This window comes from Streptomyces sp. WMMC500 (assembly GCF_027497195.1).
Lineage (GTDB): Bacteria > Actinomycetota > Actinomycetes > Streptomycetales > Streptomycetaceae > Streptomyces.
Map to the genome: position 1 here is coordinate 7367522 of NZ_CP114905.1, position 107479 is coordinate 7475000.

At 73.6% G+C, this 107479-nt stretch carries 102 protein-coding genes and 1 pseudogene (2 of these 103 cut by a window edge); 71 read left to right on the forward strand and 32 right to left on the reverse strand.

What is annotated here, in order from left to right; translation table 11 throughout:
• The 13 genes from sufB to O7599_RS31810 form a co-directional block, all read left to right on the forward strand.
• Positions 1 to 563, forward strand: the 3' portion of a protein-coding gene (gene sufB, locus O7599_RS31750; RefSeq protein WP_281619050.1) for a Fe-S cluster assembly protein SufB. It extends 868 nt beyond the left edge of the window; 563 of the gene's 1431 nt are visible here — the last part of the coding sequence; its start codon lies off the left edge, out of view; it ends in the stop codon at positions 561 to 563.
• A 74-nt stretch (positions 564 to 637) separates the two neighbouring features.
• Positions 638 to 1819 (forward strand): Fe-S cluster assembly protein SufD, encoded by a 1182-nt coding sequence (sufD, locus tag O7599_RS31755; RefSeq protein ID WP_281619051.1) that lies wholly within the window; start codon positions 638 to 640, stop codon positions 1817 to 1819.
• Positions 1816 to 2151 (forward strand): non-heme iron oxygenase ferredoxin subunit, encoded by a 336-nt coding sequence (locus O7599_RS31760; protein ID WP_281619052.1) that lies wholly within the window; start codon positions 1816 to 1818, stop codon positions 2149 to 2151. Before sufD ends, O7599_RS31760 begins: the two co-directional genes overlap by 4 nt.
• A 7-nt stretch (positions 2152 to 2158) precedes the next feature.
• Positions 2159 to 2923 carry a Fe-S cluster assembly ATPase SufC gene (gene sufC / locus O7599_RS31765; protein ID WP_281619053.1) on the forward strand — a complete coding sequence of 255 codons (765 nt, stop codon included), beginning with the start codon at positions 2159 to 2161 and terminating at the stop codon, positions 2921 to 2923.
• On the forward strand, positions 2920 to 4176 hold the full coding sequence (locus tag O7599_RS31770; protein ID WP_281619054.1) for a cysteine desulfurase: 1257 nt from the start codon (positions 2920 to 2922) through the stop codon (positions 4174 to 4176). Before sufC ends, O7599_RS31770 begins: the two co-directional genes overlap by 4 nt.
• Positions 4177 to 4192: 16 nt before the next feature.
• A complete protein-coding gene (gene sufU, locus O7599_RS31775) occupies positions 4193 to 4654 on the forward strand; it encodes a Fe-S cluster assembly sulfur transfer protein SufU (RefSeq protein ID WP_281619055.1) in 462 nt (153 codons plus the stop codon).
• Positions 4651 to 4986 carry a metal-sulfur cluster assembly factor gene (locus O7599_RS31780; protein ID WP_027742964.1) on the forward strand — a complete coding sequence of 112 codons (336 nt, stop codon included), beginning with the start codon at positions 4651 to 4653 and terminating at the stop codon, positions 4984 to 4986. The genes sufU and O7599_RS31780 overlap by 4 nt, the downstream gene beginning before the upstream one ends.
• A gap of 165 nt (positions 4987 to 5151) precedes the next feature.
• Positions 5152 to 5763 carry a sigma-70 family RNA polymerase sigma factor gene (locus tag O7599_RS31785; RefSeq protein WP_281623600.1) on the forward strand — a complete coding sequence of 204 codons (612 nt, stop codon included), beginning with the start codon at positions 5152 to 5154 and terminating at the stop codon, positions 5761 to 5763.
• A complete protein-coding gene (locus tag O7599_RS31790; RefSeq protein WP_281619056.1) occupies positions 5756 to 6754 on the forward strand; it encodes a CU044_5270 family protein in 999 nt (332 codons plus the stop codon). The genes O7599_RS31785 and O7599_RS31790 overlap by 8 nt, the downstream gene beginning before the upstream one ends.
• 172 nt (positions 6755 to 6926) lie before the next feature.
• The gene (gene dapD, locus O7599_RS31795; RefSeq protein WP_281619057.1) at positions 6927 to 7922 is read left to right on the forward strand and encodes a 2,3,4,5-tetrahydropyridine-2,6-dicarboxylate N-succinyltransferase; all 996 of its coding nucleotides are present in this window, start codon (positions 6927 to 6929) and stop codon (positions 7920 to 7922) included.
• A 172-nt stretch (positions 7923 to 8094) separates the two neighbouring features.
• Positions 8095 to 8661 (forward strand): SigE family RNA polymerase sigma factor, encoded by a 567-nt coding sequence (locus O7599_RS31800; RefSeq protein ID WP_281619058.1) that lies wholly within the window; start codon positions 8095 to 8097, stop codon positions 8659 to 8661.
• Positions 8658 to 9881, forward strand: a complete 1224-nt coding sequence (locus O7599_RS31805) for a hypothetical protein (protein ID WP_281619059.1) — start codon at positions 8658 to 8660, stop codon at positions 9879 to 9881. The genes O7599_RS31800 and O7599_RS31805 overlap by 4 nt, the downstream gene beginning before the upstream one ends.
• A gap of 61 nt (positions 9882 to 9942) precedes the next feature.
• Entirely contained in the window at positions 9943 to 10737 is a 795-nt protein-coding gene (locus O7599_RS31810) for an EI24 domain-containing protein (protein ID WP_281619060.1), read from the forward strand.
• On the opposite strand, the gene O7599_RS31815 is transcribed toward O7599_RS31810, so the two are convergent.
• Complete coding sequence (locus O7599_RS31815; protein ID WP_281619061.1) at positions 10727 to 12571, reverse strand: endonuclease/exonuclease/phosphatase family protein; 1845 nt, start codon at positions 12569 to 12571, stop codon at positions 10727 to 10729. The genes O7599_RS31810 and O7599_RS31815 overlap by 11 nt on opposite strands.
• A 217-nt stretch (positions 12572 to 12788) precedes the next feature.
• Here O7599_RS31815 and O7599_RS31820 point away from each other — a divergent pair, with 217 nt between their 5' ends.
• The 3 genes from O7599_RS31820 (at position 12789) to O7599_RS31830 (ending at position 18302) form a co-directional block, all read left to right on the forward strand.
• The gene (locus O7599_RS31820) at positions 12789 to 14276 is read left to right on the forward strand and encodes a hypothetical protein (protein ID WP_281619062.1); all 1488 of its coding nucleotides are present in this window, start codon (positions 12789 to 12791) and stop codon (positions 14274 to 14276) included.
• Positions 14277 to 14623: 347 nt separating this feature from the next.
• Entirely contained in the window at positions 14624 to 16993 is a 2370-nt protein-coding gene (locus O7599_RS31825; protein WP_281623601.1) for a PQQ-dependent sugar dehydrogenase, read from the forward strand.
• 265 nt (positions 16994 to 17258) lie between these two features.
• The gene (locus O7599_RS31830) at positions 17259 to 18302 is read left to right on the forward strand and encodes a DUF1080 domain-containing protein (RefSeq protein WP_281619063.1); all 1044 of its coding nucleotides are present in this window, start codon (positions 17259 to 17261) and stop codon (positions 18300 to 18302) included.
• An 85-nt stretch (positions 18303 to 18387) separates the two neighbouring features.
• Here the strand turns inward: O7599_RS31830 and O7599_RS31835 are convergent, their stop codons facing one another.
• Both O7599_RS31835 and O7599_RS31840 read right to left on the reverse strand, forming a co-directional pair.
• A complete protein-coding gene (locus O7599_RS31835) occupies positions 18388 to 19785 on the reverse strand; it encodes a TerD family protein (protein ID WP_281619064.1) in 1398 nt (465 codons plus the stop codon).
• A gap of 16 nt (positions 19786 to 19801) precedes the next feature.
• A complete protein-coding gene (locus O7599_RS31840) occupies positions 19802 to 20758 on the reverse strand; it encodes a DMT family transporter (protein ID WP_281619065.1) in 957 nt (318 codons plus the stop codon).
• Positions 20759 to 20847: 89 nt separating this feature from the next.
• On the opposite strand from O7599_RS31840, the gene O7599_RS31845 reads away from it, so the two are divergent.
• The 14 genes from O7599_RS31845 (at position 20848) to O7599_RS31910 (ending at position 37313) form a co-directional block, all read left to right on the forward strand.
• The gene (locus O7599_RS31845) at positions 20848 to 21450 is read left to right on the forward strand and encodes a TetR/AcrR family transcriptional regulator (protein WP_281619066.1); all 603 of its coding nucleotides are present in this window, start codon (positions 20848 to 20850) and stop codon (positions 21448 to 21450) included.
• Between the two features lie 221 nt (positions 21451 to 21671).
• Positions 21672 to 22304: a GntR family transcriptional regulator gene (locus O7599_RS31850; protein WP_281619067.1), complete on the forward strand. Its 633-nt coding sequence runs from the start codon at positions 21672 to 21674 to the stop codon at positions 22302 to 22304.
• 74 nt (positions 22305 to 22378) lie between these two features.
• On the forward strand, positions 22379 to 23275 hold the full coding sequence (locus O7599_RS31855) for a dihydrodipicolinate synthase family protein (protein ID WP_281623602.1): 897 nt from the start codon (positions 22379 to 22381) through the stop codon (positions 23273 to 23275).
• Complete coding sequence (araD, locus tag O7599_RS31860) at positions 23272 to 25011, forward strand: L-arabinonate dehydratase (protein WP_281619068.1); 1740 nt, start codon at positions 23272 to 23274, stop codon at positions 25009 to 25011. The genes O7599_RS31855 and araD overlap by 4 nt, the downstream gene beginning before the upstream one ends.
• Positions 25012 to 25116: 105 nt before the next feature.
• Positions 25117 to 26067: a sugar ABC transporter permease gene (locus O7599_RS31865; RefSeq protein ID WP_281619069.1), complete on the forward strand. Its 951-nt coding sequence runs from the start codon at positions 25117 to 25119 to the stop codon at positions 26065 to 26067.
• Complete coding sequence (locus O7599_RS31870) at positions 26064 to 26972, forward strand: carbohydrate ABC transporter permease (RefSeq protein WP_281619070.1); 909 nt, start codon at positions 26064 to 26066, stop codon at positions 26970 to 26972. The genes O7599_RS31865 and O7599_RS31870 overlap by 4 nt, the downstream gene beginning before the upstream one ends.
• A complete protein-coding gene (locus tag O7599_RS31875; RefSeq protein WP_281619071.1) occupies positions 26969 to 28204 on the forward strand; it encodes a Gfo/Idh/MocA family oxidoreductase in 1236 nt (411 codons plus the stop codon). Before O7599_RS31870 ends, O7599_RS31875 begins: the two co-directional genes overlap by 4 nt.
• Positions 28201 to 29067, forward strand: a complete 867-nt coding sequence (locus O7599_RS31880; protein ID WP_281619072.1) for a PmoA family protein — start codon at positions 28201 to 28203, stop codon at positions 29065 to 29067. Before O7599_RS31875 ends, O7599_RS31880 begins: the two co-directional genes overlap by 4 nt.
• Complete coding sequence (locus O7599_RS31885; protein ID WP_281619073.1) at positions 29067 to 30689, forward strand: glycoside hydrolase 43 family protein; 1623 nt, start codon at positions 29067 to 29069, stop codon at positions 30687 to 30689. Before O7599_RS31880 ends, O7599_RS31885 begins: the two co-directional genes overlap by 1 nt.
• Positions 30686 to 32011 (forward strand): sugar ABC transporter substrate-binding protein, encoded by a 1326-nt coding sequence (locus tag O7599_RS31890; RefSeq protein ID WP_281619074.1) that lies wholly within the window; start codon positions 30686 to 30688, stop codon positions 32009 to 32011. Before O7599_RS31885 ends, O7599_RS31890 begins: the two co-directional genes overlap by 4 nt.
• Positions 32012 to 32156: 145 nt before the next feature.
• Positions 32157 to 33461, forward strand: a complete 1305-nt coding sequence (locus O7599_RS31895; protein WP_281619075.1) for a pectate lyase — start codon at positions 32157 to 32159, stop codon at positions 33459 to 33461.
• Positions 33462 to 33526: 65 nt separating this feature from the next.
• A complete protein-coding gene (locus O7599_RS31900; protein WP_281619076.1) occupies positions 33527 to 34654 on the forward strand; it encodes an alpha/beta hydrolase family protein in 1128 nt (375 codons plus the stop codon).
• A 92-nt stretch (positions 34655 to 34746) separates the two neighbouring features.
• A complete protein-coding gene (locus tag O7599_RS31905) occupies positions 34747 to 36195 on the forward strand; it encodes an NCS2 family permease (protein ID WP_281619077.1) in 1449 nt (482 codons plus the stop codon).
• A gap of 35 nt (positions 36196 to 36230) precedes the next feature.
• Positions 36231 to 37313 (forward strand): prevent-host-death family protein, encoded by a 1083-nt coding sequence (locus tag O7599_RS31910; protein WP_281619078.1) that lies wholly within the window; start codon positions 36231 to 36233, stop codon positions 37311 to 37313.
• On the opposite strand, the gene O7599_RS31915 is transcribed toward O7599_RS31910, so the two are convergent.
• On the reverse strand, positions 37288 to 38061 hold the full coding sequence (locus O7599_RS31915; RefSeq protein ID WP_281619079.1) for an IclR family transcriptional regulator: 774 nt from the start codon (positions 38059 to 38061) through the stop codon (positions 37288 to 37290). The genes O7599_RS31910 and O7599_RS31915 overlap by 26 nt on opposite strands.
• Positions 38062 to 38198: 137 nt before the next feature.
• Here O7599_RS31915 and O7599_RS31920 point away from each other — a divergent pair, with 137 nt between their 5' ends.
• From O7599_RS31920 to O7599_RS31935, 4 genes are all read left to right on the forward strand, one after another.
• Positions 38199 to 39755: an aldehyde dehydrogenase (NADP(+)) gene (locus O7599_RS31920; protein ID WP_281619080.1), complete on the forward strand. Its 1557-nt coding sequence runs from the start codon at positions 38199 to 38201 to the stop codon at positions 39753 to 39755.
• A gap of 145 nt (positions 39756 to 39900) precedes the next feature.
• On the forward strand, positions 39901 to 41982 hold the full coding sequence (locus O7599_RS31925; protein WP_281619081.1) for a hypothetical protein: 2082 nt from the start codon (positions 39901 to 39903) through the stop codon (positions 41980 to 41982).
• A gap of 479 nt (positions 41983 to 42461) precedes the next feature.
• Positions 42462 to 43169, forward strand: a complete 708-nt coding sequence (locus tag O7599_RS31930) for a histidine phosphatase family protein (RefSeq protein ID WP_281619082.1) — start codon at positions 42462 to 42464, stop codon at positions 43167 to 43169.
• 48 nt (positions 43170 to 43217) lie between these two features.
• A complete protein-coding gene (locus O7599_RS31935; RefSeq protein WP_281619083.1) occupies positions 43218 to 43922 on the forward strand; it encodes a DsbA family oxidoreductase in 705 nt (234 codons plus the stop codon).
• A 124-nt stretch (positions 43923 to 44046) separates the two neighbouring features.
• Here the strand turns inward: O7599_RS31935 and thpD are convergent, their stop codons facing one another.
• From thpD to ectA, 4 genes are all read right to left on the reverse strand, one after another.
• Positions 44047 to 44940, reverse strand: a complete 894-nt coding sequence (gene thpD, locus O7599_RS31940; RefSeq protein ID WP_281619084.1) for an ectoine hydroxylase — start codon at positions 44938 to 44940, stop codon at positions 44047 to 44049.
• 5 nt (positions 44941 to 44945) lie between these two features.
• Positions 44946 to 45344, reverse strand: coding sequence for an ectoine synthase (locus O7599_RS31945; protein WP_281619085.1), 399 nt, complete (start codon positions 45342 to 45344; stop codon positions 44946 to 44948).
• A 117-nt stretch (positions 45345 to 45461) separates the two neighbouring features.
• The gene (gene ectB, locus O7599_RS31950) at positions 45462 to 46730 is read right to left on the reverse strand and encodes a diaminobutyrate--2-oxoglutarate transaminase (RefSeq protein ID WP_281619086.1); all 1269 of its coding nucleotides are present in this window, start codon (positions 46728 to 46730) and stop codon (positions 45462 to 45464) included.
• 55 nt (positions 46731 to 46785) lie between these two features.
• Complete coding sequence (ectA, locus tag O7599_RS31955; protein ID WP_281619087.1) at positions 46786 to 47340, reverse strand: diaminobutyrate acetyltransferase; 555 nt, start codon at positions 47338 to 47340, stop codon at positions 46786 to 46788.
• Between the two features lie 410 nt (positions 47341 to 47750).
• Between ectA and O7599_RS31960 the strand changes: the two genes are divergently transcribed.
• Complete coding sequence (locus tag O7599_RS31960) at positions 47751 to 48842, forward strand: amidohydrolase family protein (protein WP_281619088.1); 1092 nt, start codon at positions 47751 to 47753, stop codon at positions 48840 to 48842.
• Between the two features lie 238 nt (positions 48843 to 49080).
• Complete coding sequence (locus O7599_RS31965) at positions 49081 to 50040, forward strand: SCO1860 family LAETG-anchored protein (RefSeq protein ID WP_281619089.1); 960 nt, start codon at positions 49081 to 49083, stop codon at positions 50038 to 50040.
• Positions 50041 to 50124: 84 nt separating this feature from the next.
• On the opposite strand, the gene O7599_RS31970 is transcribed toward O7599_RS31965, so the two are convergent.
• From O7599_RS31970 to O7599_RS31980, 3 genes are read right to left on the reverse strand one after another with little or no spacing between them, the layout of a single operon-like run.
• Positions 50125 to 51654, reverse strand: coding sequence for a cobyric acid synthase (locus O7599_RS31970; protein WP_281619090.1), 1530 nt, complete (start codon positions 51652 to 51654; stop codon positions 50125 to 50127).
• Positions 51651 to 51893 (reverse strand): hypothetical protein, encoded by a 243-nt coding sequence (locus O7599_RS31975; protein ID WP_281619091.1) that lies wholly within the window; start codon positions 51891 to 51893, stop codon positions 51651 to 51653. Before O7599_RS31975 ends, O7599_RS31970 begins: the two co-directional genes overlap by 4 nt.
• A 35-nt stretch (positions 51894 to 51928) precedes the next feature.
• On the reverse strand, positions 51929 to 53140 hold the full coding sequence (locus O7599_RS31980) for an inorganic phosphate transporter (RefSeq protein WP_281619092.1): 1212 nt from the start codon (positions 53138 to 53140) through the stop codon (positions 51929 to 51931).
• Between the two features lie 128 nt (positions 53141 to 53268).
• Between O7599_RS31980 and O7599_RS31985 the strand changes: the two genes are divergently transcribed.
• The 3 genes from O7599_RS31985 (at position 53269) to O7599_RS31995 (ending at position 56630) form a co-directional block, all read left to right on the forward strand.
• Positions 53269 to 53934, forward strand: coding sequence for a class II aldolase/adducin family protein (locus O7599_RS31985; protein ID WP_281619093.1), 666 nt, complete (start codon positions 53269 to 53271; stop codon positions 53932 to 53934).
• An 88-nt stretch (positions 53935 to 54022) separates the two neighbouring features.
• Positions 54023 to 55162 carry an alpha/beta hydrolase fold domain-containing protein gene (locus O7599_RS31990; protein WP_281619094.1) on the forward strand — a complete coding sequence of 380 codons (1140 nt, stop codon included), beginning with the start codon at positions 54023 to 54025 and terminating at the stop codon, positions 55160 to 55162.
• Positions 55163 to 55325: 163 nt separating this feature from the next.
• Positions 55326 to 56630: a hypothetical protein gene (locus tag O7599_RS31995; RefSeq protein WP_281623603.1), complete on the forward strand. Its 1305-nt coding sequence runs from the start codon at positions 55326 to 55328 to the stop codon at positions 56628 to 56630.
• Positions 56631 to 56660: 30 nt separating this feature from the next.
• On the opposite strand, the gene O7599_RS32000 is transcribed toward O7599_RS31995, so the two are convergent.
• Positions 56661 to 57068 (reverse strand): VOC family protein, encoded by a 408-nt coding sequence (locus O7599_RS32000; protein ID WP_281623604.1) that lies wholly within the window; start codon positions 57066 to 57068, stop codon positions 56661 to 56663.
• Between the two features lie 244 nt (positions 57069 to 57312).
• Here O7599_RS32000 and O7599_RS32005 point away from each other — a divergent pair, with 244 nt between their 5' ends.
• The 3 genes from O7599_RS32005 to O7599_RS32015 all read left to right on the forward strand — a co-directional run bounded on the left by O7599_RS32005 (position 57313) and on the right by O7599_RS32015 (position 60348).
• Positions 57313 to 58911: an ABC-F family ATP-binding cassette domain-containing protein gene (locus O7599_RS32005; protein WP_281619095.1), complete on the forward strand. Its 1599-nt coding sequence runs from the start codon at positions 57313 to 57315 to the stop codon at positions 58909 to 58911.
• Positions 58912 to 59246: 335 nt separating this feature from the next.
• Complete coding sequence (locus O7599_RS32010) at positions 59247 to 59465, forward strand: helix-turn-helix domain-containing protein (protein WP_281619096.1); 219 nt, start codon at positions 59247 to 59249, stop codon at positions 59463 to 59465.
• Positions 59466 to 59556: 91 nt separating this feature from the next.
• Positions 59557 to 60348, forward strand: a complete 792-nt coding sequence (locus tag O7599_RS32015; protein ID WP_281619097.1) for an enoyl-CoA hydratase/isomerase family protein — start codon at positions 59557 to 59559, stop codon at positions 60346 to 60348.
• A gap of 104 nt (positions 60349 to 60452) precedes the next feature.
• Here O7599_RS32015 and O7599_RS32020 read toward each other — a convergent pair whose 3' ends face one another.
• Positions 60453 to 61343: a hypothetical protein gene (locus O7599_RS32020; protein WP_281619098.1), complete on the reverse strand. Its 891-nt coding sequence runs from the start codon at positions 61341 to 61343 to the stop codon at positions 60453 to 60455.
• Between the two features lie 428 nt (positions 61344 to 61771).
• On the opposite strand from O7599_RS32020, the gene O7599_RS32025 reads away from it, so the two are divergent.
• Genes O7599_RS32025 through O7599_RS32045 form a run of 5 tightly spaced genes read left to right on the forward strand, consistent with a single transcriptional unit; the run spans position 61772 to position 64253 of the window.
• Positions 61772 to 62188, forward strand: a complete 417-nt coding sequence (locus tag O7599_RS32025; RefSeq protein WP_281623605.1) for an Asp23/Gls24 family envelope stress response protein — start codon at positions 61772 to 61774, stop codon at positions 62186 to 62188.
• Positions 62189 to 62236: 48 nt separating this feature from the next.
• Positions 62237 to 62431, forward strand: coding sequence for a hypothetical protein (locus O7599_RS32030; protein ID WP_027753494.1), 195 nt, complete (start codon positions 62237 to 62239; stop codon positions 62429 to 62431).
• Between the two features lie 3 nt (positions 62432 to 62434).
• The gene (locus tag O7599_RS32035) at positions 62435 to 62872 is read left to right on the forward strand and encodes a hypothetical protein (RefSeq protein WP_281619099.1); all 438 of its coding nucleotides are present in this window, start codon (positions 62435 to 62437) and stop codon (positions 62870 to 62872) included.
• Positions 62869 to 63549, forward strand: a complete 681-nt coding sequence (locus O7599_RS32040; RefSeq protein WP_281619100.1) for a DUF6286 domain-containing protein — start codon at positions 62869 to 62871, stop codon at positions 63547 to 63549. The genes O7599_RS32035 and O7599_RS32040 overlap by 4 nt, the downstream gene beginning before the upstream one ends.
• 5 nt (positions 63550 to 63554) lie before the next feature.
• Positions 63555 to 64253 carry a hypothetical protein gene (locus O7599_RS32045; protein WP_281619101.1) on the forward strand — a complete coding sequence of 233 codons (699 nt, stop codon included), beginning with the start codon at positions 63555 to 63557 and terminating at the stop codon, positions 64251 to 64253.
• 222 nt (positions 64254 to 64475) lie between these two features.
• Here O7599_RS32045 and O7599_RS32050 read toward each other — a convergent pair whose 3' ends face one another.
• From O7599_RS32050 to O7599_RS32070, 5 genes are all read right to left on the reverse strand, one after another.
• Positions 64476 to 65231 carry an SDR family oxidoreductase gene (locus O7599_RS32050; RefSeq protein ID WP_281619102.1) on the reverse strand — a complete coding sequence of 252 codons (756 nt, stop codon included), beginning with the start codon at positions 65229 to 65231 and terminating at the stop codon, positions 64476 to 64478.
• A gap of 20 nt (positions 65232 to 65251) precedes the next feature.
• Positions 65252 to 66196: an SURF1 family protein gene (locus O7599_RS32055; RefSeq protein ID WP_281619103.1), complete on the reverse strand. Its 945-nt coding sequence runs from the start codon at positions 66194 to 66196 to the stop codon at positions 65252 to 65254.
• Between the two features lie 55 nt (positions 66197 to 66251).
• Entirely contained in the window at positions 66252 to 67382 is a 1131-nt protein-coding gene (locus O7599_RS32060) for a DEDDh family exonuclease (protein WP_281619104.1), read from the reverse strand.
• A gap of 90 nt (positions 67383 to 67472) precedes the next feature.
• On the reverse strand, positions 67473 to 68162 hold the full coding sequence (locus tag O7599_RS32065) for a response regulator transcription factor (protein ID WP_281619105.1): 690 nt from the start codon (positions 68160 to 68162) through the stop codon (positions 67473 to 67475).
• Positions 68159 to 69397 carry a histidine kinase gene (locus tag O7599_RS32070; RefSeq protein WP_281619106.1) on the reverse strand — a complete coding sequence of 413 codons (1239 nt, stop codon included), beginning with the start codon at positions 69395 to 69397 and terminating at the stop codon, positions 68159 to 68161. The genes O7599_RS32065 and O7599_RS32070 overlap by 4 nt, the downstream gene beginning before the upstream one ends.
• 219 nt (positions 69398 to 69616) lie before the next feature.
• Here O7599_RS32070 and O7599_RS32075 point away from each other — a divergent pair, with 219 nt between their 5' ends.
• Together O7599_RS32075 and O7599_RS32080 are read left to right on the forward strand one after the other, a co-directional pair.
• A complete protein-coding gene (locus O7599_RS32075) occupies positions 69617 to 69979 on the forward strand; it encodes a hypothetical protein (RefSeq protein WP_281619107.1) in 363 nt (120 codons plus the stop codon).
• A gap of 160 nt (positions 69980 to 70139) precedes the next feature.
• A complete protein-coding gene (locus O7599_RS32080; protein WP_281619108.1) occupies positions 70140 to 71075 on the forward strand; it encodes a LysR family transcriptional regulator in 936 nt (311 codons plus the stop codon).
• Positions 71076 to 71202: 127 nt separating this feature from the next.
• Here O7599_RS32080 and O7599_RS32085 read toward each other — a convergent pair whose 3' ends face one another.
• Positions 71203 to 71652 (reverse strand): carboxymuconolactone decarboxylase family protein, encoded by a 450-nt coding sequence (locus O7599_RS32085; protein ID WP_281619109.1) that lies wholly within the window; start codon positions 71650 to 71652, stop codon positions 71203 to 71205.
• Positions 71653 to 71735: 83 nt separating this feature from the next.
• On the opposite strand from O7599_RS32085, the gene O7599_RS32090 reads away from it, so the two are divergent.
• Both O7599_RS32090 and O7599_RS32095 read left to right on the forward strand, forming a co-directional pair.
• On the forward strand, positions 71736 to 72608 hold the full coding sequence (locus O7599_RS32090) for a sigma-70 family RNA polymerase sigma factor (RefSeq protein ID WP_281619110.1): 873 nt from the start codon (positions 71736 to 71738) through the stop codon (positions 72606 to 72608).
• 73 nt (positions 72609 to 72681) lie between these two features.
• Positions 72682 to 73494, forward strand: coding sequence for a lysoplasmalogenase (locus O7599_RS32095; RefSeq protein ID WP_281619111.1), 813 nt, complete (start codon positions 72682 to 72684; stop codon positions 73492 to 73494).
• An 88-nt stretch (positions 73495 to 73582) separates the two neighbouring features.
• Here O7599_RS32095 and O7599_RS32100 read toward each other — a convergent pair whose 3' ends face one another.
• Positions 73583 to 75106 (reverse strand): S8 family serine peptidase, encoded by a 1524-nt coding sequence (locus O7599_RS32100; RefSeq protein WP_281619112.1) that lies wholly within the window; start codon positions 75104 to 75106, stop codon positions 73583 to 73585.
• A 266-nt stretch (positions 75107 to 75372) separates the two neighbouring features.
• Between O7599_RS32100 and moaA the strand changes: the two genes are divergently transcribed.
• Positions 75373 to 76362: a GTP 3',8-cyclase MoaA gene (gene moaA, locus O7599_RS32105; RefSeq protein WP_281619113.1), complete on the forward strand. Its 990-nt coding sequence runs from the start codon at positions 75373 to 75375 to the stop codon at positions 76360 to 76362.
• 105 nt (positions 76363 to 76467) lie between these two features.
• On the opposite strand, the gene O7599_RS32110 is transcribed toward moaA, so the two are convergent.
• Positions 76468 to 76767 carry a hypothetical protein gene (locus tag O7599_RS32110; protein WP_281619114.1) on the reverse strand — a complete coding sequence of 100 codons (300 nt, stop codon included), beginning with the start codon at positions 76765 to 76767 and terminating at the stop codon, positions 76468 to 76470.
• A gap of 186 nt (positions 76768 to 76953) precedes the next feature.
• Positions 76954 to 77349 (reverse strand): DUF3099 domain-containing protein, encoded by a 396-nt coding sequence (locus tag O7599_RS32115; protein ID WP_281619115.1) that lies wholly within the window; start codon positions 77347 to 77349, stop codon positions 76954 to 76956.
• Positions 77350 to 77523: 174 nt separating this feature from the next.
• Between O7599_RS32115 and O7599_RS32120 the strand changes: the two genes are divergently transcribed.
• Positions 77524 to 77805 (forward strand): GlsB/YeaQ/YmgE family stress response membrane protein, encoded by a 282-nt coding sequence (locus O7599_RS32120; RefSeq protein WP_281619116.1) that lies wholly within the window; start codon positions 77524 to 77526, stop codon positions 77803 to 77805.
• Between the two features lie 142 nt (positions 77806 to 77947).
• Here O7599_RS32120 and tyrS read toward each other — a convergent pair whose 3' ends face one another.
• The 3 genes from tyrS to O7599_RS32135 all read right to left on the reverse strand — a co-directional run bounded on the left by tyrS (position 77948) and on the right by O7599_RS32135 (position 82272).
• Entirely contained in the window at positions 77948 to 79225 is a 1278-nt protein-coding gene (gene tyrS, locus O7599_RS32125; protein ID WP_281619117.1) for a tyrosine--tRNA ligase, read from the reverse strand.
• Positions 79226 to 79336: 111 nt separating this feature from the next.
• Positions 79337 to 80755 carry a TldD/PmbA family protein gene (locus tag O7599_RS32130; RefSeq protein WP_281619118.1) on the reverse strand — a complete coding sequence of 473 codons (1419 nt, stop codon included), beginning with the start codon at positions 80753 to 80755 and terminating at the stop codon, positions 79337 to 79339.
• The gene (locus O7599_RS32135; protein ID WP_281619119.1) at positions 80752 to 82272 is read right to left on the reverse strand and encodes a TldD/PmbA family protein; all 1521 of its coding nucleotides are present in this window, start codon (positions 82270 to 82272) and stop codon (positions 80752 to 80754) included. Before O7599_RS32135 ends, O7599_RS32130 begins: the two co-directional genes overlap by 4 nt.
• A gap of 212 nt (positions 82273 to 82484) precedes the next feature.
• Here O7599_RS32135 and O7599_RS32140 point away from each other — a divergent pair, with 212 nt between their 5' ends.
• From O7599_RS32140 to O7599_RS32175, 8 genes and pseudogenes are all read left to right on the forward strand, one after another.
• Positions 82485 to 82655: a hypothetical protein gene (locus tag O7599_RS32140; RefSeq protein WP_281619120.1), complete on the forward strand. Its 171-nt coding sequence runs from the start codon at positions 82485 to 82487 to the stop codon at positions 82653 to 82655.
• Between the two features lie 116 nt (positions 82656 to 82771).
• Positions 82772 to 83248 (forward strand): annotated as a pseudogene (locus tag O7599_RS32145) (DEAD/DEAH box helicase); the annotation flags it as partial.
• A 463-nt stretch (positions 83249 to 83711) separates the two neighbouring features.
• A complete protein-coding gene (locus tag O7599_RS32150; RefSeq protein WP_281619121.1) occupies positions 83712 to 88241 on the forward strand; it encodes an RHS repeat-associated core domain-containing protein in 4530 nt (1509 codons plus the stop codon).
• Positions 88238 to 88654: a hypothetical protein gene (locus tag O7599_RS32155; protein WP_281619122.1), complete on the forward strand. Its 417-nt coding sequence runs from the start codon at positions 88238 to 88240 to the stop codon at positions 88652 to 88654. Before O7599_RS32150 ends, O7599_RS32155 begins: the two co-directional genes overlap by 4 nt.
• A gap of 443 nt (positions 88655 to 89097) precedes the next feature.
• Positions 89098 to 89223, forward strand: a complete 126-nt coding sequence (locus tag O7599_RS32160; protein ID WP_281619123.1) for a hypothetical protein — start codon at positions 89098 to 89100, stop codon at positions 89221 to 89223.
• A 167-nt stretch (positions 89224 to 89390) separates the two neighbouring features.
• Positions 89391 to 90110, forward strand: a complete 720-nt coding sequence (gene fabG / locus O7599_RS32165) for a 3-oxoacyl-[acyl-carrier-protein] reductase (RefSeq protein ID WP_281619124.1) — start codon at positions 89391 to 89393, stop codon at positions 90108 to 90110.
• A 5-nt stretch (positions 90111 to 90115) separates the two neighbouring features.
• Positions 90116 to 90883, forward strand: coding sequence for an enoyl-ACP reductase FabI (gene fabI / locus O7599_RS32170; RefSeq protein ID WP_281619125.1), 768 nt, complete (start codon positions 90116 to 90118; stop codon positions 90881 to 90883).
• Between the two features lie 189 nt (positions 90884 to 91072).
• Entirely contained in the window at positions 91073 to 91486 is a 414-nt protein-coding gene (locus tag O7599_RS32175) for a hypothetical protein (RefSeq protein ID WP_281619126.1), read from the forward strand.
• Between the two features lie 10 nt (positions 91487 to 91496).
• Here O7599_RS32175 and O7599_RS32180 read toward each other — a convergent pair whose 3' ends face one another.
• Positions 91497 to 92180 carry an FCD domain-containing protein gene (locus O7599_RS32180; RefSeq protein WP_281619127.1) on the reverse strand — a complete coding sequence of 228 codons (684 nt, stop codon included), beginning with the start codon at positions 92178 to 92180 and terminating at the stop codon, positions 91497 to 91499.
• Positions 92181 to 92232: 52 nt separating this feature from the next.
• On the opposite strand from O7599_RS32180, the gene O7599_RS32185 reads away from it, so the two are divergent.
• Positions 92233 to 93582 carry an MFS transporter gene (locus O7599_RS32185; protein ID WP_281619128.1) on the forward strand — a complete coding sequence of 450 codons (1350 nt, stop codon included), beginning with the start codon at positions 92233 to 92235 and terminating at the stop codon, positions 93580 to 93582.
• A 70-nt stretch (positions 93583 to 93652) separates the two neighbouring features.
• On the opposite strand, the gene O7599_RS32190 is transcribed toward O7599_RS32185, so the two are convergent.
• Entirely contained in the window at positions 93653 to 93769 is a 117-nt protein-coding gene (locus O7599_RS32190) for an SGM_5486 family transporter-associated protein (protein WP_281619129.1), read from the reverse strand.
• A gap of 418 nt (positions 93770 to 94187) precedes the next feature.
• On the opposite strand from O7599_RS32190, the gene O7599_RS32195 reads away from it, so the two are divergent.
• Both O7599_RS32195 and O7599_RS32200 read left to right on the forward strand, forming a co-directional pair.
• A complete protein-coding gene (locus tag O7599_RS32195) occupies positions 94188 to 94706 on the forward strand; it encodes a histidine phosphatase family protein (protein ID WP_281619130.1) in 519 nt (172 codons plus the stop codon).
• 62 nt (positions 94707 to 94768) lie between these two features.
• Positions 94769 to 95806 carry a WYL domain-containing protein gene (locus O7599_RS32200; RefSeq protein WP_281619131.1) on the forward strand — a complete coding sequence of 346 codons (1038 nt, stop codon included), beginning with the start codon at positions 94769 to 94771 and terminating at the stop codon, positions 95804 to 95806.
• Here the strand turns inward: O7599_RS32200 and serB are convergent.
• Positions 95766 to 96956 (reverse strand): phosphoserine phosphatase SerB, encoded by a 1191-nt coding sequence (gene serB, locus O7599_RS32205; RefSeq protein WP_281619132.1) that lies wholly within the window; start codon positions 96954 to 96956, stop codon positions 95766 to 95768. The two genes, O7599_RS32200 and serB, sit on opposite strands and share 41 nt — an antisense overlap.
• Before the next feature lie 405 nt (positions 96957 to 97361).
• On the opposite strand from serB, the gene O7599_RS32210 reads away from it, so the two are divergent.
• From O7599_RS32210 to O7599_RS32225, 4 genes are all read left to right on the forward strand, one after another.
• The gene (locus O7599_RS32210) at positions 97362 to 99944 is read left to right on the forward strand and encodes an FHA domain-containing protein (protein ID WP_281619133.1); all 2583 of its coding nucleotides are present in this window, start codon (positions 97362 to 97364) and stop codon (positions 99942 to 99944) included.
• A gap of 230 nt (positions 99945 to 100174) precedes the next feature.
• Positions 100175 to 101278, forward strand: a complete 1104-nt coding sequence (locus O7599_RS32215) for a GAF domain-containing sensor histidine kinase (protein WP_281623606.1) — start codon at positions 100175 to 100177, stop codon at positions 101276 to 101278.
• Positions 101271 to 101966 (forward strand): response regulator transcription factor, encoded by a 696-nt coding sequence (locus tag O7599_RS32220; RefSeq protein WP_281619134.1) that lies wholly within the window; start codon positions 101271 to 101273, stop codon positions 101964 to 101966. Before O7599_RS32215 ends, O7599_RS32220 begins: the two co-directional genes overlap by 8 nt.
• Positions 101967 to 102131: 165 nt before the next feature.
• Positions 102132 to 102377, forward strand: a complete 246-nt coding sequence (locus O7599_RS32225) for a chaplin (RefSeq protein WP_281619135.1) — start codon at positions 102132 to 102134, stop codon at positions 102375 to 102377.
• Positions 102378 to 102582: 205 nt separating this feature from the next.
• Here the strand turns inward: O7599_RS32225 and O7599_RS32230 are convergent, their stop codons facing one another.
• The gene (locus O7599_RS32230) at positions 102583 to 103380 is read right to left on the reverse strand and encodes a hypothetical protein (protein WP_281619136.1); all 798 of its coding nucleotides are present in this window, start codon (positions 103378 to 103380) and stop codon (positions 102583 to 102585) included.
• A 114-nt stretch (positions 103381 to 103494) separates the two neighbouring features.
• Here O7599_RS32230 and O7599_RS32235 point away from each other — a divergent pair, with 114 nt between their 5' ends.
• The 3 genes from O7599_RS32235 (at position 103495) to O7599_RS32245 (ending at position 105823) form a co-directional block, all read left to right on the forward strand.
• Complete coding sequence (locus tag O7599_RS32235) at positions 103495 to 104292, forward strand: ABC transporter ATP-binding protein (RefSeq protein ID WP_281619137.1); 798 nt, start codon at positions 103495 to 103497, stop codon at positions 104290 to 104292.
• Positions 104293 to 104337: 45 nt separating this feature from the next.
• Complete coding sequence (locus O7599_RS32240) at positions 104338 to 104766, forward strand: NfeD family protein (RefSeq protein ID WP_281623607.1); 429 nt, start codon at positions 104338 to 104340, stop codon at positions 104764 to 104766.
• A 94-nt stretch (positions 104767 to 104860) separates the two neighbouring features.
• Positions 104861 to 105823, forward strand: coding sequence for an SPFH domain-containing protein (locus tag O7599_RS32245; protein ID WP_281619138.1), 963 nt, complete (start codon positions 104861 to 104863; stop codon positions 105821 to 105823).
• Positions 105824 to 105935: 112 nt separating this feature from the next.
• On the opposite strand, the gene O7599_RS32250 is transcribed toward O7599_RS32245, so the two are convergent.
• From O7599_RS32250 to O7599_RS32260, 3 genes are all read right to left on the reverse strand, one after another.
• Positions 105936 to 106463: an HNH endonuclease gene (locus O7599_RS32250; RefSeq protein ID WP_281619139.1), complete on the reverse strand. Its 528-nt coding sequence runs from the start codon at positions 106461 to 106463 to the stop codon at positions 105936 to 105938.
• An 83-nt stretch (positions 106464 to 106546) separates the two neighbouring features.
• On the reverse strand, positions 106547 to 107086 hold the full coding sequence (locus tag O7599_RS32255) for a YbhB/YbcL family Raf kinase inhibitor-like protein (RefSeq protein WP_281619140.1): 540 nt from the start codon (positions 107084 to 107086) through the stop codon (positions 106547 to 106549).
• A gap of 134 nt (positions 107087 to 107220) precedes the next feature.
• A protein-coding gene (locus O7599_RS32260; RefSeq protein ID WP_281619141.1) for a sporulation protein crosses the window boundary here: on the reverse strand, positions 107221 to 107479 show its 3' portion. Its footprint extends 524 nt past the window's final position; 259 of the gene's 783 nt are visible here — the last part of the coding sequence; its start codon lies beyond the right edge, outside the window — the gene reads right to left on this strand; it ends in the stop codon at positions 107221 to 107223.

Below are 107479 nucleotides of genomic sequence, written 5' to 3' on the forward strand. Positions count from 1 at the left end.
ACGAGGGCGCGACCATGGAGTGGGTCGACGGCAACATCGGCTCCAAGGTCACCATGAAGTACCCGGCGATCTACCTGATGGGCGAGCACGCCAAGGGCGAGACGCTGTCCGTCGCCTTCGCCGGCGAGGGCCAGCACCAGGACGCCGGCGCCAAGATGGTGCACATGGCGCCCAACACCTCGTCCAACATCGTCTCCAAGTCGGTGGCGCGCGGCGGCGGGCGGACCTCGTACCGCGGCCTGATCGAGATCGGCGAGGGCGCGGAGAACTCGAAGTCCAACGTGCTCTGCGACGCCCTGCTGGTCGACACGATCTCCCGCTCGGACACCTACCCGTACGTCGACGTCCGCGAGGACGACGTGACGATGGGCCACGAGGCCACCGTCTCCAAGGTCAGCGACGACCAGCTCTTCTACCTGATGCAGCGCGGCCTGTCCGAGGACGAGGCGATGGCGATGATCGTCCGCGGATTCGTCGAGCCGATCGCCAAGGAGCTGCCGATGGAGTACGCGCTGGAGCTCAACCGGCTGATCGAGCTGCAGATGGAAGGCGCGGTCGGCTAACCGCCCGCACCGCGCCGGAAGAGGCCGGACCAGCCTTCGAGACGATTCCCGAGAAAGCGAGTACGAGAACAGTCATGGCCGACGCCCAGAAGATCCCGGCCGGCTCCACCGCCGCCGGAAGCATCGCGGTGGCCGCCGAGTCCACCGTCGCCACCAGGATGAGCGCCCCGCCGTCCTTCGACGTGGCGGACTTCCCGGTCCCGCACGGCCGGGAGGAGGAGTGGCGCTTCACCCCGCTGGAGCGGACCCGCGGCCTGCACGACGGCAGCGCCGCCGCCACCGGCGAGCCCAAGGTGGCCATCACCGCGCCCGACGGCGTCAGCGTCGAGACCGTCGGGCGGGACGACGCGCGGCTGGGCCGGGCCGGCACTCCGGTGGACCGGATCGCCGCCCAGGCGTACTCCTCGTTCGAGAAGGCCACGGTCGTGACCGTCCCGAAGGACACGCAGCTCGCCGAGCCCATCCGGGTCTCGGTGCACGGCGAGGGCAGTGTGTCCTACGGGCACCAGCTCATCGAGCTGGGCGCCTTCGCCGAGGCCGTCGTCGTCATCGACCACACCGGCGACGCGGTGCTCGCGGAGAACACCGAGTACGTGCTGGGCGACGGCGCCAGGCTCACCGTCGTCTCCGTGCAGGACTGGGACGACGCGGCCGTGCACGTCGCGCAGCAGTCGGCGCTCATCGGCCGGGACGCCAGCTTCAAGTCCGTGGTCGTCACCTTCGGCGGCGACCTGGTCCGGCTGCACCCGCGGGCGCACTACGGGGGCCCGGGCGCCGAGGCCGAGCTGTACGGGCTGTACTTCACCGACGCCGGCCAGCACCAGGAGCACCGCCTGTTCGTCGACCACGACGCCCCGCACTGTCGCAGCAACGTGGCGTACAAGGGCGCGCTCCAGGGTGCCGACGCGCACGCCGTGTGGATCGGCGACGTCCTGATCCGCAAGGCGGCCGAGGGCACCGACACCTACGAGCTGAACCGCAACCTGGTGCTCACCGACGGCGCCCGCGTCGACTCGGTGCCCAACCTGGAGATCGAGACCGGCGAGATCGTCGGCGCGGGCCACGCGTCGGCCACCGGCCGCTTCGAGGACGAGCAGCTCTTCTACCTCATGGCCCGCGGCATCCCGGCCGACGAGGCCCGCAGGCTGGTCGTGCGCGGCTTCTTCGCCGAGCTGGTGCAGCAGATCGGCATCGAGGACGTCGAACGGCGCCTGATCGAGAAGATCGAGGCTGAGCTGGAGGCGTCCGTGGCATGACCGACACGAACAACGCGACGTACGTCCGCGCCTGTGCGCTGAGCGAGCTTGAGGAGGACATCCCCAAGCGGGTGGAGCTCGGCGGCACGCCGGTATCGGTCGTGCTCACGGAGGACGAGGTGTTCGCGATCTACGACATCTGCTCGCACGCGAACGTCTCGCTCTCCGAAGGCGAGGTGGATGACTGCCAGATCGAGTGCTGGCTGCACGGCTCCACCTTCGACCTGCGTACCGGCAAGCCCTCCGGGATGCCCGCCACGCGCCCCGTCCCCGTGTACCCCGTCAAGATCGAAGGGGACGACGTGTTCGTCTCCGTCACCCAGGAGTCCTGAAGGCACCATGGCAACGCTTGAAATCCGCGACCTGCACGTCTCCGTCGAGGCCGACAACGCCACGAAGGAGATCCTCAAGGGCGTCGACCTGACCGTGAAGCAGGGCGAGACCCACGCCATCATGGGCCCCAACGGCTCCGGCAAGTCCACCCTGGCGTACTCCGTCGCCGGCCACCCCAAGTACCAGATCACCTCCGGGACCGTCACCATCGACGGCGAGGACCTGCTGGAGATGAGCGTCGACGAGCGCGCCCGCGCCGGCCTCTTCCTCGCTATGCAGTACCCGGTCGAGGTCCCCGGGGTCACCGTCTCCAACTTCCTGCGCACCTCCGCCACCGCCATCCGCGGCGAGGCCCCCAAGCTCCGCACCTGGGTCAGGGAGGTCAAGGAGGCGATGGAGCGGCTGAACATCGACCCCGCCTTCGCCGAGCGCAACGTCAACGAGGGCTTCTCCGGCGGCGAGAAGAAGCGCCACGAGATCCTCCAGCTCGAACTCCTCCGGCCGAAGATCGCGATCCTCGACGAGACCGACTCGGGTCTGGACGTCGACGCGCTGCGCATCGTCTCCGAGGGCGTCAACCGGATCCGCGAGAGCGGCGAGGTCGGCACCCTGCTGATCACCCACTACACCCGCATCCTGCGCTACATCAAGCCCGACCACGTGCACGTCTTCGCGGGCGGCCGGATCGCCGAGTCCGGCGGCCCGGAGCTCGCGGACAAGCTGGAGGAGGAGGGCTACGCAGCCTACGTGAAGGGCGGCGCATCAGAGTGACCGAACTGCCGGGCCTCCTCGACACCGAGGCGATCCGCAAGGACTTCCCGATCCTGGACCGCACCGTCCACGACGCGAAGAAGGTCGTGTACCTGGACAACGCGGCGACCTCGCAGAAGCCGCGCCAGGTGCTCGACGCGCTCAACGCGTACTACGAGCGGCACAACTCCAACGTGCACCGCGGTGTCCACGTCCTCGCCGAGGAGGCCACGGCCCTCTACGAGGGCGCCCGCGACAAGGTCGCCGCCTTCGTCAACGCGCCCAGCCGGGACGAGGTCGTCTTCACCAAGAACGCCTCCGAGTCGCTGAACCTCGTGGCCAACATGCTCGGCTTCGCCGACGAGCCGTACCGCGTGGACCGCGACACGGAGATCGTCATCACGGAGATGGAGCACCACTCCAACATCGTCCCGTGGCAACTGCTCGCGCAGCGCACCGGCGCGAAGCTGAAGTGGTTCGGCCTCACCGACGACGGGCGCCTGGACCTGAGCGACCTGGACGAGGTCATCACGGAGAGGACGAAGGTCGTCTCCTTCGTGCTGGTCTCCAACATCCTCGGCACGCACAACCCCGTCGAGGCCATCGTCCGCCGCGCCCAGGAGGTCGGCGCGCTCGTCGTCGTCGACGCCTCCCAGGCCGCCCCGCACATGCCGCTGGACGTGCAGGCGCTGCAGGCCGACTTCGTCGCCTTCACCGGGCACAAGATGGCCGGCCCCACCGGCATCGGGGTGCTCTGGGGCCGCAAGGGACTGCTGGACGACCTGCCCCCGTTCCTCGGCGGCGGCGAGATGATCGAGACCGTCTCGATGCACTCCTCGACGTACGCCCCGGCGCCGCACAAGTTCGAGGCCGGCACCCCGCCGATCGCCCAGGCCGTCGGCCTCGGCGCCGCGGTGGACTACCTCAGCGGCGTCGGCATGGAGCAGATCGAGGCGCACGAGCGCGCCATCACCGCGTACGCGCTCGGGCGGCTCCAGGAGGTCCCGGACCTGAGGATCATCGGCCCCACGACGGCCGAGGAGCGCGGCGCCGCGATCTCCTTCACGCTCGGCGACATCCACCCGCACGACGTCGGCCAGGTGCTCGACGAGCAGGGCATCGCGGTCCGGGTCGGCCACCACTGTGCGCGGCCGGTCTGCCTGCGGTACGGAATTCCTGCGACCACGCGGGCGTCGTTCTATCTGTACTCCACCCCGGGCGAGGTCGACGCGCTGGTCGACGGCCTGGAGTACGTCCGGAACTTCTTCGGCTGAAGGGCGTGGGAACAGCGTGAAGCTCGATTCGATGTACCAGGACGTCATCCTGGACCACTACAAGCACCCGCACGGGCGGGGCTTGCGGGCCGGCGACGCCGAGGTGCACCACGTCAACCCGACCTGCGGTGACGAGATCACGCTGCGCGTGAAGCTCGACGGGCACACCATCGAGGACGTCTCGTACGAGGGCCAGGGCTGCTCCATCAGCCAGGCCAGCGCCTCCGTGCTCAACGAGCTGCTGGTCGGCAAGGAGCTGGCCGAGGCGCAGCGGATCCAGGAGAGGTTCCTGGAGCTGATGCAGTCGCGTGGGAGGATCGAGCGGGACGAAGACCTGGCTGCCATGGAGGAGGTGCTGGAGGACGCGGTCGCGTTCGCCGGCGTCTCGAAGTACCCGGCGCGCGTGAAGTGCGCCCTGCTGTCCTGGATGGCGTGGAAAGACGCCACGGCCCAGGCGCTGAAGGAGGCCGCAGCATGACGGACACCGACGTGACGACGAAGCCGGCGGAGGAGGACGAGATCCGCGAGGCGCTGTACGACGTCGTCGACCCCGAGCTGGGCATCGACGTCGTCAACCTCGGCCTGATCTACGGCATCCACGTGGACGAGGGCAACATCGCCACCCTGGACATGACGCTGACCTCGGCGGCCTGTCCGCTGACCGACGTGATCGAGGACCAGGCGAAGGCCGCCACGGAGGGCATCGTCAACGACCTGAAGATCAACTGGGTCTGGATGCCCCCGTGGGGTCCCGACAAGATCACCGACGAGGGCCGCGAGCAACTGCGCGCGCTGGGCTTCAACGTCTGAGAAACCGCTGGAAGCCCGTCCCGGTCGACTCCGGGGCGGGCTTTTCGCGTCCCCGTGAACTCGTCGGCGGCTGTCGGGCAACAACTGGTGACATGCTCCGCCACCACCGCTTCGAACGGGGACCGCCCAGTGACCGACCCGCCGCACGACATCCCGGAGAGATTCGTGGAGGCCCCGCGCGACGTGTCGCCGCTCGTCGACGGAGACGCCGCCGTGATCGAGGAGTCGCTGGACCGGCCCGAGGCGTTCGCGGAACTGTACGACCGGCACGCCCCCGCCATCCACCGCTACGCGGCCCGCCGGCTCGGCAGCGGAGCGGCGGACGACATCACCTCCGACACCTTCCTGGCCGCCTTCCGCGCCCGGGCCCGCTTCGACCCTGCCCGCACCAGCGCCCGGCCCTGGCTCTACGGCATCGCCGCCAACCTCATCGGCCGGCACCGCCGTTCCGAGGTGCGGGGCCTGCGCGCCCTGGCCCGTACCGGCGTCGACCCCGTGGCCCACTCCTGGGTCGACGAGGCCGACGACCGGCTCGCCGCGCAGGCCGCGCACGCGCCCCTCGCGGGCGCGCTCGCCGCGCTGCCGGCCGGCGACCGGCACGTGCTGCTCCTGGTGGCCTGGGCCGACCTCAGCTACGCGGAGGTCGCCGAGGCGCTGGACATCCCCATCGGCACCGTGCGCTCCCGGTTGAGCCGGGCCCGGCGCAAGGTCCGCGCGGCCGTCGGGCCCGATCCCCACTCCACCCACGACGCACCGGAGGCGGCAACCCATGGATGAGATGTCGAAGTTGCGCGAGTGGCGCGACGACGCGCCGACCCCCGACCGCGCCCGGCTCGCCCCCGGCCGCCGCCGGCTGCTCGACGCGGCCGGCCGCAGGCGGCGGCGGCTGCCGCTGCTGGGTGACTGGCGCGTGGTGTCGGGTGCGGTGGCCGCGGGCGTCACGGCGGTGGCGCTGCTGTCGGTGAACCTGGGCGGCGACCCCGGCGGCGACGAGGGTGTGGCGGCGGCGGAGGGCGGCAGCGTGGTGGCGACGGGGACGCCGGTGCAGCAGGACGCGCCGGAGCTGCTGCGGCTGGCCGCCGCGGAGGTCGTCGACGACCCGGTGCCGCGGCCGGAGGTGGGGGACTGGGTGTACACGCGGGAGATCGAGATGGAGATCGGCAACCCGGCCGACGAGTCCCCGTCCCCCAGTGAGCAGTGGTTCAAGTACGCCGACCCCGAGTTCGAGGACTGGAACGAGGGCGACGACCACTCGCCGCGGGAGCGCTTCGAGTACCTCGCCGCGCTGCCCGAAGACCCCGACGGGGTGCTGCAGAAGGCCCGCTGGTTCTACCCGGAGAGCGGCGGCCGGCCCGACAGCGAGGACCCCGGCGCCGGGCGCAGTGACGAGGAGCTGGCCGACTGGAACTTCGGGGCGCTGCGCGTCCTGCTCGGCTCTTCGCCGATGCACCCCGTCGGGCAGTCCCGCGCCTACGAGGCGATGGCCACGGTCCCGGGGCTGCGCGTGGCGGACACCACCGTGGAGGACGCGGCCGGCCGGCAGGCTCTGGCGTTCTTCCTCGACTCCGACGGGAAGGGCGGCGAGGACGAGTTCCGGGACGAGCTGCTGATCGACCCCGAGACCTACGCCTACCTGGGCACCCGGTACGTCGCCACCGAGAACACGGAAGAGGCGGACTCCTGGCCCCGGGCGAAGAAGGGCGAGGTCGTGATCAGCACGGCGGTCGTCAGCGCCGGGCTGGTGGATCGCGAGGGCGTACGGCCCTGAGCAACCGCGGGCGTACGGGACGGGAGGGCCGTACGGGCACGGGGGCGGAGCGGCCCGGGTGCGCCGGGCCGTGCCACCGCGGGCCGTCCCGTCGCCTGCCCGGCAACGGCCGGCGGGTGTCGTCATGCGGACCGGTTCGCCTCCCGCGCCGGGCGGCGGTTAGCGTTCGGGTATGACCGACGCAGCGACCCCCGCCACCCTCCGCACCGGCGCCGCGGCCACCGGCCTGGCCACCCTCACCCCCGACGGCACCGTCCTGGACACCTGGTTCCCCGCCCCCGCGCTCGCCGACGACCCAGGGCCCGCCGGCACCGAGCGGCTGACCGCCGAGCGTGCGGCCGAGCTGCTCGGGGAGCCCGCGCGGGCGGCGCTCGGGCCCGACCCGCGGCGCGGGGTGGAGGTGGTCGCGGTGCGCACGGTGATCTCCTCGCTGCAGGAGAAGCCGGCCGACGCCCACGACGTGTACCTGCGGCTGCACCTCCTCAGCCACCGGCTGGTCCGCCCGCACGGGCAGAACCTCGACGGCGTCTTCGGCCTGCTGGCGAACGTCGCCTGGACCTCCCACGGCCCCGTGCCCGCCGACCGGATCGAGGAGGTGCGGCTCGCGGTCCGCGCCGCGGGGCAGCACCTCCAGGTCACCCACCTCGACAAGTTCCCGCGCATGGTCGACTACGTGCTGCCCTCCGGCGTCCGCGTCGGCGACGCCGACCGCGTCCGCCTCGGCGCGCACCTCGCGTCCGGCACCACCGTCATGCACGAGGGGTTCGTCAACTTCAACGCCGGCACCCTCGGCACGTCCATGGTCGAGGGCCGGATCTCCGCGGGCGTCGTCGTCGGCGACGGCTCGGACGTCGGCGGCGGCGCGTCGATCATGGGCACGCTCTCCGGCGGCGGCAAGGACGTCATCTCCCTCGGCGAGCGCTGCCTGCTGGGCGCCCAGGCCGGTGTCGGCATCTCCCTCGGCAACGACTGCATCGTCGAGGCCGGCCTGTACGTCACCGCAGGCACGAAGGTCGCGCTGCCGGACGGCGCCGTGGTCAAGGCCCGCGAGCTGTCCGGCGCGAGCAACCTGCTGTTCCTGCGCAACTCCACCACCGGCGCGGTCGAGGCCCGCCAGCGCTCCGGCTCGTGGGGCGGGCTGAACGCCGCGCTGCACGCCAACGACTGACGCGGGGCGGCCGGTTCGTACCCCGGAAGCCGCCTCCCCGACCTCGCGTACGCCCGCCGCGCACGGCACGCCGCCGTGCGCGGCGGGCTTTCCGCAACTCGACGCATAGCGGCGGGGCGCCGGAGGCGTCTACAGGGGCAAGGGTGACCCGGACAAGGAGGGGCGGGGAGAGATGGACGCGGCGAGCGAGGCCGGTTTCCACGAGTTCGTGGAGTCCAGGTCCGGTGTGCTGTTCAGGACCGCGCTGCTGCTGAGCGGCGGCGACCGCGGCGCCGCGGAGGATCTGCTGCAGAACGCGCTGATCAAGGCGGCGGGGCGCTGGCAGCGCATCGACGAGCCGGAGGCGTACGTCCGCCAGGTGCTCTACCGCCAGCAGATCAGCCGCTGGCGGTTGCGCCGGCGGTCCCGTGAGCAGGTCGTCGCCGAGCCGCCGGAACCTGGCAGGACGGCGGCCGGCGGCGACCCCGTGCACGACGCGGAGCTGCGGATCGTCATGGCGCGGGCGCTGCGCCGGCTGACCACGCGACAGCGCACGATGCTCGTGCTGCGGTACTACGAGGACCTGCCGGAGGCCGAGGTCGCCGCGCTCCTCGGCTGCTCGGTCGGCACCGTGCGCAGCACCACCCGGCGGTCGCTGGAGAAGCTGCGCGCGATGTCCCCGGAGCTGACTTCCCTCGCCCTCGACCAGCCCGGCACCCCGGAACCCGTTCGCCAGCAGTTGACGGAGGTCAAGCCGTGAAGGTCGAGGAGTTGGTGCGCCGATCGCTGCACCAGATGGCGGAGTCGGACGCGCACCCGGACCCCGGGCTGGCCGGGCGGGTGCTCAGGACCCGGCGCCGGCGCCGGGTGACGGGCATCTCCGGCGCGGTGGCGTCGGTGGCCGCGGTCGTCGCGGTGGCCGTGGCCGTGCCGCTGGCCGTGCCCGGGTCCGGCGGGGAGGGGTCGGCCGCGACCTCGGAGCAGGACGTGATCGGGCGGCCGGGCGAGTCGCCGCCGCGGGGACTGATCGCCGCCGGCGACGTGGCCCTGTCCGCGTACCACACCCGCGAGACGGAGGTACTGCCCGGCGGCGACCTCATCGACGGCAGCAAGTGGCGCCTGTACGACCCGGCCACCGGGCGGTACGAGGAGACCGACTGGGCCTGGATCGACGTCGCCCCCGGCATGCGGACCGCGGCCGTCCTCGAGAAGGACCTGCCCGCCGACCGCATCGGGCTGCTGGACCTGGCCACCGGCGAGGTGGAGCGGTGGATCCCGCTCGACGGCGAGGGCGTGGGCTCGGTGGAGTTCTCGCCGGACGGCGAGCGGCTCCTGGCCACCGCCTACGGGCACAACCCCGACCGCCGCTTCAAGGACGCCTCGTACTGGATGAACGAGGACAAGGTGCCGGGCGCCAAGCGCAGCCGCACCGGCTTCTACGTCGCCGACGTGGCCTCCGGCGACGCCGCCTACACCGCGTTGCCGTACGCCGACGACCCCGACCACGGCGTGCAGGGCATGAGCGGCCGGGAGGATCTGAGCTGGAGCGACGACGGCGAACTGATCTGGGAGCACTGGGCGTTCGAGCCCGGCCGCCTCTACTACGACCTGTCCGGCGAGAAGGCCGAGCGGCCGGCGCGGGAGAAGCACGTCTCGTACGCGGAGGCCGGCCTGTCCCCGAACGGGCGCCTGGTCGGCGGTGAGTTCGCCGGCAAGGGCGACGAGATCGCCTCCGAGGTGCTCGACTCCCGCACGGGCGAGCGCGTCGCGAAGGTGCCCGGGCAGCAGCTCCTCGCCTGGGCCGACGACGAGCGGCTGATCGCCTGGGGCTGCGACCCCGGGGTCTGCCAGAAGAACGAGTTCAGAAACCGGCTCGTCCTCATCGGCCTCGACGGCGAGCAGGTGATCCCGCTGTCCGGCGCCCGCGCCGGCAACGACGGCGACGCGCGCCGCTGGATCCCGGAGTTCACCGAGCGCTGAGCACGGAGTACGACCGGCGCCGAGCCGCCGCGCATGCCCGCGACCCCCTAGGGTTGCGGGCATGCGTGACTTCACCACCGGATTCGGCTACGTCGGCAAGGGGCTGCGCTGGGTCGCCGGGCACGGGCGGTCGTGGGCCCTGGGCCTCGTGCCCGCGCTCATCGCGCTCGTCCTCTACGCCGCCGCGCTCGCCGCCCTCGCGTACTGGGCCGACGACGTCGCCGTGTGGGCCACGCCCTTCGCCGACGACTGGGACTCGCCCTGGCCGGGGCTGCTGCGCGGGCTGTTCATGGCGCTGCTGCTGCTCGGCGGCATCGGGCTGGCGCTGCTCACGTTCACGGCGGTCGCGCTGCTCATCGGTGACCCGTTCTACGAGGCGCTGTCCGGGCGCGTCGAGGAGGACGCGGGCCACTGCCCGCCGGGGCCGGACGAGGCGCTGCTGCCCGGGCTGTGGCGGTCGCTCAAGGAGAGCGTCCATGTGCTGTCGCGGGCGCTGATGTTCACCGTGCCGCTGTTCTTCCTCGGGTTCGTCCCGTTCCTCGGGCAGACGGTCGTGCCGGCGCTCGGCTTCGCCGTGGCCGGCTTCTTCCTCACCGTCGAGCTGACCTCGTTCGCCCTGCAGCGCCGGGGGATCGACGTGCGCGGCCGGCTGGCGCTGCTGCGCCGGCGCAAGATGCTCGCGCTCGGCTTCGGCGTGCCGGTCGTGCTGCTGTTCCTGGTGCCGCTGGCCGCGGTGATCGTGATGCCGGGGGCGGTGGCGGGCGCGACGCTGCTCGCCCGCCACCTCGTCGGCGACGACGTGCCGGCTCGGCCGGCCCCGGGCCCGGTCCCCGGCCCGCCGCCCGTCAGGGCCTGAGGCGGACGACCGAGGGGTCGTGGTCGCTGGCCTGGTCGGCGTACTCGGCGTTGAGGTGCACGATGTCGTACTCCGCGCGGGCCGCCAGCGAGGGGCTGGTCAGGATGTGGTCCAGCACCTGGGAGTTGCCGTTGAAGACGTAGCCGTAGCGCTCGGCGCGCGGCAGCCCGTTCACCAGGTCGACGAGCGCGCGGCCGGCGGTCAGCCGCGCCACGGCGGGGGAGAAGGGGAAGTCGTTGATGTCGCCGGCGACGACGACGCCCGCCTTCCGGTCCACGGCGAGCACGTCCCGTACGAACTCGTTGACCGCCGCGGCCTGCGCGATCCGCTGCTCCTCCGAGCCCCGCGCGGGCGGCTGGAAGCGGCTGTCGAGGCCCTGGTCACCGCCCTTGGAGCTGAAGTGGTTGGCGACGACGAAGACCGTGCGCCCGCGGAAGGTGAACTCGCCGGCGAGCGGCTTGCGGCTGTCGTTCCAGGCCGCGTCGCCGGGAGCGATACGGCCCGGGGAGGCGGACAGCGCCGGGGCGCCGTTGTCGTCGGTGACGGCGACGGGCGTCGTGGCGTCGCCGCCGGGGCGGTCGGTGAAGGACACCCGCGCGGGGTCGTACAGGAACGCGACGCGGATGTTGCCGCCCGGCTGGCCGCCGTCGGCGTCGTCGGCGGGGTCGATCTGGCGCCACTCGTACGCGGGCCCGCCGGCGGCGGCGACCGCGTCCGTCAGCTTGCGCAGGGTGGCGTCCGCGCTCGTCACGGCGTCGTTGGTGGCGCCGTTGTCGTCCTGGACCTCCTGGAGGGCCACGATGTCGGGCGAGGCGAGGTCGTCCACGAGGGCCCGGGCCAGCCGCTCGAACTTCGCGGCGCCGTCGCGGGCGGAGAGGTTCTCCACGTTGTACGTGGCCACCGCCAGCTCCGCGGCGCGCTGCGGGCGGGTCGACTCGGGGTCCGGGCCGGTCTGCCGCTCGGTGCCCAGGGTCGTGGCCTGCAGCTCGTAGCCGCCGAACTGGTCGTAGTCCAGGGGGCCCGCGGTCGTGCCGCCGAGGTGGTCGCCGACGTCCAGGACGGGGAAGGGGCGTTCGGCGAACGGGAGGAGGGAGGCGACCTTGAGCCGGCCGCCGTTGGGGTCGCGGTAGCCGGCGTACAGCACCCCGCCGCGGGCGGTGCGGTTGCGGGCGGGCTCGGCGGTCACCCAGAGCTCGTTGAACTCGGACGTCGGCCCGACGACCCGGGCGTCGCGCACCGCGACCCGCATGCCCTCCAGCGACTCGTAGCGGTCGAGCGCGTACGAGCCGGGGCGCAGCCGCAGATCCTCGATGCTGCCGCCGTCCGCGTCGGGGGCGAACCGGCCCGGGACCGTGGCGTCGCGCAGGACGAAGGCGTCGGGCAGCGGGTTGCCGGAGGAGACGACGGTCCATGTCGCGCCGGTGAGTTCGGTGACGGACTGCAGCCCCGCGTCCTTGCCGCCCGGGTAGTACTCGGTGACGGAGCCGGAGACCTCGACCGCGTCGCCGGGCGCGACGTCCGGGGTCGTGGAGCCGGTGAAGACGAAGAGGCCCTCGCCGGTGGCCGGGTTCGCGTCGGGCCGGGGGTCCTGGAGCCAGAAGCCCCGGGCGGAGCCGAAGGCGCGGACGGCGGTGACGGTGCCGGACACGCCGGTGACCTGGCGGCCCGCGAGCGGGGATATCCGGGTGTCGCCCTGGATGTCCCGGATGCGTATGAGCCCGTCGCCGGCTTCGGCGCCGGCGTCGGTGTCCGCGGCCCCGGCGGCGGGGGCGGCGAGCAGCGCGGCGGCGAGCGCGGCGGCGACGGCGTACGGGACGGGGCGTGCGCGTTGCATGGTGTCCTCCGGGACAGGGGCGGGTCCTGGGATCAGCAGGGCGGAAGGCGGGTACGTCTACGCGCGTCAATGTCGTGCGCGCGTACGGGCGTTGTCAAGGAACGCGAAATGAACTCCCGGCGCGCGACCCTGCCGGGACGGCGTCTTCGGCCCCGCCGCCCCCGCGGGGGCTACGCTTGGGCAGCGTCCGATTGATCCCCAGTCTTCGGAGTTGTCGATGACCGCAGACCGCACCGTCCTGCCGCCCGTCCGGCTGCCCGCCGAGGCGGAGCTGGCCCGGGAGGCGCTGGCCGCACCGCTCTTCGCGCGGGCCGTCCGGCTGGCTCGCTGGGCCGGTCCCGGGCTGCGGGTGGGCGCGGGCGGTGAGCTGCCCGACGCCGAGGTGCGCGCGGCCGCGGCGGAGCTGGGTCTGCGGGAGGGCGCGGACGGCGAGGGCGAGGCGCGGGCGGTCGCCGGCGAGGCGTGGCGTATCGCCGTGGACGTCGGCCTGGTCGACGTCACCGCGCCGGAGGAGGGCGACGACGCCCTGGGCACCGCGGCCCCGAGCGCCGAGCTGCGGCTGGTCACCGGCGGCGCGCCCGCCGACGTGCTGGAGCTGTGGGCCGCGGCCTGCGAGTGCGTGCTGTCCGACGCCGCGCTGCCGGACCTGAGCGAGCTCGTGGAGCAGATCACCTCGGGCCAGGAGCCGGCCCTCGACCGGCTGGACTGGGACCCGGAGGCCGGCGCGGACTTCCTCGACGGTGCGCTCGGCAACCTCTACCTGCTCACCGCGATGGAGGGCCCCGGCGCGGACGGCGCTGTCCCGCTGCCGGCGCTGGCCGCGTCCCTCGTCGTACCGGACGACATGGACGAGCCGACCGACGAGGTGCTCGCGGAGGTCTCCGAGGCGGTGCTGCGGCTCGACGAGCAGTTCCGGATGCTGGAGCCGGTGGGTGTGGTGGCGTACCAGCCGGTGGCCGAGGAGATCCTGTTCGAAGCCGCCGGCAGCGCACCCCCGGTGGACGCGCCCGAGGACGCCGACGACGACGAAGAAGAAGACGTCTCCCGCTACGGCGTCGTGCGCCTCACCCCCCTCGGCCTGTACGCGCTGCGGCGGCGGATGCTCGCCGAGGGCCTGGACGCCCCGCTCGTCGGCGAACTGGCGGGCGAGGACGCCTACGTCCTCCTCGACGCCCTGCCCCGGCTGCCCGACGCGGTCGCCCAGACGGAGGCCGAGGCCTGGCTGGCGGACCGCAAGCCGGCCGAGGCGGCCACCGAGCTGCTCGACGCCGCCCGCGGCACCGACGACCGCGCCCCGGCCCGCCGGCTGGCCTGCCAGCAGGCGCTGGCCGTCGCGGGCGGCGAGGCGGAGCCGGCGGTACGCGACGTCCTGCACGACCGCGAACTGGGCGGTCTGGCGCGGGTGTGGCTCGCCGAACGCGGCGTCTCCGGCGTGCCGCAGCCCACCCAGGACATGGTCCTCTGGCTGGCCGTCGACACCGTCGCCGCCCAGTTGGGCGGGCTGCGGGACGACACCCCGGAGCTGCGCGAGCTGGTGGCGCACCTGGTGGGCATGCACCGCGGCTTCTTCGCCGCCGCCTGGCGCGTGGACCACCCGGCCACGCCGGAGGTGCTGGAGGCGATGGGCCGTCTCCACCCGGACCGCCAGGTGGCCAAGGACGCCCGCAAGGCGGCCTTCAAGGCCCGCTCCCGGGCCGCGGTGTAGCGCGCCGCACCACACCGTCCGAGCGCCCGGCCGTACGCGGCCGGGCGCTCGCGTGCGCTCCCAACTGGGCTTTGTCCTAGACCGGGATGAAGTTGACTCCCGTTGCTGCCAAAGCCCTTTTCGGCAGGGACGAATGCGGTTACGGTCCTGACGGCGGGGCGCGCCCGTCAGCACACCGGCCACACGTCCGCTCACCAGTCACGCATGTCAGGTATGTCGCCACAACGATGCCCCGTACCCGTCGCACCACGGGAGGACGCAACGTGCACCAGACCCGACCGAGACTCCGTACCGCGCTGGCCGCCTTCGCCGGAGCCCTGCTCCTCGGCAGCGGCCTCGCGCCCGGCATGGCCGCCACCGGCGCCGCGCACGAGCCGCCGGCCGCGGCCCAGGACGGCCCCGTCGCCCCCGACCTGCAACAGGTCACCCTCGCCAAGGGCGTGGACCAGGTCGGCGAGCCGATGGCGCTCGCCGTACTCCCCGACGGCGGCGTGCTGCACACCTCGCGCGACGGCACCCTCTGGCACACCGGCGCCGCGGGCGGCACCCGCGTAGCCGCCCAACTGCCCGTCTACCCGCACGACGAGGACGGCCTCCAGGGCGTCGGCGTGGACCCGGACTTCGAGACCAACCGCACCGTCTACCTCTTCTACGCGCCCGTCATGGACACCCCCCACGGCATCGCGCCCAGCGACGGCGAGCCCGCCGAGTTCGAGGCGTACGAGGGCACGAACCGCCTCTCGCGCTTCACCCTGAACGAGGACGGCACCCTCGACCTGGGCAGCGAGCAGACCGTGCTGGAAGTCGGCACCGACCGCGGCCGGTGCTGCCACAACGGCGGCGACATCGCCTTCGACAGCGAGGGCAACCTGCTGCTGTCCACGGGCGACGACACCGACCCCTTCTCCTCCGACGGCTACACGCCCATCGACGAGCGCGAGACCCGCAACCCGTCCTTCGACGGGCAGCGTTCCGCGGCCAGCACCGACGACCTGCGCGGCAAGATCCTGCGGATCAAGGTCGACGCCGCCGACGGCTCGTACACCGTCCCCGACGGCAACCTCTTCACGCCCGGCACCGAGAAGACCAGGCCCGAGATCTACGCCATGGGCTTCCGCAACCCGTTCCGGATGAGCGTCGACAAGGCGACCGACACCGTCTACGTCGGCGACTACGGCCCCGACGCCGGCGCGGCCGACCCGGCGCGCGGGCCCGGCGGTCAGGTCGAGTTCAACCGGATCACCGAGGCCGGCAACTTCGGCTGGCCGTACTGCCACGGCAAGAACGACGCCTACATCGACTACGACTTCGCCACCGAGGAGTCCGGCGAGGCGTTCGACTGCGCCGCGCCCCGCAACGAGTCACCGCGCAACACCGGCCTGACGGAGCTGCCCCCGGCCCAGTCCGCCTGGATCGCCTACGACGGCGACTCGCTGCCCGAGTTCGGCAGCGGCTCGGAGTCCCCGATGGCCGGTCCGGTCTTCCGCCACGACCCGGACCTCGACTCCCGGCTCCAGCTTCCCGAGCGCTACGACGAGCTGTTCTTCGCGGGCGAGCAGGGCCGCGAGTGGATCAAGACCATCGGTGTGGGCGCGGACGGCGGCGTCGGCGCCATCGAGGACTTCTCGTCCGGCAGCAAGATCATGGACATGGAGTTCGGTCCCGACGGGGCGCTGTACTTCCTCGACTACGGCACCGGCTTCTTCAACGGCGACCAGAACTCGGCCCTGTACCGCATCCAGAGTGCCGCCCAGGGCTTCGCGCCCGAACCCGTCGCGTCCTCCGACGCGACGACCGGGCACGCCCCGCTGAAGGCCGCGTTCTCCGCCAAGGGCACCGGCGACCAGGACAGCGAACACCTCCGCTACCGCTGGGACTTCGGCGACGGCACGACCTCCGGGAAGCCGAACCCGAAGCACACGTACAAGAAGGACGGCCAGTACTCCGCCGTCCTCACCGTCACCGACACGGACGGCAACACCGGCACCTCCGCCGTCCGCGTCGTCGTCGGCAACACCCCGCCCGAGGTGGAGCTGAAGCTGCCCGAGGACGGCACGGTCTTCGAGTACGGCGACGCCATCCCGTTCGAGGTGGCGGTCTCCGACGCCGAGGACGCCGAGATCGACTGCTCCCGGGTGCGCGTGGACTACGCGCTCGGCCACGACACCCACGGCCACCCGATGACCTTCGAGGAGGGCTGCAGCGGCACCATCGAGACCTTCGCGGAGGACCGGCACGACGATCACGCCAACCTCTTCGGCCTCATCCGCGCCCGCTACACCGACTCCGGCGGCGCCACGGCCGGCGTGCCGGCGCTGAACACCAGCGCCGAGCACAAGCTCCAGCCCGCGCACCGCCAGGCCGAGCACTTCGACACCGCCGAGGGCGCGGCCGCGGCGAACGCCGAGGGCGCCCAGGGCGGCAAGGCCGTCACCGGCGGGGGCGGCGACTGGATCGCCTTCGAGCCGTACGTGCTGAGCGACATCGCGCACCTGTCCGCCCGCGTCGACGCCGCCGGCAGCGCCGACGGCGCACTGGAACTGCGCGCGGGCGCGCCCGACGGGCCGGTGCTCGCCACCGCCGAGGCGGGCGGCGCGAGCGGCTGGAGCGAGGTGAGCGCCCACGTCATGGACCCGCCCGCGGGGACGACGACGCTGTATCTGGTGTTCACCGGAGGGGAGTTCAAGCTGGACAGCTTCCACCTCGGCAGCGGCTGACGCCGCGCGCCGCCGCACGGCCCGGCGCCCCGAGGGGAGCGCCGGCGGACGGCGGCGGGGAAGACCGCACGCACACGCCCGGCGGGCGCGGGCCGACCCGCGCCCGCCGGGAGGCGACCGGCCGCCGCGCGGCACAGGCAGCGCGCGGCGGGCCCGGAGCCGGGCCCGCGCCGGCCGCTCCCGGGCGCCTTCCGCGCCGTAGCACCGCATCCCCCCACGGCCCCTTGACCCGTACGCCCGACGACACCACCCGAGGAGCCACACCATGCGTCGTACGAGCCTTCCGCTCGCCGGCACCGCCCTGGCCGCCGCCACCCTCGCCGGCGGACTGCTCGCCCCGACCGCGACCGCGGCCGGGGCCCCCGCGACCGGCGCCGCCGGCGACAGGACCTGCGCGGCCCCCGACGCCCGCCCGACGGTCCGCTTTCTGGACGACGACAGCCGCGTGCCCAACCGCACCGCCGGAGGCGGCTGTACGGTCAACGACCTCATCGACGACGAGCGCGCCTGGAAGAGCCGGGGCGCGTTCGTGGCGCACACCGAGAAGGTGTCGCGCTCCCTGCTGCGCGCCGACGTGATCGGCCCGGTGGAGTACGCGCGGCTGATCGTGACCGCGGCGCGGTCCGGCATCGGCGGGAAGCACGGGCCCGCGCCGTACGACGTGATCTTCGACGGCAGCCGGGCGTCGTTCGACGACTGGGGCTACGTCGGCGGGCGCGGCTTCGAGCTGAACGACGACGGCTCGATGGCCACGGGGCCGGAGCCGGCCACCGGCGGGCTCGGGCTGCTCTGGTACGAGAAGGAGCAGTTCGGCGACTTCTCGCTGCGGCTGCAGTTCCGCGACGAGCGGGCGGACGACGGCCGCTCCAACAGCGGCGTCTTCGTCCGCTTCCCGGGCGTGGACCCGGCGGCCAACCCGGAGTGCAAGACCACCGATCCGGCGTGGGTGTCCGTCAACTGCGGGCACGAGATCCAGATCAACGACTCGGCCGAGACCTCCGGCAACGACCCGCGCAAGACCGGCTCGGTCTACGGCTTCGCCGACCTCGACCTCGCCGCCGCCAAGCCCGCCGAGAAGGGCGTGTGGAACGACCTGGAGATCCGGGTGGTCGGCCAGCAGTACACGGTGATCCGCAACGGCGAGGTCATCAACGAGTTCGAGAACAAGCCCGGCCTGCCCTTCCCGGGCCGCCCGGACGACCCGGGCACCAGCGGCCGGCAGTTCGCCGAGGGCTACGTCGGCCTGCAGAACCACGACACGCAGTCGGTCGTGGAGTTCCGCAACATCCGGGTACGCGACCTGTCGTAGCCGGCGCCGCACACGAGACGGCGGGGCCCGGTCACGGACCGGGCCCCGCCGCCGTACGTCTCCCGGGGACGCCTGCCGTACGGGACTACAGCGCCGCCGCGGCGGGCTTGACCATGCCCTTCACGGTGCGCGAGTCGACGTACTCGCCGAGGGCGGTCATCTCCCACTCGCCGCTGAACTGCTTGATGAACTTCGCCATCAGCACGCCCGTGCGGGGCTCGGAACCGGTGAGGTCGAAGCGGACCAGCTCCTCGCCGGTCTGGCCGTCGAGGAGGCGGCAGTACGCCTTGGCGACGTCGGTGAACTTCTGGCCGGAGAAGGAGTTGACCGTGAAGACCAGGCCGGTGACCTCCGGCGGCAGGCCGCCGAGGTGGACGGTGATGACCTCGTCGTCGCCGGCGCCCTCGCCCGTGAGGTTGTCACCGGAGTGCTGGATGGCGCCGTTCAGGATCTGGAGCTTGCCGAAGAAGCAGTTGTCGATCTTGTTGCGCTGCGGGCCGTAGGCGATGACGGAGGCGTCCAGGTCGATGGACTTGGCGCGGCGGCGGCCACCGCCGAAGGCGGGCTCCCAGCCCAGGCCCATCTTCACCGTGCTCAGCAGCGGCTGCCCGCCCTTGACGAGGGAGACCGTCTGGTTCTTCTGGAGGCTGACGCGGCCCTTGTCGAGGTTGATCTTCCCGGGCTGCCCGGCGGCGGGCGGCGGTCCGGGCTGCTGCGGGGCGGCGGCCGGAGGCGGGCCGAAGCCGCCGGGGGCGGGCGCGCCGGGCGCCGGGGGAGCGGGGGGCGGGGCGGCGGGGGCGCCCCACTGGCCCGGGGGCGGCGGGGGCATCGACCCCGGCGCCGGCGCGGCCGGCGGCATGGGCGCGGCGGGCGGCTGCGGGGCGGCGGGCGCCTGCGGGGCCTGCGGCGCGGCCGGGGCCTGCGGTGCCACGGGCGCCTGCGGCGGGGCGGGGGCGGCCGGCGGCGGGGGTGCGGTGGCGGGCGCGGCCTGGGCGGGCGCGGGTTCGTCGACGCTGACGCCGAAGTCGGTGGCGATGCCGGCGAGCCCGTTCGCGTACCCCTGGCCCACGGCGCGCACCTTCCACGCGCCGTTGCGCCGGTAGACCTCCACGACGACGAGGGCCGTCTCGCTCGACAGTTGCGGCGGCGTGAACGTGGCGATGACCGCGCCGCCGGCCGCGTCCCGCACCGTCGCCGTCGGCTCGGTCCCCGAGAACGTGCCGCTGTCCAGGCTGGCGGTGACCACGACCTTCTCGATGTCCGCGGGCACGGCCGCGGTGTCCACCGTGATGGTGTCGCCGGTGCCGGCGGACTGGTGCGTCACCCCGGGACCCGAGGGCTGGTTGTAGAAGACGAAGTCGTCGTCGGAGCGCACCTTGCCGGCGGCGGTGAGCAGGAGGCCCGAGACGTCGAGCCGCACCGGCGCGGTGACGTCCACGGCCACCCGGGCGGCGCTGAGCGGTAGGTTCGAGCCAGGGGTCATCGCAGTCATGCCCCGGCTAACGAACGGCCCCGGTCCGCGGTTCCTCCCGTGTCCGCCGGAAGGGGAGCGTCCGCGCGCCGGTGCGCACCGTGCCCCCGGCCGGCCGCGCCGCGGCCGGAGTGCGCAGGGTCGCCGCCGCCACCCCGGCCGCCGCGACGGCCATCCCGGCCACCGCCACCGGACCGGGCGCCTCGCCGAACATCGCGTAGGCCCACAGCGCCGTGACCGGCGGCGTCAGGTACATCAGCGCGCTGGTCACGGTGACCCCGCTGCGGCGCAGGCTCAGCCAGTAGAAGCCGTACCCGCCGGCCGTGGACAGCACCACCACCCACGCCACCGCCAGCCAGAAGCCGCCGCTCGCGGGCGGCGCGCCCCGGCCGCCGACCAGGGCGACCGCGCCGAAGAGCACGGCGCTGACCAGCACGTGCACGGGCACCGCGTCCGCCGGGGGCAGGGGCGCGCGGGTCCGGCGCTCCAGGAAGCTGGCGCCGAGCAGGGCGGCCATGCCGGCGAAGGGCAGCGCGTACGCCCAGGGCGGTGCCGCGCCGGCGCCGCCGAGGTCGTCCCGTACGACCAGCGCCACGCCCGCGAGCCCGACCGCCAGCCCTGCCCACTGGCGCCGGGTCACCCGTTCGCCGAGCAGCGGCCCGGCCAGCGCGCCGGCGGCCAGCGGCTGGAGCGCGGCGATCAGCGCCGCGGTGCCGGCGGGGACGCCGAGGCCCACGGCCCAGACGATCGCGCCGAGGTAGCCGCCCTGCGACAGGGCGCCGATCACGGCCTGCTCGCCCAGCGCCCGGCGCGGGAGCCGGCGGCGGCGCAGCAGCAGCCACACCCCGCCGAAGAGCGCCGCCGCGGCGATGAAGCGCCACATCAGCAGGGTGTCGGCGGCGGCCTCGCGGGTGCCGAGCTCCGCGCCGATGAAGCCGGAGCTCCAGAAGGCGACGAGACCGGCGGAGACGGCCGTAGTACCCATGCTGACCTCCTTGATTATACCGATCTGTTTACTCTCTCTGCCCAGTGTACTAAACAGGTCGGTATACTGGAGGGCGGAGGTGGTCGCAGATGGCGACGCAGACGCCGGTGCAGCCGCGGCTCACGCCCGCGGCACTGAAGATCCTGGACGCCGCGGAGACGCTGTTCTACAGCCGCGGCATCACCGCCGTGGGCGTGGACCTCATCGCCCGCCGGGCCGGCGTCACGAAGAAGACGATCTACGACCGCTACGGCTCCAAGGACGCCCTCGTCGCCGCCTACCTGCACCGGCGTGACGAGCGGTGGCGGACCTGGCTGCCCGCCGAGGTCGAGCGCACCGCCGCCGGCGGCTCCGCCTGCGACCGGATCCTGGCCACCTTCGACGCGCTCGGCACCTGGATGGACGGGCAGTCCCCGCGTGGCTGCAGCTTCGTCAACGCCGCCGCCGAGCTGCCCGACCCCGGGCACGCGGGCCGCCAGGTCATCGCCGACCAGAAGAGCTGGCTGCGCGCGTACCTGCGCGAGCTGTGCGAGCGGGCCGGCGCCGCGGACCCGGGGCTGCTCGCCGACGAGCTGCTGCTGATCCACGAGGGCGCGACCGTCCTCTACGGGCTGTCCGCCGTGCCCGAGCCGGTCACCGTCGCGCGGCGGCTCGCCGAGGCCGCGCTGCTGCGCGCCGGCTGCACCGCCTGAGCAGCCTGAGCCGGCTGTACCGCCCGAGCAGCCTGAGCCGTACCAGGCCGACACCCGTGCGCAGCGCGCTCGTTCCCGCGCGGGCCGCCCAACTCCCCGCCGCGGCACGGAAGTCGTGCCGCCGCAACCCTTGACGAGCCCTCCGTGCCGCCCTACTTTCAGCGCGTCGTACTTCGTACGTCATATATGAGACGCGATACCTGAGACATGTAAGGGCGGCCATGACCTTCGCTCCCGGCCCGATCCCCTCCCGCACGCAGTACGTGCAGGAGGCGATCAAACACGCCGTCCTCACCGGCAAGCTCACCCCGGGACAGCCGCTCGTCGAAGCCGACCTCGCCGCGCAGTTCGGGGTCTCCAAGACGCCGGTGCGCGAGGCGCTCAAGACGCTGGCCGGCTCCGGGCTCGTGGTGATGAGCCAGTACAAGGGCGTCACCGTCCGCACCGTGGACGCCGCCATGGCCCGCGAGGTCTACGACGTGCGGCTGCTGCTCGAACCCGAGGCGCTGCGCCGCACCGTCGCGCTGGACGCGTCGCTCCAGGCCGCGGAAGAGGCCCTGGACCGCGCCGAGTCCGCGCCCGACGCCGCGGACCGCAGCCTCGCCAACCGGGACTTCCACCGCGCCCTGTACCTGCCCTGCGGCAACCCGCTGCTCTCCCGCATGCTCGACGACCTGCGGGACCAGGCCGCGCTGGTCTCCACCGTCGCGTGGTCCGCCAACCCGTCCTGGGAGCGCGAGGCCGGCGAGCACCGGGAGATCCTCCGGCTCGCCGCCGCCGGCGACGGGCAGGCCGCGGGTGCCGCGCTGCACGACCACATCGCCTCGTTCCTCGCCCGGGCGTTCCCGTCGTGAGCGCCGCCGACGGGCCCCGCACCCGCGGCGGCGCCTCCGCCGCCCTCGCCGCCCCCGACAGGAAGGCAGGCCCCATGGACCACCTCAGGCCCGCGCTCGCCGGTGCCGTCGCCATCCCCGTCACGCCCTTCGACGCGGCCGGGGCCGTGGACGAGGACACGTACCGCGCGCTGCTGCGCCGCCTCCTCGACGGCGGCGTACGGGCCGTCACCCCCAACGGGAACACCGGCGAGTACTACTCCCTCGCCCCCGGCGAGCGCCGCCGCGTCACCGAGCTGACCCTCGCCGAGGTCCGCGGCGAGGCCGCCGTCATCGTCGGCGTCGGCCACGACCTGCCCACCGCCGTCGAGGCCGCCCGGCACGCCCGGGACGCCGGGGCCGAGATGGTGATGGTGCACCAGCCCGTGCACCCGTACGTCTCGCAGAGCGGCTGGGTCGACTACCACCGGGCCGTCGCCGACGCTGTGCCCGGCCTCGGCGTCGTGCCGTACATCCGCAGCGACCGGCTCGCCGGCGACCGGCTGGCCCGACTGGGGGAGCTGTGCCCCAACGTCGTCGGGGTCAAGTACTCCGTCCCCGACGCCGCCCGCTTCGCCGCGTTCGCGCGCGACGCCGGCGCCGAGCGGTTCACCTGGGTCGCCGGGCTCGCCGAGCTGTACGCGCCCGCCTACTGGGCCTGCGGCGCCACCGGCTTCACCTCGGGGCTGGTCAACGTCGCGCCCAAGGTCTCGCTCGCGATGCTGGAGGCGCTGCGCGCCGCCGACTACCCCGCGGCCATGCGGGTCTGGGAGCAGATCCGGCCGTTCGAGGAACTGCGGGCCGCCGACGCCTCCGCCGACAACGTCTCCGTCGTCAAGGAGGCCCTCGCCGCCCTCGGCCTGGCCCGCCGCGACGTGCGCCCGCCGGGCCGCCTGCTGCCCGGTCCGGTGCGGGAGCGGGTGGCGGAGATCGTGCGGGGGTGGGGGATATGACCGGCGAAGCGCCCGGACGGACCGGCGGGCTGCGCAGCCACCGCTGGTACGGGGACGGGGTCGCCGCCGGGCTGCGCTCCTTCAGCCACCGCGCCCGCACCCGCCAGCTCGGCTACCTGCCCGAGGAACACCTCGGCAAGCCGGTCGTCGCCGTCCTCAACACCTGGTCCGACATCAACCCCTGCCACGCGCACCTCCGCGAGCGCGCCCAGGCCGTCAAGCGCGGCGTGTGGCAGGCCGGCGGCTTCCCGCTGGAGTTCCCCGTCGCCACGCTCTCGGAGACCTTCCAGAAGCCCACGCCCATGCTCTACCGCAACCTCCTCGCCATGGAGACCGAGGAGCTGCTGCGCTCGTACCCCGTCGACGGCGCGGTGCTCATGGGCGGCTGCGACAAGACCACCCCCGCGCTGCTCATGGGCGCCGCCAGCGCCGGCCTGCCCGCGGTCTTCGTCCCGTCCGGGCCGATGCTGCCCGGCCGCTGGCGGCGCGAAGTGCTCGGCTCCGGCACGGACATGTGGAAGTACTGGGACGACCACCGCGCCGGTCTGATCGGCGACTGCGAGCTGGCCGAGCTGGAGTGCGGGCTGGCCCGCTCGCCCGGCCACTGCATGACCATGGGCACCGCCTCCACCATGACCGCCGCCGCCGAAGCGCTCGGCATGACCCTGCCCGGGGCCTCCTCCATCCCCGCCGTCGACTCCGGGCACGAGCGGATGGCCGCCGCGGCCGGCGCACGGATCGTCGGGATGGTAGGGGAGGACCTGACCCCCGACCGGATCCTCACGCGCGAGGCGTACGAGGACGCCGCCGCCACCGTCCTCGCCCTCGGCGGCTCCACCAACGCCGTCATCCACCTCGTCGCCATGGCCGGCCGCTCCCGCGTCGCCCTGACTCCCGCCGACTTCGACCGGATCGCGCGCACCGTGCCGGTCCTCGCCGACGTACGTCCCGGCGGCCGTTTCCTGATGGAGGACTTCCACTTCGCGGGCGGCCTGCCCGCGCTGCTCTCCCGCCTGGCCGACGTGCTGCACCTCGACCGCCCCACCGTCACCGGCACCCTGCGCGACCGGCTCGCCGGTGCCCGGGTGCACGACCCGGAGGTGATCCGCCCCCGCGACCGCCCCGTCGCCGTCGAGGGCGGCGTGGCCGTCCTGCGCGGCAACCTCTGCCCGGACGGCGCCGTCATCAAGCACGTCGCCGCCGAGCCCCGGCTGCTCGCGCACACCGGGCCGGCCGCCGTCTTCGACGACTACCGCGAGCTGCAGCGCACCATCGACGACCCCGCGCTCGCGCTCACCGCGGACCACGTGCTGGTGCTGCGCAACGCGGGCCCGCTGGGCGGCCCCGGCATGCCGGAGTACGGGATGCTGCCGATCCCCGCGTACCTGCTCAAGCAGGGCGTACGCGACATGGTGCGGATCTCCGACGCCCGGATGAGCGGCACGAGTTACGGCGCCTGCGTGCTGCACGTCGCCCCCGAGTCGTACGTCGGCGGGCCGCTCGCGCTCGTCGAGAACGGCGACCTCGTCACCCTCGACGTGGCCGCGCGCACCCTGCGGCTGGAGGTCGACGACGCCGAGCTCGCCCGCCGCCGCGCCGCCTGGACGCCGCCGCCACCGCGCTACGAACGCGGCTACGGCGCCCTGTACGCCGACCAGATCACGCAGGCCGACACCGGCTGCGACTTCGCCTTCCTGGCCCGTACGGGCCGGGTGCCCGAGCCCTACGCGGGCTGACCGCCCGGGCGCGCACCACCCCTGCCCCACTCCTGTCCGATATTTCGAACGACGTTCGCGAAGCGCTTCGACGGCACTGATTCGACGGCACTGATAGGAGCAGACATGGCCCAAGCCGTGGCACGGCCGCCGGGACCGGCCCCGCGGCGCGCGGAGAGCCGCCGCGGGGGACGCCGGCGCGGGGGGTCCCGGCGCCTTCCGTATCTGCTGATCGCCCCCGCCGGGCTGCTGATGCTGGGCTTCATCGCGTACCCGATGCTCAGCGTCTTCTACTACAGCCTGCGGCACTACAACGTCACCAAGCCGTGGCGCGACGGCTTCGCGGGCCTGGAGAACTTCACCACGCTGCTGACCGACGACCCGCTGTTCTGGGACTCCCTGGCCTTCAGCGCCAAGTGGGTCGTCGTCGAGGTCGGGCTCCAGCTCGCGTTCGGTCTCGCCCTCGCGCTGATCGTCAACCAGACGTTCGTGGGCCGCGCCTTCGCCCGGGCGCTGGTGTTCTCGCCCTGGGCCGTCTCCGGCGTCCTCACCACGACGATCTGGATGCTGCTCTACAACCCCGCCACCGGCGTGAGCAAATACCTCGCCGACGCCGGCATCGGCTCGTACGGCACCTCGGTCCTCTCCGACACCGGCACCGTCTTCTGGGCCGCCGTGCTCGCCGAACTCTGGCGCGGCGTGCCCTTCTTCGCCATCCTCATCCTCGCCGACCTCCAGTCCGTCCCCAAGGACCTGTACGAGGCCGCGGCGGTCGACGGCGCCGGGCGGCTGCGGCAGTTCGTGCACATCACGCTGCCGCACCTGCGGGACGCCATCATCCTGTCCACACTGCTGCGCGCGGTGTGGGAGTTCAACAACGTCGACCTGCTCTACACCCTCACCGGCGGCGGCCCCGCGGGCGAGACGACGACGCTCCCGCTGTACGTCGCCAACACCGGCATCCACGGCCACGACTTCGGCTACGCCTCGGCCCTGACGACGGTCGCGTTCGTGATCCTCCTCTTCTTCTCGATCTTCTACCTGCGCCTGAGCAAGTTCGGAGGCGACAACCGATGAGCACCGCTCCGACCGCGCTCGCCGCGCCTCCGCGCGCCCCGGGCGCCGCGCCCGCCCCGCCGGCGGGCCGCGGGCGCCGTCGCCGGCGGCGGGCGTACGACGAGGTGCCGCGCTGGCAGATCTGGGTCCCGCTCGGGCTCTACCTGCTGTTCACGCTCATCCCGTTCTACTGGATGCTGCTCTTCGCGGTGCGCCCCGCCGGCTCCACCTCGCTGGTGCCGTGGCCGATGACCTTCGAGCACTTCGACAAGGTGTGGACCGAGCGCAGCTTCGGCACCTTCTTCCAGAACAGCATGCTCGTCGGCGTCGCCACGCTGGTGATGACGACGGGCGTCGCGCTCGCCGGCGGCTACGCGCTGGCCCGCTTCGACTTCCGGATCAAGAAGGTCTTCCTGCTCGGGCTGCTGTGCTCGCAGTTCATCCCCGGCGCGCTGATGCTCGTCCCGCTCTTCGAGATCTTCCGCAACCTGCAGATGATCAATTCGCTGGGCAGCGTCATCGTCGCCGAGACGGTCTTCCAGCTCCCGCTGTCCCTGATCCTCATCAGCACGTTCATCAAGAACGTGCCGTACGCGCTGGAGGAGGCCGCCTGGGTCGACGGCTGCGGGCGCTTCCGGGCGTTCTGCGCGGTGGTGCTGCCGCTGCTGCGGCCCGGGCTGATCGCCGTCGGCTCGTTCGCGTTCGTGCACAGTTGGAACCACTTCCTCTTCGCGCTGATGTTCCTCAGCGAGCAGGACAAGCAGACGATCCCCGTGGGCCTCAACACACTCATCGGCGCGGACAGCGTCGACCTGGGCGCGCTGGCGGCGGGCGGGGTGATCGCGGCGGTGCCGGTGGTCATCGTCTTCGCGTTCATCCAGCGGTGGCTGATCACCGGCTTCAGCGCGGGGGCGGTGAAGGGATGACGCACCGCAACGGATCCCGCGCCACCGCCGCCGGTCCGGCCCACGCGCCGGCCCCCCTGGCCGCGCCCGTGCCCGTCGTGCTGGCCGGGGCGCGCGGGCACGGGCGCCGGCACCTGGAGAACATCCGCCGGCTGGCGCGGGCGGGCCGGGTGGAGCTGGCCGGGATCTGCGAGACCCGGCCGCTGACCGCGGGGGAGTTCGCCGGCGCACCCGTCCCGCAGGACGCCGACTTCGCCGCGCTGCTGGAGCGCACCGGTGCCCGGCTGGCCGTCGTCTCCACGCCGATCCCCACCCACGCCGACTTCGCCGTGGTGGCCGCCGCGTACGGCGTGCACCTGCTGCTGGAGAAGCCGCCCGCGCCGTCGTACGCGCTGTACGAGCGGATCGAGGCCGCGTGCCGCTCCGCCGGCATCGCCTGCCAGATCGGCTTCCAGTCCCTCGGCTCGCACGCCGTGCCCGCCATCCGCGCGCTGGTCGCCGGGGGCGCCGTCGGCGCCGTGCGCGGCATCGGCGCCGCGGGCGCGTGGGTGCGCGACGAGGCGTACTTCCGCCGCGCGCCCTGGACCGGGCGGCGCCGCCTCGGCGGCGTCGACGTGGTCGACGGGGTGCTCACGAACCCGCTCGCGCACGCCGTCGCCACCGCGCTGGCCCTGGACGGCACGGTGCGGTCCGGCGAGGTCGACGGCATCGAGCTGGAGCTGTACCGCGCCCACGACATCGAGGCCGACGACACCTCCGGCGTGCGGCTGACCACCGCCCGCGGCACCGAGATCGTCGCCGCCGTCACGCTGTGCGCCGAACGCGCCGCCGAGCCGTACGTGATGGTGCACGGCTCCACCGGCCGGATCACCTTCTGGTACAAGGAGGACCGCGTCCTGCTGCAACGCGCCGGACACGGTCCGGAGGAGATCACGTACCGCAGGACCGACCTCCTCGACAACCTGCTCGACCACCTCCGCGACGGCAGGCCGCTCGTCGCGCCGGTCGCCGACGGCGGCGCGTTCATGCGGGTGGTCGAGGCCGTACGCACCGCTCCCGACCCCGTGCCGCTGCCCGCCGCCGCCTGGCGCGCCGCACCGGCTCCCGGGCCCGCGGGCGCCGCCCCGCCGGCCGCGCGCCGCGTCGTGCCCGGCATCGACGCGCTCGTCGCCGCCGGCGCCGAGCGGCTGGCCCTCTACTCCGAACTCGGCGCCCCCTGGGCCGCCGGCAGCAGCGAGGTGAGCCACGTATGACGATCCCCTCCCGCAACCGCACCGGCGCCGACGCCGCCACCCTGCTGTGCTGCGCGGGCCGCCGCGTCGGCCGCTACGTCCACCGCCCGCACCTCGCCCGCCGGCTGTCCCCGCGCCCGTACCTCCACCCGCTCACCACCCTGGCCGGGGTGCCGGTCACCGAGCTGATGCCCGCCGACCACCCGCACCACCTCGGCGTCAGCATCGCCGTCCCCGACGTCGCGGGCGCCAACTTCTGGGGCGGGCGCACCTTCGTCCGCGGCCGGGGCCCCGTCGAGCTGGCCGACCACGGCGAGCAGCGGCACGCCGGCTGGCTGCTGCGCGACCCGGACGGCTTCGTCGAGGAGCTGAGCTGGTACGCCCGCGGCGCCGAGGTGCTGCGCGAGCGCCGGGCCGTCGCCGTCGCCCCCGCGGGCGACGGGGCGTGGGCGCTGGGCGTGTCGTTCGCGCTGACCAACGTCTCGGGCGCGCCCGTCTCGTTCGGCAGCCCCGCCACCAACGGCCGCCCCGGCGCGGGCTACGGCGGCTACTTCTGGCGGGCGCCGCGGACGGACCGCCCGCCGCGGGTCTTCACGGCGGCGGCCGAAGGCGAGGAGGCGGTGCACGGGCGGCCCGCGCGCTGGCTGGCGCTGGCGTCGGACGCCTGGACGCTGGTCTTCGCCGGCGCCACGGAGGAGACGCGCCGCGACCCCTGGTTCGTCCGCACCCGGGAGTACCCCGGCGTCGGCTCGGCGCTGGCCTGGTCCGAGCGGGTGCCGCTGGCGCCGGGGGCGAGCCTGACCCGGCGGGTCGTCACGGCGGTGGCCGACGGACGGCTGGACCGCACCGCCGCGGCGGCACTGGCGCGCCGGGCGGTGGCGTGATGGACGGCGGCGTGTGGGGCGGTGGCGCGAAGGACGGTGGCGCGGGGGACAGCGCCCCCTGGGTCCCCGACCGCGGGGACGGCACGTACCGCAACCCGGTCCTCAACGCCGACTACTCCGACCCCGACGCCGTCCGCGTCGGTGCCGACCACTACCTCACCGCCTCCAGCTTCGGCCGCGTCCCCGGCCTGCCCCTGCTGCACTCCCGCGACCTCGTCAACTGGACCCTCCTCGGCCACGCCCTGGACCGCCTCGAACCCGCCGGGGCGTTCGCCGCGCCCCGCCACGACTGCGGCGTCTGGGCCCCCGCGCTGCGCCACCACGCGGGCCGGTTCTGGATCTTCTGGGGCGACCCCGACCACGGCATCCAGCAGGTCAACGCGCCCGACATCCGCGGCCCGTGGACCCGCCCGCACCTCCTCAAGGCCGGCAGGGGGCTCATCGACCCGTGTCCGCTGTGGGACGAGGAGACCGGCGAGGCGTACCTCGTGCACGCCTGGGCGAAGTCCCGCTCCGGCGTCAAGAACCGGCTCACCGGCCACCGCATGAGCCCCGACGGCCGCGAGCTGCTCGACCCCGGCGCGGTCATCGTCGACGGCGACCTGCTGCCCGGCTGGTTCACCCTCGAAGGACCCAAGCTCCACCGCCGCGACGGCTGGTTCTGGATCTTCGCCCCGGCGGGGGGAGTCGGCACCGGCTGGCAGGGCGCCTTCCGCTCGCGCGCCTTCCACGGCCCGTACGAGGAGCGCGTCGTCCTCGCGCAGGGCAGCACCGACGTCAACGGACCACACCAGGGCGCCTGGGTGACCACGGCCGCGGGCGAGGACTACTTCCTGCACTTCCAGCAGCGCGGCGCGTACGGACGGGTGGTGCACCTGCAGCCGATGCGCTGGGACGACGACGGCTGGCCGGTGATCGGCCGGCGCGGCGAGCCGGTCGGCACCGCCCGCAAGCCCGCGACGCCCGACGCGGCCCCGCAGCCGACCGCGGTCCCCGCCACGGACGACGACTTCCCCGGCGGTGCCCCCGGCCCCCAGTGGCAGTGGACCGCCAACCCGCGCCCCGGCTGGGCCGCCGCCCACGACGGCGCGGGGCTGCGTCTTGCCTGCGTACGCACCGCAGACGCCCACGACCTGCGGCTGCTGCCGAACGTGCTCACGCAGCGGCTGCCCGGCGCGCCCTGCGCGGTGACCGTGGAACTGGCGCTGGAGAGCGAGGCCGAAGGCGCGCGGGCCGGACTGGCCGTGCTGGGCGACGCGTTCGCCTGGATCGGCCTGGAGCGCGGGCCCGACGGCGTCCGGCTCGTGCACCGCTTCGCGGAGGAGGTGGCCGAGCGGGAGCGGGACGCCGCCCGCCCGCGCCCGGCGCCGTCCGGCCGCGCCCTCCTCCACATCGCCGCCCTGCCGGGCGCCCGCTGCCGCTTCGCCGCCGACACCGGCGAAGGGCCGCGGGAGTCGGGGCCGGTCTTCGCGGCCACGCCGTGGCGCTGGGTCGGCGCCCTGCTCGGCCTCTTCGCCGCGGCCCCGCGGCCCGGCCCGGACGCCGCCGGGACGGCGCACTTCGGCCGCTTCCGCCTCACGAACGACCCGCAGACCCCTCATGGGAAGAGAGCCGACACATGACCACGACCACACCGTTCAGAGCGGTCGCCGCCGTCTGCCTGGCGACCGCGCTCACCCTCACCGCGTCCGCCTGCGGCGACGACGGCACCAGCGGCGGCGGCAGCGAGGGGGAGGGCACCGGCTCGATCACCTTCTGGGACAACAACGGCGGGGTGCGCACGCCGGTGTGGAAGGAGATCATCGCGGACTTCGAGAAGGCGCACCCGGACATCGACGTCGAGTACGTGCCGATCCCGATCAACGACGTGCAGTCCAAGTACGACACCGCCATCGCGGGCGGCGGACTGCCGGACGTCGGCGGCGTCAGTACCTCGTACCTCGCCAACATGGTCGCCCAGGACGCGCTGGAGCCCGTCGGGGACCGGATCGCGGGCGGTGCGCTGAAGGGCGTGCTGGCCGAGAGCATGACCGAGGGCGTCAAGGTGGCCGGCGGGCGCGGCGAGGAGATGTACTCCGTGCCGACCTCCGCCAACAACGGCACGCTGTGGTACCGCACGGACCTCTTCGAGGACGCCGGGCTCGACGCCCCGACCACCTGGGACGCCTTCTACGACGCCGCGGAGAAGCTGACCGACAAGGAGAACAACGCCTTCGGCTACACCATCCGCGGCGGCGAGGGCTCCATCGCCCAGGCGCTGGACGTGATGTACGGGCAGTCCGGCATCACCGAGTTCTGGGAGGGCGACGAGACGACCGTCAACGCGCCGGAGAACGTCGCGGCGCTGGAGAAGTACGTCGGGCTGTACAAGAGCGTCACGCCCGAGGCGGACGTGAACAACGACTTCGTGAAGATGGTCGCGCAGTTCGACAAAGGCGACATCGGGATGCTGAGCCACAACCTCGGCTCGCACCAGGACCATCTCAAGGCGCTGGGCGAGGACAGGTTCGCCGGGCTGCCGCAGCCGGCAGGGCCGGGCGGGAAGCGGGTGCAGGTCTCCAACCCGGTGGACGGGCTGGGGCTGTTCACGTCGAGTGACAACAAGGGCGCGGCCTGGAAGTTCATCGAGTTCGCCGCGGCGCACGAGTCGAACAGCAAGTGGAACGAGTCGGCCGCGCAGATCCCCGCCAACACCGAGGCGGCCGGGGACGCCTGGATCAAGGAGTCGGCACGGGGCAACGGCGCCTTCGAGTCCCTGACGGACGGCAGCACCACCATCGTGCAGCTCCCGTACTACCTGCCCGACTGGAACAGCATCAGCAAGACCGACAACGAGCCCGCCTTCCAGAAGGTGCTCCTCGGCGAGATGAGCGCGAAGGAGTTCCTGGACCAGATGGCGGAGCAACTGAACGAGGCCCAGGCGGAGTGGCGGGAGCAGCAGTAGCGCACCGCCGGTTCCTCCCCCGTACCGGGTCGGCGGCGGTCGCGTTACGTCGCGTCGCGCACCGCCGCCGGCCCTCCACCCCTTCCCCGTCTCCGTCTCCGTCTCTTTCCTCCTGCTCGTACCAGCTCTGTGAAGGAGCCGCACCATGCGTCAACGGACACGTCACGCGGCGGTCTCGCTCGCGTGCTGCGCGGCGCTGCTGGGCCCGGCGGCGGCCACGGCCGCGGCTGCCCCGGCTTCCGGGCACGACCCGGCCCGCGGGACCCTCCCCGCCGGCGACGGCTGGGCCTCGGCTTCCGGCGGCACCACGGGCGGCGCCGCGGCCGACCGCGGGCACGTCCGCACCGTCCGTACGTGGGACGAGTTCCGCGCCGCGCTGGCGGCGGGCGACGGCGAGCCGCGGATCATCCGCGTCGTCGGCACGATCGACGCGAACGCCGCCGGCTGCGCCGCGTTCGAGGCGCCGGGCTACGACTTCGCCACGTACCTCGACGCCTACGACCCCGCCGTCTGGGGCTACGACACCCCCGTCAGCGGCCCCCAGGAGGACGCCCGTGCCGCCTCCGCCGCCAACCAGGCGGCGGCCGTCCAGGCGTACGTGCCCTCGGACACCACCGTCGTGGGAGTCGGCAGGAACGCCGGCATCAGGGGCGCCGCCCTGCAGATCAAGGACGCCGACAACGTCATCGTCCGCAACCTCACGCTGGAGAGCCCGCTCGACTGCTTCCCGCAGTGGGACCCCACGGACGGCGAGCGCGGCGCCTGGAACTCCGCGTACGACGCGGCCGTCGTCCACCACTCCACCCACGTCTGGCTGGACCACAACACCTTCACCGACGGCCGGTACCCGGACAGCTCCCTGCCGCGCCACTACGGCGAGCTGTACCAGCAGCACGACGGCGAGTTGGACGTGGTCCGCGGCGCGGACCTCGTCACCGTCTCCTGGAACGTCTTCGAGGAGCACGCCAAGACCCTGATGATCGGCAACAGCGACGGGGCGGGCGGCACCGACCGGGGCCGGCTGCGGGTCACGCTGCACCACAACCTGTTCCGCGGCGTGGGCGAGCGGGCGCCGCGGGTGCGCTTCGGCCAGGTCGACGCGTACAACAACCACTACGTGATCACCGGCGCGGCGGACGAGTCCTACTCGTACTCGTTCGGGATCGGCTTCGAGTCACGGCTCGTGGCGGAGAAGAACTCCTTCCGGCTGGCGGACGGGGTGAGCCCCGGCCGGATCCTGAAGAAGTGGAGCGAGGCGCCGGTGACGGCGGAGCACAACCACGTCAACGGCGCCCCGGCCGACCTCGTCGCGGCCCACAACGCGGAGTTCCCGGAGACCCCGCTGCAGCGGGACGCGGGCTGGCGGCCGACGCTGCGCACCAGGGTCGACCACCCGCGGGCGGTGCCCGGCGTGGTGGTACCGCGAGCGGGGGCGGGGAGGATCCGCTGACGGCGCAGGCGGAGCCGGCGCGCCCGGAGCGGCCCGCTCCGGGCGCGGCCGGCGGCGCGGACGCCGTGCCCGCCCCGGCCCTCGCCGGCGTCGTCGACGGGTGCCTGCCCGCGTTCCACCGGCGGCTCCGGGACGAGCTCACCTTCCCGCTCGCCTGGGGCAGTTCCCCTGTCCGCGACTTCGCGGCCTGGCGGCGCGCCGCCCGCGCCACGGTCGAGGCCCACCTCCTCGTCCCGGCGGACGACCCCGGCGAGATCCCGTACGACCCCGAGTTCGCCGACCGCGCCCCGGCGGTCCCCGGCGGTCGCGCCTACAGCCGCGAGACCGTCACCTTCACCCTCAGCCGCTACGCACGCGTGCGCGGAGTGCTGCTGACGCCGTCCGGCGACGGCCCGTTCCCGGCGGTGCTCCTCCTGCACGACCACGGCGCGACGTTCGGCATCGGGAAGGAGAAGGTGGTGGCGCCCTGGTACGACGAGCGGGCGAAACTGCCCGCGGCGCGCCGGTGGGTGCGGCGGTGCTACGGGGGCCGGTTCGTCGGCGACGAACTCGCCGCCCGCGGCCACGTCGTGCTCGCCGTCGACGCGCTCGGCTGGGGCGACCGCGGCCCGCTCGCGTACGCCGGGCAACAGGCGCTGGCCAGTGCCGTCTTCCACCTCGGCAGCTCCCTCGCGGGCCTCACCGCCCGCGAGGACGTGCGCGCGGCCGGCTTTCTCGCGAGCCTGGCCCGCGTCGACGCACGGCGCATCGCCGCCCTCGGCTTCTCCCTCGGCGGCTTCCGCGCCTGGCAACTGGCCGCGCTCAGCGACGACGTCGCGGCGGCGGCCAGCGTGTGCTGGATGACCGGCGTGCGTGACCTCACAGCCCCGGGCGGCGACGCGCTGCGCGGCCAGTCCGCGTACCACCTGCTGCACCCGGGCCTGGCCCGGCACCTCGACTTCCCCGACGTCGCGGGCATCGCCGCCCCGCGCCCGATGCTGTTCTTCCACGGCGGTCTCGACCCGCACTTCACGCCCGCCGGCGTGCGCGCGGCGTACGGGAGGCTGCGCGCCGTCTGGCGCGCGGCAGGCGCCGGGGAGCGGCTCCTTACGCGCGTATGGCCCGGGCACGGCCATACCTTCGCGGTGCCGCTGCAGGACGAGGTCTTCCGGTGGCTCGGCGCCGTGCTGTACGGGTCCGCCGCCGAGGCGTAACACAAGCTCAACCTGATCAGGCGTCTCAGCAGGCACAATGCCACCTGCCGTCCCCACGGTACCGTCCCCCGTCGCCGCTCAGGAGCACCCCCGTGTCCGACCACGTGACCGACAAGTCCCCCGCCCCCGCGCCGAGTCCGGCGGCCCTGGAGCGCCTCTTCCGCATCCGCGAGCGCGGCTCGACCGTCGGCCGCGAGATACGCGGCGGACTCGCCACCTTCTTCACGATGGCGTACATCCTCGTGCTCAACCCGATCATCCTCAGCGGCGCCGAGGACAAGTACGGCAACCAGCTCGACTTCGGTCAGCTCGTCACCGTCACCGCGCTCGTCGCCGCCGTGATGACCGTGCTCATGGGAGTGACCGCCAACCTCCCGCTCGCGCTCGCCGCCGGACTCGGGATCAACGCCGTCGTCGCGTACCAGATCGCCCCGCTGATGACCTGGCCCGACGCGATGGGCCTCATCGTGCTGGAGGGCATCGTCGTCTGCCTGCTCGCCGCCACCGGCGTGCGCGAGGCCGTCATGAACGCCATCCCGCAGCCGCTGAAGGTGGCGATCAGCGTGGGCATCGGGATGTTCATCGCGCTCATCGGCTTCATCGACGCCGGCTTCGCCACCCGCATCCCGGACGCCGCAGGCACCACCGTCCCGTTGCAGCTCGGCGGCACCGGGACGCTGAGCGGCTGGCCGGTCGTCGTGTTCTGCGCCGGCGTGCTGCTGACCGTCTCGCTGCTCGCGCGGGGCGTGAAGGGCGCGATCCTCATCAGCATCCTGGCGATGACCGTGGTCGCCATCGTCATCAACTCGGCCGCGGACGTCGCCGACGAGCAGTGGGGCCTGACCGTCCCGGACTGGCCCGGCGACGTGGTCGAGGCGCCGGACTTCGCCCTGCTCGGGGAGTTCAGCTTCTTCGGGGCGTTCGACGAGGTCAGCGCCGTGACCGTGGTGCTGCTCGTGTTCACGCTGTTCCTCACCGACTTCTTCGACACCATGGGCACGGCCGTCGGCGTCACCAGCGAGGCCGGCCTCCTCGACGAGCGCGGCCGGGTCCCCCGCCTGGGCCGCCTCCTCTTCGTCGACGGCCTCGCCACGGTCGCCGGCGGCGCCGCGTCCGGCTCCTCCAACACCAGCTACATCGAGTCCGCCGCCGGCGTCGGCGAGGGCGCCCGCACCGGCCTGGCCAACCTCGTCACCGGCGGACTCTTCGGCCTGGCGCTCCTCTTCACCCCGCTCGCCCTGGTCGTCCCCTCCCAGGCCGCGGCCCCCGCGCTCATCGCGGTCGGCTTCCTGCTGATGACGCAGGTACGTCACGTCGACTGGACCCGCTACGAGATCGCCGTCCCCGCCTTCCTCACGATCGCCGTGATGCCGTTCACGTACTCCATCACCAACGGCCTGGGCGCCGGCTTCATCGCCTACGTGCTCCTCCAGGTGGTCATGGGCCGCGCCCGGAAGGTGCACCCGCTGATGTGGGCGGTGTCGGTGCTCTTCGTGGTCTACTTCGCGATCGAGCCGATCGAGGACCTGCTGGGCGTGTGAGGGCCCGTGTCAGCCGCCCGGTAGCGTCCGCGGACATGGAGAGCGTCGAACTGAGCGACTTCGTCCCGGACTTCGCGCCGGCCGTCGGCCGGGTCGTGGAGACCGGTCAGCGGGTGCGGGTCACCGACGGCGGCGTGCAGGTGCGGGTGCTGCTCGCGGCGGGGGAGCTGGCCGAGCTGGAGCACTTCGCGCAGCGGACCCGATACGTCCGCGGGCGGCCCCGGCCCACGGACGAGCGGTGGCGCCCGCTCGGACCCGGGGAGCAGGGCCCGTACACCCGGTTCGTGCACGGCGACGGCGTGCGGATGACGTTCCTGCGGGGCCGCGCGGTGGTGGCGGAGCTGCGGTCGGTGGCGGAGCTGGAGTGGATCGAGGAGGCCGCGAGCCTCGGCCGCCAGAGCTTCATGCCGCCCTCGCAGGCCGCCGCGTTCGAGGAGTTCCTCGCCCGCCAGCCCCCGGTCGGCGACGGCATCGCGTGGATCGCGGCGGGCTGGCGCGAGCACGAGCCGTTCAGGGTGCTCGACTTCGTCAAGGGCGTCGCGCCCGAGGACGTCGCCCTCACCTACGGGGCCGACCCCGGGGACGTCGCCGGCGGGCTGCTCCTGCACCAGGTGCGCGAACGGGACCGGCGTGCGGGCACCGACGACCTGACGCGCGTGGTCACGTTCGGCGCGGCGGGCGAGTGGACGTGGCTCGGTTACCACGACAACGACTACGCCGGCCTACTCGACCCGCCGCCCACGGAGCAGATCACGCTCGTCGCGACCGCGGCGAAAGCGATCTACACGTTCGACTACCTGAGGGACGGGGCTTACCAGAACCCCTTCCCGGTCGAGGACGACACCGAGCCGCGGCGGGACCTCTACGAACTCATCTGGTACGCCCCGGGCGAGATGCCCTTCGTCCCGGACGCACCGCTCGGCTTCCTCAACGCGCACATCCGCCGCGCCGAGGAGACGGCCCACCGGACCCACCCCTTCGAGTTGTTCTTCGCCGGGCTGGAACGGGCCTTCGGCCTGGCGCTGCCCCGCGCGGACATCACCGCGGGCCGGGTGCGCTGCGCCCGGCTCACCGGCCGGCCCGCTCGGAGGGTCACAGGTGGCGCGTCGCCAGCGTGAGGCGGTCGCGGGCGTCGAGCAGCGCCTCCCGGATCCCCTGCTCGTGCGCCGGCGTCAGCCGCGCCACCGGCACCGAGCAACTGATCGCGTCCCGCGCGGGCGTCCGGTACGGGACCGCGACCCCCAGGCAGCGCAGCCCGAGCGTCGACTCCTCCCGGTCCAGGGCGTATCCGCGCTCGCGCACCCCGTGCAGCTCCTCGATCAGCCGCTCCCGGTCCGTGACCGTGTGCTCGGTCAGCGGCGCCAGCGACTCCGGCAGCAGCTTGCGGATCTCCTCGTCGGGGTACGTCGCGAGCAGCGCCTTGCCCAGCGCCGTCGCGTGCGCCGGGAGCCGCCGGCCGACGCGGGTGAACGGCCGCAGGTAGTGCTGGGACTGGCGGGTGGCGAGATAGACGATGTTCACGCCGTCCAGCCGCGCCAGGTGGATGGTCTCCGTCGTGTCGTCCGCGAGCCGGTCGAGGGTCGGCCGGGCGGCGGCGACGACCTCGTCGCCGTCGATGTACGACGTGCCGACGAGCAGCGCCCGCACCCCGATCCCGTACCGGGTGCCGGTCGCGTCGGTCTCCACCCAGCCCAGCTCCGTGAGCGTGCGAAGGAGCATGTAGAGGCTGGACTTGGGGTAGCCGACGGCCTGCTGGACGTCACCGAGGCTGTGCATTCCGGGCCTTGCCGCGAAATACTCGAGCAGTTCCACGGTGCGGACGGCAGACTTGACCTGACCACCCCCACCGGCGTCGGCGACCCCCATGGCACTTGACCCTCCGCGTCTGCAGCGATAAAAGTCCAAGAAGCAATTCATGTATAGAGACGGCGTTCAGAATACCGAACCACGGGTATCGTCGGTCACCGTCCGCCGTGTGTGCAAGAGGAACGGAGACATCTCAGTTGTCCGCACCAGTCTGGAGCGTCGATCCCCGTACCGGTAACCGCCGGGAGCAGGTCGCCACCGAGGCGACCGCCGAGGAGGTCGACACGACCGTACGCGCCGCGCACGCCGCCGCCCCGGCGCTCGCCGAACGCGCGCAGCGCGCCCGGTTGCTGCGGGCCGCGGCCGACCTCTTCGACCAGCACGTCGACAAGGTCGTCGAGTGCGCCGACGCCGAGACCGCCCTCGGGCCCGGTCGGCTCAGCGGCGAACTCACCCGCACGACCTACCAGTTGCGTGCCTTCGCCGACATCGCCGAGGCCGGCGACTTCCTCGACGTGCGCATCGACCACGCCGACGCCGCCCTCACCCCGCCGCGGCCCGACCTGCGCCGCTGGAAGGTGCCGCTCGGCGTCGTCGCCGTCTACTCCGCCTCGAACTTCCCGCTCGCCTTCTCCGTCCCCGGCGGCGACACCGCCAGCGCGCTCGCCGCCGGCTGCCCCGTCGTGGTCAAGGCCCACCCCGACCACCCCGGCACCTCCGAGCTGGCCGCGGCACTGCTGCACCGCGCGGCCGAGGAGGCGGGGCTGCCGCAGGAGGTCGTCTCCGTCGTCCACGGCTTCGACGCGGGCGTGGAGCTGGTGCGCCATCCCGTCGTGGCCGCCGCCGGGTTCACCGGCTCGGTCCGCGGCGGGCGGGCCCTGTTCGACGCCGCGGCGGCCCGGCCCCGGCCGATCCCGTTCCACGGCGAGCTGGGCAGCCTCAACCCCGTCGTCGTCAGCGCGGCGGCGGCGGAAGAGCGCGCCGAGGAGATCGGCGCCGGGCTCGCCGGGTCGATGACGCTGGGCGTCGGGCAGTTCTGCACCAAGCCGGGGCTCGTGCTGGTGCCGGCGGGCGAGGCCGGCGACCGGCTCGTCACGTCGCTCACGGCGGCGGTCAGCGACACGGAGCCGGGAGTGATGCTCGACCCGCGGATGCGGGAGGCGTTCGTCGCGGGCGTACGGGAACGGGCCGGGCTGGACGGCGTGCAGAGCCCGGTGACACCGGGCGCGAACGGCGAGCACACCGTCAGCGGCGGCTTCCTCACCGTCGACGCCGAGCGCCTCGCGGGCGGCGGGGAGTACGACCTGCTGACGGAGGAGTGCTTCGGACCCGTGACCGTCATCGTGCGGTACGGGGACGTGGCGCAGGTCTCCGCGGTGCTGGCCCGGGTACCGGGCAACCTCACGGCGACCGCGCACCTGGGCGCGGGGGAGGCAGGCGGCTCGGAGGCCGCCGGCGGTGCGGACGCCGCGGACGGCGGCGCGGCGCAACTGCTCGCCGAACTGACGCCGCTCGCCGGGCGGATCCTCGTCGACGGCTGGCCCACGGGCGTCGCCGTCGCCCCGGCGCAGCACCACGGCGGCCCGTATCCGGCGACGACGTCCACCTCGACGTCCGTCGGCGGCACGGCGATCGAGCGCTGGCTGCGCCCCGTGACGTACCAGAACGCGCCCCAGGCGCTGCTCCCCGCCGAGCTGCGCGAGGACAACCCCGCGGGCGTGCCCCGCACGGTGGACGGCGTCCGGGAGAGCTGACGCACGGGCCGGGCGGCGGCGGTTCGAAGGTTCGAACGCCGTCCGCACTCGTCACCCGTGGGGGCGGTGCGAGCCCGCGAACCGCGGGGTGTCCCGGCAGGATGTCTCCCCGGGAGAGCCCGACGCGCTCCCGGGGAGGAGCACCATGGCCGCCCGGTCCAGGCGCCTGGCCGCGGCGTGCGCGATCGTCGCCGCGCTGGCGTTCGTCGCCGTGCCGAACGCACGCACCGCGGACACGCCGCGCGTCGACCTCGCCGTCCTCGTCGTGGACGACGGCGGGGAGCCGGTCGCGGCGATCACCGAGCACCTGGCGGCGATCGGGACGCCGGTCACGGCGGTGCGGCTCGGGGAGCGGGACCGGCCGCGGATCGACGAGGGGTTCCTGGCCGGAACCGAGGACGGGCGACCGCGGGCGCGGTACCAGGCGGTGGTGGTGCCGGGTGCTCCGGCCCCTGCCGCTGCCCCCGCCGCCGTCCCCGCCGCTGAACCCGCGCGAGCCCTCGGCCACGCGGAGACCGCCGCGCTCGCCGCGTACGAACGGCGCTTCGGCATCCGCCAGGTCGACGCCCACGCCGCCCCCGGCCCGCACGCCGCCTTCGGCGCGCCCGCGTGGTCCGGCAGCCTCGACGGCCGTACGGCCCGCGTCACCCCCGCCGGACGGGCCGGGCCCTTCGGCTACCTCAGGGGGCCCGTGCCGTTCGCGGACCTCGATCCACGGGCGGCCGAGACGTACGGCCATCTCGTCCGGCCGGGCCCGGACTTCACGCCGTACGTGGCCGCCGCGGTACCCGGGAAGCCGCGGGTGCGCGGCGCGCTCGTGGGCGAGCACGCCGGGGACGGCCGGCGCCGGCTCCTCGTGACGTTCGGGCGGCCCGGCGACCGGCTCGCGTACCGGCTGCTGGCCCGCGGCATCGTCGAATGGGCCACGCAGGGCGTCCATCTGGGCGCCGCCCGCTACGCGTTCGCCGTCCACGTCGACGGCGTCTTCGGCAGCGACGCCCGCTGGGACCGCGCCGGCGACTGCACCTCGGGCACCGCCGGGTGCGCCGACCTGCCGCCGGTCCGGATGAACGGCGCCGACGCCGCGTACGCCCGCGCGTGGTCGGCCGACCGGGACCTGACACTCGACCTCGTCTACAGCGGCGGCGCCGCCGAGCGCCACCGCCGCGCGCACGGCGGCGCCGACGCGCTGGCCGACCGGCTGATCACCGACCGCGAGGCGTACCGCTGGGTCAACGGCACGTACGACCGCGCGCCTCTCGGCTGCCTCCGCGGGAGCGGCGGCGGTGCGGCGCGCTGCGCGCGGGACGAGGCCGGCGAGGTGCGGTGGACGCCGGAGCGGCGCATCGCGCGGCAGATCGGGGACAACGTCGGCTGGGGGCGCGTCAGGAACCTGCTCGTGCGCCGGGACGAACTGGTCACCGCAGGCCACACCGGTCTCGCCGCCCCGCCGGGCCAGCCGCTCGACAACCCGAACCTCGCCCCCGCCCTCGGCACCACCGGCGTCCGCTGGCTCGCCTCCGACCGCGCCCGGGACCCGCTGCGGCGCCGCGTCGGGACGGCGTCGACGCTGCCGCGGCACGCGCTGGGACTGTTCCCGGGGGCGGGGAGGGAGGAAGAGCAGGTCGACGCGTACGCGTACCGGTACGGGCAGGGCGGCCGGGCCGCGGGCGGTGCCGCCGAGGCCGCGGGCGACGGGTGCGAGGACGGAGACGGCCGGGACCCGGGCGGCGGCGGCCGGTGCCGGGCCGCGCCGCTCGACCCCCGCTCCGGCTACCGCTCCCACCTCGTGCCCCGCGCGGCCCGTACCGCCCTCGGCCACGTCCTCGCCGCCGACCCCGGCCCGCACTACCTCCACCAGTCGAACCTCGCCGAGGACCGCATCGCGTACCCCCTGCTGGACCGCGTGCTCGCCGACTACCGCCGCCTGCTCACCCCCGCCACCCCGCTCGACAACCCGCGCCCCCGAGCCATCGCCCGCGACCTCCAGCGCCGCGCGGTCTGGGCGGAGGCGGTACGGAACGGGGAGGTCACCGCCTACCGCGTCGGCCGCTTCGTGACGGTACGGGCGCCGGCCGGCGTCGAGGTGCCCGTCACCGCGCCGCCCGGCGCCCGGCAGCGGTTCAGCCGCGGCGAGGCGGAGCCGGGCAGCCCGTACGCCGGGCGGGCCGCCGGCTGGACGTACGCCGATCCGGACCGCGGGGAGGTCGTCCTCCGGCTCCCCTGAACGCGCGGAGCCGCGCGGCGGGTGCTCGTACGGCGGTCGATTCGGCCGTTCACCGGCCGCGTGTACGAGGACCCCGCCGATCCCCGGGGACACCTCGCTGAGCAGCGGCGCGAGCCGGCGTCCCGGCGCGCCGGCGACGGCGGTGAACGGACTGTGCGGCGCACCGGTGTTCCTGCGCGGGCCCCTCCAACGGGTGATATGACGGTCAACTACTGCGATAGAGGGCAGAACCATGTCAGTTTGTACGTGCCGGACGCGATGCGGACATGCACGGTTCGCGTCCTGTGGGTCATTCCTCCCCCTCGGATCGCCCTCGCGTGAGGGAGATCTCCCGGAGCCGGGCCAGGGTCCGCTGGTCCGGCTCCGCTCGTCTGCGATCGACGCGGGGACGATACGGTCACCTGCGGGCCGGCGGCACAGGGCGTCCGCCGGCCGGGACGCGGAAGGGGCGGGTGAGACTGCGGGTGACGGTCCGGGTGATGCTCGTGACGCCGGCGGTCGACGCCGCGCTGCCGCACGCGGTGTTCGGCGCGGACGAGCCGCTGGACGCGGCGGGCCGACGTGCGGCGGAGCGCGCGGGAGCACACGCGGCGGCTTGGCTGCGTACCCACGCGCCGGCGTACGCCGCGCCGTCGGTCCGCTGCCGGCAGACGGCCGACGCGCTGGGGCTCGCGGCCGAGCCCGAAGCGGAACTGGCCGACTGGGACCTCGGCCGCTGGCGCGGGCGGGTGCTGGAGGAACTGGCGGCGACGGAGGGCGAGGCGGTACGGGCCTGGCTGACCGATCCGGCGGCGGCGCCGCACGGCGGGGAGTCGCTGCTGCAGTTGCGGGGGCGGGTGGGCGTCTGGCTGGACGCCCTGACCGGCCCGGCTGTCCCGCCCGACCCGGCCGACCGGACCGGCATGACGGACCCGGCCGGCCCGGCTGTCCCCACCGGCCCTGCCTGGCCACCCGCCCCCAGCGCCGCGAACGGCACCCCCGCCCGCCACGTCGTCGCCGTCGCCGAGCCCGCGGCCGTACGGGCCGCGGTGGTGCACGCCCTCGACCTGCCCTCCGCGGCCTTCTGGCGGCTGGACGTGCCCGCCCTGACCGGCACCGAGCTGACCGGCCGTGCCGGCCGCTGGAGCCTGCGCTGCGGAGTGCCGCTGACCTGGGACTCCGACGCCGAACGCGCCGCCGGCTCCTGACCCGGGTCCGGCGGGAATACCGCCGGTCGCCCGCCCGTTCGTACGGTCATGCGCGTAGAGATCTGGTCCGACATCGTCTGCCCCTGGTGCTACGTCGGCAAGGCCCGGTTCGAGAAGGGTCTCGCCGCCTTCTCCGGCCGGGACGACGTCGAAGTGGTGCACCGCTCGTTCGAGCTGGCCTCCGGGGCGCCGCGGGACGGCCGGAAGACCGTCGCCGTGGAGCTCCAGGCCAAGTACGGCTGGGACGACGCCACGCTCAAGGCGATGGAGGACCGGGTCGGCGCCGCCGCCGCGGCCGAGGGCCTCGGCATGCGCCACGACCGGTTCGTCACCGGCACCTTCGACCACCACCGCCTGCTGCACCTCGCCAGGGAGCGCGGGCTCCAGGACCGGCTCCTGGACGCGCTGTTCACGGCGAACTTCGCCGAGGCCCGCCCGATCAGCGAGGACGACACCATCGTCGACATCGCCACCGGCGCCGGCCTCGACGCCGACGAGGTGCGCAAGGTGCTCGCGGACGAGACCGCCTACGCCGACGCCGTCCGCGCCGACGAGCGGGAGGCCGCCGAGCTGGGCGCGGGCGGGGTGCCGTTCTTCGTCATCGACCGCCGCTTCGCCGTCTCCGGCGGGCAGCCGGCGGAGGTCTTCACGCAGGCCCTGGAGCAGGCCGCCGCCGCGGGCGGGCTGCAGACCGTCGCGACCGCGGGCGGCGACGGTGCCGTCTGCGCGGACGACTCCTGCGACGTGCCGTAGCCGACCGGCCGCAGGCGCAGACGCGTCCGCGCCCCCGCCCGGAGGTCCGGGCGGGGGCGCGGCGTTGTCCGGCGTCAGATCCCCGTGGCGACGTGGACGTACGCCATGCCGCCGGCGCTCCGGGTCACCGCACCGGCGTGAAGTCCCGCGCGCCGATGAAGTCCGGCCGCCGCACGGGCGCCGCGAACGGCTCCACCGCGGCGTTCTCCACGCTGTTGAACACAAGAAAAACGTTGCTGCGCGGGTACGGGGTGATGTTGTCGCCCGAGCCGTGCATGCAGTTGCAGTCGAACCAGGTCGCCGACCCGGCCGCGCCGGTGAACAGCTTGATGCCGTGCGCGTCCGCCATCTCCGTCAGCGCCGCGTCCGACGGCGTGCCGGCGTCCTGCATCTGCAGCGACTTCTTGTAGTTGTCCTTCGGCGTGGCGCCCGCGCAGCCGAGGAACGTCTTGTGCGACCCCGGCATGATCATGAGGCCGCCGTTGGTCTCGTAGTTCTCCGTCAGCGCGATCGAGACCGACACGGTCCGCATGTTCGGCAGGCCGTCCTCGGCGTGCCAGGTCTCGAAGTCCGAGTGCCAGTAGAAGCCGTTGGCACCGAACCCGGGCTTGACGTTGATCCGGCTCTGGTGGACGTACACCTCGGAGCCGAGGATCTGCCGCGCCCGGTGGAGGACGCGCTCGTCCCGCACCAGCTTGTCGAAGACGTCGCTGAGCTTGTGGATCTCGAAGATGGAGCGCACGGTCTGCGTGCTGGGCTCGATGATCGAGCGCTCGTCGGCGCGGATCCGGGGGTCCGCGACGAGCCGGTCCAGCTCCGCCCTGTACGTCTCCACCTCCTCCGGAGTGATGAGCTGGTCGACCGTCAGGTAGCCGTTGCGCTCGTAGCCCTCCATCTCCCAGGGCGGGATGGGCCCGTCGGCACCCGGTTCCGACCAGACCACCGGGTCCTGACGCGGCGTGCTCACTTCTTCGGCGCCGCGCGTCGGGTAGAGGTCGGTGACAGTCGGGCTGGCCATGGTTCTCAGTCCTCCTCAGTCAGCAGGGGGTACACGCCGTTGTCGTCGTGGTCTTCGCGGCCCGTGACCGGCGGGTTGAAGACGCAGATGCAGCGGAAGTCCTGCTTGATCCGCATCGTGTGCTTCTCGTGCCCGTCCAGCAGGTACATCGTCCCCGGCGTGATGACGTGCTTCTCGCCGGTCTCGTCGTTGGTGAGTTCGGCCTCGCCCTCGACGCAGACGACTGCTTCTATGTGGTTGGCGTACCACATGGAGGTCTCGGTGCCCGCGTAGAGCACGGTCTCGTGGAGGGAGAAGCCGACGCGCTCCTTCGCGAGCACGATGCGCTTGCTCTCCCAGGTGCCCGACGCGGACTTGATGTGCCGGTCGGTGCCCTCAAGCTCCTTGAAGGATCGGACGATCACGGTGGTTCTGCGCCTCTCTCTCGGGTCTGCCGGGTCTTTCGGGATCGGTCGGCGGCGGTTCTGTGGTCTGCCGGCGTGTACGCGTCCGCTCGTACGGGACGGCGCGGCGCCCGGCCGTCAGGAGGTCTCGCGGACCGCCCGGGCCAGCGTGCGCAGCCCCTCGTCCAGGTCGTCCGGCGTCGTCGTCAGTGCCGGCAGCAGCTTGACGACCTCGCTCTGCGGCCCCGAGGTCTCCAGGATGAGCCCCAGCTCGAAGGCGCGCCGGCAGACACGCGCGGCGCGCGCCGGGTCGGGGAACTCCAGCCCCCACACCATGCCGCGGCCGCGGTACGTGGCGTCCGTGTCGGCGTGCTCCGCGCAGATCGCGATCAGCGCCTGCTCGATCTGCTCGCCGCGCGCGAGGGTCTGCTTCTCCATCTGGCCGTCGGCCCAGTACGTGTCGAGCGCCGCGGTCGCGGTGACGAACGCCGGGTTGTGGCCGCGGAACGTGCCGTTGTGCTCGCCCGGCTCCCAGATGTCCAGCTCCGGCTTGAAGAGCGTGAGCGACATCGGCAGCCCGTAGCCGCTCAGGGACTTGGACAGCGTGACGATGTCCGGCGTGATGCCGGCGTCCTCGAAGGAGAAGAAGCCGCCGGTGCGGCCGCAGCCCATCTGGATGTCGTCGACGATGAGCAGCATGTCGCGGCGTTTGCACAGCTCGGCGAGGCCGCGGAGCCACTCGGCGCGGGCCACGTTGATGCCGCCCTCGCCCTGGATGGTCTCGACGATGACGGCGGCGGGCTTGTTGAGCCCGGAGCCCTGGTCCTCCAGCAGCCGCTCGAACCACAGGAAGTCCGGGACCTGGCCGTCGAGGTAGTTGTCGAACGGCATCGGGGTGCCGTGCACCAGCGGGATGCCGGCGCCGGCGCGCTTGAAGGCGTTGCCGGTGACGGCGAGCGAGCCGAGCGACATGCCGTGGAAGGCGTTGGTGAACGAGACGATGGCCTCGCGGCCCTTGACCTTGCGGGCCAGCTTCAGCGCGGCCTCGACGGCGTTGGTGCCCGTCGGCCCCGGGAACATCACCTTGTACGGCAGGTCGCGGGGGCGCAGGACGACGTTCTGGAAGGTCTCCAGGAACGCGCGCTTGGCGGTGGTGGCCATGTCCAGGCCGTGCACGATGCCGTCGCGCTCCAGGTAGTCGAGGAGCGCGCGCTTGAGCACGGCGTTGTTGTGGCCGTAGTTGAGGGATCCGGCGCCGGCGAAGAAGTCGAGGTAGGTGTGGCCGTCCTCGTCGTACAGATAGCTGCCCTGGGCCCGGTCGAAGACCGCGGGCCAGCCACGGCAGTAGCTGCGCACCTCCGACTCCAGGGTCTCGAAGACGCTCAGGGCGGGCGGTGTGATGGTCACAGCGTTCTCCTGGGAGATGATCCGATGTGCGGGGGGTACGAATGGTGCGGTGCGGTCAGCCCGCGAGCGGGCCGATGCGGTACAGCAGCTCGGGCTCGTGTCCGTCCGGGAAGTGCTCTCCGCGGAACAGCACGTCGCGGTCGACGTCGGCGCCGTGACGGCGCGCGTACGAGCGGAAAAGCTGGTCGGAGGCGGAGTTGTCCGGGGTGATGGTCGTTTCGAGGCCCCGTATGCCGCGGTCCTGCAGCGCGCGCTCGGTCAGCCCGTCGAGCAGGGCGCCGGCGAGGCCGCGGCCGCGGAAGGCCGCGTCCACGGCGATCTGCCAGACGACGAGGGTCTCCGGCCGGGCAGGTCGTATGTAGCCGGTGACGAAGCCGACCGGGGCGCCGTCCGAGTCCCGTGCCACGACCGTGGTGTCGGCGAAGTCGCGGCACCACAGCAGGTAGCTGTACGAGGAGTTGAGGTCCAGCGACCCGGAGTCGCGTGCGATGCGCCAGATTGCGGCGCCGTCCTCGATTCGCGGGGTGTCCAGCCGGACACCGGCCTCGTCTGCAGATGCGGTACGGGGTTTATCGGGAGGGCCTGCTAGGTCTGCTTGTGCGGCAGTCATGCAGATTGAATTTACCTAGCGGAAATTGAAATCGCACGGCCGGCAGGGGTTACAAAAGGGACGTAGATGTGTTATCCGCGGGCACGCGCGAGCGCGCGAGCAGACGGGGATATGCCCGGTATCTCACGGAATTCCCGGGGGGACTTGGCATCCAGACCCGAAATGTAACGGATTGATAACGACTCCGGCCGCTGTCCGGATTGAGAAGGTTGACTGGCCGAAAATTTACCTGGTTTACCCGGCCGGGAAGCGGGCAGAAGAAGACGGGAAAATCACTTCGCGGAGGCGACGATAAACTGTCGTTAAACATACGTCAATGCCTCACCCCCCGTGTTCGTTCCTTCGCGTGAAGGTGTCTGTGGTACGCCCCGGGAGATCACCGGGGTCGGCCGTTGGCTAGGGTGCCCCGCATGAGCGAGACCCCGGTGCTGCGCGTCCGGGGCCGGGTGCTGACCGGCCGCGAGGAGACCCGAGACGAGCTGTGGGTGGTGGGCGGCCGCGTCACCTTCACGCCGCCGGCCGCCGCTCGTGAGGTCGTCGACATCGACGGGTGGGCGCTCCCCGGGCTCGTCGACGCCCACTGCCACGTCGGGCTCGACGCCCACGGCGCCGTGGACGACGTCACCAGCGAGAAGCAGGCCCGCACCGAGCGCGACGCCGGCACCCTGCTGCTGCGCGACGCGGGCTCCGCCGCCGACACCCGCTGGATCGACGACCGCGACGACCTGCCGCGGATCGTCCGCGCCGGCCGCCACATCGCGCGTACCCGCCGGTACATCCGCAACTTCGCCCACGAGATCGAACCGGCCGACCTCGTCGCGTACGTCGCCCACGAGGCGCGCAGGAGCGACGGCTGGGTCAAGCTCGTGGGCGACTGGATCGACCGCGACGCCGGCGACCTCCGGCCCTGCTGGCCGCGCGAGGCCCTGGCCCCCGCCATCGCCGAGGCCCACCGCCTCGGCGCCCGGGTGACCGCCCACTGCTTCGCCGAGGACTCGCTGCGCGACCTGGTCGAGGCGGGCATCGACTGCATCGAGCACGCCACGGGACTGACCGAGGAGACCGTGCCGCTCTTCGCCGAGCGCGGCGTCGCCATCGTGCCCACACTGATCAACATCGCGACGTTCCCGGAGCTCGCGGCGGGGGGCGAGGCCAGGTTCCCGCGCTGGGCGGACCACATGCGCCGGCTGCACGCCCGCCGGTACGCCACCGTGCGCGCCGCCTACGACGCCGGAATCCCCATATACGCGGGCACCGACGCCGGGGGGTCGCTCGCGCACGGGCTGCTCGGGCAGGAGGTGGGCGAGCTGGTGGCCGCCGGGATCCCCGCGGCGGACGCGCTCTCCGCGGCGACGTGGGGCGCGCGGGAGTGGCTCGGGCGCCCGGCGCTCGAGGAGGGGGCGCCGGCGGACCTCGTGGTCTACGAGGCGGATCCGCTGGCCGACGTGCGGGTGCTGACGGCACCGCGGCGGATCGTGCTGCGGGGGCACATCGTCGCCTGAGGGCGGCGGAGAGAACGCCTGAGGGCGGCGGAAGGCCGAGAGCAGAGAGCCGGGAGGCGCGGGGCAACTTCCGGGAACTGATTCGCCCGATGGGATGAACGAGCGCAGAGTGTCCGTGGCGTCACCCTGAGTGCGTGAGCATGGCGGGGCAGTTGACGATCCGACGACCGTTCACCCGTGGGGGGTTTGTTCCGTGTCCCGTCTGTTCCGCCCGTTCCGTTTGTCCGGTCTGTCCCGCATGCCCGCGACCGTCGCCACGGCCGCCGCGCTGGCCACCTGCCCCGCCCTGCTCCTGGCCGCGCCCGCGCACGCCGACGACACCGACCCCGCCCCGGCGCGTACGGGCTCGGCCGACGCCTCCGTGCTCCGCGCCGACCTCGACGTGTCCCTGCTCGACAGGACCGTGCAGGTGCCGGTGCTCGCCACGCTCAACGAGGTCCGCCTGCCGGCCGGGGGCCACGACTCCGGCGCCGCGGACAAGACCGCACTCGACGTGCGTGTCGACGGCCTCGCCGCCGAAGGGGCCGAACACCCGGACGGCGCCGAGGCGGTGACCCTCGCGCGCGCCGAAGTCGCCACCGCCGACGCCACCGTGGACGAGGACGGCGCCGAGGCGTCGTCGCACCTCGCCCGCGCCGAGGTGCACGTCCCCGGGCTGCCCGCGCTCTCCCTGATCAAGGTCGAGGAGGTGACGTCGGAGGCCGTGTGCGCGGTGGGCGAGAAGCCGGTGGCCGAGTCCGACACCCTCGGCTCCGTCACCGTGCTGGGCAAGCGCGTCACGGTCACCGTCGGCGGGGAGCCGACGGTGGTCACCGTGCCGGGCGTCGGGGAGGTGTCGCTCGGCTTCTCGCAGACGGAGACCACACGGTCGGCGGCGAGCGCCGCGGCGCTGCGGCTCCAGGTGTCCGTGAACCCGCTGAAGCTGAACGTCGCCGAGGTCGCGGGCGAGGTGACCCTGGTCGAGGCGGCCTGCGAGACGCCCGCCGGCGGTACGGACACCCCGGAGGAGCCCGGCGACCGGCCGCAGGGGGACGCGGAGCCGGTGCAGGACGCGAAGCCGGCGGACCCGGGCTACGAGCGGCGCCTCGCCGAGACGGGCGGCAGTTCGGCGACCCCGTACCTGGTCGGCGGCGCGGTGCTGCTCGTCGGCCTCGGACTGGCCGGCGTCGTGCTGGCCCGTTTGCGGGCGCGGGGCTGAGACGCGCGAGAGCGGCGCGCGTACGGCACCGCGTTCGAAGGCCGTACCGGTAGGCGCGCGTTCGCCCGCGTACCGGTACGGCCGCTACCCCTTCGGCGCCCCGGGCGGCAGGAACGGCAGGTCGCCCGGGGCGCCGGACTCGATCAGGCGCAGCAGCGCCTTCGTGTCCGCGTGCTCCTCGATCAGGTCCCCCAGCCGCTCCAACTGCTCCTCCCGCAGCCCCGCGAACGACGTGTCCGGCGCCGGCACGAACGCCCGCCCCGCGTCCGCCGCCACCCGCCGCAGAAACGCCCGCCGGAAGCCGTCGTTCTCCAGCGCACCGTGCCAGTGCGTCCCCCACACCTGCCCCACCCGGCACCCGGCGAGGAACGGCTCCCCGCCGCGTATCTCCGCGACCCCGTGGTGGATCTCGTACCCCTCCACGGGCTCGCCCAGCGCCGTCCCCGCCGGCCGGCCCAGCGTCTTGTCCGCCGCGAACTCCACCCGCACCGGCAGCAGCCCCAGCCCGGCCACGGTGCCCGCCGGCCGCGCCTCCAGGCCCTCCGCGTCGGTGATCCGCTCCGCCAGCATCTGGAACCCGCCGCAGATGCCCAGCACCGGCCGCCCCTGCGCCGCCCGCCGCGCCACCACCGCGTCGATGCCCCGTTCCCGCAGCCACGCGAGCGCCCGTATCGTGCCCCGCGTCCCGGGCAGCACCACGAGGTCGGCGTCCGCCAGTTCCTCCGGCCGGTCGGTGAACTGCACGGCGACGCCCGGCTCCGCGGCCAGCGCGTCCACGTCGGTGAAGTTCGACATCAGCGGCACCGGCACCACCGCGACCCGCAGCACCTCCGCCCCGTACGGCGGCCGGGACGGCAACTCCCGTATTCGGCCGCGCAGCGACAGCCGCAGCCCGTCCTCCTCGTCGATGCCGAGCCCGTACCGGTACGGCAGCACCCCCAGGGTCTGCCGCCCGGTCAGCCCGCGGAGCATCGACAATCCCGGCTCCAGCAGCGCCACGTCACCGCGGAACTTGTTGACCAGGTAGCCGGCGACCAGGCTCTGGTCCGCGGCGCTCAGCAGCGCGGTGGTGCCGAAGAACGACGCGAAGACCCCGCCCCTGTCGATGTCCCCGACGACCACGACGGGCAGCCGCGCCGCCCGCGCCAGGCCCATGTTGACGATGTCGCCGTGCCGCAGGTTGATCTCCGCCGGGCTGCCCGCGCCCTCGCAGATCACCACGTCGTACGAGCGGCGCAACTGCTCCAGGCAGTCCGTGACCGTGTCGAACAGCTCCCGCTGCCGCTCCCCGTGGTAGTCCGCCGCGCTCAGCTCCGCCACCGGCCGGCCCAGCACCACCACCTGGCTGCGGGCCTCGCCGCCCGGCTTCAGCAGGACCGGGTTCATCAGCGCGCTGGGCTCGGTGCGGGCCGCCGCCGCCTGCATGGCCTGCGCCCGGCCGATCTCGGCGCCCTCGCGGGTCACGTACGAGTTGAGCGACATGTTCTGCGCCTTGAACGGCGCGACGGCGACCCCGCGCCGGGCCAGCCATCGGCAGATACCGGCGGTGACGACGCTCTTGCCCGCGTCCGACGTCGTGCCGGCGACCAGCAGGCCGCCGGCACGCGCCGTCACTTCACGATCAGAAAGATCCCGTACGCCACTGCCGCTGCACACAGCGTGAAGCATACGTACGCGCCCGTCCTGGCCAGGGCGGAGGGTGCGGTCTCCGTCTCCGCGGCGCCGTCCGGCCCCCCGGGTTCCGTCCGCGGCGAGAGGCCGACGATGCCGACCGTGAAGAGGCCCACGAGCGCCACCGTCATGACGAGGCTGACGCCGAAGACCTCGCCGAGTGCTGCCCAGTCGATGTCCATGCTGCTTCCTCAGTGCTCAGTCGGGGATCGGCCGGTCAGACCGTGGCCCGGGAGGTGGATCGCGGCGACGGTATGCTCACCCGCTCCGCGGCGCCGTCCGCGCCGCCGTCGGCGGCGGCCGCGACCGGCTGCCCGGTCTGCGGGTCCACGTCGTTGACGTTGGAGTGGTCGACCCGGTCGCGGCGCGAGGCGGCCCAGATCGTCGCGCTGGCGGCGACGCCGAGGACCGCGACCGTCACCACACCCCAGTCGCCCCGGTCGGCGAGGAACGCCGCCGCCCCGGCGATCAGCCCCGCGGCCGGCAGGGTGAGCCCCCACGCGGCGACCATCCGCCCGGCCGTGCTCCAGCGCACCACGCCGCCCTTCCTGCCCACGCCGGAGCCCATGATCGACCCGGAGCAGACCTGGGTGGTGGACAGCGCGAAGCCCAGGTGCGACGAGGCGAGGATCACCGTGGCCGAGCTGGTCTGGGCGGAGAAGCCCTGCGGCGGCTGGATGTCGGTGAGGCCCTTGCCCATGGTGCGGATGATGCGCCAGCCGCCGAGGTACGTGCCGAGCGCGATGGCGACGGCGGCGGAGACGATGACCCAGGCGGGCGGGTCGGAGTCGGGGGCGAGCGAGCCGCCGGTGATGAGCGCCAGGGTGATCACGCCCATCGTCTTCTGCGCGTCGTTGGTGCCGTGGGCGAGGGAGACCAGGGCGCCGGAGGTGATCTGCCCGGCGCGGTAGCCCTTCGCCGTCTGGCCTGCGGAGCGGCGGGCGGCCAGGCGGTAGGTCAGCCGGGTCGCGGCGGCGGCGGCGATGCCCGCGACCAGCGGTGCGGCGACGGCGGGGATGAGGACCTTCATGACGATGGCGTCCATGTGCACGCCGCCCCAGCCGACGGAGACGAGCGTCGCGCCGATGAGGCCGCCGAAGAGGGCGTGCGAGGAGCTGGAGGGCAGCCCGGCGAGCCAGGTCAGCAGGTTCCAGACGATCGCACCCACCAGCCCGGCGAAGATCACTTCTGGCCGGATGCCGGACCCTTCGTCGATGATGCCGCCGGAGATGGTCTTGGCGACTTCCACGGAGAGGAAGGCGCCGACGAGGTTGAGGACTGCGCTCATCGCCACCGCGGTCTTGGGCTTCAGCGCACCGGTGGAGATGGTGGTGGCCATGGCGTTGGCGGTGTCGTGGAACCCGTTCGTGAAGTCGAACACCAGGGCGGTGACGACGACGACTCCGATGATGAGAGTGAGGTGTTCCATGTACCCAAGCAATCCGCTCGAAGGTCGGGGGCCGTGAGGAACGTAGGTACTCCGAGTGAACACAAGGTGAACTGGACCGGACGGGGCGGTGACGGCATCGCACGGGTGTCGCAATGTCCCCGGCCCGGATGCTTCATGCGCAGGTCATAGGGAGGATACTGGTGCGTCACGCATGGCGTGAGCTTGTGGGGACCGCCCGGCGGATGTACGCCGAAGGGCTGGTCGTCGGAACCTCGGGAAACGTCTCCGTACGGGTGGGCGATCATGTGCTCATCACGCCGACCGGCGTTGCCTACGACGAGTTGGGCGACGACGACCTCGTGGCCGTCGACCTGCGGGGGCGGCAGACGGAGGGCGCGCTCAAGCCGACGAGCGAACTGCCCATGCACCTCGCGGTCTACGGGAACACCGACGCGCGCGCCGTGGTGCACACCCACGCCGTGCACGCGACGGCCGTCTCCACGCTCGTGCCCGAGCTGCCCACCGTCCACTACGCGACCGCGGCCCTCGGCGGCCCGGTGCGCGTCGCCCCGTACGCGCTGTACGGGACGGCGGAGCTGGCCGCCGGCATGCTGCGGGCGCTGGCCGGGCGGTCGGCGTGCCTGCTGCAGAACCACGGCACCGTCGCCCACGGCGCCGGTCTTGCGCAGGCGTACGAGAGGACCGCGCAGCTCGAATGGATGTGCCGGGTGTGGCTGGCGGCCTCTTCCGTGCCGGGGCTGAGCCCGTCGCTGCTGTCGGCGGACCAGCTCGGGGAGGTGGCGGAGAAGCTGAAGGGCTACGGCCAGGGGTGAGGCCCCCGCGCGGACGGCCGGCGCCCGGCGTGACCCGGGCGGGTCCGCGCACTGGCAGGGGCCGGTTCGTACGCGGACAATGGCCGGGATGCGTATCACACCGGCCGCCGCGGCCGTGACCAGCCTCCTCGCCGCCGGACTCGGCGCCGGGGCCGCCGCCGTGGCCGCCGGGCGGTACGGCTCCCGGGCCGCTCTGCGGCCCGCGCCCGCGGGCCCCGTCGGGTTCGGCGGCGCCCGGCTGCGGGTGATCGCCGCGGCCGACGGGCGGGTCACCCTCGCGCCCGGCTCGGCGCCCGCCCTGCGGCCCGAGCGGTACGGCCTGGCGGGCGACGGCGTGCACGCCGTCGTCGGCCCGCTGCTGCGCGCCGAGTCGTGGCCGGGCGGCCGGCTCGTGCGCAGCCTGGAGCGCGTCACGTACGGCAGCCTCGACGCGGGCACGCGGGTGCGGCTGACGCCGAAGGTGTACACGGGCACGCCCGCCACGGCCCTGCGCATCGCATACGAGGACGTGACCGTCGAAGGACCGCTGGGCCCGCTGCCCGCGTGGTACGTGCCGGGCTCCCGCGGCACCTGGGTCATCGCCGTCCACGGCCTCGGCGACACCCGCGAACAGGCCCTGACCGCCCTGCCGTTGCTGCACGAGCTGGGGCTCCCGGTCCTCGCCCCCGCCTACCGCGGCGACCCCGACGCCCCGCCGCCCCCCGGCGGCCGGGGCGCGCTCGGCCACGCCGAGTGGCCCGACCTCGACGCGGCGCTCCGCTGGGCGCTGCGCCGCGGAGCGCGGCGCGTGGTGCTGTACGGCTGGTCCGCCGGCGCCACCATGGCGCTGCGCACGGCGGCGGAGTCCCCGGCGGCCGACGGCATCGCGGGGCTGGTGCTGGACTCGCCGCTGCTCGACTGGCGCGCCGCGGTACGGGCCCTGGCCGGGCGCTCCGGCGCTCCCGGGCGGCTCGCCCTGCCGGCGCCGCTGCGCGGCCTCGCGGTGCTGGCGGCCGAGGAGTACCGGGAGTTGGACGCCGCGCTCGCCGTGCCCGACGCCCCGACGCTGGTGCTGCAGGGCCGGGCCGACGACGTCGCCCCGCTCGCCGCGGCCCGGGCGTTCGCGGCCCGCGGCGGCGACCGGCTGCTGCTCCGCGAGGTCCCCGACGGGCGGCACGCGGCGCTGTGGAACGCCACCCCGGAGGCGTACGAGGAGACGCTGCGCCGCTTCCTGACCCCGCTGCTCTGACCGGGGGCCGACCCGGATCCCGGGCCGCCGCGGCGGCCGCAGACGGCCCCTCGCCAACCCCGGATTGGGCTTTCGCCGCCCCACCCGCGAGACTTGGTGCGTGATGGCGCACCGTTCGCACCACCCGCCGCTCCGCCTCGTCCCCAGGCAGCCCCGCCGCGAGATGGCCGCCGCCGCCCGCCGGGCCGTCGTCGACCGGGCCCTACGCCCCGCCCCGCGGCCCCCGGAGGGCATCGCCTCGCCCCGGGTGCTCGCCGGCCACGCCCGCACCCTGCTCGCCGGGGCGGTGCGGGTCGCCAGGTGGGCCGAGGGGCGGGCACAGCCCTGGACCGAGGCCCCGCAGGCCGAGTGGGACCGGGCCCGGCTCGCGGGCCTGGTCGAGGTGCAGGGCGCGTACGCCCGCCCCGCCTGGCGGCTGCGGGCCTGGGACCGCGACGAGCGCGCCGTGCTCCGCGGCTGGGTCGCGCTCTTCGACGCCTGGTCGCTGGCCCACCCCGCGCCCGAGCCGCTGGCCCACGACTCCGTCGCCCTCGGCGACGCGATCGAGGCCATGCCGCAGATGCTTGCCCTGCTCCACCTCACCGGCGGCCCCGTCCGCGTACCCGCGCTGCTCGACCTCCTCGGCCAGCGCGTCGAGGAACTGCGCACCGAGCGCTGCGAGGTCGCGTACGGCAGCGAGCACACCCCCGTGCCGGGCCGGGCCGCCGAGCCGCCCGCCGCGGAGGCGGCGGACGCGGAGCTGCCGGGGCTGCTGCCCGGGCTGCTGGACTGGGCGCTGGAGGCGTTCGCGTCCGTGGGGGCGCTGACCCGCGACGGCGCCGACGTGTCGCTGACGCCGCTGGGCCACTGGGCCGTGTGGATGAAGATCGAGCAGATCTGCATCGCCGCCCAGGGCCCGGAGGGGCACATCGAGAAGCCCGCGGAGGCGATGCTCCGCAGTTGCGCGGGGCTGACCCCGGGACCGGCCCGGGCCGAGTACCGCGCGTGGCTGGCGGCGCGTCCTGCGGGCAGCGCGGTCGCCGAGCTGCTGGAGGTGGCGCGCGGCGACGACGCGCTGCTGCGCGGGCTGGCGTTCGAGGCGCTGCGCGCGGTGGGCGCGGCGGCGGAGGGCGCGGTGCGCGCGGCGTGCGCCGAGCCGATGCTGCGGCCGTACGCGCTGCTGTGGCTGGCGGAGCAGGAGGGCGGCGACGCGGACGACGCGCTGGGCGCGCTGAGCCGCGAGGAGGCGACCTGGCTGTGGGTCGACACCGCCGCGGCCGTCGCCGACCACGGCGAGGGCAGCCTGCTGGTGCGGCACCTGGAGTCCGCGGTGCAGGGCAGCGTGCCGGCGCTGCTGGCCGAGGTGGGGGGCGCGGGCCATCCCCGTACGGTCCAGGTGCTGGTGGCGCTGGCCGCCGCACACCCCGACCCGGCGGTCGCCAAGGCCGTCCGCCGGGCCGCCTTCCGGGTGCACACCGGCGGCGGCTGAGCGGGGCGGGCGCGGCCGGTCGGGCGTGGGTCAGCCGGGGTCGGGCGCGTACGTCCCGAAGCTCCAGACGTTGCCCTCGTGGTCCCGCGCCATGTAGTCCCGCGATCCGTAGTCCTGGTCGGTCGGCGGCATCAGGATCTCCACGCCGTGCGCCACGGCGTGCCGGTGGTGCGCGTCCACGTCGTCCACGACCACGTACACCCCGCTCGGGCCGGCGCCGCGCATCGCCTCGTCGAACCTCCCGCCCCTGTCCTTCGAGCCGAGCATCACCATCCCGTTGCCCTGGGCCAGCTCGGCGTGCGCCACCGTGCCGTCCTCGGCCTCGTACACCGCGACCTCCCGGAAGCCCAGCCCTTCGGTCAGCAGCCGGACGGCGGCCTTGGCGTCGCGGTACAGCAGGGTGGGGTAGACGGTCGCGGGGTTGTCGCTGCCGGGCATGCTGCTCACGTCCTCTCGATCGCTGTACGGGCAGTCTGGCACCGGCCACCGACACCGGCAGCCCGGCCGCGCTCCCCGGCGCCGGCGGCGAGGGCCGGCGGCGGGGCCCGGCGGCCGGGGTCCGGCGGAACAAACGGGTTGCGGCCCCGGATACACTGGCCGCATGGCAACTCTCCACGTGCATTAGACGGGGTAACGCGTCCGCACCGTCCCTGCCGCCGTCGACCCTGCCTGGAGAACTTCCGTGATCACCGCCACCGGCCTGGAGCTGCGCGCCGGCGCCCGCGTCCTCCTCGAATCCGCCACCTTCCGCATCGCCAGGGGCGACCGCATCGGTCTGGTCGGGCGCAACGGCGCCGGCAAGACCACCCTCACCAAGGTCCTGGCCGGCGAGGGCCAGCCGGCCGCGGGCACCGTCTCCCGCGGCAGCACCGTCGGCTATCTGCCGCAGGACCCGCGCACCGGCGACCTCGACGTGCTCGCCCGCGACCGCATCCTGTCCGCCCGCGGCCTCGACGCCGTCATCCGCAAGATGCGCGAGGACGAGGACCGGATGGCGAACGGCCAGGGCGCCACCCGCGAGAAGGCCATGCGGCGCTACGAGCGCATGGAGACCGAGTTCCTCACCAAGGGCGGGTACGCCGCCGAGGCCGAGGCCGCCACGATCGCCGCCAGCCTCGGGCTGCCCGACCGGGTCATGGGCCAGCCGCTCCACACGCTCTCCGGCGGCCAGCGCCGCCGCGTGGAGCTGGCGCGGATCCTCTTCTCCGACTCCGAGATCCTGCTGCTCGACGAGCCGACGAACCACCTCGACGCCGACTCGGTGGTCTGGCTGCGGGACTACCTGAAGACGTACCACGGCGGCTTCGTCGTCATCTCCCACGACGTCAACCTCGTCGAGACCGTCGTCAACAAGGTCTTCCTCCTCGACGCCAACCGCGCCCACATCGACGTCTACAACATGGGCTGGAAGCTCTACCTCGCCCAGCGCGAGGCGGACGAGAAGCGCCGCCGCCGCGAGCGCGCCAACGCCGAGAAGAAGGCCGCCGCGCTCAACGCCCAGGCCGACAAGATGCGCGCCAAGGCGACCAAGGCCACCGCCGCGCAGAACATGGCCCGCCGTGCCGAGCGGCTGCTCTCCGGGCTGGACGCGGAGCGGCAGGCCGACAAGGTCGCGCGGCTGCGGTTCCCCGACCCGGCCCCGTGCGGCAAGACCCCGCTGACGGCCGCGGGCCTGTCCAAGTCGTACGGCTCGCTGGAGGTCTTCACCGACGTCGACCTCGCCGTCGACAAGGGCTCCCGCGTCGTCATCCTCGGCCTCAACGGCGCCGGGAAGACCACCCTGCTGCGGCTGCTGGCCGGCGTCGAGAAGCCCGACACCGGCGAGGTCACCCCCGGCCACGGCCTCAAGCTCGGCTACTACGCGCAGGAGCACGAGACCCTCGACCCGGACCGCTCGGTGCTGGAGAACATGGCCTCGGCCGCGCCCGACATGGACGCCGTCGAGATGCGCAAGGTGCTCGGCTCGTTCCTCTTCTCCGGCGACGACGTCGACAAGCCCGCCCGCGTGCTCTCCGGCGGCGAGAAGACCCGGCTCGCACTGGCCACCCTCGTCGTCTCCTCCGCCAACGTGCTGCTGCTCGACGAGCCGACCAACAACCTCGACCCGGCCAGCCGCGAGGAGATCCTCGGCGCGCTGCGCACCTTCACCGGCGCCGTCGTCCTCGTCACCCACGACGAGGGGGCGGTGGACGCGCTGGAGCCGGAGCGGATCATCCTGCTGCCGGACGGCGTCGAGGACCTCTGGAACGCGGACTACGCAGACCTGGTAGCGCTTGCTTGATCACCCCCGTCTGGATCATTCGGCTCATGGGTGATCCATCATCTGAGTGAGTGCCGCTCGTACCACGGCGTGGCGCCTGGTCACCGGGCGTGCGGCGCCGGCTACGCGCGCACTCGCCGCCGCCGCGCCCCGGCACCGCCCCCTGACCTGCCTAATCACTCGGTGCCGCGGTCCCGGGCGGTCGGCGGGAAGGCTCGGAACGCCTGGTTCCGACAGCCCGCGGGAGGAACTCGGGGGAAAACCTCGTGTCGCGGACCTTGCCGAACGGGTGGCCAGGAGGCCATAAAGGGGTGATCATGAGAGTCCAGAGCGCACTTCCGTACGAGGAGGCACGGGTGGCCGAGACTCTGAAGAAGGGCAGCCGGGTTACCGGCGCCGCGCGCGAAAAGCTCGCGGCTGACCTGAAGAAGAAGTACGACTCCGGGGCGAGTATCCGGGCGCTGGCCGAAGAAACCGGCCGCTCCTATGGATTCGTGCACCGGATGCTCAGCGAATCCGGCGTGACCCTCCGCGGTCGCGGCGGTGCGACGCGAGGCAAGAAAGCGGCGTCCTGACGGACCGCCGCGGCCGCCCTGACCGGTGGCCTGGGCCCGCACAGGCACCCGGCCGGTCCGTCGGACCGGCCGGGTGGTTACTGTTCGGTATATGACAGAGCTGCTGCACAGAGACGGCGTACGGCTCGCCCTGGACGGCGAGGACGGCACGCTGGCCACGGTGACCCTCGACCACCCCGCCCGGCGCAACGCGCAGTCGCCCGCCATGTGGCGGGCGCTCGCCGCGGCGGGGCGCGAACTCCCCGGCAGCGTCCGCGTGGTGGTGCTGCGCGCCGAGGGCAAATCCTTCTCCGCCGGACTCGACCGGCAGGCATTCACCCCCGAAGGCTTTGCCGACGAGCCGTCATTCCTTGAGCTCGCCCGCTATTCCGACGGCGACCTCGACGCCGTCATCGCCGAATACCAGGAGGCGTTCACCTGGTGGCGGCGGAATGACATCGTTTCCCTCGCGGCGGTGCAGGGACATGCGATTGGCGCGGGTTTTCAGCTTGCCCTCGCCTGCGACCTCCGGGTGTGCGCGGACGACGCGCAGTTCGCGATGCGGGAGACGTCCCTCGGGCTGGTGCCCGATCTCACCGGAACCGGCCCGCTGGTGCAACTCGTGGGATATGCACGGGCGTTGGAGATGTGCGTGACGGGACGCCTCGTGCAGGCGGAGGAGGCCGAGCGGACGGGCCTGGCGAACCTCGTCGTCCCGGCGGCGGAGCTGGGTGCCGCGACCGCCGACCTGGCGGCGGCGCTGCTGGCGGCGCCGCGCGACGCGGTGATCGAGACGAAGGCGCTGCTGCGGGAGGCCGCGGGGCGGAGCTACGACGAACAGCGCACCGCGGAACGCGCGGCGCAGGCCCGCAGGCTGCGGGACCTCGCCGGGGCGGGGGAGTAGGAGACTCGGCCGCGGACGGCCGGGGGCCGGGGCCGCCGCGGTGGCCCCGGGCGTACGGCCGGGTGCGAGCCGGGTGGCCGCGGCGTGCCGCCGCGCGGAGCGGGTTACCGGATGTCGGTGACGAGGACGGTGACGGTCGCGGCGGAGGTCCGGGCGCGTACGGCGAGGGCGACGTCGAGGGCGCGGTAGGCGGAGTCGACGACGACGCGTACCTCGGCGTGGTCGCCGTCCCGCAGGACGCCGCCGTCGAGCACCCCGGCCACTTGCGGCGCGGCTGCCGCGGCGGGGGCGCCGGTGCCGGCGGGGGCGCCCGTGCTGGTGCGGGTGTCGGTGCCGGTGCGGGCGTCGGCCCCGGTGCGGGCGTCAGTGCCGGTGCGGGTCTCGGTGCTGGGGCGGGTGTCGGTGCTGGTGCCGGTCGCGGTGCCGGTCGCAGTGCCGGTCCCCGTGCTTGTGCTGGTGCCGGGGTCGGTCGCGGTGCCGGTGCCCTGAGCCGGAGGGCCGGGCTCTGCGGCGGTCGGCGGGGTTTCCAGAAGGCCGGTCACGTGGATGTCCGCCGCCGCCACGCGCAGCCCGAGGCGCTCTTCGGCGCCCCGCAGCAGCGCCTCCCGCAGGGCCTCCGCGGTCGCGGTCATCGGCCGGTCCGCCGCGGCGTCGCACTCCGCGGCGATCCGCAACTCCCCGTAAGGCAACGCACTGACGGGCGCCGGCCCCACCCCCGCCGCGGCGCCGTCCGCGTTGCCCGCGCCGTCCGCGGACTGCGCACCGGACCCGGAGCCGTCCGAACCCGCCTCTCCCCCGGCGGCCACCGCGTCCTCCGCCGGGCCCACCCGCAGCCCCGTCACGCGGGCCTCGCGCACCCCCGCCGCCGCGCGGCGCAGCGCACCCGCCGCCGCCCGTTCGGCGATCCACGCCCCGTCCTCCGCGGCGCCCAGGGGCAGCAGCCTGCCGAGCCCCACCTGCTCGCGCACCGCCCGCTCCCAGCTCCCCACCGTCATGCGCCCCATTCTCCCCCGCCCACCCGTTCGCCGGCCTTCGGTGGGCCGGCTGTCGCATTCCCGTGGCCCACTTGCTAGCGCACCGCCCTCAGCCCTCCGCCGTTCCGCACCGCACACACTCCCGCGCGCGGCCCACCCGATCGCCGGGGCCCGGGTGGGCGGGCTGTCGCGTTTCCCTGGCCCACCTGTTCGTGCGCCGCTTCCTCGCCACGGTGCACGCCGTCCCCCCTCCGCCCCGCGCGCGGCCCACCCGATCGCCCGGGCCCGGGTGGGCCGGCTGTCGCATTCCCCTGGCCCACCCCGGGCAGGGGACGGATAGTGGGGGGCGAAACGAGCGCACGCCACGTTCGTGAGAAAGGGTGGAGACGGTGAGCAGCGAGTCGACGGTCAGGGAGGTCCCGCGGGAGTCGGCGGCGGCCCCGCCGAAGGTGCTGGGCACGCGGCGCGGCACCGGTGATCCGGCGACGCGCGGGCGGACGACCATCGCCGACGGGGTGGTCGAGAAGATCGCGGGGCTGGCCGCGCGCGACGTCGTCGGCGTGCACGCCATGGGCAGCGGCCTCGCCCGCACCACGGGTGCCGTACGGGACCGCGCGCCCGGCTCCGCCCGCGCCGTGGCCGGGGTGCGCGCCGAGGTCGGCGAGGTGCAGACGGCCCTCGACCTGGAGATCGTCGTCGACTACGGGGTCTCCATCACCGAACTCGCCCGCGCCGTACGGGAGAATGTCATCTCCGCCGTCGAGCGGATGACCGGCCTCGAAGTGGTCGAGGTCAACATCGCGGTGACCGACGTGAAGCTGCCCGACGACGAGGAAGAGGGGGCCGAGCAGCCGCGGCTGCAGTGACGGCGGGGCGGGGGACCCGCCTCGGGGAGCGTGGGGAAGGTGCGTGCGATGAGCATGGCAGTGGTCGGCCTGCTGGCCGGCATGGCGCTGGGATTCGCCGGCTACTTCGGCGGGTTCGGCGCCTTCCTGCTGGTGGCGGCGCTCGGCGCGATCGGCTTCGTCGTCGGCCGGGTGCTGGACGGCGACCTGGAGCCGGGCGACTTCTTCCGCAGGCCGGGCGAGCGCGACGACCGGCGGCGGTGACCGGTGGCGTCCGCGGCGAGCGGGGAGCACGACGCCCAGGCGGAGCAGGCGGGGCAGTCCGCGCCCGCCCCCGGGGCGCAGGAGGACGGGGCGGAGGCCGAAGGACCCGCCGTGCCGGCGGGGGAGCGGGGCGCCACCCGGATCGAGGACCGCGTCATCGCGAAGATCGCCTCCCAGGCGGCCCGCGAGGCGCTCCTCGGCGCGCCGGGAACCGACGCCGCGCACGCCGCCGTCGTCGTACGGGGCGGCACCGCCCGCGTCCGCGTCGGCGTCCACCTCGGCTTCCCGTCCGACCTCGGCGCCCAGTGCTGCGCCGTGAGTCGGGCCGTGACCGAGCGGGTAAGAGCCCTGGTCGGGCTTGAGGTGCCGGAGGTGGCCGTGGAAGTCGAGCGGCTGCACGCGACGGAGCGGCCGAACGCGCCGCGGGGGAGGGTGCGATGAGCGGGGACCGGACGACGTCCCGGCCGCCGGGCGGCACGGCGGGTGCCGCGACCGCCGAGCCGGACGAGTGGCGGCAGCGCACGTCGGCCTCCGGGTACGCGGGCGAGCCGGCCGACGGCGGGATCGCCGGCGCGGCGGCGGCCCGCTTCTGGTCCGTACGCCGCGTGCCCGCCGCGCTCACCGCCGCCGCGGCCACCGCGGGCATCGGCCTGCTGCTCTACGACGTCGTCGCCGTGCGCGCGGAACGCCCCGCGATGCGCTGGCGCCGCAGCGTCGCCGACGAACTCGCCGCCCGCCCGCTCGACGACCCCTGGGTGCTCGCCGCCGCCGGCCTGGCCGTGCTGCTCGGCGCCTGGCTGGTGCTGCTGGCCGTCACCCCGGGGCTGCGCGGCGTGCTGCCGATGCGGCACGCCTCGCCGGACCTGCGGGCGGGGCTCGACCGGCGGGCGGCGTCCGTCGTGCTGCGCGACCGGGCCATGCAGATCTCCGGCGTGCGGTCGGTACGGGTCACGGTGGGCCGGCGCCGGGTCAGCGCCCGCGCCGAGTCCCACTTCCGCGAGCTGGACGACGTGCGCGCCGACCTCGCCGCGGTCCTCGGCGAAGGCATCCGCGAACTCGGCCTCGCCCGCAGGCCGGAGCTGTCCGTCCACGTACGCCGGCCGCCGGCGAAGGGGTGAGCGCGATGCTGCGCGTGGTCAACCGGATCCTGCTCGCCGTCGCCGGCCTCGTGGTCGCGGGCGCCGGCATCGCCGTGCTCTTCGCCGGCCTCGACCTGCCGCGGCCCGGCTTCGCGCCGTACGCCGACGGCTCCGACGACGTGCTGCTCAGCCGCGGCACGCGGCTGCGGTGGCGGGACGAGGGCTGGTGGTGGCCGACGGTGATCGGCGGCCTGTCGCTGCTCGTCCTCTGCTGCGGCTGGTGGCTCGTCGCCCAGTTGCGCCGGGGCCGGCTCGGCGAGGTCGTCGTCGACACCGGCGGCGGGGTCGTGCCGGGCGCGCCCGGTGCGGACGGCGGCAAGGCGAAGGACTGGGCCTCCGCCACCGACCCCGACACCGGCGAAACCGAGTCGGCGGGCGGCACGCTCACGCTGCCGGCCGCCCCGATGGCCCTGCTGCGCGGGTCCGCGCTGGAGGAGGTGCTGGCGGAGGAGGCCGGTGCGCTGGAAGGGGTGGAACGGGCCCGGGTGACGCTCACGGGCCGGCGCACGGCGCCGCGCGCCGGCTTCGGCGTCCTGCTGGGCCCCGGCGCGCATCCCGCGGCGGCCGTGGACCACATCGAGGAGCGGGCGCTGGCCCCGGCCCGCGCGTCCGTGGGGCTCGCGCGGCTGCCCGCGGAGATCCGGTTCCGGGCGGCCAAGCACCGGCCGGAGCGCGTCTCGTGACGGCGCGGGCGGGCGCGGGCCCGTAGGTCTTATCCGTGGCCGTGGCCGTGGCCGTGGCCGACCGCGGCGGTCGCGCGGTGCGCGCGGCTCGTACCGGCGGTACGGCCCGTACGGCGCACGCGCGGCCGGCCCGGGGACCGGGCGCCGCCCGTCGCGCCCGGGGGTAACCGGCGTCCGCGGCCGGCGTCCGTCGTCGCTCGTGCTCTCCGGAAGGCCATCGGCTCAGATGCTCCGCCGCATGCCGCCGTCGATCGGCAGCATGATCCCGGTCAGGTACGAGGCCGCCGGCGACAGCAGGAACGCCGCCGTGCGGCCGAACTCCTCCGGGGTGCCGTAGCGGCCGAGCGGGATCTTCGCCTCCATCCGGGCGCGGGCCGCCTCCGCGTCGCCGGACAGCGCGTCCAGCTCGCGGGCCCGGTCGGTGTCGATCCGCGCCGGCAGCAGCCCCACGACCCGCACGCCGCGCGGCCCGAGGTCGTCGGCGAGCGACTTGGCGTATCCGGCGAGCCCGGGGCGCAGTCCGTTGGAGATGGTCAGCCCGGGAATCGGCTCGTGGACGGAGCCGGAGAGCACGAAGCCGATGACCCCGCCCTCCGCCAGCTCGCCCGCGGCCGTCCTGGCCATCCGCATCGCGCCGAGGAAGACGGAGCCGAACGCCGTCTCCCACTCGGCGTCGGTGTTGGCGGTGGCGTTGCCCGCCGGCGGGCCGCCGACGCTGATGAGCACGCCGTCGAAGCGGCCGAAGCGCTCCCGGGCGGCGGCGATGAGCCGGTCCGGGGTGCCCGGGTCCGCGTTGTCGGCGGCGACGCCGACGGCCGACCCGCCGAGCGCGGCGGTGGCGTTCGCCACGCGGTCCTTGTCGCGGCCGCTGATCACCACCTTCGCGCCCTCGGCGAGCAGTTGCTCGGCGACGGCGAGACCGAGGCCGCGCGAGCCCCCGGTCACGACGTACGCGCGGTCGTTGAGTCCAAGATCCATGGGGGTCAGTCTGCCGCCATCTACTCGGCGGGCGCCAGGGATGGGGCACGGTCGTCGTCCGCGGCGGGCCGCGCCGGGGCGGCGGCGGTCTCCCCGGCCCCGCCCGCCGCCGTCGCGCCCGGTGCCTGCCCCTCCGCCGCGGGATCGTCCGGCCCGGGCCCGTCCCGCGTGGACGAGTCCTCCGCCGGCTCGTCATGCGCCGCCTTCGCCGCCACCTCCTCGCGGTCGCGGCGCTCGCGGCGTACCAGAACCCACCAGCCGAACGGCACCGCCGCCGCGAAGATCCACCACTGGATCGCGTACGCGATGTGCACCCCGATGCTGCTGTGGTCCGGCTCGGCGACCGGCTCCGGCTGCCTGCCCGCGGGCCGCGGCGAGGTCCCGACCAGCTCGACGAAGCCGCAGAGCACCGGCCCCGGCAGGCCGTCCGCGGCCTGGTCGGCGCTGTTGATCAGCATCACCTGGCGGTCCGGCAGGCCCGCCTTGTCGCGGATGCCGCTGCCGGTCGTCTCGTCGGGGCGCAGCCGGCCGGTGACGGTGACCTCGCCGGCCGGCGGGGGCGGCACCTCGGGGAAGGTGGTGAGGTCGGCGCCGGCGGGCACCCAGCCCCGGTTGACGAGGACCGCGGAGCCGTCGGCGAGGCGGAGCGGGGTGACGACGAAGTAGCCCTGCTTGTCGTCGGCGCCGAGCCGCTGCCGTACGACGACCTCCCGCTTCGGCTCGTACGCGCCGGTGGCGGTGACCGTGCGCCAGGTGTCCGCGCGCGGCACCGGGCGCCCCTCGCGCGTCAGCCGGTCCACCGGGACCGGCTTCGCCGTGAGGTTCCGGGCGACGAGGTCGTTGCGGGCGACCCGGTCCTGGTGGCGGTGCAACTGCCAGAAGCCGAGCTGGATCATCACGGGGATGAGCAGGACGGCCACCAGGGTGACGATCACCCACTGCCGGGACAACAGGAAGCGGTACACCCCTCGACCGTACTCCCCGGTGTGCCGCCGCCCGACGGGACCCCGGCCGGGGCCGCTACCCCGCCCCGCCGTCCGCCGCAGGCCGGGTGTCCGCCGGCTCGACGTCCCGCATGAGATGGAGGAAGGCCGCCTCGTCGATCACCGGGGTGCCGTGCGCCGCCGCCCGCGTCACCTTGCTCGTCGGCGCGCCCGGGTCGTTGGTGACGAGGACGCTCGTGTAGCGCGAGACGCTGGCCGCGACGTGCAGCCCGGCCTCGACCGCCCGGTCCTCCAGCAGGCTGCGGTCCACCGACGTGTCGCCGGAGAACGCCACGCGCATGCCCTGCCTGAGCCGGCCGCCGCGCACGTACCGCCCCGGGTTGGGGTACGGGGACGGGGGCAGCCGGCGGTTCGGCCGCCAGGTGCGCCACTGGTACGCGCCGTGCCCGCCCGGCGAGCGCGTGCCGCCGGAGCCGCCGGCGGCCCCGGCCGGCGCCTGCTCCGCCCACTCGGTCAGCGGCTGGCAGGCCAGCAGCGGCAGCCGGGCGCCGGCCTCGGCGGCCTGCCGCAGGCTGGGGCGGAAGATCTCGGCGAGGACGCGGGCGTCGTCCTCGGCGTCGTGGGCCCTGCGCTGGGCGACGCCGAAGTGGGCCGCGAGCGACGCCAGCCGGGCGTTGGGCAGCGGCAGCCGCAGTTGCCGGGCGAGTGCGATGGTGCACAGCCGCCGGCGCACCGGGGCCGTGAGCCCGGCGCGCGCGTACTCGCGGGCGATCATCATCCAGTCGAAGACCGCGTTGTGCGCGACGAGCACCCGGCCCTCCAGCCGCGCCGTGAACTCCTCGGCGATCTCCGGGAAGAGCGGTGCGTCGGCGAGCATCTCGCGGGTGAGGCCGTGGATCCACACGGGACCGGGGTCGCGACGCGGGTTGACCAGCGTGTACCAACTGTCCTCGACCGTGCCGCGGGCGTCGAGCCGGTAGACGGCGGCGGAGACGATGCGGTCGTCGGAGCGCAGGCCGGTGGTCTCGACGTCGACGACGGCGTACGCCTCCGGGTAGTCGGCGGGCCAGCGGTCGGCGGGGGCGCCGGGCGCGGGGATGCCGGGGGCGGGGATGGCCTGGTGCCGTTCGACCGGATCGGTGCCCGGAAGGGGCTGCTGCTGCGCGACTTGACGGGGACTCAGGGGCGCCGCGCGGTCTTCGAGCATGGGTTCAGAGCATAGAGGCTGCCACCGACACCGCCGCGCGTCCGGGTGCCGCCGGGGGCCGTCCGGGGGCCGCCGAGGGGCCGTCCGCGGTCAGCCGGAGGGCTGCCCTGCCGCCGGTCCGCGCGGGGTGACCAGCCCCGTTTCGTAGGCGATGACCACGAGTTGGGCCCTGTCCCGGGCGCCGAGTTTCGTCATCGCCCGGCTGACGTGCGTCTTTGCGGTGATCGGACTGATGTGCAGCCGGGCGGCGATCTCCTCGTTGCTGAGACCCCCGCCGACGAGGGTGACGACCTCGCGCTCGCGCCGGGTGAGGTCGCGCAGCGCGTCGTCCGCGTCGGGCGCGCCGCCCGCGGGGCGGGAGACGTACTCCTGGATCAGCTTGCGCGTGAGCGCGGGGGAGAGCAGCGCGTCGCCGCGGGCGGCGACCCGTACGCCGTGGAGCAGGTCCTCCGGCTCCATGTCCTTGACGAGGAACCCGGCGGCACCGGCGCGCAGCGCGCCCCAGACGTACTCGTCCACGCCGTAGTTGGTGAGGATCACGACGTGCACGCCGGCGAGTTCGGGGTCGGCGGCGATCCTGCGGGTCGCCTCGATGCCGTCGAGCACCGGCATCTGCACGTCGACCAGCGCCACGTCCGGCCGGTGCCGCGCCGCCAGCCGGGCGCCCTCGGCGCCGTCGGAGGCCTCGCCGACCACCTCGATGTCGTCCTCGGCGTCGAGCAGCGCCCGGAACCCGCCCCGGATGAGGGCCTGGTCGTCCACGAGCAGCACCCGGATCACGGGGCCGCCTTCGCCGCGGGCCCGGCGGGCTGCCGCACCGGGAGTTCGGCACGTACCCGGAAGCCGCCCTCCGGCCGCGGCGCGGCGTGCAGTTCGCCGCCGAGCGCGGTGACGCGCTCGCGCATCCCCGTCAGACCGATGCCCGGCTCCGGCGGCGCGGCCGGGTCGGCGGCGCCGTCGTCGTCGACCTGGACGACGACCCTGTCCGGCGCGTACGACACCTGCACACCCACCGCCGCCGCGGGGCCCGCGTGCCGCGCGGCGTTCGTCAGCGACTCCTGCACGATCCGGTACGCCGCCCGGTCCACCTCCGCAGGCAGCACCGGCCGCTCGCCCGCGACGGCCACCGTCGCCGGCACCCCCGCGCCCCGGGCCCGCTCCACCAGTTCCGGCAGCCGCTCCAGGCCGACGCCCTCGGCGCCGCCGTCCGTGCTGCGCAGGACGTGCAGCGTGGCGCGCAGCTCGCGCGCGGCGTCGCCGCTGGCCTCCTGGATGGCCAGCAGCGCCGGCGGGGGCTCCGCGCCGCGCTTCCTCGACAGGTGCACGGCCACCCCCGCCTGCACCTTGATCACGGAGATGCTGTGCGTGAGGGTGTCGTGCAGCTCGCGGGCGATGCGCAGCCGCTCCTCGTCGGCGCTGCGCTGCGCGTTCTCCGCGGCCCGCTCCTCGGCCTGGGCGAGCATCGCCTCGTGCTGGATGCGCATCGCGGCGGCCATGGCGCACGCCACCACCCAGCCGAAGCTCAGGAACCGTTTCTCCAGCGCCGCGCGCAGCGCCTCGTCGCTCAGCGGGAGCAGCGGCAGCGAGCCGAGGCTGACCGCGAGGGAGGCGAGGGCGACGACCGCGAAGAAGGCGCGGTGCCCGCCGCGGATGCAGCGGTAGACGGCGACCAGCAGCGGCAGCACCGGGCTGCCGTCGGGATAGCCGCGGAGCTGGTAGGCGACCATGGCCACCGCCGTGACCACCAGCACCGCCCGCGGGAAGCGGTGCCGGGCCACCAGCGCCGCGCTGCCCGCCGTGCCGAGCACCCAGGCGAGCGCGTCGAGCCCGGTGCGCCCCTCCGGCGCGAGCAGCATCGTGCCCACGCAGCCGAGCGCCACGACGGCGGCGAAGCCCGCGTCCCTGGCATACGCGCGGGCACCCCGCGCCGTCTTCCGCCCGTCCTCGATCGCGGTCGCGAGGTAGCGGAACACCGTGTGCTCGCTGTTCGCGTCCGTCTGCGCTGCCGCCGTCATGCCCTGCACCGTAGCCAATCGGCGCCGGTCAGGCGTCCTCCGGGAGGTGCAGCGGGCGCTGCTACGCAGGTTGCAGGCGGCGGGCCCGTACACCCCCGACGGCAGCGCGGGAGCCGCTCGACGGACGATGACGAGCCGCGGCCCGGGGGCGGATCGTGGAGGCCGACGGCAGCCGGCCGCCAGACGGCCGGCACGGGGACGGCGGACGGGAGACCCACCATGCCCTTTCACGGAGCTGACGGAGACCAGCGCGTACGGATCCCGCAGCCGGCGGCGGCGCGGGATGCCGTACGGGAGCCGGAGGCGGTACGGCACGTGGTGCCGCACGCGGTGCGGCGCGACGCCGCGCGGTGGGACGCCCGGCGCACCCGGCACCTGCGGCTGCGGCTGGCGGACCCCGCCCGCCGCGCCGAGGCGCGGCGGCTGCTCACGCTCGTCCTCGACGTGCCCCCGCTGCCCGGCGCCGACCCGGCGGTGCTGGTCGCCGAGGTACCGGACGGCCGGCGGGCCGTGGACGTCCTCATCGAGCTGGCGTGGGCGCGGATCGAGCTGGACGGGTTCGGTCTCGACGCCGCGGCCTGACGGCCCGCGCCGGGAGCGGTGACGAGGGAGCGCGCCCGGCGCCGGCCGTCAACTCCCGGGGACCCGCGGACACTTGGCGGCACGCCCGGCACGTATCGTGTGGCGCGTCCATGCAAAAAAGTGATGGCGCGGGCGAAGAGGGCGGTGACACGATCCCCCGGTGGACTCACGATATCTGCGCGCTTTCGTGACGGTGGCCGAGACCGGCGGGATATCCGCGGCGGCCGAACGGCTCGGGTACGCGCAGTCGAGCCTCAGCGCCCAACTCCGCCGCCTGGAACAGGAACTCGGCGTCACCGTCGTCGTCCGCACCTCCACCGGCGCGTCCCTCACCGAGGCCGGGAGCCGGCTGCTGCCGTACGCGCGCGAGGCGCTGGAGATCGACGAACGCATGCGCAGTGCCGCCGCCGCCTCGCGGCCCCGGCTGCGCATCGGCGCACCGGAGACGCTGGCGGGCGAGTGGCTGCCGGACATCGTCACCGCGCTCGACTACGGTGCCGGCGGGCCGGACGCGGACGCGGAGATCAGCGTCGTCGTCGGGTCCCGGGAACGCCTGGCGGAGCAACTGGCCGCCGGCGAACTGGACCTCGCCTTCCACTTCGACGACGGCAGCCGCACCGCGGGCCCCAGCGCGGTCGTCGGCCACGAGGAGGTCGTGCTCGTCGCCGGCCCCGCCCACCCGCTGGCGGGCGCGGCGGAGGTCACCGAGGCGGACGTGCTGGCCGCCGACTTCCTCGTCGCGGAGCCGGGCTGCAGCTCGACCGTCCTCTACGACCGCCTCACCCGCGACCTCCCCACCCGCACCCGCGCCGCCACGGCCGCCGGCTCCCTGCCCGCGCTGCGCCGCCTGGCGGCGCACGGCCGCGGCCTGGCGCTGCTGCCCAGGCTGGCCGTCGTACGGGACCTGGAGGACGGCGGCCTCGTCGACCTCACGCTGGCCCCGCGCCCCGGCCCGGTCGCGATCGAGGCCCGCTGGCGCCGGGACCCGGGCCAGGCGGAACCCACACTGCGCGCGGTCCTCCGCCTCGCCCGCCGCCACACCGACCAGCTCCCCGCCTCGCCCGCCCGCCGGCGGGCCCCGGCCCCCACGGCCTGACGCGCGCGGTGGTACGGCCCGGCGGTCCTCACCCCACCACCCGGGGCAGGAGCGCGGACGCGACCGTGGCGTTCGGCCGGCGCCCGCGCGAGCTACTCCGCTGTGCGAGCAGCCCCTCGCCCCGTGCTCACCACGTCTTCCCGGCCTGCTCGCCGGTCGTGCGGTTGATCCGGTTGAAGAAGTTCGTCAGCGCGATCTCCAGAGTGATCGCCCCCAACTCCTCCTCGCCGAAGTGCTTCGCGGCCGTCGCCCAGACCTCGTCCGTCACCCCCGGCGCGCCGTCCTGAAGCCGGGTGGCGGCCTCCGCAAGAGCGAGGGCCGCCCGTTCCGCGTCCGTGAAGAACGGGGTGTCGCGCCACGCGACCACGTGGTGCAGGCGCTCGTCGGTCTCGCCCGCCTCCTTCGCCGCGCGGATCGTCGCGAAGACGCAGGGACTGCAGCCGTTGATCTGGCTGGTGCGCAGGTGGACCAGCGACAGCAGCCGCTGGTCGACGCCCGCCGCGTGGATCGCCTTGTACAGGTGCCGGACCGCCGTGGTCACGTCGGGGTTGGCCGGGCTCGTCATGCGTGCTTCCATCGGTGCTGCTCCCTCATCGGTTACCTGTGCCCCTCCGGGCCCGTCATCCCTCATGACGGAGCAGCACCGAGGAAGGTAACCGCATGTCCGACCCCACCGCCGACGTGGCCCAGGCGTTCGAGGCCCAGCGCGACCGCCTGCGCTCGGTCGCGTACCGCATGCTCGGGTCGCACGCCGACGCCGAGGACGTCGTCCAGGAGGCGTGGCTGCGCCTCGCCCGCCAGGACGCGGCCGGCATCCGCAACCTTCCCGGCTGGCTGACCACCGTCATCGGCCGGATCTGCCTCGATGTTCTCCGCGCCCGCCAGGCCCGCCCGGAGGCGGTCTACGACGACCGGCTGCCCGAGGTGGTCGTGGCGCCCGACGACGGGCCCGCGCCCGAGGACGACGCGGTGCTCGCCGACTCCGTCGGGCTCGCGCTGCTGGTCGTCCTGGAGTCGCTCGGCCCCGCCGAGCGGCTGGCGTTCGTGTTGCACGACATGTTCGCCGTGCCGTTCGACGAGATCGGCCGGATCCTCGGGAAGTCCACCGCCGCTGCCAAGATGCTCGCCAGCCGTGCCCGCGGGAAGGTGCGGACGGGCGCACGGCCCGCCGGGGCGGTGCGAGAGCAGCGGGCCGTCGTGGAGGCGTTCCTGGCGGCGTCCCGGCGCGGTGACTTCGAGGGGTTGGTACGGGTGCTTCACCCCGACGTGAAGCTGACCGTCGACACCCCCGCCGGCACCGTCGTCACCCTCGGCGCGACCAAGGTCGCCGCCGGGGCGCAGGTGTCCGGCGGCGTCGCCGCGCGAGAGCGGGCGGTGCTCGTGGACGGCAGGCCCGGGATGGTCTCGTGGCACGGGGACGGCAGGCCGCGGGCGGTGCTCGCGTTCACGGTGGACCGGGGGCAGATCACCGGGATCCGGATCGTCGTGGATCCCGCCCGGCTCGCGCGGCTTGACTTGCCGGATCCGGCATAGCCCCCCGCACGGACCCCGGGACTCTCCGGCCGCCTGCGCGGACGTTCCGCGGTTCGTCCGCCAGACTGTGCCCATGGCCGACGCCGCCCTGCCGACCCCGCGCCGCCGGCCCCGGGTGCGCCGCGGGGACGTGGCGCGGGGTGCCGTCGGGGTGTTCGCGGCGGCTGCCGCGGCGCATCTGGTGGGGCGGCTCGCCGGGGCCGACCTGCTCGTGCACACCACCAAGCCGCTGCTCATGCCCGCCCTCGCCGCCTACGCCGCCGCCCGCGGCGCGCCGCGGGCGCTGGTCGCCGGGCTGGGCTTCGGGTGGGCCGGGGACGTGCTGCTGCAGGTGGGCGGGGACGGGCCGTTCCTGGCCGGGATGGGCGCGTTCGCCGCCGGGCACGTGTGCTATCTGACGCTGTTCCGGCGCGAGGGGCGGCTGCCCCGCGTGCGGGAGCGGCGGCTCGTCGTCGGGTACGGGGCCGCCTGGGGCGCCGGCGTCGCCGCGCTGTGGCCGGGGCTCGACCCCGCGCTGCGCGGGCCCGTGGCCGCGTACAGTCTGCTGCTCGCCGCGATGGCGCTGTGCGCCGCCCGGTCCGGGGCGCGGGTCGGTGCGGGGGGCGCGCTGTTCCTGCTGTCCGACACCCTCATCGCGACCGACCTGGCCGGCCGGCCGCAGCCGCCGGCCGCCGGGTTCTGGGTGATGGCGACGTACCTCGCCGCGCAGTACCTCATCGCGGACGGCCTGCTGCGCCGCCGCCTTCCCGCCACGACGGACGAGAAGCCTGTCGCCATCGATGACACGCCGGCCGCCAACGGTGACGCGCCCGCCGTCGCGGCCGACGCATCCGTCGCCGCCGACGCCCCGCCCGCACACGGCGAAGGCCGGGCCGCAGCGCCCTGAGGCACCGCCGCCCGGCCCGGCGCGGGACTTGCGGGGGAAGGGGCCCTGCGGGCCGCCCCCTGAGCCCGGTTACGTCACCGGCCGGCCCTCACCGCCGTACGGCGTCGTACGCGTCCACGATGCCGGCCCCGTAGAAACCGTTGTTCCGCTTGCCGCCGGTGCAGGTGGAGTCCTCCACCCCGTTGCCGTCCGGGTCGTAGAACTCCGGGCAGCCGGGGTTGTCCGCCTGCACCTTCATCACCATGTGCAGCGCCAGGGGCGACAGCCGCGGGTGCTTGCTCTTGATGAGCGCCGCCACGCCCGAGGCGTGCGGGGTGGCCATCGACGTGCCCTGCAGCCAGCCGTACTCGTTCTCCGGCAGCGTCGACAGGATGCGGCCGTTCTTCGACGGCGTGTCCGGGATCTGGTAGCCGTCGCCGCCGGGCGCGGCGAGGTCCACGACCTTCTCGCCGTAGCTGCTGTAGTACGACTTGTCGTCGTCGACGCCGGTCGCCGAGACGGTCACGATGCCCGGCAGTTGGGTCGGCACGTCCCAGCACTCGGACGGGTCGATCGTGCGCTCCCCGGGCGTGGTGTCGTTGGGGCTGGAGCCGTCCACGATCTCGTCGGAGGCGAGGTCGTCGTTGGAGTTGCCGGCCGCGGCGAGGTGCAGGGTGCCCTTGCCCATCGCGTACAGCGAGGCGCGGTTGACCGCGTCGACGATCGCCCGCTGGTCGGGGTCGTCGAGGCAGTTGTAGAGCCACGGGTCCACGTAGTAGCTGTTGTTGGTGATCTCGATGCCGTGGTCGCCCGCGAAGACGAAGGCGCAGACGACGGCCTCGGCGTAGAACAGCGCGGTGTCGGGCTCGCTCACCTTGAGCGAGGCGACCTGCACGCCGGGCGCGACGCCGGCCACGCCGACGCCGTTGCGTGCGGAGGCGATCTCGCCCGCGACGTGGGTGCCGTGGTAGTCGCCCTGCGGGTCGTACGGCCGCCAGGCGCCCTCGGTGGTGTCCGCGACGCCGCCGACGCAGTTGGCGGACTGCTCGGCGGAGAAGTTGGCCTTGAGGTCGGGGTGGCGGTCGTCCACGCCGGTGTCGATGACGCCGACGGTCACGTCACGGCTGCCGATCGAGACCTTGTGCGCCTTGTCGGCGCCGATCGCCGGCAGATCCCACTGCTCGTTCTCCAGCGGCTCCACGTCCGGGTCCTGCGAACGGGCCTGGGCGGCGCCCTTGTAGACCTCGGGCGCGCTGGTCTCCAGCGTCCCCGACGGCGTCAGCGGCGCGGTGCGGCTCGCGCCGGCGGACTGCACGCCGCGCACGTCGCGCAGCTCCGCCGCGAAGTCCGGGTTGGCGGAGTGGGCGACGAGCACCCCGATCTTCTTGTGCGTGACGACCACCGAGCCGTCCGCGTCGGCGATCGCGTCCTCGACGCGGGCGATCGTCCTGGCGTCGGTCTTCGTGTTGACCACGTACGACAGCGGCTCGCCGGCCGCGGCCCCGCTGTCGCCGCCGGGCTCGGGGGCCGACGCGGCGGAGGCCGCCCCCGGCAGGAGGCCGAGCGCCGCCGCGAGGGTCAGCCCGAGGGGCACCGCCAGCAGGCGTCGGCCGCGGGGTCGGAGATGAGTCATGGGATCTCCAGATCATCGGTCAGGAATCCGCCGCGGACCGGTGCCGCGGTCAGGTACACGGCAAGCGAACGTAGCGCTGATCACCCGCGGCCATCAATACATCGCCCTGCAGTCTCTTTTGGCGTGTCGGCACGCCAGGCGCTCCCGGCACAGTCGTCACGCGCGTACGGTGGAACGTTTCGTGACGCAAGGTCAACAAACTGTTGAATGTCGGTGTCCTGGCGTAGGCTTCCTGAGTCAGGTACCGCCGTGGGAGGGCCTTCTCCATGCTGCGTGACACCTATGGGCGCGTCGCCACCGACCTTCGCGTGTCGCTCACCGACCGCTGCAACCTGCGGTGCACGTACTGCATGCCCGAGGAAGGGCTCCAGTGGCTCGCCAAACCCGAGCTGCTCACGGACGACGAGATCGTCCGCCTCGTCCGCCTCGCGGTCACCGAGCTGGGCGTGACCGACGTGCGCTTCACCGGCGGCGAGCCGCTGCTGCGGCCCGGGCTCGCCGGCATCGTCGAGCGCTGCGCCGCGCTCGCGCCCCGCCCCAAGCTCTCCCTGACGACCAACGGCATCGGCCTGGAGCGCACGGCTCCGGCGCTCAAGGCCGCGGGCCTTGACCGGGTCAACGTCTCGCTGGACACCCTCCGGGCCGACGTGTTCCACCGGCTGACCCGCCGCAAGCGCCACGGCGACGTGCTCCGCGGCCTCGCCGCCGCCCGCGCCGCCGGCCTGGAGCCCGTGAAGGTCAACAGCGTGCTGATGTCCGGGTTCAACGAGGACGAGGCCCCCGACCTGCTCGGCTGGGCCGTCGAGGAGGGGTACGAGCTGCGGTTCATCGAGCAGATGCCCCTCGACCCGCAGCACGGCTGGCAGCGCGACGGCATGATCACCGCCGGCGACATCCTCGCCTCCCTGCGCACGCGCTTCACGCTGACCCCCGAGGGCGACGCGGCGCGCGGCTCCGCGCCCGCCGAGCGGTGGCTCGTGGACGGCGGCCCGGCCCGCGTCGGCGTCATCGCCTCCGTCACCCGGCCCTTCTGCCGGGCCTGCGACCGCACCCGGCTGACCGCGGACGGACAGGTGCGCAACTGCCTGTTCGCGCGCGAGGAGACCGATCTGCGCGGCGCGTTGCGCTCCGGCGCGCCGGACGAGGAGATAGCGCGGGTGTGGCGGGAGGCGATGTGGGGCAAGAAGGCGGGCGCGGGCCTCGACGACCCGTCGTTCGTCCAGCCGGACCGGCCGATGTCCGCGATCGGCGGCTGACACGGCGCGGTGGGCCGGCACGGCGCAGTCGGCCGGCACGCCCCGGTCGGCTGACACGGCGCGGTGGGCGACTCTCCCGCGCGGCCGGACTCCCGGTTCCCGCGCTCAGCCCCGTTCCGGCCCCTGGCCGCCCGCGCCACCGCCGCCGTCGGTGCCGGCGTTCTCGTCCGCGCTCGTCGCCGCCCTCTTCTCCGCCTCCTGCCAGTCCGCCAGCGTGACGACCTCCTTGAGAAAGTCGCGCACGCCCAGAAACCGGCTCAGGTATTCGCGGTGCTCCTCGCACGCGAGCCACGTCTTGCGCCGCTCGGGCGTGTGGAGCTTCGGATTGTTCCAGGCGAGCACCCACACCGCGGGCGCACGGCAGGCCTTCGCGGAGCAGATGAGAGCGGGATCAGCGGTGTTCACAGGGTCCCAGCCTACGACCCGGAACAAGGGCGACGCCGGGCGGCCACGGGGGGAGCCGCCCGGCGTCGGTCCGTCGCTCCGACGGGGGATGCGGAGCGCGTACGAAGTATGTCACGCGGGGAGGGCCGCCCGGCACTGGATCGGCATATTTGATTTGAGGTTTTTCTGAGCTTGCACAGTTGGTGATCAAACGGTCGGCGGAGCGCTATCGCTTGTGGTCGACTCGTTCCCGGCCGGGGCCGGTTCGCCCGGGAAGTCGGGCTTTCGTCCGGTCCGCGGCGGCGGGGCGATCACGGCGCGCTGCGTGGTGACGCGGAAGGTGGAGGGCAGCGAACGGACGTTCTCCCGGCCCGCGTTCGCGATGACCACCGCGAAATACGGAATGAACATGCCGAGGACGAGCGCGACGACCGCGATGTGCCGCTCGACGTTCCAGAGCAGCGCGGCGGCCACCACCGAGACCGCGCGGATCACCATGGAGATCACGTACCGCCGCTGCCGACCGCGCACGTCGTCGTCCAGGCTCTGTCGCGCACCGGTGATCCTGAACACGTCGGCATCGCCGCGGCGCTTCCGCTTCACGCTCCACCCCCTGGTACTGGGATACGTCCCCAAGGTACGCCGGGAAAGCCCTCCCTTCGACGGCGGGGTCGGACATACCGCCCCATAACCCGAACGGCCCTGGCCGGAATGCACCCTCCGGGCTGCCACCGGAGACTGACACGGCAGGCGGACCCCGCCGCACGAGGAGGCGACATGAGCTGGCTGTGGGCGATCATCGTGGGCCTGGTCCTGGGCGTCATCGCCCGGGCCATCCTGCCCGGCAAGCAGGCCATTCCCCTGTGGCTGACCACCGTCTTCGGCATCATCGGGGGCATCATCGGGAACGCCGTTGCCTCGGGGATCGGCGTGGACGACACCAGGGGAATCGACTGGATCCGGCACATTCTGCAGCTCGCCGGCGCCGTGGCCGTCGTGGCCTTCGGCACCCCGCTGTACGACAGGATGCGCGGCTACAAGAAGCGCAGCCCACGGTAGCGAATCCCGCCTGGCGGCATCCCGCCCGGCCGCCCCGCGTGCGTACCGGCGCGCGGGGCGGCCGGGCGCGCCGCTCACCCGGGCCCGGCGACGGCCCGCCCCGGCGACTGCCGGTCCCGGCGACGACCCGGTCCCCGGCGGCTCAGCCGGCCTCGGGGGCCGCCAGCTCGATCGCTGCCAGGTTGCGCTTGCCGCGGCGCAGCACCAGCCAGCGCCCGTGCAGCAGGTCCTCCGGAGCGGGCACGGCGTCCTCGGCGGCGACCTTCACGTTGTTCACGTACGCCCCGCCCTCCTTGACCGTCCTGCGGGCCGCCGACCTGCTCGGCGCCAGGCCCACCTCGGCCAGCAGCTCCACCACGGGACCCAGCTCGGCGACCCGCGCGTGCGGCACCTCGGCCAGCGCCGCCCGCAGCGTCGCCTCGTCCAGCTCGCCCAGCTCACCCTGCCCGAACAGCGCCCGCGACGCGGCGATCACCGCGGCGCACTGCTCCGCGCCGTGCACCAGCGTCGTCAGCTCCTCCGCCAGCGCCCGCTGGGCTGCTCGCGCCTGCGGCCGCTCCTCGGTCTGCCGCTCCAGCTCCACCAGTTCCTCGCGGCTGCGGAAGCTCAGGATCCGCAGGTAGCGGGAGACGTCGCGGTCATCGACATTCAGCCAGAACTGGTAGAAGGCGTACGGCGTCGTCAGCTCCGGATCGAGCCAGACCGAGCCGCCCTCCGTCTTGCCAAACTTCGTGCCGTCGGCCTTGGTCATCAGCGGCGTCGCCAGCGCGTGCACCACGGCCTCCGGCTCGACCCGGTGGATGAGGTCGGTGCCCGCCGTCAGGTTGCCCCACTGGTCGCTGCCGCCGGTCTGCAGCGTGCAGCCGTACCGCCGGTACAGCTCCAGGAAGTCCAGGCTCTGCAGGATCTGGTAGCTGAACTCGGTGTAGCTGATGCCCTCCTCGGACTCCAGCCGGCGGGCGACGGCCTCCTTGGTGATCATCTTGTTCACCCGGAAGTGCCGCCCGACGTCGCGCAGGAACTCGATCGCGGACAGCCCCGCCGTCCAGTCCAGGTTGTTGACCATCCGGGCGGCGTACGGGCCCTCGAAGTCGAGCAGCGGCTCGATCTGCGCGCGGACGCGCTCCACCCAGCCGGCGACGACCTCCGGGTCGTTCAGCGTGCGCTCCGCGTCCGGCTTGGGGTCGCCGATCTGGCCGGTCGCGCCGCCGACCAGCGCCAGCGGCCGGTGCCCGGCCGACTGGAGCCGGCGCATGGTCAGCACCTGCACCAGGTGGCCGACGTGCAGGCTGGGCGCCGTCGGGTCGAAGCCGCAATAGAACGTGACGGGACCGTCCGCGAGCGCCTTGCGCAGTGCGTCCTCGTCGGTGGACAGGGCCAGCAGCCCCCGCCACCGCAGCTCGTCGACGATGTCCGTCACGTCTCTCGTATCTCCTCGGTCTCGGTCCTGATCCGGCCCCCGGTCCCGTACGCGGCCGGCGCCCGCGGCCACCCCCGCGCACGGGGGTGCCGCGTACGAGGGTAATGGCGCCTAGACGCCCTGGCTGACCGAGCTCATGTTGAAGTCGGGGATCCGCACCGGCGGCATCGCCGCCCGCGTGAACCAGTCGCCCCACTCGCGCGGCAGCGTCCGCTCCGTGGCCCCGGCCTCGGCGGCCCGCCCCAGCAGGTCGACGGGCGACTCGTTGAAGCGGAAGTTGTTCACCGCCCCGGTCACCTCGCCGTTCTCCACCAGGTACACGCCGTCCCGGGTCAGCCCGGTCAGCAGCAGCGTCGCCGGGTCGACCTCGCGGATGTACCACAGGCAGGTCAGCAGGAGCCCCGGCCCGTCGTGCCCCAGGCCCGCGACCATGTCGTCCAGGGACTTCGTCCCGCCCGCGTCCAGCACCAGGTTGTCCACCTCGGGCGTCACGGGCAGGCCGGTCAGGTCCCCGGTGAAGCGGTCCGTCAGCAGGTGCTGCAGCGTGCCCTCACGCAGCCAGTCCGTGGGCCCGACCGGCAGCCCGTTGTCGAAGACCGACCAGTCGTTGCCGGAGGCGTGCGCGATCACGAACGGCGCCGACTCCAGACCCGGTTCCGCCGGGTCGCTGCGGAGCGTCAGCGGCAGCCCGGCGAGCTTCTCGCCGACGCGCGTGCCGCCGCCCGGCCTGCTGAACACCGTGCGGCCGTCGTGCGCGTCGCGGCCGGAGGCCGACCAGAACATGTAGACCAGCAGGTCCGCCACCGCGCTCGGCGGCAGCAGCGTCTCGTACCGCCCGGCGGGCAGCTCCACCGCTCGCTCCGCCCACGCCAGCCGCTGCGCCAGCTCCGCGTCCAGCCCGGCCGTGACCTCGGCGGTCACGTCGGTGAAGTCGCGGGTCGACAGGCCCGCCCAGGCCGACCTCGTCCGGTCCGGCGACTTGGCGTTCAGCTCCAGCGTGCCGGTCGGCTGGTCGTGGCGCAGCCGCAGCCCGGTGGAGGTGCCCAGGTAGGTGGAGGTCAGCGTGTGGTTCGCGAAGCCGTAGAGCTGCCGGCCGCCGGCCCGGGCGCGGGCGAAGGACTCGCCGAGCGCCGGTGCGAAGTCGGCGAACACGTCGGAGGAGGTCTCGGCGGGCGGCTCGGTGAAGTCGGCCGACTGCGGCACGCCCTCGACCAGCGGCCGGGCGTCCTCCGCCGGCCCGCTGTCGCGCGCGGCGGCCTCCGCGGCCCGTACCAGCGGCTCCAGGTCGTCGGCGGTGACGGCGGCGCGGGAGACGACGCCGGAGGCCGTGCCCTCCCGCCCGTCGACGGTGGCGATGACGGTGAGCGTACGGCCGCGGGTCTCGCCGTTGGTCGTCAGGGCGTTGCCCGCCCAGCGCAGGTTCGCGCTCGACTCCTCGTCGGCGATCACGACGCAGCCGTCGGCGCGCGACAGCTCCAGGGCCCGCTCGACGGTCTCGTGCGGCTCGGTCGTGCGGGTCGTGCGCGTCATCGGCCGGCCTCCTGGGTGGTGTTGAGGATGTTGACGTTCCGGAAGAGCGCGGACGGACAGCCGTGCGAGACGGACGCGGACTGGCCGGGCTGGGCCTTGCCGCAACTGAACGTGCCGCCGAGCACGTACGTCTCCGGGCCGCCGATCGCCGACATCGAGCCCCAGAAGTCGGTGGTCGTCGCCTGGTAGGCGACGTCCTTGAGCTGGCCCGCCAGCCTGCCGTTCTCGATCCGGAAGAACCGCTGGCCGGTGAACTGGAAGTTGTAGCGCTGCATGTCGATCGACCAGGAGCGGTCGCCGACCACGTAGATGCCGCGCTCGACCTCGCCGATCAGCTCCTCGGTCGTCGGCCCCTCGGGCGCCGGCTGCAGCGAGACGTTCGCCATGCGCTGCACGGGCACGTGGGCGGGGGAGTCGGCGTAGGCGCAGCCGTTGGAGCGGTCCGCGCCGGTGAGCTTCGCGATCCGGCGGTCGGTCTGGTAGCCGACGAGCACGCCCTCGCTGACCAGGTCCCAGGACTGCGCCTGCACGCCCTCGTCGTCGTAGCCAATGGTGGCGAGCCCGTGCTCGGCGGTGCGGTCGCCGGTGACGTTCATGAGGCCGGAGCCGTACTGCAGCGTGCCGAGCTTGTCGAACGTGGCGAAGGAGGTGCCGGCGTACGCGGCCTCGTAACCCAGCGCGCGGTCGAGCTCGGTGGCGTGGCCGACGGACTCGTGGATCGTCAGCCACAGGTTCGACGGGTCGACCACCAGGTCGTACGAGCCGGCCTCGACGCTCGGCGCCGCCATCTTCTCGGCCAGCCAGCCGGGAATCCGCGCCAGCTCCGCGTCCCAGTCCCAGCCGGTGCCGGTCGCGTACTCCCAGCCGCGGCCCGCGGGCGGAGCGAGGGTGCGCATCGAGTCGAAGTCCCCGGAGTCGGTGACCGTCACCGCGGTCAGCTCGGGGTGCATCCGCACCCGCTGCTGGGTCGTCGAGGTGCCGGCGGTGTCGGCGTAGAACTTGTTCTCCTGGACCGCGAGCAGCGAGGCGTCCACGTGGGAGACGCCCGGGGCGCGGAGCAGCCGCTCGCTCCACTCGGTCAGCAGCCCGGTCTTGTCGGCGTCCGGCACGTCGAAGGGGTTCACCTCGTACGCGGAGATCCACGTCTGCTCCGCGTGCACCGGCTCCGGCGCCAGCTCGACCCGCTCGTCCGCCCCGGCCGCGGCGATGACCCGCGCCGACAGCTTCGCCATCGCCACCGCCCGGGCGGCGACCCGCGCGGCTGCGTCCATGGTCAGGTCGACCCCGGCGGCGAAACCCCAGGCCCTGCCGTGCACCACGCGCACCGCGTAGCCGAGGTCCGTGGTGTCCGTCGAGCCCGACAGCCTGGCGTCCTTCAGCCGCCAGGCGGCGCTGCGCACCCGCTCCAGGCGGAAGTCCGCGTGCTCGGCGCCGAGCGCCCGGGCCCGCGCGAGCGCGGCGTCCGCGAGGGCGCCGAGCGGCAGCGCGAGAAACGCGTCGTCGAGGGAATGGGACACGTGGGAGTACCTCCGGGCTGCTCGTGTGCGGAATCGCCGCCGACCGCGTACGCCGGAATGTCGGACAGACCGGCCGTGGGCACCATAACCCCCGACGGCTGCGCGGAGGGACGTCACCGGGGGACAGTGGGCTGACTCAGCGTGTGCGGTTCTCCCGGTGTGTGGCCGGGTACGCCGGGTGAGTGAGCAGATAGTGAGGGGGTCTCCAAGCCATGGACGTCTTCGGTGTCCACCACGACCTCATCGACGAGTACCAGGCGTTCACCAGCTCTCTCGTTGCGGTGCGTGACCCGGAGATTCAGCGGCACCTCGCCGGAGAACGGGAGCGCAAGGCCCGCTGGTCCGACCCCAAACTCGCGCTGAACCCCGCCTTCCGCTGTTGAACGCCCTGGCCAACAGCCAGGTCGACGAGCTGGAGCTGTACTCCAGTGGGGCGTTCCGGAGGATCGGCGCAAGGTGACTTTCGCCAGGTACACCGGGCAGGAGGAACTCCGAGAGCAACCTTCAGGTGCTCCGCAGGCAGCCGGACATCCTCCTCACCAACTACGTGATGCTGGAGTACCTCCTGACTCGCCCCATGGAGCGGCGGGAGCTCATCGGCGACGCCCGCGGCCTGCGCTTCCTCGCCCTCGACGAGTTGCACACGTACCGCGGGCGGCAGGGCGCCGACGTCGCCCTGCTCGTGCGCAGGCTGCGAGACGCCTGCGAGGCCCGGGAACTCCAGTGCGTCGGTACGTCGGCGACCATGGCCACGGCGCGGACCTTCGCCGAAGCGCGGGAAAAGATCGCCAAAGTGGCCACCCGGCTGTTCGGTGCGACGATCTCACCGCCCCGGGTCATCGGCGAGACCCAGGAGCGCTCCACCGACCCCGGGACCGACGTGGTGCCGGGGGCCCATTCCCGTGAGCCCCTCGCCGACGCGGTGCGCCGCGCCGGCGAGGGGCTCCCCGGCTGCCGGCCGGCCATGACGTGCTGAAGTGTGATCCGCTCGCCGTCTGGGTGGGGGACACGGTGGGGCTGGCCGTGGAACCGAGTGGGCTGCTCGTCCGCCGCTCTCCGGCCACCATCCCAGAGGCCGCCGGTTCTCTGGCCGCCGAAAGCGGAGAGCCGGCCGAGGTCGGCCCTTTCCCTCCGTGACAAACGCCTGTGGCCGCTGTCTCTGGATCGCCATGTCTCTTTTCCACCCCCGCCTGTCCACGTCGTCACGATGTGCTGCCGGATTACTGCCAACCTCTGCATGTGGACACCTTCAGGAGGCGCTCGCGCTCGGCTACCTCGTGCCGCGGCCTCCGCAGAGTGGATGCGGAGCCCGCACCCAGAGGAGGCCGGGATCGCACTTCACTGCGATGCGTGACCAGGGCTAGCCTCGTCGCAGCGGTGCGGTCGTCGATGGGCCACAGGGGGCTGGGAACGTGGGGAATCGTCCTACGGATTGGCATGTGCTGGACCTGGACGAGGACCCCACGCCGGGTGATCCGGAACGGGTAAAACAACTCGCTCGTGAGCTGCACGACTTCGCCGATGACGTGGCGGATGCGCTGCGGGACATCAAGGGCATGGCGGGTGAGGACGCGCTGCTGCGCTGGGCGGGGAAGACCGCCAAAGCGTTCCAGGACGAGTTCGAAGAGGTCCCGAAGAACCTCAAGAAGCTCCAGCGCTCCTACGACCTGGCGGGCGACGCCCTCGCCGCATACTGGCCGAAACTGGAGCGGGCCCAGTCGTTGGCGGACAAGGCGCTTGCCAGGGGCCGGGAGGCACAGAGCGACCTGACCGCCGCCAACGGCCGCCTTGATTCGGCGAACTCCTGGGTCGAACGCGCCACGGCGAAAACCGAGGAGTACGACGAGAAAGAGGGCAAGGACAAGCCCGACGAGTCCGAGGTACGCGCCGCCACCCGCAACGCAACCGACGCCAAGTCCGCCCAGACCAGAGCCCAGACGGCCGTCGACAACGCCGAGTCCGGCCTGGAAGCGGCGAAGAAGATGGCCGCGGACGCGAAGAAGATGCGTGAGGACGCGGCGTCGGAGGCGAAGGACAAGCTGGAGGAGGCCTCCGACGCCGGTATTCAGAACCGTAAGTGGTGGGAGAAGGCGGTCGACTGGGTCAAAGACAACTGGGACACCATCGTCAACGTCTGCAAGGTCATCGTCGCCGTCCTCGGCATCGTCGTCCTCATCATCGGCGGACCCCTGGCCTGGGTCGTCCTGGCCGCCGCCCTCGTCGTCCTCGCCGACACCCTCGTCAAATACATGAACGGCGAAGCCTCCCTCTGGGACGTGGCCTTCGCCGCACTGGACTGCATCCCGGGGATGAAGGGCCTGACCACCCTCGGCGGACTGGCGAAGGGCCTCAAGGGCGGACTCAAGGCGATGAGGAGCCTCAAAGGCATGAAGGCGGCCGTGCTCGGCCTTGCCAAGCGTGGCCGCACCATGCTGGATGATGCCGCTCAAGGTGCGCACAACCGCCTCAAAAATGTCGTCTCCAAGCTCACCGACCCCGTCGACCTGGCCACCGGCGCGATGTATCTCCCCCAGACCGATGTCAGGCTCCCCGGCCTGCTCCCGCTGGTCTTCACTCGACGCGTTTCTTCCGCATACCGGGCTGGACGATGGTTCGGCCCCACGTGGGCCTCCACCATCGATCAGCACATAGAGGTCGATGATCGTGGTGTGGTCTTCGCGACCCATGACGGACGCGTGCTCGCGTACGCGCATCCCTCCGGTCCCGAGCCAACCATGCCGGAACAAGGTCCGTGTTGGCCCCTGGCGAAGCTCGACACCGGCGGTTACAGCATCACCGACCCCGTCACCGGTCACAGTCGGCGTTTCGCTTCTCCTGACACCGACGGCATATGCAGGATCGAGCAGATCGTCGATCAGAACGGTCACAGCATCGACTTCACCTACGATGCCGACGGGTCACCCACAGGTCTCGTCCACTCGGGCGGCTACCACCTCAAACTCACGACCGTCGACGACCGCGTCACCGCACTCCACCTCGCCGGGGCCGCCGACGACGGATCAGATATCGAGATCAAGCGCTTCGGATACGACGAGGACGGCAATCTCGCCGACGACAACAACTCCTCTGGTCTCTCCCTGCGCTATACCTACGATGAGCGCCTGCGCATCACCACCTGGACCGACCGCAACGATCGCTCCTACCGCTACACCTACGACGAGCACGACCGCTGTATCGCGGAAGGCGGCGAGGCCGGGCATCTCGCCATCACCCTGGACTACGACGCTGTCAATCCTGCCTGGCCCGGCCACCGGGTCACCGCGCTGACCACCGCCGAGGGCCATACAACCCACTTCGTCATCAATGACAACTGCCAGATCGTCGCCGAGATCGATCCGCTGGGTCACACCACACAGAGCGCATACGATGCTCAGCATCGCCCCCTGTCCAGCACCGACGCGCTGGGCCACACCACCCGCTACACCACCAACCCCCACGGACAGCCTGTCGAAGTCGTGTACCCCGACGGATCAACAGTCCGCCGCGAGTACAACGGCAGCCAGCGGCTCGCGGCTGTACACCTGCCCGACGGGACAAGCTGGCACTGGGAGTACGACGACCGCGGGAACCTGCTCAGGGAAACCGATCCCACCGCGTCGACAACCCGGATCTCGGTCGACGACGCCGGCCGGCAGACTTCGATCACCGATCCGCTCGGCAACCGCACCGCCGTCATCTGCAACACTGCCGGTCTTCCGAGGGAGATCATCGATCCCCTCGGTGGCACGAGTCGCTACGAGCGAGACTCCTTCGGCAGACTCGTTGCGTACACAGACGCGCTCGGGGCTGCCACACGGCTGGAGTGGACGGTTGAAGGACATCTGGCCGCCCGTACCGGGCCGGACGGGACCGCAGAGACGTGGACGTACGACGGGGAGGGCAACTGCACTGCCCACATCGACGCTGCAGGGCAGCAGACCACGTACGAGTACACCCACTTCGACCTGCTCGCGGCCCGGACGGATCCCGACGGTACCCGCCACTCCTTCGACTACGACACCGGCCTGCACCTGACCCGGGTAACCAATCCCCAGGGCAACACGTGGAACTACACCTACGACGAATGCGGCCGCCTGGTCGGGGAATCTGATTACGACGACCGCACCACCAGCTACGCTCTCGATGCTGTCGGCCGGCTGGCCCTTCGCACAGACTCGCTCGGCCAGACGATCGCCTACTCCAGGGATCCGCTCGGACGAATTGTCGCCAAGGACGCCGACGGGCTGGCCGTCCGCTACCACTACGATCCCGTCGGCCGTCTGCGGGCCGCGACCGGCCCGGACGCAACCCTGGCCTACGAACTCGACGAACTCGGCCGCATTCTCTCCGAAAGGGTCAACGGCCACACCACCACCTACACCCGGGACGCTGCCGGGAACCTGGTGAACCGCACCACCCCGACCGGCGCCTCGACTCAATACCACTATGACGCAGCGGGCAACCGCACCCAGGTGACCACGAACGGACATGTACTGGCCTTCGAGCACGACCCGGCCGGACGCGAAATCATCCGCCGTTCCAGCAACATCACCCTCACCACAGGTTGGAACTCCGCCGGACGCCTCGCCCACCAGTCCCTCACAGCCGGCCCGGAAGCCGCCCTGATCCAGCAGCGCAGCTACACCTACCGTCCGGATGGGCACCTCAGCGCCCTGGACGACCACCTGATCGGGCAGCGAACCTTCGGGCTCGACCCGGCCGGCCGCGTGACGGCTGTGTCAGCAGCCGACTGGACCGAGTCCTACGCGTACGACACCCTCGGCAACCAGACCCACGCCGCCTGGCCACCCCGGCATGCCGGTGGCGACGCTACCGGAGAACGCGCCTACGCAGGTACCACCCTGGTCCGCGCAGGCCGCTACCGCTATCAGCACGACTCTGCCGGGCGCCTTGTCCTGCGCCAGAAGATCAACCTATCCAGGAAGCCCGATTCCTGGCACTTCTCCTATGACGCCGAGGACCGTCTCACTGAAGCGATCACCCCGGACGGCACCGTCTGGCGTTACCGCTACGACCCCCTCGGCCGACGCTGCGCCAAGCAGCGCATCGCCGATGACGGCAGCAGCGTCGTCGAAGAGTCCGTATTCACCTACGACGGTGCCACCCTCATCGAACAGAGCACGACAGGCGGCCCGTATTCCCACACTGTCACCCAGACCTGGAACCACGACGGACTGGCTCCCATCTCCCAACACGAACGCCTTAGCGACACCGCCACCCAAGACGAGATCGACAGTCGATTCTTCGCTATCGTCACCGATCTCGTCGGCACACCGAGCGAACTCATCGATCCCAGCAACGGTGACATAGCTTGGCGAACCCTTACCACACTCTGGGGGGCCGCCGCACAGCTCAGTGCTACCGCTGACACGCCGCTTCGGTTTCCTGGCCAGTACGCGGACGCCGAAACAGGCCTCTACTACAACATCAACCGGTACTACGACCCCTCAACCGCCCGGTACACAACCCCGGACCCACTGGGTCTGAGTCCGGCCCCCAATCCCGTCACCTACGTCACCAACCCCCATACCTGGGTAGATCCACTTGGGCTGACTCCAGAAGGCGATATCGAATGGGTGGACCCGGAAGACATCAACTTCTCACAGCGAACTGTGACGGAGAACGACTACGCCGATCGCATGAGGGCAGGAGACTGGGACTGGTCACGTCCCGACGCTCCACTGGACGTCATGGATGTCGATGGCCAACTGGTCTCGTACGATAACCGCAGGCTCGATGCGGCACGTGAGGTCGGGCAACCGGTACCGGTAAGACGCGTGGATCCGAATGCACCACACCCGGCCTCGACGACCGGAAGAACATGGGGTCAACAGTTCCACCGGAGAATGAATTCGGCACGAAACCGGAACGAACTGGGCGAACCCGTCCCGAGGCAGGGGCTGAGTGAGCGGCCTCGCCGACTACCACCAGGAGGTTGCGGCAGGTGAGCGTCATCGAGGATCTGTGGAGCGAATTCAGACTACCGATCCGCAACGCGCTGTACTTCCGGGACGGGGTGTCGTACGAGGTGGTCATCGACCCCGACAGCCCGAGCGGGCTTCGGGTGCTGCAGAGTTTCGACCTCGCCGACTACGTCGCATCTGATCCGGACTGGACCTCAGAGGTGGACGGACTGACCTCGATGGAGAGGGAAGACGGGGACTTGCTCTGGGCCGGCGACGGGTCCTATGGCTCCGAAGGGTTTGTTGCCCGCCTGAGAGGTGATCGCACGTTGGTATGGGCGATCTTTCTCACAGACTCCAACCCGTTTACGGAGATCCGGACATCGGGACGTGGTGCAACATTCCTTTCGACGTCCGGTGTCAGGATCACTCTGGATGTCGACGACCCGAGAGCCTGAGGGTTCCCCGAGAGCCGGCAGGCGTGCTCTCGGATCAGATGGCGCCTCACGAGCGTCGGGGGAACTTTATGCCGACAACGGTCAAGCAATCCCCGCCGAGGGCCACCGCGGAGCCGCACCTCGCCACGGCCGCGGGAAAGTGCGCGCGATCTCGACCGGAGGTCGCCAGGCGGGACTCGTGTCCAGGGCTTCCCGCCATGCGCGGCGCCGATGGCCACCGGTCGCGCGCGGTGTACGAGTCAGCCGGTTCGCCGCCCCGACCGCAGCAGCCGCACCCGTACACCGTGAGGAAGGGAAGCTGTGCCCTCTGCGACCACTGTCGTAGCTGGCGTCTGCTACAACGCCGCCGTCATCCTGAGGTGTGACGCGCCGCAGGACGGCCTTGCGTTCGGAGACCTGGGGCTGCGCGTTCCGCAGGATCATCCGCGACTGGAGAGGTGCCGGTGGGGCAGGAACGGCTGCTCATCTGGAGGCACGTCGTTGATCTGGAGCGCCCCTGGCCAGCGCTGGCGGCCGACATCGGGGGCCTCGCCGAGAAGATCGACCAGGCCCGGTCCACGCGGGGCTGAGGAATGCCGCAGGGTAGACCCCGGGGTCCTTCTGTAGAAACCCCACAAGTGTCCGCCGCGGGCCTGTGTGGGGGGCGGAATGCCCGTGGCGCGTCCCGTACCGATAGCTTCTCGGGTGAGGAGTCCTGGAGGAAGTCCGGGAAGTACCAGGGAGAAGGGATGTTTCCTTGAGCCGCTCGGTTCTGGTCACCGGAGGCAACCGCGGTATCGGCCTCGACATCACCCGCGCGTTCGCCGAGGCGGGCGACAAGGTCGCGTTCACCTACCGCTCCGGCGAGCCGCCCGCGGCGCTGGTGGAGCTGGGCTGTCTGCCGGTGCTGTGCGACATCACCGACACCGAGCAGGTCGACCGGGCGTACAAGGAGGTGGAGGAGGCGCACGGCAACGTCGAGGTGCTGGTGGCCAACGCCGGTATCACCAAGGACCAGTTGCTGATGCGGATGTCGGAGGAGGACTTCGCCTCCGTCCTCGACACCAACCTCACCGGCACCTTCCGCGTCGTCAAGCGCGCCAACCGCGGGATGCTGCGGGCCCGCAAGGGCCGCGTCGTGCTCATCTCCTCCGTGGTGGGCCTCATGGGCTCCCCGGGCCAGGCCAACTACGCCGCTTCCAAGGCGGCGCTCGTCGGCTTCGCCCGCTCGCTCGCGCGCGAGCTGGGCTCGCGCAACATCACCTTCAACGTCGTCGCGCCCGGCTTCGTCGAGACCGACATGACGCGCGCGCTGTCGGAGGAGCGGCAGGCGGAGATCTTCGCGCAGGTGCCGCTCGGCCGGTACGCGCAGCCGGCGGACGTCGCCGCGGCCGTGCGGTTCCTCGCCTCCGACGACGCCTCGTACATCACCGGAGCCGTCATTCCCGTGGACGGCGGATTGGGCATGGGTCACTGAGCACCATGAGCGGAATCCTCGACGGCAAGCGCGTCCTCATCACCGGCGTGCTGCTGGAGTCGTCCATCGCCTTCCACGCGGCGAAGCTGGCGCAGGAGCAGGGCGCGGAGATCATCCTCACCGCGTTCCCGCGGCCCACGCTGACCGAGCGCATCGCGAAGAAGCTGCCCAAGCCGACGAAGGTCGTCGAGCTCGACGTCACCGACGACGAGCACCTGGCGCGGATCGAGGGCATCGTGCGCGAGGAGCTGGGCGGGCTCGACGGGCTCGTGCACTCGGTCGGCTTCGCCCCGCCCGACGCCCTGGGCGGCAACTTCCTGCACACGCCCTTCGAGTCCGTCGCGACGGCCATGCACGTGTCGGCGTTCTCGCTGAAGTCGCTGACGATGGCCTGTCTGCCGCTGATGCAGGGCGGCGGGTCGGTCGTCGGCATGACCTTCGACGCGCAGTTCGCCTGGCCGCAGTACGACTGGATGGGCCCGGCCAAGGCGGCGCTGGAGGCCACCAGCCGCTACCTGGCCCGCGACCTGGGCAAGGAGAACGTCCGCTGCAACCTGGTCTCGGCCGGGCCGATCGGCTCCATGGCGGCGAAGTCCATCCCCGGCTTCACGGACCTGGCGGACGTGTGGAACACGCGCTCGCCGCTGGAGTGGGACATGGCGGACCCGGAGCCGGCGGGGCGCGGGATCGTGGCGCTGCTGTCGGACTGGTTCCCGAAGACGACGGGCGAGATCGTGCACGTCGACGGCGGCGTGCACATCATGGGCGCGTAGCGGCGGGCGCGGGCGCCTTCCGTACGGCCGGTGCGGCCGGCCGGCGGCCCCCGCGCGGGGTCGCCCGTTCGGCGTAGGCCGGTGGGCCCCGGGCGGGGCCGCGGCGCACCCTGAAGGGGCAGTTCCCGTCCCCTTGTGGTGCAGCAGCGACGCTTCGCGCGAGCGTCGCCGTACGGCCGAGGAGGTTCCGTGGTGCGTGAGGGCCCGCGTCGTCACGGCCGCCGCACCCGGGGCTCGGCACGTCGGCGTACGCTCCTGGGCGCGGCCGTCACCCTCGCCGCCGGGCCGGTGGTGCTGGGCGCCGCAGGTCCCGCGGGGGCCGCGGACTCCGCCGGCGCCGACGGGCGCGGCGGGCCGACGAAGGCCGAGTGCCGCACCGCCGTCACCGGGTCGACCGTCACGGCCCGCTGCTTCAACGCCGGGCCCTACACCGACGCCGTACGCCTGCACATCGAGTGCGCCCGGTGGTGGGACCCGGACGTGGACGGGACGCCGATGCGGCTCGACCCCGCGGAGGGCGGCGAGTTGCGCGACCGCTGCTGGTTCGGCGTCGCCCGGGCATGGGTCAGCCACGAGCCGATACGGGACGTGCCGGAGGGCTGAGCGGGGCCCGTCAGCCGCCGAGGGCGGGCTCCGGCATGCAGCCGTAGGCGTGCCCGCCCGCCTCCGCCGCGGCCGTCTCCGCGTCCCCGGCGCGGATCGCGGCCACCATCCGCGCGTGGTCCAGGTGCTCCGCCGGCAGCAGCACGTCGCCCACCTTGGAGCGCAGGGTGGTGCGGACGACCTCGCCGAGGTCCGCGTAGATCGCCGTCAGCACCTCGTTGTGCGACGCCGCCGCCACCGCCAGGTGCAGCGTCGCGTCGGCGTCCACGAACGACGCCGCGTCCCCCGACTCCCACGCCTCCTCGCGCCGCCGCAGCAGCAGCTCCAACTGCGCCATCTCCGGCTCCGTGCGGCGCACCGCCGCCAGCCGCGCCGCCTGCGCCTCCAGGGCGCTGCGCAGCTCCGCGACGTGCCCCGGCCGGGCCCCGGCGAACCGGCGCTGCATGACGCCCGCCAGCTCGCTGGTGGCGGCGACGTACGTGCCGGAGCCCTGCCGGATGTCGAGCAGACCGTTGTTCGCGAGGGCCCGCACCGCCTCGCGGACGGTGTTGCGCGCGACGCCCAGTTGCTCGACCAGTTCGGGCTCGGTCGGGATGCGGCTGCCGACCGGCCACTCGCCGGCGGTGATCTGCGTGCGCAACTGGGCGATCACCTGGTCGGTGAGGCTCGACCGGCGCGGCGACGTCAGTGCCATGTCTCTCCCGTGCTCGGACGACGGAGTCGACAACCATTCATCCAATGATTCTATGATGGTCGGCATGCCACGCCGCAGCATCCTCGCCAAACCCGCCGAGACCCCGGGGGAGACGACCGGAAAAGACCAGGCCATGGGGCCGGCAGCAGCCCCGGGGCCGGCTTCCGCGGCGCGGGTGGCGCCGTGGGTGCTGCGGCTGACGATCCCCGCCCTGCTGCTGGCGGCGGTCAACCTGCGGCCCGCGATAGCCTCGCTCGGCGCGGTGCTGGAGGACGTACGCACCGACATCGGCATGAGCGGCACGGTCGCCGGGCTGCTCACCTCCATGCCGGCGCTCTGCTTCGCGGTCTTCGGCAGCCTCGCGCCCCGCCTCGCCCGCCGCTTCGGCACCGTGGCCGTCGTCGCCGGCGGGCTCACCGCGATCGGCGGCGGCCTGGCGCTGCGCCCGCTGTTCGGCAACACCCCCGCGTTCCTCGCCGCCAGCGCGCTGGCGCTCGGCGGCATCGCGGTGGGCAACGTTCTGATCCCCGTCATCGTCAAACACTGGTTCCCGCACCGGGTCGGCTCGATGACCGGGCTCTACTCGATGGGCCTGGCCCTCGGCACGGCCTCGGCCGCCGGGCTCACCGTGCCGGTGAGCGAGACGCTGGGCGGCAGTTGGCGCCTGGGGCTCGGCCTCTGGGCGGCCGTCGCGGCGGTGGCCGTGGTGCCGTGGGCGGTGCTGTCGCGCGGATCGCGCCCCGCCGCGTCCCCCAAGGACGCCGCCACCGAAACGGGCACCGGCACCGAGGCGGCGGGGCCCCCGGCGGAGCCGGCACGGCCGGTCCGTATCACCTCAAGCCCCACCGCGTGGGCGCTCGCCGTCTTCTTCGGCCTCCAGGCCACGGCCGCCTACGTCACCCTCGGCTGGCTGCCGCAGATCTACCGCGACGCCGGCCTGTCCGCGTCCACCGCCGGGCTGCTGCTCGCCCTGTCCATGGGCATGGGCGTCCCGCTGGCCTTCGTGCTGCCGCGGATCGCGGCCCGGCTCGACCACCAGGGGCCGCTGGTCGTCGTGCTCGGCGCCTGCGGCCTCGGCGGCTACGCGGGGCTGTGGCTGGCGCCCGCGGGCGGCGCCTGGGTATGGGCCCTGCTGCTGGCCGTGTCCAACTGCGCGTTCCCCCTGGTCCTCACCCTCCTCGGGGTGCGGGCCCGCAGCCACGCCGGCCTCGTCCGGCTCTCCGCCTTCGCGCAGAGCACGGGCTATCTGATCTCCGTCCCGGGCCCGCTGGCCGTCGGCGCGCTGTACGGGGCCACGGACGGCTGGGACGTCCCGCTGGCGGTGCTCGCGGGCTTCATGGTCGCCCAGGTGGCGGCGGGCATCGTCGCCGGCCGCGACCGCGTGGTCGAGGACGAGGTCTGACGGCGGGATCGCCGGGCCGCCCCGGCCGCCGGAACCGGCGCGCCGGCGCCTGGGCCGCGGGTCTCGGGCCTCAGGGCGAGGCGATCGTGGCGATGACGCCGATGACCACGAGGATGGCGAGGATCGTGCCGAGCACGTAGAGCAGCTTGCGCTGCCCGTTCTGGGGGTTCGGGTCGAGCACGGGCATGCGGACAGTCTCGCATCCCCGCCCCCCGCCCGTCCGCGAGGGCGCCGGCGTGCGGCCCGGGGGTGGGGCTAGCACCACCCTCCCCTAGGGGGCCAGGGTCAGGGGGAACTGGGTGGGTCACCGGATGGGACGGGCGGCCCCGGGTCCGTAGGTTCGAAGCAGCACGAAGGACTCGGGACGTCAGGCAACCCACGGAGGCGAAGATGTCAGCCGATGCCCCCACCCAGCCCGTACCACCGGCGGCGCAGCGCTGGCTGCCGTGGTGGTCTCTCGCCCTGCCCGTCATGGCGTTCACCGCCCTCCTGGCCCTCCGGCTGTTCTGAACCGCCCGCGCAGGGGCGTGGCGGCCCGTCACTCCTGGCGGGAGACCCGGCGAACTGCCCGGACCCCGCGGCCGGTTTCGTGCGAAGCTGAGCTTATGAGCGCAGGAACGCCCCGCAGCATCGTCCTTCTCCGACACGCCAAGGCCGACTGGGCCCAGGACTCCGATCACGAGCGCCCGCTCGCCGAGCGCGGCCGGGCCGACGCTCCCGCCGCCGGCGAGTTCCTCGCGGCCCACGACATCGACCCGGACCTGACTCTCTGCTCCAGCGCCAAACGGACCCGCGAGACCTGGAAGCTCGTCGTGGGCAAGCTCTCCCGGCGCCCGCGGACGGTGTACGAGGAGCGGCTGTACGAGGCGTCGCTCGGCGAGCTGATCCAGGTGCTGAACGAGGTCCCCGACGACGTCTCCACGCTCCTGGTCGTCGGCCACAACCCCGGCATGCACGGCCTCGCCGACGCCCTGGCGGGCTCCGCCGAGGGGGACACGCTGAACAGGCTGAGCCGCGGCTTCCCGACGTCGGGCGTGGCCGTGGTGGAGTTCGCCGGCTCGTGGAAGTCCGTGGAGCACGGCGTGGGCCGGCTCACCGAGTTCTGGGCGCCGCACCAGCAGTGAGCCCGTGAGGCCGCACGCGAAGGCGGCCGGAGGATGTCCGCGTTCCCGGGCATCATCGAGGCATGGGTGACACCTCCGCCCGGCTGCTCACGCTGCTGTCCGTGCTGCAGAGCGGGCGCGAGCACAGCGGCCCGGAGCTGGCCGGACGCCTCGGCGTCAGCGTGCGCACCGTACGCCGCGACGTCGACCGGCTGCGCGCGCTGGGCTACCCCGTGGACGCCACCGTCGGCGCCGTCGGCGGCTACCGGCTCGCCGCCGGCACCGCGATGCCGCCGCTGCTCCTCGACGACGACGAGGCCGTCGCCGTCGCCGCCGGGCTGCGGGCCGTGGCCGCCGGGGGCGCCGGGGGGATGGAGGAGACGTCCGTACGGGCCCTCGCCAAGCTGGAGCAGGTCCTGCCGGCACGGCTGCGCCGCCGCGTCTCCGCGCTCCAGCGGGCCACGGTGCCGCTGACCGTGAGCCCGGCGGGCGCGGTGGCGGCGGCCGGGGCGCCGGTGGCCGCGGAGGTACTCGCGGCGCTGGCCGCGGCGAGCACCAGGGGGGAGGGGCTGCGGTTCGGGTACCGGCGCGGGCGCGGGGCGGGGGAGGACGAGCGCGGGGCCGGGGCGGAACAGCCGGGGCGTACGGCCCGGCACGTCGAGCCGTACCGCCTCGTCAGCACCGGTCAGCGGTGGTATCTCGTCGCGTACGACTGCGACCGCGCCGACTGGCGCAGCTTCCGCGCCGACCGGATCGACGACCCGCGGCCCACCGGCGTCCGCCACCCCCCGCGCGAGCTGCCCGCCGCCGACGCCGCCGCCTTCGTCGCCGAGTCCATCGCCGGCCACCGGGGCCGGTACCGCGCCGTCGTCACCCTGCACGTACCCCTCGACGAGGCCGTACGCCGCCTGCCGCGCGGCGCGGGACTGCTGGAGCCGGCCGGGGCCGACCGCTGCACGCTGGTCACGGGCGGCGACGCGCTCGACTGGCTGGCCGTGCGGATCGCGCTGCTCGGCGTGGACTTCGAGGTGCGCGAGCCGCCGGAGCTGGCGGACTTCCTGCGCGACCTCGGCGACCGCGTCAGCCGGTCGTGTCCGCCGCCTCCACCTCGTCGCGCGTGATGCCCAGCAGGTAGAGCACCGCGTCGAGGAACGGCACGTTCACCGCCGCGTGCGCGGCCTCCCGGACCAGCGGCTTGGCGTTGAACGCCACTCCCAGGCCCGCCGCGTTGAGCATGTCGAGGTCGTTCGCGCCGTCCCCGATCGCCACCGTCTGCGCCAGCGGCACGCCCGCCTCCGCGGCGAAGGCGCTCAGCAGCCGGGCCTTGCCCGCCCGGTCGACGACGGGCCCGGTGATCCGGCCGGTGAGCGTGCCGTCGACGATCTCCAGGGTGTTCGCGGCGGCGAAGTCCAGCGCGAGCCGGTCCTTGAGGTCGTCGGTGATCTGCGTGAAGCCGCCGGAGACGACGCCCACCTGGTAGCCGAGGCGCTTGAGCGTACGGATCAGGGTGCGGGCGCCGGGCGTCAGGCGTACGTCCTCGCGCACCTTGTCCACCACCGACTCCTCCAGCCCGGCCAGCAGCGCCACCCGTGCGTGCAGCGACTGCTCGAAGTCCAGCTCGCCGCGCATCGCCGCGGCGGTCACCTCCGCGACCTCGGCTTCGCAGCCGGCGTGCGCGGCGAACAGCTCGATGACCTCGTCCTGGATGAGGGTGGAGTCGACGTCCATCACGACGAGCCGCTGCGCCCGGCGCTGCAGCCCGGACGCCACGACGGCGACGTCCACGCCGAGGCGGGCGGCGGCTATGGCCAGCGCGGTGCGCAGCTCCTCGGTGGCGGCGCCGGAGACCTCGAACTCCACGGCGGTGACCGGGTACTTCGCGAGCCGGAAGATGCGGTCGATGTTGGCGCCCGTGCCGGTGATCGCGGCGGCGATGCCGGCGGTCGACTCGGCGGTCAGCGGCTGCCCGAGCACGGTGACGTGGGAGCGGCCGGGGGCGCGCGGCTCGTTGTCGCCCGTGCCGGAGATTATCTCCGCCTCCAGGCCCATGGAGTCGGCCCAGGAGTGGATCGTCGCGCGCAGCTCGCCCTCGGTGGCGCCGACGGGCGGGGTGACCAGGGCGCACAGGGTGATGCGGCCGCGGGTGACGATCTGCTCGATGTCGATGACCTCGACCCGGTAGGCGGCGAGGGTGTCGAAGAGGCCGGCGGTGAGGCCGGCGCGGTCGCGGCCGAAGATCTTGACGAGAAGCGTGCGGGCGACGGTGGTCATGATGGCACCACGGTATCGCGGCGGGGCCCGCCGGCGGCCGGGCGGGTCGGGGCCGCGGCGGGCGGCGGCGGGGCCGCTGGGCTGGGAGATTGCGGTGGGGAGTACGTGCGGTTGCCGGGGGCCGAACGGGCGGGGGAGGGCGCCGGGGCTCCCCGCCCGGCTCCCGGCGCGCCCGCGCGGAGGGAGCCGTATGCGATCAAGTGCCGTCAACGGGCGCGAAGCACCCGGGAGCGGGCGGCAAGCGGACGTCCAAGTTCCGTCTCGTCCCGTGACCCGCGTTTTCGTGAAGCGACTGTTACTGAAATAGTTCCTCAGGATGTTCGCCATCCCTAGACTCCTTACGGGCCTGTGGAAGTCAGGTGCCGTGCAAGGGGCACCTCGGGGGACAACTTTGTGGGGCATGGAGTGCCTGAACTCGTACTTGAACTGAACGGACAGACGTGGACTCTCGACCCGGCACGCGCCTATCGCGTCGGGCGGGATCCGCAGGGGGACGTGGTGCTGGAGGACGCCAGGGTTTCCTGGCGGCACGCCAGCCTCCGGTGGGGCGGCCGTAGCTGGCTGCTCGAGGACGTCGGCAGCACCAACGGCTCGTACGTGGAGGGCCAGCGGGTCCACCAGATCGAGGTCGGCCCCGGCTCGGTCGTGTATCTCGGCAACGCCACCGACGGACCGCAGTTGCGGCTCTCCGCGCCGGCCGGCGCCGCCGCCGCCGCTCCGGACGTGTACAGCGCGCAGACCGCGATGGCCCAGCCGCCGCCCGGCGCCCAGCAGGTCGCGCCGCCGCAGCACGCGCCCGGCGCCGGCGCCTGGGGCGGCCCCCCGCAGGGGCCTCCGCCCCAGGGCCCCCCGTTCCAGGGGCCGCCGGCCGGCCTGCCGCCCCAGCAGCAGCCGTACGTGCCGCAGCAGCACTCCGCGCCGCAGCGCCCGCCCGCCGCCGCCGGCGCGGGCCACGGTGGCGGCGGTCCGTCGGCCTACGGCGACCGCAGCCCCACGACGTTCCACCAGCTCTCGCTGGGCCGCGTCACGCGCATAGGCCGTGCGCTGGAGAACGAGCTGGTCGTCTCCGACCTCCAGGTCTCGCGCCACCACGCGGAGTTCCGGTCCACGCCCGACGGCCGCTCCGAGATCGTCGACCTCGGCAGCCACAACGGCACGTACGTCAACGGTGAGCAACTGCCGCAGCGCGGCCGGCGGCCCATCGGCCCGGACGACATCATCGGCATCGGTCACTCCACCTTCCGGCTGGTCGGGGACCGGCTCGAGGAGTTCGTCGACACCGGTGAGGTCAGCTTCTCGGCCCGCCACCTGACCGTGAAGGTCGACGGCGGCAAGGTCATCCTGGACAACGTCTCCTTCGGCGTGCCCGAGAAGAGCCTGGTCGCCGTCATCGGCCCGTCGGGATCCGGCAAGTCCACGCTCCTGAAGGCGCTGACGGGCTACCGCCCCGCGGACGTCGGCGAAGTCCTCTACGACAACCGGAACCTCTACAAGCAGTTCGCGGAGCTGCGCCACCGCATCGGGCTGGTGCCGCAGGACGACATCCTGCACACCCAGCTCACCGTCACCCGCGCCCTGCGCTACGCCGCCAAGCTCCGGTTCCCCGGCGACACCGCGGAGGCCGAGCGCGCCGCCCGCGTCGACGAGGTGCTGCGCGAGCTGAAGCTCGACATCCACAAGGAGAAGCGGATCAGCTCGCTCTCCGGCGGCCAGCGCAAGCGCGTCTCGGTGGCCCTGGAGCTGCTCACCAAGCCGTCGCTGATCTTCCTGGACGAGCCCACCTCGGGCCTCGACCCGGGCATGGACCGCGACGTCATGCAGTTGCTGCGCGGGCTGGCCGACGACGGCCGTACGGTCCTGGTCGTCACCCACTCCGTCGCCGAGCTCGCGCTCTGCGACCGGCTGCTGGTCATGGCCCCCGGCGGTGGCGTGGCGTACTTCGGCCCGCCCGAGGAGGCGCTGAACTTCTTCGGCTACGAGACCTGGGCCGACATCTTCTCCGCCTTCGAGAACTACCGCGACTACGACTGGAAGGCCCGCTGGCAGGGCTCCCAGCACTACCAGATGTACGCAGCCGACATCGACGCCGTGGCCCCGCAGCCCGTCGCGATGCAGCCGCCGCAGATGCTCCGCCCGTCCAAGCCGCAGGGCTGGATGCCGCAGCTCTGGACGCTGATGAGACGGTACGTCTCCGTGCTGGCCTCCGACCGCTTCTTCATCGCGCTGACCATCATCCTGCCGGTGGTGCTCGGCGTCGTCAGCATGGTCATCCCGGCCGAGTTCGGGCTCGGCTACGGCCCGCAGAAGATCCACCTGATCAACAGGGACGCGGGCACGATCATGCTGATCCTCGCGATCGGCGCCTGCTTCTCCGGCGCCGCGAACTCGGTGCGTGAGCTGATCAAGGAACGGGTGATCTACGAGCGAGAGCGGGCGGTCGGCCTCTCCCGCTCCGCGTACGTGATGTCCAAGGTCCTCGTCCTCGGCGTGATCACCATCTTCCAGGGCGGCGTCATCAGCGCCATCGGCGTCCTCAGCCGCAACAAGCTGCCGGAGGAGGGCGTGATCCTCACCGACCTGCCGGCGGCGGAGCTGGCGATCAGCGTCACCGCGCTGGGCCTGACGTCGATGATGGTGGGCCTGATCATCTCGTCGCTGGTGAAGACCTCCGAGATGACCATGCCGCTGCTGGTGATGTTCGCCATCGTGCAGGTGGTCTTCACCGGCGTGCTGTTCCAGTTGCACGGCACCCCGGGCGTGGAGCAGCTCGCCTGGCTGATGCCGTCGCGCTGGGCGGTGGCCGCGATGGGCTCGACGGCCGACCTGAACGTGCTGCTGCCGTGGGACAGCGGCGAGACGGACACGCTGTGGGAGCACACGGCGGGCACGTACATGCTGAACATCGGCGTGCTCCTCGTCATGGGCGTGCTCTGCGGCTTCCTCGTCGCCCGGCTGCTGCGCAAGCACGAGCCCGAGGTCATGCGCTGACCCGCACCCCGACCGCCGGACGGGCGGCACCCCGGCCCGGGGTGCCGCCCGTCTGCCGTGTGCGCCGCCCGGGGTCCGGTCCGCACAGCGGCCTAGGACCGAGGGCTGACGCGGGCCCCGTCCGCGGCTGGATCACGGGGATCGGCCCGGCGGGTAGCGTGAGGAGCGTGTCCACCCCCGCCGCCGGCCCCGCCGCCGGACTCGAAGCGGTCAGCCGCGCCCTGCTCGCCATGAGCCGGCAGGTCCAGGTCCGCGACGTGCTCCAGACGATCACGGCGTCCGCGCGCGAGCTGCTGCAGGCCGAGTACGCCGCCCTGGGCGTGCCCGACGACCACGGCGGCTTCGCCCAGTTCGTCGTCGACGGCGTCAGCGACGCGCAGTGGAAGGCCATCGGCCCGCTGCCCCGCCAGCACGGCATCCTCGCCGCGCTGCTGGAGGAAGCCGAGCCGGTGCGGCTCGGCGACGTACGCAAGGACCCCCGCTTCGGCGGCTGGCCCAGCGCCCACCCGCGGCTGCGGGACTTCGTCGGCGCCCCCATCGCCGACGGCGAGGAGGTACTCGGCGCGCTCTTCCTCGCCAACAAGCAGTGCGAGCCGGACGAACCGCCCGCCCCCGACGGCTGCCGCTTCGGCGCCGAGGACGAGGCCCTGCTGCGTACCCTCGCCGACCACGCCGCCATCGCGCTGACCAACGCCCGCCTGTACGAGCGCAGCCGCGAGCTGACCATCGCCGGCGAGCGCGCCCGTATCGCACACGAGCTGCACGACGCCGTCTCCCAGAAGCTCTTCTCGCTGCGCCTGACCGCACAGGCCGCCGCCGCCCTCGTCGACCGCGACCCGGCCCGCGCCAAGGGCGAGCTGCAGCAGGTCGCGCGGCTCGCCGCGGACGCCGCCGACGAGCTGCGCGCCGCCGTCGTCGAGCTGCGCCCCGCGGCCCTGGACGACGACGGCCTGGTGGCCACCCTGGCGACGCAGGTGCAGGTGCTCGACCGGGCCCACCGCGCCCGCGTCACCTTCACCTCCGCGCAGGTACGCGCCCTGCCCGCGGCGCAGGAGGAGGCGCTGCTGCGGGTCGCGCAGGAGGCGCTGCACAACGCGCTGCGGCACGCCGACGCCGGCCTGGTCGAGGTCGCCCTCACCCGGCACGGCCGCGGCGCGCGGCTGCGGGTGCGCGACGACGGCCGGGGCTTCGCCCCGGAGGCCGTGCGCTCCGCCGGCCGCCACCTGGGCCTGGTGTCCATGCGCGACCGGGCCGCCGGGGTCGGCGGCGGTCTGACCGTCCAGTCGGCGCCCGGGCAGGGCACCGTGATCGAGATGGAGGTGCCCGGTGGCTGAGGCGGACGAGAAGCGGCGGACCGAGGACCCGGAGGGTACGGACGCGCCCGGCCGGATCCGGGTGCTGCTGGTCGACGACCACCAGGTCGTCCGGCGCGGGCTGCGCACCTTCCTGGAGGTGCAGGACGACATCGAGGTCGTCGGCGAGGCCGCCGACGGCGACGAGGGCGTGGCCCGTACCGCGGAGCTGGTGCCGGACGTGGTGCTGATGGACGTGAAGATGCCCGGCACCGACGGCATCGAGGCGCTGCGCCGGATCCGCGAGTCCGGCAGCGCGGCGCGCGTGCTGGTCATCACCAGCTTCACCGAGCAGCGCACCGTCGTCCCCGCGCTGCGCGCGGGCGCCGCGGGCTACGTGTACAAGGACGTCGACCCCGAGGCGCTGGCCAAGGCGATCCGCTCGGTGCACGCCGGGCACGTGCTGCTGCAGCCGGACGTCGCCGGGGCGCTGCTGGCGCCGGAGGCTGGCGGAGGGCCCGCGCAGGGGCGGGGGACGACGCTGACGGACCGCGAGCGCGAGGTGCTGGCGCTGATCGCGGACGGCCGCTCGAACCGGGAGATCGCCCGCGCGCTCGTGGTCTCGGAGAAGACCGTCAAGACGCACGTGTCAAACATCCTGATGAAGCTGGACCTCGCCGACCGGACGCAGGCCGCTCTCTGGGCCGTACGCCACGGCGTGAGCGGCTGAGACGCCGACCGGCGGCCCTCGGCCCGGCGTTGCGGAACGTCGTCCTCCGATCCGAGATTCATACTGTCGTGTAGATGTCGCCTGATCGGCGCAACCGCGCCGCGCCCCCCGCGTTCTCCATGGCATGCCGCGGCACACGCCGCGGCCGACGCGAGGAGGAATCTCATGAGGAACCTGAAGCGGGCGGCAGCCCTCACCATCGCCGCGAGCGGCCTGGCCGTCGCCGGCGCGGGTGTGGCCGTCGCGCAGAGCGGCGCCGGCGCCCAGGGCACGGCCGTCGGCTCCCCGGGCCTCGGCTCCGGGAACCTGGGCCAGATGCCGGTGCACATGCCCGGGAACGCCTGCGGCAACACCGGCAGCTTCATCGGCGCGCTGAACCCGGCGTTCGGCAACCTCTGCATCAACCGCTGACGACCAGCGGTCTGCCGGCACCGGAACCGGCCCCCGGGCACCGCCCGGCGGGCCGGTCCGGCGTATCCCCGGCGTTCGTACGATCGCCGCCCACGGCGCCGAACGGCGGGCTCAGGCCGCCGCGGTGTGTCCCGCCGGACTCCTCAGCCGTTGCGCAGCGGCCCCCGGGCCCCGGGGCGTACGCGCCGCCGCGGCCCCGCGCACCTCACCCGCGCTCCAGCTCCTCCACGAACGCGTTGTACGCCGCGACCCGCGCCCGCCGTGCCGTCCGCTCCAGCGGCCGCAGCGCCTCGCCGCGGGCCGCTATCTGCCCCGCGCTGACCGCCGCCCCGTGCCCCTCGCCCGGATCCCGCGCGATGTCCACCAGCGCACCCACCCGCTGCGCCAGCTCCAGCACCCGCACCGCCCGCGGCGGATACCCCGGCGCCAGCACCTCGCGCCCCCGCTCCGCCCGCGCCCGGTACGCCGCCAGCGCCGCCTCGGCGACCGGCCCGGAACCCGCCACGTCCAGCCGCGACAGCACCTCCGTGGCCTCCCGCATCGCCTCCGCCAGCTCCCGCTCCGCCTCGCCCAGCGACGGCACGTCCGCCGGCGGCGCCTCCCGCACCGGCAGGCACCGCCACCGCACCCGGACCACCTCGTCCCCCTCCGGCCCCACCGACCAGACCTCCGGCACCAGCCCCTGCGGCGGCCCTCCGGTCACCAGCACCGCCTCGCCCGCGTCCAGCGCCGCCGCGTTGAACTCCGGCGGCCCGGAGAGACCCAGCGGATGCCCCGGCACCGGCAGCGCCACCCGCAGACCCTTCGCGCCCAGCGCCCGCAGCCGCCCCAGCGCCATCGTCAGGCCCACCCCCTCGGCGGACTCCTCCTCCGACAGCCCCGCCACCCGGTGCCCGGCGTCGTCCGCGACGATGCGCTCCGCGGCCTCGTCGGGCGAGATGTGCCCGGAAAGCAGGGCATTTCCCCAGGCCGCCAGTCGGCCTGAACGTGGTTCTTCGAGCATGGCACCAGCCTACGGACCGGGTCCGACATCGCGTGGCGTAGGTTTGCCCTGGGGCGGTGTCGCAGGCGCGCACCGCGTACGAGGACCGACACTGCAAGGGGAGACGGCACGCTCATGAGCGATGTACTGGAGCTGGTGGACGTATCGGTGGTCCGCGACGGCAGGGCTCTGGTCGAACAGGTCTCCTGGTCGGTCGCGGAGGGCGAGCGGTGGATCATCCTCGGCCCCAACGGCGCGGGCAAGACCACACTGTTGAACATCGCCTCCAGCTATCTCTTTCCGTCCACGGGCACCGTCCAGGTCCTCGGGGAGAAGCTCGGCAGCGTCGACGTCTTCGAGCTCCGCCCGCGCATCGGCATGGCCAGCGCCGCGCTCTCCGAGAAGCTGCCCAAGAGCCAGACGGTCCTGCAGACCGTCCTCACCGCCGCGTACGGCATGACCGCCACCTGGCAGGAGAGCTACGAGGCCGTCGACGAGGACCGCGCCAAGGCGTTCCTCGACCGCCTCGGCATGAGCGAGTACCTGGAGCGCAGATTCGGCACCCTCTCCGAGGGCGAGCGCAAGCGCACCCAGATCGCCCGCGCCATGATGACCGACCCCGAACTGCTCCTCCTCGACGAGCCGGCCGCGGGACTCGACCTCGGCGGCCGCGAGGACCTCGTACGCCGCCTCGGCCGGCTGGCCCGCGACCCGTACGCGCCCTCGATGATCATGGTGACGCACCACGTCGAGGAGATTCCCCCCGGGTTCACGCACGTGCTGATGATCCGGCAGGGCAAGGTCCTCGCCGCCGGACCCATCGAGGACGAACTGACCTCCCGCAACCTCTCGCTCTGCTTCGGCCTCCCGCTCGTCCTCGACCGCGCCGGCGACCGCTGGACCGCCCAGGGCCTCCCGATGTCCAAGGCGTAGCCGCCGCCCCGGGCATCTGTCCCGAATCCCTTGCCCCGCAATAGCATTGGACCCGTGGACGCATGGGTGTGGTGGCTGATCGCCGCCGTAGGCTTGGGCATTCCCCTGGTGCTGACCGCCATGCCGGAGTTCGGCATGTTCTCGGTCGGCGCGGTCGCCGCCGCCGTGACGGCCGCCCTGGGGGGCGGACTCACCGTACAAGTGATCGTCTTCGCGGTCGTCTCGACCGCCCTCATCGCGGCCGTCCGACCCGTGGCGCGCCGCCACCGAAGCCAGGGCGGAGCGGCGACGGGCGTCGACGCCCTCAAGGGCAGACGGGCGGTGGTGCTGGAGCGCGTCGACGGCTCAGGGGGGCGCATCAAGCTCGCCGGCGAGGTGTGGAGTGCACGGGCGCTCGACGCGGGCGAGGTTTACGAGCCCGGCCGGCAGGTCGATGTCGTGGACATCGACGGTGCGACCGCCGTCGTCATGTGAGCCGTCAGGTGACCGGAAGAGCCCTTACGGGCAAGGCCGTTCTGCCACACTCGGCGGCTGGGCCGCACAATTGGATCACTAACCGGGGAGCAGCATGCAGCCGATCATCATCGTCCTGATCATCCTGGTGGTGCTCGTCTTCATCGCACTCATCAAGACGATCCAGGTCATCCCGCAGGCCAGTGCGGCCATCGTGGAGCGCTTCGGCCGCTACACCCGCACCCTCAACGCCGGCCTCAACATCGTGGTGCCGTTCATCGACACCATCCGCAACCGCGTCGACCTGCGCGAACAAGTCGTGCCGTTCCCACCGCAGCCCGTGATCACCCAGGACAACCTGGTGGTGAACATCGACACCGTCATCTACTACCAGGTCACCGACGCCCGGGCCGCCACCTACGAGGTCGCCAGCTACATCCAGGCCATCGAGCAGCTCACCGTCACCACCCTGCGCAACATCATCGGCGGCATGGACCTGGAGCGCACCCTGACCTCCCGCGAGGAGATCAACGCCGCGCTGCGCGGCGTCCTCGACGAGGCCACCGGCCGCTGGGGCATCCGCGTCAACCGCGTCGAGCTGAAGGCCATCGAACCGCCCACCTCCATCCAGGACTCGATGGAGAAGCAGATGCGCGCCGACCGCGACAAGCGCGCCGCGATCCTCACCGCCGAAGGCGTCCGGCAGTCCGAGATCCTCACCGCCGAGGGCGAGAAGCAGGCCGCGATCCTGCGCGCCGAGGGCGAGGCCCGCTCCGCGGCGCTGCGCGCCGAGGGCGAGGCGCAGGCCATCCGCACGGTCTTCGAGTCCATCCACGCCGGTGACCCGGACCAGAAGCTGCTGTCGTACCAGTACCTGCAGATGCTGCCGAAGATCGCCGAGGGCGACGCGAACAAGCTCTGGATCGTGCCCAGCGAGATCGGCGATGCCCTGAAGGGACTCGGCGGCGCCCTGGGGAACTTCGGCCCGCCCTCGCCCACCGGCGGCGACGCAGCCGCCGCCCCCAAGGCGAACACCCGCAAGGCCCCCACCTACCGCGAGCAGCCCCCGCTGGAGTAGGCCCCGCGCCCGCGCACGCACGTCGTACGACACGAGCCCGCCCCCGGTCGTTTCAACGACCGGGGGCGGGCTCTCCGCGTACCGCACGGGCGGGGCACGCACGCGCCGGAACTCAGGCGGCGACCGGGACCTCGCGGCCCTCCGACACCGCCAGCCAGTCCGGCAACTGCTCCCGCTCGCGCACCCCCAGCGCCAGCAGCAGCGCGTCCGCCGGCGTCGGCTCGAACGGCCGCCGCAGCAGCCGCATCCCCGCCTGCTCCGGCGTCCGGTCCGCCTTGCGGTGGTTGTCCGCGGCGCAGGACGCCACCGTGTTCAGCCAGGTGTCGGCGCCGCCCAGCGCGCGCGGCACGACGTGGTCCACGGTCGTCGCACGCCGGCCGCAGTACGCGCACCGGTGCCGGTCACGTACCAGCACACCCCGGCGCGACCACGGCGCCCGTCTTCGGAACGGCACCCGCACGTACCGGCACAGCCGGATCACCTGGGGCACCGGAAGCTCGACGCTCGCCGCCCGCAGCCGCATGCCGGAGTGCGCCTGCTCGACGACGGCCTTGTCCTGGAGCACCAGCACCACCGCACGGCGGAGCGACACCGTCGACAACGGCTCGAAGCTCGCGTTGAGCACCAGCGTCTCGCGCATCCCGGTCACACCTCCCGACTCGCCTCACCGAGCGGCGAGGTGGCTCCACTGTGCCCCGGGAGATCAGCCGCGACAACGCAATTTCAGCCCGCCGCGGGCTCCTCGTGCGTGCCGATGAGCCGGGCCCTCGCGAGGGTGTGGAAGCGGAGGTTGAAGCCCACGACGGCCGGTGTCGCCGCCGCGTCGGGACCCAGCTTCTCCTGGTCCACCGCGTACACCGTGAACACGTACCGGTGCTCGCCGTCACCGGGCGGCGGCGCCGCACCTGTGAAGTCGTGGGTCCCGGCGTCGTTCCGCACGGTCACGGCGCCCTGCGGCAGCCCGGCCATGTCCCCCGTGCCCGCGCCCGCCGGCAGCTCTGTCACGGACGCCGGGATGTCGAACACCGACCAGTGCCAGAACCCGCTGCCGGTCGGCGCGTCCGGGTCGTAACAGGTGACGGCGAAGCTCCTGGTCCCCTCCGGGAACCCCGACCAGCGCAACTGCGGCGAAGTATTGCCCTTCGCCCCGATCTGCGCGTCCGGCAGGGGAGCGCCCTCCTTCACGTCGTCGCTGGTGACGGTGAACGACGGCACCGCGGGATGGAAGTCGTGGGGCAGCGGCGGCCGGTTCTGCTCGGGCACGTGAGACACCTCCGGGTGGCTGTGACACAGGGACACGACGTGGCGGTACGCGCACACGCGCACACGCGGTACGCCCGCCACGGCGTCAGCCTAACGAGCAGGGGCCGGGGCGCCGCCGCCACACGACGGGCGGCTCAGAACCAGTTGCGCCGCGACCCCACCTCGGAGATCCACTGGCCCAGGTACGCGCTCCAGTCGGTCTCCTGGAAGTCTGTGAGCCCCACCTGGAACTTCCGGAACGAGTCGCCGCCGTCCGTGAACAGCCCCGGCTTCTTGTCCATCTCCACCACCACGTCCATCTGGTGCCCGTCGGCGAGGAACGTCAGCTCCACGGCCGTCAGGCCGCGGTACTGCTGCGGCGCGTAGAACTCGATCTCCTGGTAGAACGGCAGC

Excerpts from the sequence above, each read along its gene's own strand:
- sufD (WP_281619051.1), top strand. The coding sequence starts at position 638 with ATGGCCGACGCCCAGAAGATCCCGGCCGGCTCCACCGCCGCCGGAAGC.
- O7599_RS31760 (WP_281619052.1), top strand. The coding sequence starts at position 1,816 with ATGACCGACACGAACAACGCGACGTACGTCCGCGCCTGTGCGCTGAGC.
- sufC (WP_281619053.1), top strand. The coding sequence starts at position 2,159 with ATGGCAACGCTTGAAATCCGCGACCTGCACGTCTCCGTCGAGGCCGAC.
- O7599_RS31780 (WP_027742964.1), top strand. The coding sequence starts at position 4,651 with ATGACGGACACCGACGTGACGACGAAGCCGGCGGAGGAGGACGAGATC.
- O7599_RS31790 (WP_281619056.1), top strand. The coding sequence starts at position 5,756 with ATGGATGAGATGTCGAAGTTGCGCGAGTGGCGCGACGACGCGCCGACC.
- dapD (WP_281619057.1), top strand. The coding sequence starts at position 6,927 with ATGACCGACGCAGCGACCCCCGCCACCCTCCGCACCGGCGCCGCGGCC.
- O7599_RS31800 (WP_281619058.1), top strand. The coding sequence starts at position 8,095 with ATGGACGCGGCGAGCGAGGCCGGTTTCCACGAGTTCGTGGAGTCCAGG.
- O7599_RS31810 (WP_281619060.1), top strand. The coding sequence starts at position 9,943 with ATGCGTGACTTCACCACCGGATTCGGCTACGTCGGCAAGGGGCTGCGC.
- O7599_RS31815 (WP_281619061.1), bottom strand. The coding sequence starts at position 12,571 with ATGCAACGCGCACGCCCCGTCCCGTACGCCGTCGCCGCCGCGCTCGCC.
- O7599_RS31820 (WP_281619062.1), top strand. The coding sequence starts at position 12,789 with ATGACCGCAGACCGCACCGTCCTGCCGCCCGTCCGGCTGCCCGCCGAG.
- O7599_RS31825 (WP_281623601.1), top strand. The coding sequence starts at position 14,624 with ATGGCCGCCACCGGCGCCGCGCACGAGCCGCCGGCCGCGGCCCAGGAC.
- O7599_RS31830 (WP_281619063.1), top strand. The coding sequence starts at position 17,259 with ATGCGTCGTACGAGCCTTCCGCTCGCCGGCACCGCCCTGGCCGCCGCC.
- O7599_RS31835 (WP_281619064.1), bottom strand. The coding sequence starts at position 19,785 with ATGACCCCTGGCTCGAACCTACCGCTCAGCGCCGCCCGGGTGGCCGTG.
- O7599_RS31840 (WP_281619065.1), bottom strand. The coding sequence starts at position 20,758 with ATGGGTACTACGGCCGTCTCCGCCGGTCTCGTCGCCTTCTGGAGCTCC.
- O7599_RS31845 (WP_281619066.1), top strand. The coding sequence starts at position 20,848 with ATGGCGACGCAGACGCCGGTGCAGCCGCGGCTCACGCCCGCGGCACTG.
- O7599_RS31850 (WP_281619067.1), top strand. The coding sequence starts at position 21,672 with ATGACCTTCGCTCCCGGCCCGATCCCCTCCCGCACGCAGTACGTGCAG.
- O7599_RS31855 (WP_281623602.1), top strand. The coding sequence starts at position 22,379 with ATGGACCACCTCAGGCCCGCGCTCGCCGGTGCCGTCGCCATCCCCGTC.
- araD (WP_281619068.1), top strand. The coding sequence starts at position 23,272 with ATGACCGGCGAAGCGCCCGGACGGACCGGCGGGCTGCGCAGCCACCGC.
- O7599_RS31865 (WP_281619069.1), top strand. The coding sequence starts at position 25,117 with ATGGCCCAAGCCGTGGCACGGCCGCCGGGACCGGCCCCGCGGCGCGCG.
- O7599_RS31870 (WP_281619070.1), top strand. The coding sequence starts at position 26,064 with ATGAGCACCGCTCCGACCGCGCTCGCCGCGCCTCCGCGCGCCCCGGGC.
- O7599_RS31875 (WP_281619071.1), top strand. The coding sequence starts at position 26,969 with ATGACGCACCGCAACGGATCCCGCGCCACCGCCGCCGGTCCGGCCCAC.
- O7599_RS31880 (WP_281619072.1), top strand. The coding sequence starts at position 28,201 with ATGACGATCCCCTCCCGCAACCGCACCGGCGCCGACGCCGCCACCCTG.
- O7599_RS31885 (WP_281619073.1), top strand. The coding sequence starts at position 29,067 with ATGGACGGCGGCGTGTGGGGCGGTGGCGCGAAGGACGGTGGCGCGGGG.
- O7599_RS31890 (WP_281619074.1), top strand. The coding sequence starts at position 30,686 with ATGACCACGACCACACCGTTCAGAGCGGTCGCCGCCGTCTGCCTGGCG.
- O7599_RS31895 (WP_281619075.1), top strand. The coding sequence starts at position 32,157 with ATGCGTCAACGGACACGTCACGCGGCGGTCTCGCTCGCGTGCTGCGCG.
- O7599_RS31910 (WP_281619078.1), top strand. The coding sequence starts at position 36,231 with ATGGAGAGCGTCGAACTGAGCGACTTCGTCCCGGACTTCGCGCCGGCC.
- O7599_RS31915 (WP_281619079.1), bottom strand. The coding sequence starts at position 38,061 with ATGGGGGTCGCCGACGCCGGTGGGGGTGGTCAGGTCAAGTCTGCCGTC.
- O7599_RS31925 (WP_281619081.1), top strand. The coding sequence starts at position 39,901 with ATGGCCGCCCGGTCCAGGCGCCTGGCCGCGGCGTGCGCGATCGTCGCC.
- O7599_RS31930 (WP_281619082.1), top strand. The coding sequence starts at position 42,462 with ATGCTCGTGACGCCGGCGGTCGACGCCGCGCTGCCGCACGCGGTGTTC.
- O7599_RS31935 (WP_281619083.1), top strand. The coding sequence starts at position 43,218 with ATGCGCGTAGAGATCTGGTCCGACATCGTCTGCCCCTGGTGCTACGTC.
- thpD (WP_281619084.1), bottom strand. The coding sequence starts at position 44,940 with ATGGCCAGCCCGACTGTCACCGACCTCTACCCGACGCGCGGCGCCGAA.
- ectA (WP_281619087.1), bottom strand. The coding sequence starts at position 47,340 with ATGACTGCCGCACAAGCAGACCTAGCAGGCCCTCCCGATAAACCCCGT.
- O7599_RS31960 (WP_281619088.1), top strand. The coding sequence starts at position 47,751 with ATGAGCGAGACCCCGGTGCTGCGCGTCCGGGGCCGGGTGCTGACCGGC.
- O7599_RS31965 (WP_281619089.1), top strand. The coding sequence starts at position 49,081 with ATGCCCGCGACCGTCGCCACGGCCGCCGCGCTGGCCACCTGCCCCGCC.
- O7599_RS31975 (WP_281619091.1), bottom strand. The coding sequence starts at position 51,893 with ATGGACATCGACTGGGCAGCACTCGGCGAGGTCTTCGGCGTCAGCCTC.
- O7599_RS31980 (WP_281619092.1), bottom strand. The coding sequence starts at position 53,140 with ATGGAACACCTCACTCTCATCATCGGAGTCGTCGTCGTCACCGCCCTG.
- O7599_RS31985 (WP_281619093.1), top strand. The coding sequence starts at position 53,269 with ATGCTTCATGCGCAGGTCATAGGGAGGATACTGGTGCGTCACGCATGG.
- O7599_RS31990 (WP_281619094.1), top strand. The coding sequence starts at position 54,023 with ATGCGTATCACACCGGCCGCCGCGGCCGTGACCAGCCTCCTCGCCGCC.
- O7599_RS31995 (WP_281623603.1), top strand. The coding sequence starts at position 55,326 with ATGGCCGCCGCCGCCCGCCGGGCCGTCGTCGACCGGGCCCTACGCCCC.
- O7599_RS32000 (WP_281623604.1), bottom strand. The coding sequence starts at position 57,068 with ATGCCCGGCAGCGACAACCCCGCGACCGTCTACCCCACCCTGCTGTAC.
- O7599_RS32015 (WP_281619097.1), top strand. The coding sequence starts at position 59,557 with ATGACAGAGCTGCTGCACAGAGACGGCGTACGGCTCGCCCTGGACGGC.
- O7599_RS32020 (WP_281619098.1), bottom strand. The coding sequence starts at position 61,343 with ATGACGGTGGGGAGCTGGGAGCGGGCGGTGCGCGAGCAGGTGGGGCTC.
- O7599_RS32030 (WP_027753494.1), top strand. The coding sequence starts at position 62,237 with ATGAGCATGGCAGTGGTCGGCCTGCTGGCCGGCATGGCGCTGGGATTC.
- O7599_RS32040 (WP_281619100.1), top strand. The coding sequence starts at position 62,869 with ATGAGCGGGGACCGGACGACGTCCCGGCCGCCGGGCGGCACGGCGGGT.
- O7599_RS32045 (WP_281619101.1), top strand. The coding sequence starts at position 63,555 with ATGCTGCGCGTGGTCAACCGGATCCTGCTCGCCGTCGCCGGCCTCGTG.
- O7599_RS32050 (WP_281619102.1), bottom strand. The coding sequence starts at position 65,231 with ATGGATCTTGGACTCAACGACCGCGCGTACGTCGTGACCGGGGGCTCG.
- O7599_RS32060 (WP_281619104.1), bottom strand. The coding sequence starts at position 67,382 with ATGCTCGAAGACCGCGCGGCGCCCCTGAGTCCCCGTCAAGTCGCGCAG.
- O7599_RS32070 (WP_281619106.1), bottom strand. The coding sequence starts at position 69,397 with ATGACGGCGGCAGCGCAGACGGACGCGAACAGCGAGCACACGGTGTTC.
- O7599_RS32075 (WP_281619107.1), top strand. The coding sequence starts at position 69,617 with ATGCCCTTTCACGGAGCTGACGGAGACCAGCGCGTACGGATCCCGCAG.
- O7599_RS32085 (WP_281619109.1), bottom strand. The coding sequence starts at position 71,652 with ATGGAAGCACGCATGACGAGCCCGGCCAACCCCGACGTGACCACGGCG.
- O7599_RS32090 (WP_281619110.1), top strand. The coding sequence starts at position 71,736 with ATGTCCGACCCCACCGCCGACGTGGCCCAGGCGTTCGAGGCCCAGCGC.
- O7599_RS32095 (WP_281619111.1), top strand. The coding sequence starts at position 72,682 with ATGGCCGACGCCGCCCTGCCGACCCCGCGCCGCCGGCCCCGGGTGCGC.
- O7599_RS32100 (WP_281619112.1), bottom strand. The coding sequence starts at position 75,106 with ATGACTCATCTCCGACCCCGCGGCCGACGCCTGCTGGCGGTGCCCCTC.
- moaA (WP_281619113.1), top strand. The coding sequence starts at position 75,373 with ATGCTGCGTGACACCTATGGGCGCGTCGCCACCGACCTTCGCGTGTCG.
- O7599_RS32120 (WP_281619116.1), top strand. The coding sequence starts at position 77,524 with ATGAGCTGGCTGTGGGCGATCATCGTGGGCCTGGTCCTGGGCGTCATC.
- O7599_RS32130 (WP_281619118.1), bottom strand. The coding sequence starts at position 80,755 with ATGACGCGCACGACCCGCACGACCGAGCCGCACGAGACCGTCGAGCGG.
- O7599_RS32140 (WP_281619120.1), top strand. The coding sequence starts at position 82,485 with ATGGACGTCTTCGGTGTCCACCACGACCTCATCGACGAGTACCAGGCG.
- fabI (WP_281619125.1), top strand. The coding sequence starts at position 90,116 with ATGAGCGGAATCCTCGACGGCAAGCGCGTCCTCATCACCGGCGTGCTG.
- O7599_RS32180 (WP_281619127.1), bottom strand. The coding sequence starts at position 92,180 with ATGGCACTGACGTCGCCGCGCCGGTCGAGCCTCACCGACCAGGTGATC.
- O7599_RS32185 (WP_281619128.1), top strand. The coding sequence starts at position 92,233 with ATGATGGTCGGCATGCCACGCCGCAGCATCCTCGCCAAACCCGCCGAG.
- O7599_RS32190 (WP_281619129.1), bottom strand. The coding sequence starts at position 93,769 with ATGCCCGTGCTCGACCCGAACCCCCAGAACGGGCAGCGCAAGCTGCTC.
- O7599_RS32195 (WP_281619130.1), top strand. The coding sequence starts at position 94,188 with ATGAGCGCAGGAACGCCCCGCAGCATCGTCCTTCTCCGACACGCCAAG.
- O7599_RS32200 (WP_281619131.1), top strand. The coding sequence starts at position 94,769 with ATGGGTGACACCTCCGCCCGGCTGCTCACGCTGCTGTCCGTGCTGCAG.
- serB (WP_281619132.1), bottom strand. The coding sequence starts at position 96,956 with ATGACCACCGTCGCCCGCACGCTTCTCGTCAAGATCTTCGGCCGCGAC.
- O7599_RS32215 (WP_281623606.1), top strand. The coding sequence starts at position 100,175 with ATGAGCCGGCAGGTCCAGGTCCGCGACGTGCTCCAGACGATCACGGCG.
- O7599_RS32225 (WP_281619135.1), top strand. The coding sequence starts at position 102,132 with ATGAGGAACCTGAAGCGGGCGGCAGCCCTCACCATCGCCGCGAGCGGC.
- O7599_RS32230 (WP_281619136.1), bottom strand. The coding sequence starts at position 103,380 with ATGCTCGAAGAACCACGTTCAGGCCGACTGGCGGCCTGGGGAAATGCC.
- O7599_RS32235 (WP_281619137.1), top strand. The coding sequence starts at position 103,495 with ATGAGCGATGTACTGGAGCTGGTGGACGTATCGGTGGTCCGCGACGGC.
- O7599_RS32245 (WP_281619138.1), top strand. The coding sequence starts at position 104,861 with ATGCAGCCGATCATCATCGTCCTGATCATCCTGGTGGTGCTCGTCTTC.
- O7599_RS32250 (WP_281619139.1), bottom strand. The coding sequence starts at position 106,463 with ATGCGCGAGACGCTGGTGCTCAACGCGAGCTTCGAGCCGTTGTCGACG.